Consider the following 112,211-nt stretch of genomic DNA (forward strand, 5'->3'; position numbering starts at 1 on the left):
GCGTTTGAGTACAACAACACGACCTTCGTGCCGTCGTACAACGTGTTCAACCTGGGCGCCGCCTGGGCCACGCGCATCGCGGGCAAGGCAGCCGTGCTGCGCGCCAGCGTCAACAACGTGGCAGACAAGTTTTACTGGCGCGACGTGACGCCGGAATCGGATGGTTATCTGTATCCGGGCGCCAGCCGCACGTTCAAGCTTTCAGCGCAGTTTGACTTTTAATTGAGGGAAATGGCAGGCGCTGCAGCGAGCGCCTGCTGCAGCAAAGGCGCCGCCTGTTCCAGGCGCGCCTCCAGGTTGTCGTGCAGCACGTGGTAGACGATGCCGCGCGCGTCGAGCTCGTCGAGCAGGTAGCGGTAGATCAGCTGGCGCACGGCTTCCGACTCGCGCTGCAAGCCGTCGGCCACCCACGGGCTGTCGGGCGCCGTCACCAGGGTCACTTCGTACTGCGTGGCATCGGCCAGCGCCGCCAGCTGCGCGTCCGCACCATCAAAATAATGGCGGCTGTAGACGGCCGTCATCAAGGGCGTGGTGTCGCAAAACAGGAATTGACGCGCTTGCGCGGCGGCTGCCGCTTCGCGTTCGACTTGCGTACGCGCAATACCATACTGGTCGGCCGCGACGGGCACCCTGCCCTGCGTTGCCACGAATTCGCGCAAGTATTCCGGTACCCAGACGGTGCCGTAGCACTCGGCCAGGGCGGCCGCCAGGGTCGACTTGCCCGACGATTCCGCGCCCAGGATAGCCACGCGCACGCAAGGCGCCATCACTTGAGGACCATCGCATCGGGCGCGGCCGGGGCCGACTTTCTCCACGCCAGCAAGCCGATGGTGGCCATCACGACGAAGAAGCCATACAGCACGGCCGTCAGGGTCAGGCCCTTGTGCAGGTACAGCCAGACATACAGCACGTCGACGACGATCCAGGCGATCCAGTTTTCCAGCTTCTTGCGCGACAACAGGAATTGCCCGACCAGGCTGCCTGCCGTAAGGAAGCCATCCGCATGCGGCACGTCCGTGTCCGTCGTCGTCAGCAGCCAGGCAATGAGCAGGAAGCCGATCAGCCAGCCCGCAGCGCAGGCCAGCCAGCCGCGGCCATCGAGGCGCGTCACGGGCAGCGTCTTGCCGCCGCTGGCCGGATGCAGCCACTGGTACCAGCCCCAGAACGAGACGCTGATGAACAGCAGTTGCAAGGCCATGTCGCCATACAGGCGCGACTCGAAAAAGACGAAACCGTAAGCGGCCGAGGAAATGATGGCGAACAGCCACGCCCAGTGGTTCTGGCGGATGTTCAGCGCAACGGTTGTCAGTGCCAGGACAAAGGAAATCAGTTCAAGCGGCGTGGTGGCAAAACCCAGCAGGAGAAGCGTATCGTTCATGGGAATCGTGATGAGGCTGGTGGTGCAGTATGCAATACCAGCCATGAATAAGCAAGATTGCCTGCTCAGGCAAAGCCGCCCTTGACGGCGCGCGCCAGCGAACGCTGCACGATCAGCTTGTGGAAAGGCCGGATCAGCAGGATGTAGGCGCGTCCCACCCCGTTGTGGCAATGCACGACGCTGGCCACGGTCACGCTGCCATGCCGCCCCGTGCCCCGGTTGCGCAGCACCGAGATGCGGAAATCCAGGTGGCTGTCATCCTCGCCCACGATGATTTCGTCGTCGCTGACGGTAAAGATGCGGAAGATGCCGATGCGTTTGCCTGGCCTGGCTTCCATCTGCTTGGCCGTCCGGATGCCGAAGCGCGCCACGATGGCGTCGCGCACCACCATCAGCTTGCGCGCCCAGCCCGGCTGGCTGCCCAGCAGCTGGCGCGCCAGGCTTTCCATGTCCAGTTCGCGCGCGCGCGCGGTCGGCAGGTCGACGGCATACGCGTCTGCCAGGTTGCTGCCCGGGTACAAGGGGGCGATGCTGGCACCGGGCGGCAAGGCCACGGCGCGGACGGCGATGTTCATCTCTTGCATGTGCTCTCCATGTGTTCAGTGATAACATGGCCATCATACACGACAATGTGAACAGCGATAACATAAAATGACAACAACGAGCACCTATCATCACGGCAACTTGCGCGACACCCTGGTCGCCACCGCCATCGCGCAACTGGCGCAGCAGCACGACGCCGCCCTGTCGCTGCGCGAACTGGCGCGCACGGTGGGCGTTTCGATCGCCGCCGTGTACCGCCACTTCCCCAGCAAGGAAGCCTTGCTGGCCGACGTGGCGGCGGCCGGCTTCGCCAGCCTGATCGCCAAATGGGAGGCAGAACTGCCGCCGCCGGGCAGCCTGCCCGCCGAGCAGCGTTTTCAGCTGCTGGGTCAGCAATACATCGAATTCGCCCTGGCCGCACCTGCCCACTACCGGCTGATGTTCGAGCACCAGGACGTGCGCCAGTTCCCCTCCCTGCAGGAAGCGGCGCAAGCGTGCTTCCAGTATGTGCTGCAGACGGCCGGCGCGGCCGTGCGCGAAGCGGGCCTCGATGCGCGCTGGGACAAGGCCGCCGCCAGCGCCGGCTGGTCGCTGGGCCACGGCTACGTGATGCTGCTGCTGAGCGGCCGCCTGGCCATGGCGGACAGCGGCGACGAGCTGTCGCCAGCGATGGTGCCGCGCTTTTTTCAGTTGCCGGTGGCGGCGTTGCGGCAGGCGCATCAGCAAGCGGAAGAAAAGCCCTTATGACTGCAGAAATGGACATCGCCAGAGGAGCCGACTGATAATGCAGGAAATGCAGGATCCCATGGAGTCATCTACTGTCCCGGGCACCGAGGGCTATGCAGAAAACGCAGGGCAGCTCATTGCACGATACGACAACGTAACATTCCTTGATAAATACCGGCCCGTCAGTCATCTCTTGCCGACGATATCAAGCGCCGTGCTCGACATCGGCGCCGGGACAGGCGGCGACGCTGCGTGGCTTGCAAGCTCAGGCCACAAAGTGACCGCGCTTGAGCCCGTTGCAGCCTTCCGCGCAGCGGGCATGAAGGCGCATGCCCTGGCCAACATCGAATGGGTGAACGACAGCCTCCCCGCTCTTTCCACGCTAGGAGCGCGTCCTGCCAAGTATGACCTTATTGTCGTCGCGGCCGTCTGGATGCATCTGGCAGCGAAAGAAAGGATCGAGGCGATGGGCAATATCAGCAAGTTGCTCAAGCCCGGCGCCATGCTCGTCATGTCCCTGAGGCATGGCCCAGCCCCTGAAGGCCGTCGCATCTTTGATGTCTCTGCCAATGAAACAACAGACCTCGCGATGCGATATCAGCTTAAATTGATGTTGAGTACGCAGGCGCCATCCGTTCAGCAGCAGAATCGCCAGGCGGGGGTAAGCTGGTCCTGGATTGTCTTTGAGAAATGATTCGATCTGAAGCAGCGTGCGCCAGGGGATTGACAGGGCGCGCATTCAGCCGAGGCTAGCCATTATTTTTTTGAAACACCATTATTTATGCATGACATATCGATAGACACGCTCTCAGTAATTGCCAGGCAATGCATTGCCGTGACGTGTCTGCAACGCTTTTGCCGGCGCTTTGACATTCACCATCCGGCGCTGTCCGCGTTCGCCGGGCACGTGTGGAAACTGGCGCAGGCAGGGCCTGGGGATTTTGCAGCCTGGGAACGCGGCTTTGCATCCTTGGCAGTGACGGGCATGGGCGACCCATGGCCGGAGGACGTACGCATGTCCATACCCGGGCACCTGTCCGGCGCGCTGGAGGAACTTGTGCAGCATGTGCTGGAAACAAGCGCCTGTAGCTGGTATGGCGATGACCTTGCGGCAAGCAGGCGCCAGCTGGAAGCCGTCTTTGCCATCTGCGTCCGGCATGCGGTGGGCATACCGCAGCTTGAACACTATGCGCAACACGATGCGGCGCTGCGTGGCGGCTGGGGGCCAGTACTTACGGACGGGCAAGTCCGCGCATGGCAAGCCTTGCTATAGCGCTCACGCCAGAAGGCCTAGGCGCGCCTGCTCGAGCAGGCGCTCCTCTTCATCCGTATCGGCATCGACTTGCGTGACCACGGTCCAGAACGGCGCGCACGTCTTGATTTGCTCGAAAGCATGGCTCGCTTCCAGCCGCACCATGGTTTTCCTGAGGCTGTGCAGATAGCCCTCTTCGATGGCGCAGAGCAGTTCGTCATCGGCGGCATCGATCAGCTCGCGCAGCGCGCCTTCGATCCTTGCGTGGCCGTCCTCCCACAGTTGGCCAATTTCCGGCACATCGTCTTCCATGCACTCGTTCGACCAGTCCGGAGGATAGTCATCGCGCTGCCGGTTATCGGAATCGGTGTCAAAGCTCAGTGAAAGGGAGGGAAACGATACGGCGTTGAAGGCAAAGGCTGAAAATGGCTGATCCTTGAAAGCGGACGCGCCAAGCAGCGCCAGCGAGGCGCTGGCCAGCCTGAACCAGGTTGCTTCAACGTCATAGGCCGTTTCAAATGCGTGCCAATCCGGCGGCAAATCGGGAGTCTGGGGCATGGGGGCCAGTCGAAAAAGAATAGCGGTAAATGGTAAAGCAATTATACGTGGCACTTCCCGCGCGGCAGACGGCAGCATGTGTGCAGTGCGCGCATGGGCGCCAAGGGACGGTTTATCTCTGTGACAGACTGAATGACTTGCTGTACTTGCTCATGATCTGTTTGATCTCGCCGCTAGCCGAGAGTTTATCGAGCGCCTCTTTCAGTGCCCGAGTCGTTTCCGGCTTTGCGGTTTTCTTGGAAACAAACAAAATGAAATCGTTGCTACCCAAGACGAGCGGAACGCCTATGTCTTCCGGTTTCACGCCGGCCATGTACACGCCATAAAACAGGCCCATACTCGACCCCACTCCCGCGTCCAAACGTCGCATTGCCAACATTTTTGCCATGGTGACATAGTCATTAACGGGATACTTCTGGATCGCATTGTCGGTGTCGAATTGCTCCACATATTTGCTGGTGCGTACCACGCCGACGGTCTTCCCGTGCAATTCGCTCAGCTTGCTGTAGTTCTTGCCGGATGGGCCCACGAGGATGACAGGCATGGACACGACGACGCCTGCCGGCACGGCGCCGCGCGCCATTTGATCGTTGCCGAAGCGTATGGTTACGTCAGCGCTCCCGTTTTCAATATCGGCGGCGGTTCTGGGATAAGGAACAAGGGAATTGGTATAGCGCAGCCCGGCAACTTCCGCGATGCGATTGCCGATTTCGTACATCATGCCGGTGGGCTGGCCGTCGCTCCCCATGAATCCCCATGGCGGGCCGAGAATGGTGGCAATCCTGAGCGGTTCGCCGAGCGCCTGGCCAGGCAGCGCCAGCAAGATAGCGAGAATTGCAAACAGCCTGACAACTTTCATTTTCATCACTCTTTTAGATGCGTGAAGTCCATGGATCCCGTGCATAGTGTATGCCCGATTGGCCTGGATGCACTACATGACGATCAATTTTCCATCAGCTTTGTGCTGCTGGAAGGGCCGCGCCTGGTGGGAACGGGGCAAGGAACGGGCGGCGCCATCTGCAAGCGTAAAAAAGCCGCATCGGCCTTACGGCGGATGCGGCTTTGCGCTAGCGCGAGTTGAAGTTAAAGCTGATACTTACTTCTTGGCAGCTTTCGGATACTTGATCGTCATTTCCTTGAGCAAGTTATCCGCGTGGTCCACTTCCTTCATCACCCACAGCATGTAGCGGATGTCGAGGTGGATGGCGCGCGTGATGGCCGTGTCGAAGTACCAGTCCTTGGTGATCGATTCATACGTCGAATCGAAGTTCAGGCCGATCAGTTCGCCACGCTTGTTCATCACGGCCGAGCCGGAATTGCCGCCCGTGGTGTCGGCGCTGGTCAAAAAGTTGACGGGGACCGTGCCCAGCACCGGGTCGCGGAACTGGCCGTAGCGTTTTTCCTTGACGGCATCAATCAGGCCTTGCGGCGCTTCGAACGGCGCCTTGCCCGTGACTTTCTCGACGATGCCTTCTACGGTCGTGAACGGTCCCTTGGTGATGCCATCGCGCGGCGAGTACGGCGATACCGTGCCGTAGGTAACGCGCAGGGTCGAGTTGGCGTCAGGGTACACCGGCTTGCCTTGCGACTTTTTCCAGGCAATCACGGCTTGCATGTATTGCGGAATCACGCGTTCCAGGTTGCCGTCGATTTCCTTGCGGCGCTCTTCCAGCGCCATTTCCACTGGCTGCAACTTGACGGCCAGCTGCATGAAGGCGTCGTCAGACCGGGCCACGGCAGCCTGATCCTTTTCCAGCCAGGCCAGGCGCTTGGCCGTATCAGCCAGCTGCGTTTGCTGGTACAGGGCCGGCACGGCCGCTGGCGCCGGCAGCAGCGCGTCCAGGCCTTGCGGATGGCTCTTCGCGGCCAGTTGCGCGTAACGCTTCAGGCCCGCGGCAAAACGCGCCTGGTCGACCTGGTTGACATACGACTGTTCCAGGCGAGCCAAACGGGCCTTGATGAAGGCCAGGTCGCGCTGCTGGAAGCCCGATTCGCGCTCGGCGTCCGCTTTCTGGCGCTCCAGCGACAAACGGTAGATGGTGCGCGCGCTTTTCAGCAAGTCGCTGTTGGTGGCCACGGACCAGGCGAACTCTTCTTCGCTCAAGGCCATGTCGCTGGCGATCGCCGCGTCCAGTTCTGCCAGCAGGGTAGTCGAGACATTCGGCTGCCTGGCGTACCAGGCGCGGAATTCGGCATCCTGCACGTCCTTGATGGCGGCGATGTCCTTGCGGGCGAAACCGTCGAGCAAGCCCTGGGTTTTCTTCAGCACGTTGTTAATGCTCTTCACCACGCTCGCATAGCGCACGGCAGCGGCCGCGTCGCCATGGGTGGCATCGGCCATCACGGCCAGGTCGGCTTGCAGTTCGGATACTTTCAGGGGGAAGGCAGTATCGCGCGCGAAGCGGATTTCCGCCGGCAGCTTGTAGCGGCTGGTGCGGCCGGGGTAGCCTGCCAGCAAGATGCCATCGCCGGCTTTCAAGCCTTCGGCCGACACCACCAGGAAGTCCTTCGATTTGTACGGCACGTTGTCGGGCGACGGATCGGCCGGACGGCCATCCTTGCCCACGTAGGCGCGCAGGAACGAGTAGTCGCCCGTGTGGCGCGGCCATTCGTAGTTATCGATGTCGCCGCCGAAGTTGCCGATCTTGTCCGATGGCGCATACACCAGGCGCACGTCGCGTATCATCATCTGGCGGATGCGGTAGTACTCGAGGCCGCGGTGGAAGGCGGGCACGGAGCAGCGGTACATCTTGTCCGTTTCGCATTCGGCGATCAGATCCTTGACGCGCTTTTCCACCGCTTCGTGGCGCGCGCGGCCCGTCATGTCGGCCGTCAAGCCTTTCAGCACGCGCTCGCTGACGTTCTCGACCTTGTCGGTCACATACACGAGGCTGTTCGGACCGCCCGGCAGCTCGCTGGCGCGCGTCTTGGCCAGAAAGCCGTTGGTGATGTAATTATGTTCCGGCGTGGAATTGCGCTGCACGGCGCCATACGCGCAGTGGTGGTTCGTCACCACCAGGCCCGCGTCGGAGACGAAAGCGGCCGAGCAACCGCCGAGCGACACGATGGCGCTCATCGGATGCTTGCTCAGGTCGGCCAGTTTTTCCGCAGGTATTTCAATGCCGACCCGTTTCAGATCAGCTTTCAGCTGTGGCAGCTGGTGTGGTTGCCACTGCCCTTCGTCGGCGTGTGCGCCGGCGAACGCGCCCAACAAGGCGACTGGTAAAACGATTGTTTTGAACAAGATATGCCCCTCCATAAATAGCAGGCGAAAGTATAGCCTGTCACAGGGGCCTGAGTCGGCAAAAATTAACCCATTGCAATTTCTATATCAGGCGGCAGGCCGCCCAGCCCCCGGCAAGGGAATCTGCAGGGACAAACGGCAACCGGTGCCCGAGGCCGGCATGCCCACCTCGAAGTGGCCGCCCAGCGCCGTCACGCGTTCGGCAATGCCGATCAGGCCAAAGCACTGCTTCTTGCGCTGCTGCTGCGGCGTGATGCCGATGCCGTTGTCGCTGATGACCACATACACGGCGCAGGCATCCGAACTGAGCTCGATCTCGACCTGGCTGGCCTGGGCATGGCGCATGACGTTGCTGAGCGCTTCCTGCACGATGCGGAACAGCACGATCTCGACCTGGCTGCCGATGGCGGCAAACAGGGCCTCGTCGCGTATCAGCAGGCGGCAAGCGACGCCGCTGCGCTTGCGGAAGTCACCCACCTGCCATTCGATGGCGGCCTGCAAGCCCAGGTCCAGCGCCATCGGGCGCAGCTCGTTCATGATGCCGCGCACGCTCTTGATGGTGGTGTCGACATTGCTGAGCACGGCGCCAACGCGGCGGTGCAGGCGCGGATGGGAACCTTCCGTACGCGCACTGAGCATGGAAATGTCGATGCGCAGCGCCAGCAGGTTTTGCCCCAGTTCATCGTGGATATCGCGCGAAATGCGCTTGCGTTCGTCTTCCTTGGCCGTTTCCAGGTGCAGCGCCAGCTGGCGTAGCTGCGCATGCGACTGGCGCAATGCGCCATCCATCAGCTTGCGCTCGGTGATGTCCGTGTGCGCCACCACCACGCGCAGCGGCCCTTCACCGAGGAAACGGCTGATCCTGGCCTGCGACCAGCGGGGGCCTGAGCGCGTGATAAATTCATACTCGAGCGCAAACGTGTCGGCCGTGCCTGCAATGACGGCGCGGATGCCGGCGGCCAGCTCGCGCCCGGCGCTGCGCTGCCAGCGCGGGTCCGTCTCGCAGAATTCCAGGTACTGCAGCGGCCGTGGCGTGTGCCCGACGAAGGCCAGGCACGCCTGGTTGGCATGCACGAGGCTGCCCGCCTGGTCCAGCACCAGCACCCGGTCCGTCAGCGAATCGATGGTGGCGTGAAAGAAGCGCTCGGCATCGCGCAAGGCTTCCTGCGCCCGCTCGCGCTGCTGCACTTCCAGCTGCAGATGCTGGTTGGCGCGCAGCAATTCGGCCGTGCGCTCGATGACGCGCTGGTCCAGTTCGCGGTGCAGTTCGCGCAAGTCCGCTTCGGCCAGCTTGCGCTCCGTGATATCGGAAAACACGCCGACAAAGTGGCTGATGGCGCCATCCTGGCTGCGCATGGGCGTGATCGACAACGCTTCGACGAAGCGCTCGCCATTCTTGCGCCGGTTCACCAGTTCGCCATACCAGCTGCCATCCTGGTGCAGGCTGCGCCACATGGCTTCATAAAACTGCGGCAAATGCGTGCCGCCGCCGAGGAAGGACGGATCGCGCCCGATGGCTTCCTCCGCCTGGTAGCCGGTGATGGTGGTGAAAGCGGGGTTGACGGAAATGATGCGGTTGTCGCTGTCCGTCACCAGCACGCCTTCGCGGATGGTATCGAGGATGACGAAGGCGCGCCGCAAGGCCGAGTCGCGCGCATGCTCGTCGCCCAGGTCCGTCACCAGCATGCGCGCCGTGGCGCTGGCCGCGTCGAAATTGGCCTCGATACGCACCATGCCGCCCATGCCGCCCGCCTCGCCTTGGAACAGTTGCGCCTCGAGCACCTGGCGCGCACCGCTGGTAAAGACGGCATCGAGGAAACGGCGGAAGCCGCCCTGCGCCTGCGGCGCGACGAATTGCTCGAAACGCCGCCCCAGCAGCTGGTTCTTGTCGCGCTGCAACAAGCCGCAGGCCGCCACATTGACACGCGTGATGACACCCTCGCGCGCCAGCGAAAAATAGCTGACGGGCGCCTGTTCATACAGCTGCGCGTAACGGTCACGGCTGCTTTCAAACTCATTCTTCAGCTGTTCCAGTTCGGCCAGGGCCGCACTCTGCATTTCCAGCTCGATCTGGCTGACCTGCAATTCATGCAGCTGACGCATCACCTCTTCATTCGACTGCGGCGGCGCTATGGACTGGCGCTGCAGCGCCGCCAATTGCTCGGCCTGCTCTCGCAAGCTTGCCGGCCCGCACCCGTCGTCGAATGGTTCGCTCATGACGCGCTCTCTCCTGCTTTCCCGTCTGCCGCGGCGCCGGACTGGATTTGCCGCAACTGGGCTTCCAGCAGTTTCGATTCTGTAATATTGATGAAGGTCACCACCACGCCATCGATCACATTTTCCACCGTGCGGTACGGCATGATGCGCACGTTGTACCAGCGTCCCGTCTTGGTTTCCACTTGCCGCTCGCAAAACACCAGGCTGCGGATCACTTCCAGCGCGTCCGCTTCCAGGTTCGGGTAGGCCAGGTCGTTGACGATGTCGCTGAGCGGGCGGCGCAAGTCCGTCTGGATCAGCTTGTAGATTTGCGTGGCCGGCGCCGTGAAGCGGCGGATGCGCAGTTCGCTGTCGAGGAAAATGGTGGCGATATCGGTACTATTGAGCAGATTTTTCATGTCGCTGTTGACGAGCGACAAATCATCGACCTTCGATTGCAGCTCGGCATTGACGGTGTACAACTCCTCATTGAGCGACTGCATTTCTTCCTTCGACGTCGTCAGCTCTTCATTCGCCGATTGCAGTTCTTCATTGGTCGACTGCAATTCCTCGTTGGCCGATTTGAGTTCTTCGCGCGAGGTCTGCATTTCGTCGCGCACGGCCTGGATTTCATTGCGCGCCTGGATCAGCTGCTGCTCCAGTTCCAGCATCTTGGGGCTCGACGAGCGGCCCCGGCGCGGCGTAGCCGCCAGCGGCGTGCTGGCAAACGTGACGAAGACCATGCCGCTGAGCGCTTCAGGCTGGCGCAAGGCTTCCGCCGTCAAGTCCACGCCCTGCGCCGGCCCTGCGTGATCCTTCAGCACCAGGCCGGTCAGGCGCACCAGGCTGTCGCTTTGCAGCGCCTGCGAAATCAGGCCGGCCAGCTCGTAGCGCAAGCCCTCGCGCGCCATCGCGTGGATATTCCAGTTGGCCTTGCCAGCCGCCGGTTCCAGGAAGGCGCCCGTGCGGCCGTTGATGTACAGGATATCCCCATCCTGGTTCAGCAGCACGGCCGCAGGCGAATATTTCTGGAGCAATAATTGCTCGACATGGGACTGGATTTTTCCGGGCATGCTGACGTCTCTCGTGTCGCTGGGGGTAGGAGGAGTAGCCGACGATACCTTCGTGGGAAAGTATGTCAGCAAGCGCTGGCGAGCCAGGTTGTCGAGGCGCCGGTACAGCCGGGTCGATGTGGTCAGCGGCGCGAACAGCTCGGAAAAATGACCGGGCGTGTCGGCGCTGCCCAACAGTAAAACGCCATCGCGGTTCAAGGCGTAATGAAACAGGGGAATCAAACGCTGTTGCAGCTTGGCATTGAGGTAAATCAACAGGTTGCGGCAGCACAGGATGTCGAGCTTGGTGAACGGCGGATCGGAAATGACATTTTGCTGGGCAAAGATGATCATGTTGCGGATCTCTTTCCTGACCAGGTAATCGCCCTTGTCCTGCATGAAAAACCGTTCCAGGCGCTCGGTCGACACTTCGCTGCTGATCGTTGATGGAAAACGGCCCTGGCGCGCGCGGTCGATGGCGTCGGCCGACAGGTCTGTGGCAAAGATCTGCAGGCTGTATTTCGACGGCGAGTTGCTGCTGGCCACCACTTCGTGGAACACCATGGCCAGCGAATAGGCTTCCTCTCCCGTGGAACAGGCCGGTATCCAGGCCTTGAAGGCGCGCCCGTCCGGGTGGGCCGCCAGCATTTGCGGCAAAACCACCATCTTCAGGTACTCCCACACCTTCGCGTCGCGGAAAAAATTCGTCACGCCGATCAGCAATTCCTTGAACAGCAGGTCGATTTCTGCGGGATTGTTGCGCAGATAGGGAATGTACTCTTCCATCGACGTCATCTGGTACAAGCTCATGCGCCGCTCGATGCGGCGCAGCACCGTATTGATCTTGTAGTCTGAAAAACTGTTGCCCGTATGTTCGGACAGCAAGGCGACAATTTCCTGCAATGCATTGCGTCCGCTCGGCGCCTTGCCCGGCAACGCCAGGAAGCTGCTGCGAAACAGGTAACTGACGATCTTTTCCGGCATCTTGTCGGGAAAATCGACGAGGTCCACCGCGTCGGCGGAAATCGCGCTTTGCGGCATCATGTCGAACTTGGCCGTATCGGGATGCTGGGCCAGGGTCAGGCCACCGGCCTGCTTGATGGCTTGCATGCCACGCGTGCCATCGCTGCCCATGCCGGACAGAATCACGCCCACGGCCAGTTCGCCCAGCTCGGCCGCCAGGCTTTCGAAGAAAGCATTGATGGGCAGGCGGTGGCCGCGCAGCTGCAGCGGCTCGCTGAGCACAAAGTGTCCCTTGGACAGGCTCAGGTCCGCATTGGACGGGATCACATAGATATGGTTCGGCTGCAGTGCGGCGCGCTGCGTGATTTCCGTGACGGGGATGCTGGTGGCGCGCTGCAGCAGTTCCGGCAACATGGCTTTTTGCGTGGGATCGAGGTGCTGGATCACCACATAGGCGATGCCGCTCTGCGGCGACACATTCGTCAGGAAAGCGACAATCGGATCGAGACCACCGGCCGACGCGCCGATGGCCACCACGGGAAAATCGATGGCGGCCACCTCAGGCGCTGGAGCTTTGCTGTGTTTGCTGCGTGTCATCGTCGGCAAGAATGCAGCCGCGGCACGTGCGCCAGGCTGGCGGATGGATAATCTTGCATTCTAGCACCCAAGACGCACGGCAAAACGCGAATTTGGCGCAGGTTTTTCAGCCTGCGCCAGCCCGTCCCCCTACTGTGCCTGCGGCGTATGCCAGCCGCCGCCCAGCGACTGGATCAGGGCCACGGCCGTCGTCTGGCGGTCCGCCTGCGCCTGCACCAGCGAACGGCGTGCCGACAACGCCGTCACTTGCGCCGTCACCACGTCCGTGTAGCCGACCTGGCCCGCGTTGTAGCGGTTCAGCATCTGCTGCTCGACCTGGTCGGCGGCGGACGACGCCTGCTGGCGCAAGGCCAGCTGCTCGGCCAGCGCGCGCGTGGCCGACAACTGGTCTTCCACGGCGCCAAAGGCACTCAATACCGTCTGGCGGTAGCGCGCCACGGCCGCCGCATGCCCCGCCTTGGCCGCGTCCACGCTGGCCGTGGTGGCGCCCGCGTTGAACAGCGTTTGCGCGGCCGACACGCCCAGCGACCACAGGCTCGACGAAGCATTGAACAGGTCGCCGACACGGCTGGCGCCGGAACCGTACGATCCCGTCAGGTTCAGGCTTGGATAGTAGGCCGAGCGGGCGATGCCGATCTGCTCGTTGGCCACGGCCACCCTGCGCTCGGCGGCCGCGATGTCGGGACGGCGCTGCAGCAAAGTCGACGGCACGCCCAGCGGCACCTCGGGCACGGTCAGGGTCCACGGCGCCACGGCCAGGCTGAAGTCGGACGGCGCTTTGCCCAGCAAGATGGCGATCGCGTGCTCGAGCTGCGCGCGGGCGCGCATCTGGCTGGACAGATCGATCTGCGCATTGGCCAGCTGCGTCTGCGCCTGCAGCAGGTCGGACCTGGCGGCGATGCCGGAATTGAAGCGGTTGCTGGTGATGTCGAGCACGCGCTTGTAGCCGGTTATGGTCGAATTGAGCAGCGCGATCTGCGCATCGCTCTGGCGCAGCGAAAAATAATTGATGGCCAGCTCGCCCTGCGCCGACAGGCGCGCCGCTGCCAGGTCGGCCGCGCTGGCGGCGGCGCTGGCGTCCGCGCCCGTCACGCCGGCGCGCAGGCGGCCCCAGATGTCCGGTTCCCACGAGGCACCGATGGCGGCCTTGAAGTTGCTGTTCGTCTGCTGCTCGCCGCCGCCACCGGAACGGGCACCGCTGCCCGTCAGGTTCACGCTCGGGAACAGCGAGGCACGCTGTTCGCGCACCAGCGCGCGCGCCTGCTCGTACGAGGCGATGGCGGCCGCCACGTTCTGGTTCGATATCTCGATGCTGTCGGCCAGCTGATTCAGCTGCGCGTCGCCGAACAGGGTCCACCAGGGACCGCGCTCCAGGGTGTCGGCCGGCACGGCAGGCTGCCAGCCGGCCGCCTCCTTGAACGTTTGCGGCGCGGCGGCCATCGGCGTTTCATACGCGGGACTGACGGCGCAACCGGCCAGGAGAACTGCAGCCGCCGCCAATGCAAGCAGGTGGCGTGCGGGGACGGTCGATACGATAGGTTTTACTTGCTTCATGATTGTGTGCTCGGGTTATCTGGCCCAGGAATGCGGCTCAATTGCTGCTCGTCGGCGCCGCGCGTGCGCAGCTTGTCGAGCAGGATGTAGACCACCGGGGTGGTCAGCAATGTGAGTAACTGGCTGGCAATCAGGCCGCCGATGATGGCGACCCCCAAGGGCTGGCGTAGCTCCGACCCCTCGCCGAAACCGATCGCCAGCGGCAAGGCGCCAAGCGCCGCCGCCAGGGTGGTCATCAGAATGGGGCGGAAACGCAGCAAACATGCTTCGCGCACCGCTTCCACCGCTGTCAAGCCGCGCGAACGCTCGGCCTCCAGCGCGAAGTCGATGATCAATATAGCATTTTTCTTGACGATACCGATCAACAGGAACACGCCGATCAGGGCGATGATGGAAAATTCCATGCGGAACAGCAGCAAGGCCAGCACGGCGCCCACCCCTGCCGACGGCAAGGTCGACAGCACGGTGATCGGGTGGATCAGGCTTTCGTACAGGATGCCCAGCACGATATAGATCACCACGATGGCCGCCAGGATCAACAGCGGCTGCTCCTTGTTGCTGTCCTGCGCGCTCTTGGCCGACCCCTGGAAGCTGCCGCGCACATTCACCGGCATGCCGATTTCGGACTCTGCCTGGGCCACGGCCGCCTGCCCGTCGCTGAGCGGATAGCCGTCGGCCAGGTTGAACGACACGGTGGTGGCCAGTTCGCCGCCCTGGTGGTTGATCGACGTCGCCGTCGAGCTTTCCGCAAAGCTGCTGAACGAGGACAGCGGCACCATGTGCGCCAGGGTCGTGGACAGGGCCGAGCCGCTGGACGGATCGCGCGCCGCCGTCGTGTTCGACGCCGTCGCAGCAACGGCGCTGGTGGTGGCGGTGGTGGCTGTCGTGGCGGTGGCCGCGACGGCGGCCGCATTCGAGGCCGGCACATACACGGAGCGCAGCGCTTCCGGGCTTTGCGCATAGCGCGGCGCCACTTCCATGATCACGTGGTACTGGTTCAGCTCATCGTAGATGGTCGCCACCTGGCGCTGGCCGAAGCTGTTATACAGCGCATTGTCGATATCCTTGACTTGCACGCCCAGCTGCGTGGCGCGGTCCTTGTCGATGGAAACATAGGTTTCCACGCCGTTTTCCGCCTGGTCCGTGTCGACGTCGATCAGGGCAGGCTGCAGCTTCATCTGGTCGGCCAGTTTCGCCGCCCATTTCTTCAGGTCCGCCTGGTTGTCGCTGATCAGGGTGTACTGGTAGGTCGAGTTGCTGGAGCGTCCGCCCATGCGCAAGTCCTGCACGGGGTTGAGGAACAGCGAAATGCCCGTCACCTTGGCCAGTTGCGGACGCAAACGGGCGATCACGGCTTGCCCCTTGTCGGTGCGCTGCGAGGCCGGTTTCAGGTCGATGAACATGAAGCCGCCCCCTGCCCGTCCGCCGCCGGTGAACCCCACGACGGTGGCGACGGCCGGATCGTCCTTGATGATGTCGACCAGCTGGCGCAATTTGCCCTGCATGGCCTGGAACGAGATGCTCTGGTCGGCGCGCATGCCGCCATTGATCTGGCCCGTGTCCTGCTGCGGAAAGAAGCCCTTGGGCGCGGCCGCAAACAGATACACGTTCAGGCCGACGACGAAGACGAGGATGGTCATCACCAGCGCGGCGCTGGACAAAGCCCAGTCCAGGCAATGTTCATACACTTTCAGCATGCGCTCGAAACCGCGTTCGAACCAGCGCGCGACAAGGCCCGGCTTTTTATGCTGCTGGCCGCTTTTCAGCAGCCAGGCGCACATCATCGGCGTGGTGGTCAGTGAAATCACCAGCGAAATCATCACGGCGGCTGACAGGGTGACGGCAAATTCGCGGAACAGCCGCCCCACCTGGCCACCCATGAACAGCAGCGGGATGAAGACAGCCACCAGCGACAGGCTGATCGACAGCACGGTGAAACCGACTTCGCGCGCGCCCAGGAGGGCCGCCTTGAAGCGGTCCATGCCGGCCTCGATGTGGCGCTGCGTGTTTTCCAGCACCACGATGGCGTCGTCGACGACAAAGCCGGTGGCCACCGTGAGCGCCATCAGCGACAGGTTGTTCAGGCTGAACCCCAGCATGTACATCACGCCAAAGGTACCCAGCAGGGAGACGATGGTGGCCACGGCCGGGATGATGGTCGCGCGCACGCTGCGCAAAAAGGCGCTGACCACCAGCACGACCAGCACGATGGACAGGATCAAGGTGAATTCGATCTCGTGCAGCGAGGAGCGAATGGAGTTGGTGCTGTCGGACGCCACCTGCAGCTTGATGTCGCCGGGCAGCTGCGCCTGCAGTTGCGGCAGCAGCGCGCGCACGCCATCGACCGTGGCGATGACGTTGGCGCCCGGCTGGCGCGTGATCAGTACGATGACGGCCGGGTCGCCATTGAACAGGCCCAGGGTATTGTTGTTTTCCACGCCGTCGACCACTTCAGCCACGTCGTCGAGGCGGATGGCGGCGCCGTCGCGCCACGCCACCACCAGGCTGCGATAGTCGGCTGCGCTGCGCCCGCCAGAGGCCGTGCTGGCGCCCGAATAGATTTGCAGGCTGCGCTCATCGCCAGAAATCGCCCCCTTGGGACGGTTGGCATTGGTGGCCTGGATGGCCGCGCGCACGTCTTCCATCGACACGGCATAGTGATTGAGCTGATAGGGCAGCAATTCCACGCGCACGGCCGGCAGCGAACCGCCGCCCAGTTCCACGTCGCCCACGCCCTTCACTTGCGCCACCTTTTGCTGCACCAGGTTCGACACGGCATCGTAGATCTGGCCCGGCGTACGCGTTTTCGACGTCAGCGCCAGGATGATCACGGGCGCGTCGGATGGATTGGCCTTGCGGTAGGTGGGGTTGCTGCGCAGGGTGGCCGGCAAATCCACGCGCGCGGCGGCAATGGCCGCCTGCACTTCGCGCGCGGCCGAATCGATCTTGCGGTTCAGGTCGAACTGCAGGTTGATGCGCGCCGAACCCGTGCCCGACGACGACGTCATCTCGTTCACGCCCGAGATCACGCCCAGGCGCCGCTCCAGCGGCGTGGCCACCGAGGTGGCCATGGTCGCGGGGCTGGCGCCGGGCAGGCTGGCGCTGACGGAAATGGTCGGATAGTCGACCTGCGGCAGCGGCGAGACGGGCAGCACGAAGAAGGCGCCGATGCCCGCCAGCGCGATGCCGATGGTCAGCAGCACGGTGGCGATGGGGCGCTTGACGAACGGTTCGGACAGGTTCACGCGGCGCTCCCCGCACCTGGTTTATCCAGGCTGACAGCGTTCTTTGCCTTGCCGGCGAAGCGCTGGCCCAGGCGGTCGAAGCCCAGGTAGATGACGGGCGTGGTAAACAGCGTCAGCACCTGGCTGACGATCAGGCCGCCGAAGATGGCCAGGCCCAGCGGACGGCGCAGCTCGGCGCCCTCGCCCCAGCCCAGCATCAGCGGCACGGCCGCGAACAGCGCCGCCAGGGTGGTCATCAGGATCGGACGGAAACGCAGCAGCGCCGCCTGGTGGATGGCTTCCTGCGGGCTTTTCCCTTCGTCGCGTTCGGCCTCGATGGCGAAGTCGATCATCATGATGGCGTTCTTCTTGACGATGCCGATCAAGAGGATGATGCCGATGATGCCGATCACGCCCAGATCCTGCCCGGAAATCATCAGCGCCAGCAAGGCACCCACGCCGGCCGACGGCAGGGTCGACAGAATCGTCAGCGGGTGGATATAGCTTTCGTACAGCACGCCCAGCACGATGTAGACGCAGACGACGGCGGCCAGGATCAGCCACAGCTGGTTCGACAGCGAATTTTCATACGCGCCGGCCGCGCCGAGGAACGTCAATGTCACCGATGGCGGCAAGGCGATGTCTTGCGCCGCCTGGCGGATGGCGTCGACCGCGCTGCCCAGCGCCACGCCTTGCGTCGTATCGAAGCCGAGGGTCGTGGCCGGATATTGCGCCACGTGCGTGATTTGCAGCGGCGCCTGTTTTTCACCGACGCTGGCAAACGCGGACAGCGGCGTCGACTTGCCGGAACCCGTGCGCACCTGCAGTTCCGACAGGTCGGCCGGCGTGGTGACGATGCCGGGCTGCGCTTCGAGGATCACGCGGTACTGGTTGGTTTCCGTGAAAATGGTCGAGATGATGCGCTGGCCGAAGGCGTTATACAAGGCGTCGTCGACGGTCGCCGTGGTCACCGACATGCGCGCGGCGCTGTCGCGGTCAATCGCCACCGTGACGGCGGCGCCCGTGGCGCCCGCGTCCGTGACGACGTTGCGCAGCTGCGATTGCTCGCGCATGCGCGCCGCCAGCTTGCCGGCCCACTCGGTGACGGTGGCCGTATCGGCCCCCTCCAGCGAGACGCGGTACTGCGTCGGGCCCGATTCCGCATCGATGGTCAGATCCTGCGTCGGCTGCAGATACAGCGTCACGCCGGCCACCTTGGCCACGCGGTTGCGCAGGCGCTCCATGATCTCGTCCTGATTGCCGCTGCGCGGGCGTTTCAGGTTGATCAGCATGCTGCCCGTGTGCAGCATGGTGTTGTTGGCCGCATCCACGCCGACCAGGGAACTGAGGGTATCGACAGCGGGGTCTTCCAGCAACGCGCTGGCGGCGGCCTGCTGCAGGGTGGCCATGCGCTCGTACGAGACGGCTTGCGACGTTTCGATGCGCGCCTTCAGCTGCCCCGTGTCCTGCGTGGGGAACAGGCCTTTCGGGATGGTGATATACAGGATGACGGTCAGCAGCAAGGTGGCCAGGGCCACCAGCAGGGTCAAGCCCTGGCGTTTCAGCACCCACACCAGCGCATGGTCGTACTGCACAATCACGCGGTCGAGGAAAGCCTGGATGCGCTGGCCCGTGGCGCTGACCTTTTCATCGGCACGGCTTTTGAGCCAGCGCGCCGACATCATCGGCACCAGGGTCAGCGACACCACGGCGGAAATCAGAATCGTGATGGCCAGGGTCATGGCAAATTCGCGGAACAAGCGGCCCACCACGTCGCCCATGAACAGCAGGGGAATCAGCACGGCGATCAGCGAGACCGTCAGCGAGATGATGGTAAAGCCGATCTGCGACGCGCCCTTCAGGGCGGCGGCCATCGGCGTTTCGCCCTCTTCGATGTAGCGGGCGATGTTTTCGATCATGACGATGGCGTCATCGACGACAAAGCCGGTGGCGATGGTCAAGGCCATCAAGGAGAGGTTGTTCAGGCTGTAGCCGAGCAGATACATGACGCCGCAGGCGCCGATCAGGGAAATGGGCACGGACAGGCTGGCGATCACGGTGGCGCGCATGCTGTGCAAAAAGGCGAAGATCACCAGCACCACCAGCAGCACGGACAACAGCAGTTCCATTTCCACGTGTTCGACGGAGGCGCGGATGCCCGTGGTGCGGTCGCTCAGCACATCGAGCTTCATGGCCGCCGGCAGGCTGGCCTGCAAGTCCGGCAGCAGGGCCTTGATGGCGTCGACCGTCTTGATGACGTTGGCGCCGGGCTGGCGCTGCACGTTCAGGATGATGGCCGGCCGCTTGCCCGACCAGGCGCCCAGGCGCGTGTTTTCCGCGCTGTCGACGACATTGGCGACGTCGGACAGGCGCACGGGCGCACCGTTTTTATAGGTGATGATCAGGCGCTTGTAGTCTTCCGCCGTCACCAATTGATCGTTGGCGTTGATGGTAAACGAGCGCGTGGGACCGTCGAAACTGCCCTTCGCGCTGTTGACGTTGGCCGCCGCGACGGCGGTGCGCAGGCTGTCGAGGCCGAGACCGTACGAGGCCAGCAATTTGGTATCGCCCTGGATGCGCACGGCGGGACGCTGGCCGCCCGACAGCGAGACCAGGCCCACGCCGTTGACCTGGCTGATTTTCAGCGCCAGACGCGTGTTGACGATATTTTGCACCTGCGTCAGCGGCATCGTGTCCGAGGTGATGGCCAGGGTCAGCACGGGCGCGTCGGCCGGGTTGATCTTCGCGTACACGGGCGGCGCCGGCAAGTCGGTCGGCAGCAGCGAGCCGCCCGCGTTGATGGCGGCCTGCACTTCCTGCTCGGCCACGTCCAGCGTCTGGCCCAGGGTAAATTGCAGGGTGATGAGGGAGACGCCGGCCGCGCTGGTGGAACTCATGCGCTGCAAGCCCGACATCTGCCCGAACTGGCGCTCCAGCGGCGCCGTGACGGTCTGCCCCATGACTTCGGGACTGGCGCCCGGGTACAGGGTCTGCACCTGGATGGTGGGGAAGTCCACCTGCGGCAAGGCGGCCAGCGGCAGGAACTTGAAGCCGACCAGCCCCGCCAGCACGATGGCCAGCATCAGCAGCGCCGTGGCGACGGGGCGCTTGATGAAGGGAGTCGATGGACTCATTGCGCTGCGCCCTTCGCTGGCGCGCTAGCTGGCACTGCGGCCGGCGCGGATGCCGATGCGGATGCCGATGCACTGGCCGTGCCGTCAGCCTGCTGCCGGCGGTGGCGGCGTTCGCCGTTCGCGCCCGTTGCGCCACCGGCGCCTGCACCGCGCGCGCCGGCAGGCTTGTCGCCCGCCAGGGTGACTTTCGCGCCTTCCTTCAGGCGGTCGGCGCCTTCCGTGATGACTTGTTCGCCCGCTTCCAGGCCGGCGCGGATTTCCACCATGTCGGTGGTGGCCTGGCCACGCGTGACCATGCGCACGGTGACGGTTTTATCCGCTTTCAGCACATACACGAAGTCGCCGTTGTTACTGTGGCGCAGGGCCGTGACGGGCACCAGCACGGCGCCCGTGATATTGCCCAGCTCCAGGCGCACGTTGACGAACTGGCTGGGGAACAGGGCCATCTTGTCGTTCGCGTAGCGGGCCTTGGCGCGCACGGTACCCGTCTGCACGTCGACCTGGTTATCGAGCGCGCTCAAGCTGCCCTTGTCGAGCGTGTGCGTGCGCGTCCGGTCCAACGCCAGCGCCGCCAGGGCCGAGCCGGCATTCAGGCGCTCCTGGATGGTCTGCACTTTATCCTGAGGCACGGAAAACTGCACGTCGATGGGCGACAGCTGCGTCACCACCACCACGCCGCCCGCGTCGCTGGTGCTGACCAGATTGCCGATATCGACCACCTTCAGGCCTGCGCGGCCGCTGATCGGCGACACCACTTTTGTATAACCGAGGTTCAGTCTGGCCGTGCCTTCGGCGGCGCGATCCGTCATGACCGTGCCTTCCAGCTGTTTCACCAATGCGGCCTGCGTATCGACATCCTGGCGCGCAATGGAATCCTGGCCCAGCAGGGTTTGATAGCGCTTCAGGGTCAGGCGTGCGTTTTCCAGCTGCGCTTCATCGCGCTGGCGCTGGCCCGTGGCCTGCATCAGCGCCATCTCGAACTGCGCCGGGTCGATCTGCGCCACCACCTGGCCCGCCTTGACCATGCCGCCTTCCTTGAATTTCAGCTCCTTCAAAATGCCCGACACTTGCGGGCGCACCGTCACGGTGGACGCGGCCGTCACCGTGCCCAGCGCATCGAGCACCACGGGCAAGTCAGATTTGACGGCCGTGGCCACGCCCACGGTGGTCGATGGACCGCCACGGCGCCCGCCGGGGCCACCTGGCCCGCCAGGACCGCCCATGCCAGGACCGCCCTGGACGCTGGTGCCGGAGTGGGTCAGGTACCAGGCACCGCCCCCCAGCGCAGCCATCACGGCCAGCGCGATGACTGTGCCGACGATTTTCGAACGGCGGCTACGCCGCGCGGTGTTGGGTGTTGTCTGCGAATCCATCGCTTATCCTTGTATACGCCGCGGGCACGGCGAGTCTGTGGCGCCGGCCGAGGTGGAACACACTCAGGCCGGACGACCGTTTTTCGGGGTTGAATGAGCTACAAAGCAGTCAGGGAGTCAAGAGCTGAAAATCAGCTGAAAAAACAGCGCTCCCTAGCGCGAAACGACTCTAGCATAGTCATGTATCTGTTTCATTTCTACTTGAAACAATTACACACAGCCAGGCTGGCATGCGAGGATCAGGAGGACAGGCTGGCGTGCCTGCGCTGTGAGCGAACGGTGGAAAAATCAGGCTTGCGGGGCCTCGCGCCCCGGCGCCAGCGGTGCGCGGGCGACTCGCATGCAGATACAAACTCGCTACAAATCTCCCGCCATCGGCCTTGACCTGGCGCCATGCGGGTGCTCAGGCGGCGGGACTTCTTTACCTGGCTTTACAAGGTCAGGCCGAGGATGACATCCTGATAGTCGGTGCGGCCCACGCGGAAAGTACGCCGGCCCACTTGCGCAAAGCCGCAGCGCGCATAAAACGCCAGCGCATCGTGGTTTTCCGCGTACACACCCAGCAGCACCCTTCCCGCCCCGCTGGCGCGCGCCTGGCTCAGCGCCGCCTGCATCAGGCGCTGGCCCACGCGCTGGCCCTGGAAGCGGTGCAGCAGGTAGATGCGCTTGATTTCCAGGTCTTGCGGATGCGGGTCCGCCACCGGCAGGCTGGCGGGACTGAGCACCAGGTAGCCGACGGGCGCGCCGCCGGGCGTGGCCTCGGCCAGCCACAGCCGCATGGCCGGCAGCGCCAGCCAGTCGCGATACAGCTGCACGTCGTGCTGGCGCTGGCAATGGGCGATGATGTCGGCGCCATCGAGGATGCCGGCGAACGCTTCAAGAAAAGTGGCTTGCCCCACCAGCGCCAGCGCCTGTTCATCGCCCTTGGCGCAGGGACGGATGGTGATCGCCGTGTCAGTGCGTGTATTCATGTCGCTTGCCATAGTCTGCTCTGCATAGAAAACAAGCCGGGCGAAGCCGGCTTGGGTAGGTTGTCGATGTGGGTATTACTTGCCGCCGAGTGGCACCTCGCACAGGCAGTGCGTGAGGGCCATGAACGGTTTGTGTTCGCGCGTGATGCCCGACAGCCAGGAGAGGTCCTGCGCCATGCCCAGCGCCGCGTCGGCCGGCAAGCCCGTCGTGGCCAGGCCCAGCTTCACGTGCTCGCCCAGGCCCAGCGAGGCCATGGCTTTGGAGCCGAACATGCCGATCAAGCGGTCCACGTTCGACGTTTCCTGCTCCAGGTAGGTCACGCGGTAATCGCTGCCCAGCTTGGCGCGCTTGGCGGCCGATGCCAGCGCATCGCCATAGCTGCCGATGCGGTCGACCAGGTTGCGCTCTTTCGCCTGCAAGCCTGTCCAGACGCGGCCCTGCGCCACTTCATCGATCTTTTCCGGCGTCGTCTTGCGCGCCTTGGCGGCCAGGTTCAGGAAGTCGCCATACACGTGGTTGATCGAACCCTGGATCACTTGCGCGAAGCGCGGGTCGAGCGGACGCAATGGGTTGCCTGCGTCGGCCAGCCAGGTGGTGGGCGAACCGGCGGTGTGGATGCCCAGCTTTTCCACCACCTTGTCGGCCGTCGGCAGAATCGCGAACACGCCGATGGAACCGGTGATGGTGGCCGCGTCGGCGATCACTTCATCTGACGAGGTGCTGATCCAGTAACCGCCCGAAGCGGCCACGTTGCCCATCGAAACGACCACCGGTTTGCCGGCGGCGCGCGTCAGTTCCAGTTCGCGGCGGATCAATTCCGAGCCGAAGGCGCTGCCGCCCGGCGAATCGACGCGCAGCACGATGGCCTTGATCGATTTGTCTTCACGTGCCTGGCGGATCAGACGCGAGGTGGACAGGCCGCCGATGGCGCCCGGTGAAGCGATCCCGTCGCCGATTTCACCGGAGGCGATGACCACGCCGACGGCGTCGCCGATATGCACGGGGCGCAGGCGCGCCAGGTAATCCGTGTAATTGATCTGGCGGAAGTTCGTGCCTTCCGTATTTTTGGCGCCGCGCGCCATCATGAACTGGCGCAGTTCATCGCGCGTTTTAAGACCGTCGACCAGCTTGCCATTGAGCGACAGCTTGGCAATATCGCCACCGGCGGCCGTCATCATGGCGGGCAGGTTGTCGATCGTTTGCATGATGGCGCCGGCCGGCAGCTTGCGCGCCTTTTCCACGTCCGTCGTGTAGGTGGTCCACAGGCCGTTGTTCAGGTAGCGGTCCGCTTCGGCCGCCGCTTCGGACGGGCCGTTGGCGATGAACGGCTCGGCCGCGCTCTTGTACGTGCCCACTTTCAGCAGGTTCACCGTCACGCCCACTTTATCGAGGGCGTCGCGGTAGTAATTGCGGTAGCGGCCAAAGCCTTCCAGCATGACGCCGCCCATCGGGTGCAGGAATACCTCGTCGGCCTTGGCCGCCACCAGGTACTGGCGCTGGTTGTAGCTCGAACCCCAGGCCGTGACTTTCTTGCCCGTGGCGCGGAAACGTTCCACGCCGGCCGCCACTTCGCGCAGCGACGCCAGGCCGCCGCCCTGCAGCTCGTCGAGCAGGATCACCATGGAGCCGATGTTCTTGTCCTTGGACGCCGTATCGAGTACCGCCAGCACGTCGCGCAACTGCACGTTTTTCTTGACTTCGCCGCTCACATTGGCCAGCACCGCCTCGCGCACGCCGCCCGGGGTTTCCTCGACCAGCGGGCCTTGCAAGTCCAGCACCAGGGTGGTCTTTTCCGCCAGGGGCTTGGCGCCGCCGCCAAAGATGGCGATCAGGATGGCGATGACGATCAGCAGGAAAATCAGGTTGATGACCGCGCGGCGGGTGGCGTCCAGCGCGCGCCAGAATGCGCCAAAGCCGCGGCGCAGCGGCGGGAAGGGGTTGAGTGACATTGATGCTCCGTGGGGTTGTGTACCGAAAGGAAACCAATATAACTGAAAACGGGCTGAATCGTCTTATTTTGACAAGTGTGCCGCGCCGTTGATGGCCTGCCCTGCCGGCGTGGAAATGAGGAACAGGCCGCCCAGCACCAGGGCGCCATTCAGGATCAGCAATTCCAGGCCGATGCGGTAATGTTCGAACAGCCGCGCCTGCTCCCCTTCGATCAGCGCGCACAGCAGCGGCCCCGCCACAGCCACCAGCGGCACCCAGCGGTCGCGCACATCGCGCCGGCTCAGCAGGCCGAAGGCGAACAGGCCCAGCAGCGGACCATAGGTATAGCTGGCCAGCTTCAGGATCACGACTATCATGCTGGGGTCGTCCAGCCACTTGAAGGCCATGATCAGGATCAAAAACAGTGCGGCAAACCCCAGGTGCACACGGCGGCGCCAGCGCATCTGCGCCGCCGCGCTCAACTCCGGCCTGCGCTGCAGGCCCAGGATGTCGATGCAGAAAGTGGACGTCAGGGCAGTGAGCGCCCCATCCACGCTGGGAAACAGGGCGGAAATGAGGGCGATGAAGAAAATCAGCTGCACCACGGCGGGGAAATGCCCGAGCACGACGGCAGGGAACAGTTTATCTCCCGTGGCCGTCACGCCTGCCAGCGGCGCGTACAGGTGCAGCAAGCCACCGAGGAAGAGGAACAGCAGCAGCACGCCGGTGAGCACCACGGTCAGGCTGAGCATGTTCTTTTGCGAGTCGCGCAAAGTGCGCACGGAAATGTTCTTTTGCATCATTTCCTGGTCCATGCCAGTCATGGCGATCGTGATGAACATGCCGGCCACGATGTGCTTCCACACATAGGCGGGGCTGTCCGGGTCGACGGTGAAGATGCGCGTCAGGCCCTGCGCGCGCATGCGCTCCAGGCTGTCGATGAAGGACAGATCCATCTCGCGCAACAAAAACACGCTGCAGATGATGAGACCTGCCAGCATGCACGCCGTTTGCAGGGTATCGGTCCAGACGATGGTTTTTACGCCGCCCTCGTAGGTGTAGAGCAGGATCAGCAGCAGCACGACGCACGACGTCAGCCAGAATGGCACGCCCAGGCTATCGAGTATGGTCGCTTGCAGGATATTGACCACCAGATACAGCCGCGCCGTGGCGCCCAGCAGGCGCGACAGGATGAAGAATGCCGCCCCGCTCTGGTAGGCACGCCGTCCCAGGCGCCATTCCAGGTAGCGGTAAATCGATGTGAGCTGCAGCCGGTAGTACAGCGGCAGCAAGATGAAGGTGATGGCCAGGTAGCCGAGGACATAGCCGATCATCAGCTGGATGTAGCCGAAACCGTTGCTGCCCACGGCGCCGGGCACGCTGATGAAGGTCACACCCGTGAGGGTGGTGCCCACCATGCCGAAGGCCACCAGCATCCAGTTGCTGTCATTGTTGCCGATGAAAAAACTGTCGTTGGTGGCATGGCGCGAGGTGCGCCATGCCACGCCCAGCAGGATCAGGAAATATGCGAGGACGACGGCAAACAGGATGAGGGGTGACATGGGAGAGACGCTGGCGGCAAGGTGAACAGGGGCAGAAATATACAGCAAAGCCCCTGTTGGCGCCGGTGTCAGCAGCCGGACGGTTTCACGCGCTCCACTTCCAGCCCAAACCACGGACGCAAGCGCGTGCCGACGACGTTGCCGACGAAAGCGCACACCAGCCACAGCCAGCCGTGCAGGCTGCCCGAGATGATGCCGCTGAAATACGCGCCGATATTGCAGCCGTAGGCCAGGCGCGCGCCGTAGCCCAGCAGCAAGCCGCCCACGACGGCGGCGATGATCGAGCGCCGCGGGATGCGCCACACGGGCGCATAGCGGCCGGCCAGGGCCGCCGCCAGCATGGCGCCCAGCACGATGCCGATATCCATCACGGAGGTCTTGTCTTGCGTCAGCGGCGCGGCCAGGGCGGCCGCGTTGGCCTTGGTCGACCAGTAGGCCCAGCTGGCCGTATCGATGCCGACCACGGACGCGGCTTTCGCGCCCCACAGGGCGAACGCGGACGTCACGCCCCACGGCTTGCCCGACAGCGCCAGGGTGGCGAAGTTCAGCACGACGAGCGCAATGGCGCCCGCCACCAGCGGCCAGGGGCCGTGCAGCCAGGGCGACGCTTGCGCCGGGCGCAGCGGCGTGGCGACGAGCTTGCCATGGCGGCGTTTTTCAACGAGCACCGTGATGCCGGCGATCAATGCAAAAACGATCCAGTTCAGCGCCAGCGCGGGTACCAGGCCCAGGCTTGTGACGAGGGAAATGGGTTTCAATTGCGGCAGCGCCGTCCAGAACGGCATGTGCGCCGTGCCGATCACGGAGCCGACGATGAAGGCGGCCAGGGTGATGAGCATGCGCGTGCTGCCGCCACCGACCGTGTACAGGGTGCCGGAGGCGCAACCGCCGCCCAGCTGCATGCCGATGCCGAAGATGAAGGCGCCGAAGATGACGGAGGTGCCGGCGGGAGAAACCAGGCCCGCGACGGGCGTGCCGAACAGGCTGCCGGCCGACAGCGCGGGGAAGAACAGCGCCACGCCCACGGCCAGCATCAGCATTTGCACGCGCAAGCCGTCGCCGCGGCCATCGGCGATGAAGACGCGCCAGGCGGACGTGAAACCGAAGGCCGCGTGATACAGCGTAATGCCGAGCAAGGCACCCACCACGTACAGCGCGGACTGGGTGGCACCGACGGTCAGCGCCAGATACCACGCACCCAGTACGATGAGCAACAGGGCAACGCCCAGCGGTTTCGGATTGATAGCGGTGCGCAGGCGTAGCGGTGAAGCTGCAGTATCGGACATGGTAGGGGACGCCAAAGGAAGGGAAGCGCCATTTTCCCCCGTTTTGCTGTTTTCTGCCAGAAAGTTACTTTGCCTTCCAGCCAAGACCATGCAGCCATGTCCCCAGCCGCGCGCACAGGGCAAGGAAGTCCTGCGCCTCCCTGCCCTGCATGCCCGCGGCCAGATCAGCTGACGCGCATCATTTCGACAGTTTGACCTGCGCCAGTTCCGCCGTCAGATAGCCGACAGCGCCACTGGCCTTGCTGTTGTAGTTGGTGTTGATGAGGATATTGATCTGATCCTTCAGCGCCGATGGCAGGCCGGGGAAGCGGTTCCACTCGTCACCCGGATGCTGGAAGTTGCTCATCACATAGGTCCAGCCGTTGATCTCATCGACCGCATGCAGGCCCGTCGATTCCGCGCCGGCCGGGCAGGACAGCAAACGTTCCAGCTTCTTGGTATCGACGTTATACGCCCACAGGAAGTTGTTCAGGTGGTTGCCGCTGTCCTCGCCGATGAACAAGGTACGCAGTTTTTCCGAGAACTTCAGGTTGTCGGGACTGGCGATCTTGGCCGGGTTGGCCGTATTGCCCAGGCCATCGGCCGCGATGTCTTCCCCCGCGATCAGCAGGGTCGATTCGCTCGGCACCCATTCGCTGTCGATCGCCGCGCCCGTGTCATCCTTCTGTCCGCCCGCAAGCTTGTGCGACACAACGCCGCCCGCCACCAGTTTCTTGAACTTGACGTTGTTGCCAGCCACGTAGCCCGCACCGCCTTCGACCATCGAATCCTGGATGTTGGCATACGCCGAGTAGGCAATCTTGTCCTTGGCGTTGACCGTCGTGCCTTCGTTCTTGGTAAAGGCCATGCTGCCACCCTTGAGGGCGGCGTAACGGTGGGTTTCCAGGAAAGCGGCGGCCTTTTCCTGGCCCGCCTTGACTCTGACCCAGGCGGTTTTCTTGTTCAGGACGATCTTCGTGTAACTGGCGTCGGACGGATCGGCCAAGGTCGAATCCATGATATCGGTAGCCTTGATGCCACCGTCGACCAGCGCCTTGATTTCGGCGTGCGTCGCATGGCCCAGCTTGACCCATTGCAGCTTGCCGGTGGTGGTCTCGGTCAGCTGGGTGGTGTATTTGGCGACGTACAGGGTGCCGCCTGCCGCCAGGTCGGCGACCTTGTCGGCCACGAACATGAACAACCCGCCATTCGTATAGTCGTCGCCGCCCAGGATGGTGCGCTGGTCTGGCATCACCTGCACCAGTTCGCGCGAGTAGCGGCCCAGGCAGTAGTGTTTCTTGATGCTACCCGTGCCGTCCGGGTTCACCGACACTTCCGGCAAGTGGCCGTAGTCATACGCATTGGCGGTAGCCGTATTGCCAAAGACGTTCTTGCTGAATTCCTTGAGCACAGCCAGCGACTGGCCACCCAGGCCCTGGTCGAAGGCATCGGGTTCATATTCTTCGCTCGACAGATGGGTGTTCCATGGCGACAGGCTGGCGCCGCAGGTAATCCACAGGCCCTTGACGGACGAGGTATCGACATTGTGGTATTTCACCAGCGACAACTTGCCGGTGGTCTGGTCCTGGTCCAGGGTCAGCACGGCGATCGGCGACGGCAGCGTACCGTAGGTGGACGCGCCGGCCTGGTTGAACGAATTGTATTCAAACTGCACCACGGCAAACACAGGCTTGCCCTTGACGCCGGTCACGCTGGCGTTGGCAACCGTCAGCATCGAACTGCCGTCTGGCGAGTCCGAGAAGAACTGGCGCTCCTTGCCCGGCACCGAACTGTCGATGATGGGCTGGTTCTTGATGTCGAAATAAGCGCCCGCAATCACGCTGCCGCCCTTGCCGTCCGGCACCCGGTCACCGGTCAGGAAGAAAGGCTGGTACGCCAGGTTATAGCTGTTGCTGCTGCCATCGCTGAAATTGACCTTGAGCTTGGAGCCGACGGTGGTCGTGGCCAGCGCGGCAGGCGCGCTCGCCAGCGGCGCCGCCATGCCGGTGAATTCTGCCGTGGTAAACGTCGCGGTGGGCGTGACTGGCGTGGTCACCGGCGGCAGGTCGTTATCGGAACTGCCGCCACAACCGGACAGAAAGGCGCTGACACCGGTCAAGCCGGCCAACGGCAGCATGGGGGCACCGGCAAACAGTTGCAACAGGCGGCGGCGCGAGGACTCAGGGGCGTAATTCGACATTTTTTGTTTCTTCCGTTATAAATAAATATCGTGGGACAGACCAGCTTGATTACGAGGCCGGAGCATAAACGACAAATATTTCAGCTTGATTACAGGCAAACTGCACCGTGAAGCAAGGGCAAGCGAGGTGTCAATGGCCCGCCGCACGCATCGACTTTTCGCCGCCAGCTCGCACGGGAATCGGGTTCAGGCGATCCAGGCGGCCGCTCAGGGCCGTCAAGCCGAATGCACCGAGCACGACCAGGGCGCCGATCCAGCCCGTATGCACCAGGCCCAGGTGTTCGACGATCAGGCCGCCGCCCCAGGCGCCACCGGCGATGCCAAGATTAAAAGCGGCGATATTCAAGCCCGAGGCCACGTCCACGGCGCGGGGCGTGAAGTGCTCCGCTTGCTGCACCACATACACTTGCAAACCAGCGACATTACCGAAGGCCACTGCGCCCCACAGCAGCACGGTGATGACGACCAGCACGGGATGCGGCGCCGTAAAGGTCAACAGCAGCAACACCAACGCCAGCAGCAAGAAGATCTGCTTCAGAGCACGCACCGGGCCCTGCTTGTCGGCCAGCTTGCCGCCCCAGATATTGCCGAAGGCCACGGACACGCCATACACCAGCATCACCGCGCCCACGGCGCCGGCGCTGAAACCCGATACTTGCTGCAGGATCGGCGCCAGGTAGGTAAAGGCGATGAAGGAGCCGCCATAGCCGACGGCCGTCATGGCGTATACCAGCAGCAGGCGCGGCTGGCCCAGCACCTGCACTTGCTGCAACAGTGATGCGGGCTTGCTGTGGGCGATCGTCGATGGCACGTACAGCAGGCTGCCGACAAAGGCGACCAGACCCAGCGCCGAGACGGCGAGGAAGGTTTCGCGCCAGCCGACATGCTGGCCGATGAAGGTGCCCAGCGGCACACCCGTCACCAGGGCCACGGTCAAGCCCGTAAACATGATGGCGATCGCGCTGGCCGCCTTGTCCTTAGTCACCAGCGAGGTGGCGATGGTCGAGCCGATGGAAAAGAATACGCCATGCGCCAGCCCCGTCAGGATGCGGGCGATGACGAGGGTTTCGTAGCCGGGCGATTTCCAGGCCAGCAAATTGCCCAAGGTGAACAGGACCATCAGCGACAATAACAAGGTTTTGCGCGGGATCTTGCCCGTCAGGGCGGTCAGCACGGGTGCCCCGACGGCGACGCCCAGCGCATACAGGCTGACCAGCAAGCCGGCCGACGGCAGGTTGACGCCGAGGTCGGCGGCGATGGTGGGCAACAGCCCGACAATGACAAACTCGGTGGTTCCGATGGCAAAAGCGCTGAGGGTCAGCGCGAGCAAGGCAATGGGCATGACAAACTCCGATAAATAATGGTGGCATGCAGTATCGGGGTTTTCTTTGTTTCTAAAAATACCTCATCGGGCAGAAGATAGTTGCGCTCAAATCAAGAATATAATGGTCTGCTACACTGGCCGCATCAACACGGGGTCACCACCATGAATTCAGAAAAACTGGCGCTGCTGGTCACGCGCGAAATGCCGTATGGGAAATATCAGGGACGCTTGCTGGCCGACTTGCCGGGACACTACCTGGGCTGGTTCGCGCGCGAGGGTTTCCCCTCGGGCGAACTGGGCAGTTTAATTGCGCTGATGTACGAGCTCGACCACAATGATTTGCGCGGCTTGCTCGACCCCTTGCGCACGCGCAAGTCGCCGTGGCGGCCGGGCGAATAAGAGAAGTAAGGCGGGTCTTAAAACTGGCGCACCTTCTTCGCCAGCATGGCGCTGAACTCGCCATTCCCCACCAGCGTTTGCAGTTCGCTGGCGCCACCGATGAGCACGCCATTGACAAAGACCATGGGGAACGTGGGCCAGCCCGTCCACATTTTCAAGGCATTGCGGCGATGCCACTGGTTCAGATAACTGCCGTATTGCAGGTACTGGTAGGGCGTGCCCAGCACGTCGAGGATTTTGCGCGCCTTGCGCGGAAACGGATTGAGCGCCATGCCGACCACCACCACCTGGTGTGCGGCGATGGCGGCCTGCACTTCACGCACGATGTCCTGGTGCTTGCTGCCGATCAAAGGGCGGGCGGCGGGATGGATCTGGGCTTCGTCGAGGATGGCGCGGGTCATGAAAGTCCTGGGATGAGTGGCACGTGGCGTGCGGGTCACGCATTGTGACACGCACTTGTGCCACGCGCACAGGTCGGCGTGGGCGACACGGGCGCGCGACGCCGCGATGACTGCGAACATTCAAAACAGCTCGTCGAGCAGCAAGTGCCATTGCAGCTTGCCTTGATCGGCATCAGCAATCCCATATTGCTGCAACAACCTTTGCGCTAGCGCGGCGTCCAACTCACCGAGAGCACGCCATGCGATGGCCAGGTCCTGGTAACGGTCGGCGACGCCCGCCCGTCCCACGTCGATGCAAGCGACGGCGGCGCCTTCCTGCATCACGATATTTTCCAGCGAGAAGTCGCCATGCGTGACAACGAGGTCGGGCACGCGGGGCAGATTGCCTTGCAGCGCCGTCCACACCTGTTCCGCCGTCCAGCCCTGGCGCCCGGCATCGAAATCGTCGGCATCGACCAGGCCCGCATCGATGCGCTGGCGCGCCTGGGCCAGCCGAACGGCATGGCCGGCGTCGAACGGACAGTCGCTCACGGGCAGCGCATGCAGGCGGCGCAGGAAGGCCGCCAGCGCGTCGACCACGACGCGACCCAGCGCGGGGTGCGCTTCCAGCACTGCGGATGCCGTTGTGCCTGGCAAGGCCATCAGCAGCAGCCATGCCTGCTCCGGGTCTGCCACGCGGGCGAACTGCACCACGGCCGGCACGGGCAGATAGGGCGCCAGCCAGCGCAGCCGCGCCAGTTCATCGGCGAGGTCGGCGGCGGCGCTACCCCTGCCGTGCTTCAGGTACAGGTCCGGCGCACCACCCTTGCCCCGCAGCCGGTAGACGGCAGCGTCCGACTCACCGACGCTGTCGCGCGTCCATTGATAAGCAGCCACGGCGGCGCGCAGGCTGGCGGGCATGGCGGCCGTCACAGAGGATTGCATCGTGTCGGAGGTGCTCATCGCTCTATCCCAGAGGCACGTGCAAGCCCATCTTGAGGCAAGTCAAGGCCACCGAGGTGCGGTAGCGCCGGATATTGTCGTCGCCGCCGAACAAACGTTCCGTCAGCGCCTCGTATTCGGCCATGCTGCTGGCGGTAATGACCAGCAGGTAGTCGGCCTCGCCCGTGATGCCGTAGCACTGCTGAATGGCAGGCTCGGCCATGATGCGCGCGCGCAGGCCGGCCGTGCGCTGCGGGTGCTCGTCGTGCAGATGCACTTCCACCGTGAGTATCAAGGGGCGGCCCAGGCGACTGGCGTCGAGCACGGCCACTTCCTGACGGATCACGCCGCTTTCGCGCAGGCGGCGGATGCGCCGCTGCACGGCGGGCGCGGACAAATGCACGGCCTGGGCGATTTCGCGCTGCGAGGTCGTGTTATCGCGCTGCAAAATGTCGAGGATCGCCAGGTCGAAGTCGTCGAGGGCGAGGGAGGGCGCGAGCGAAAGTTGCGTCATGAGGGTCAAAATGCAGTGCAAATATCAGAGCAGACACAATAAACTTTCGCTATTCCGATATCAAGCCTTTTATCACCATGCCATTACGCCGCTATTCCTCGCTGATTCCCCTGCTCGCCATCCTCGGCTCCGTCACCTGCCTGGGACTGGGCACCTCGTGGGCCAAGCACAGCCTGTTCCCGCTGGTCGGCGCGCAGGGCACGACGGCCGTGCGCGTGGGCTTTTCCGCCCTGCTGCTGTTGCTGTTCTGGCGCCCCTGGCGCTGGCAGCTGAGCCGCGCCGACCTGCGCACGGTGGCGCTGTACGGCGCGGCGCTGGGGCTGACGAACCTGTGTTTTTATATGGCGCTGCGCACGATTCCGTTCGGCATCGCCGTGGCGATCGAGTTTTCCGGCCCGCTGGCCGTGGCCCTGCTGGCCTCGCGCCGGCCGCTCGATTTCGTCTGGGTGGCCCTGGCCGTGGCGGGACTGGCGCTGCTGTTGCCGCTCGGCCACGACGTCAGCAATCTCGATCCCACGGGCGTGCTGTTCGCCCTGGGCGCCGCAGTCTGCTGGGCCAGCTATATCCTCTTCGGCAAGCGCGCCAGCCATTTGCATGCAGGCCATTCGGTATCGCTGGGCCTGGCGATGGCCGCGCTGGTGGTGGTGCCCGTGGGAGTGATGCATAGCGGCGCCGCCCTGCTCTCGCCCGTCGTGCTGAGCGTGGGCCTGGGCGTGGCGCTCATTTCCAGCGCGATACCGATCTCGCTGGAAATGGTGGCCCTGAAGCGGCTGACGCCGCAAGCGTTCGGCATCATGAGCAGCATGGAACCGGCCGTGGCCGCCATGCTGGCGTACATCCTGCTTGACGAGCGCCTGGGTGCCGGGCAGTGGCTGGCCATCGCCATGATCATGGCCGCGTCGATGGGCAGCTCGTACATGGCGCAGCGCCAGAAACGGGCGCCCGCCGCCGCCGTGCATACCTGAACTGTACCCTTAATGCACGGCCGCACCCGCCACATGGGCGGCCAGGTTCTTGCGCGCCAGCCACGCCAGCGGCAGCAAGGCGAGTAATGCGGCAGCCACGCCCGCCCACGGCGACGACGCCATCAACTGGTGCGAGACCATCAGCGCACCCAGCATGGAGCCGAAGGAAATACCCAGATTAAACGCAGAAATATTCAGGCCCGAGGCGAAATCGACGGCTTGCGGCGTGTAGCGCTCGGCCGTGGCCAGCATGCCGGCTTGCAGGGCGGGCGACAGGCCGAAGGCGAACACACCCCAGACGAACAACATCACTGTCATCATCCATGGCGAGCTGATGCTCAGGGCCACACCCACTTGCGTGACGGCCAGCAACAGCAGCATCAATCGCAAGGCTTTTTGCCAGCCCAGGTGGCTGGTCAGGTAGCCGCCCGCCAGGTTGCCGGCAAAGGTGGCGATGCCGAACACGATCAGCAAGGCGCTGGCCATGGTGGCGGAAAAGCCCGTCACATCCGTCAGGATGGGCGTAATAAAAGTGAAGGCGGCAAAGCTGCTGCCAAAGCCGAACGTCGTCACGGCCATCATCGTCAAAATGGGGCCGCAGCCCAAGGCCGCCAGCTGCGTCATGGCCTTGCCGCCCTTGCCCTGCTGCAAACCGGCCGGCAGCCAGCGCGCCATGGCGCCCAGACCCACGGCGGCCAGCACGACGACGGCAAAAAAGGGCAAGCGCCAGCCCATCAAGTTGCCGAGGAAACTGCCGAACGGCACGCCGATCACCATGGCCAGGGTCAAGCCCGCAAACATCACGGAAATCGCCCTGCCCGCCTGCGCCTTCGTCACCAGACTGGCGGCCACGGTGGCGCCGATGGCAAAGAAGGTGCCGTGCGCCACAGCCGTGATGACCCGCCCCACCAGCAACAGTTCAAACGTATGCGAGAAGGCGGCCAGCAGGTTGCCGGCCAGGAACACGCTCATCAGTCCCAGCAAGGCCGCCTTGCGCGGCAGGCGCGACATCAGTAGCACCAGCAGCGGCGTGCCGATGGCCAGCGCCAGCGCATACAAGCTGACCAGCGAGCCGGCCGATTCGATGGAAATATGCAGGTCTTTCGCGATGCTCGGCAGGATGCCGACGACGATGAATTCGGTGACGCCGATGGCAAAGGCGCCGACGGCCAGCGCCAGCACGCCTGGCGGCATGCTGCGGGCTGGAGGGAAAACAGGGCTTGCGGTGGTCATGATGGCTCCAACAATGGTTCAAGCCAGCCAGTGTATCGATGCACACGCTTTTGATATAGACTCTAATAATGGAAACACCTGTGAAATGGATTCAATAATGGCCAGGCAAGACATCAACCGCGCGTTCGAGATGGGCGTGTTTGTGGCCGTGGTGGAAACGGGCGCCTTTTCCGCCGCCGCGCGCCGCCTGGCCCTGACGCCGTCGGCAGTCAGCAAACTGGTCAGCCGGCTGGAAGCACGGCTCGGCGCCCGTTTGCTCCAGCGCAGCACGCGGCAATTGCACACCACGCCAGAGGGCGACGCCTTCTTCGTGCAGTGCAAGCGCATCCTCGACGATATCGACGGCGCCGAGCGCGAAGCGGCGCAGGGCGCGGCACCGCGCGGGCGCTTGCGCATCAACTGTTTCGTGCCGTTCGGCGTGCGCCATCTGCTGCCCATCTTGCCCGAGTTCGCCCAGCGCTATCCCGACATCGTGCTCGACGTGGTCGTCAGCGACGCCATCGTCGACTTGCTGGAAGACCGCACCGACATCGCCATCCGCACGGGCAAGCTGAAGGAATCGAACCTGGTGGCGCGCAAACTGGGCGAAGATGCGATGGTCGTGGTGGCGTCGCCGGCGTACGTGGCGCGCCATGGCCTGCCACGCACGCCGCTCGAATTATCCGAACACAATTTATTAGCCTTCAACTTCCGCTGCCAGAACGAAACCTGGCCCTTCCTCGACGGGAGCGGAGGAAGCTTGCAGGTGGCGCCGCAGGGCAATACCTGCGTCAGCGATGGCGAAAGCATGCGCCAGCTGGTGCTGGCGGGCATGGGACTGGGACGCTTTTCGCGCCAGCATGTGCTGCGCGATATCGAGCAAGGTCATTTAATACCCTTGCTGCAGGACTACAATCCGGGCGACCGTGAACTCGTGCACGCTGTCTTCGTGGGACCGGGCTTGCAAGTGCCGGCCCGGGTGCGCGTGATGCTCGACTATCTGCTGGAAAAAGTGCAGCTGGGTAGCGATTAAATCACCACCGCTTCCAGGCGCAGCTGCCGCCCCTCGCCCAGCATCACTTCGAATTCCGCCGCCGGCACGGCAGGACTGAACAGATAACCTTGCAGCTGGTCGCAACCGAGTTCGCGCAAGAAGCGCATCTGCTCGGCCGTTTCCACCCCTTCGGCGACGATTTCCTGGCGCAGTTGCTGCGCCATGGTGACGATGGCGCGGGCGATGGCGCAATCGTTTTCATCGAACGGCAAGCCGACGACAAACGAGCGGTCGATTTTCAGGGTACTGATGGGGAATTTCTTCAAATACGCCAGGCTGGAATAGCCGGTGCCGAAGTCGTCCAGCGCCAGCGCCAGGCCCATGGCCACCAGCTGGTTCATGATGTCGATCACCTTATCGGCGCCGCGCATCAGCAGGCTTTCCGTGATTTCCAGCATGATCTGGTCGGGCCGCACGCCATAGCGTTCCAGCACGGCCGCTATGCGCGCCGGCAACTGTTCGTCGAACTGGCGCGCCGACAGGTTGACGGCGATGGCCGGCATGTGCAGGCCACGGTCTTCCCAGTTGCGGATCTGGCGGCAAGCCTCGTCCAGCACCCAGGTGCCCAGTTCGAGAATCAAACTGGTTTCCTCGGCAACGGGAATGAAGAGGCCGGGCGAGACCATGCCGCGCATCGGATGCTTCCAGCGCAGCAAGGCTTCCGCGCCCACGATCCGCCCGCTGGCCAGGCTCACTTTCGGCTGGTAATGCAATTCCAGCTCCTTGTCGCCCAGCGCCAGGCGCATTTCGCTTTCCAGGCGCAAATGTTCCTTGGCCCGCCGGTTCATGTCTTCACGGTAAAACAGGAAGGTCGATTCGATGGTCTGCCCCGCCTTGGCCACGGCCACGTCGGCAAAGCGGAACAGGGCCGGCGCTTCCAGGCCATCTTCCGGATACACGGTAATGCCGATGCTGGCGCCCACGTGCAGCGCGTGCGCATCGATATTGATGGGCGCTTCCAACAGGTTGAGCAGCTTTTGCGCCACGTTCGCCGCATGTTCGCGCTTTTCGATATGCAACAGCGCCACGACGAACTTGCTGTTGTCGACCCGCGCCAGGATGTCCGCGTCGCGCAAGGCGCCACGGAACAGCTGACCGATGGCGATCACCAGCTGGTCGCCCACTTCGTGGCCGAGCGTGTCGCTGATGGAACCGATGCGGCTGATGTCGATGACCATCAGCGCGCCATGCGTGCCTTGCCGTTTCGCTTCAGCCAGGCCCTGGCCCACCAGCTGGTTCAGCAGGCAGCGGTTGGGCAAGCCCGTCAGGCTGTCGTAATTGGCCATGCGCTGCATGCGCGCCTCGGCATCCTTGTGCAGCGAGATATCGGAAAACAGGGAAAAAACATGGCTGATCTCGCCATACTCGTCGCGCACGACGCTGATGGTGACGTCTTGCGGGAACAGTTCGCCATTCTTGCGCTTGCCGATGATTTCGCCGCGCCAGGAGCCGTGTCCGCGCATGGCGGCGCGCACCTTGGCGCGGAAATCGGGGTCGTGCACGCCCGAGCGCAGCAAGTCCGGCGTGCGGCCGATGGCTTCGGCCGGCGAATAACCGGTGATGCGGGAAAACGAACTGTTGATGGAGACGATGCGCTCTTCCGCGTCCGTGATCAGCACGGCTTGCTCGCTGTCTTCGATGATGCGTGCGTGCAACCTCACCTTGTCCAGGTCGGACAGCGGTTCGCTCATGGCCGACAGGCGCACGGCCATGCCGCACGCCTTGCCCGCCTGATCGTGGATCACGTGGCGGTGCATGCGCAGCCACGTTACCATGCCCGACTTCTTGCGCCGGCGCACATCAGTGGCCACGTCGCCCTGCTTGAAATGCAGTTCCAGCACGCTCGCTTCCGCATCGTCTTCCGGATACAAAAACAGGATGTGCTGGCCCAGCGCTTCCAGTTCGGAATAGCCGAACATCTGTTCGGCGCCATGGTTCCAGCCGATCAGGAAGCCATCGGGATCGATTTCCAGCAAGGCGTCGGCGAGCGCCACGCGCACCACGGGCCGGCTGACGCCGCGCAGCCGCTCCAGCTCTTCCTGCAGCCGCGCCAGAGTGGCGGCCTGCTGCGCCCCAGCCTGTTCACGGGCGTCCTGGGCCAGGCCCAGGCACAGCGTGACCTTCGCCTCAAGCATGGCAACCCCGCGCGTATGCCAGGTCAGGGGAACATATCAGGGGCGCTGCGGTGTGTGTCATCATCAAAATCCCACTATGGGGCATGCAGGTCGGAGCAGAAAGACGGTCGAAATACTATGAATATGGTAACTTAAAAATGTTGGCATATGTCAACATTTTAAGACCTACGCCGAATGGCCCGGCAGATGCTGCGCCAGGCGGGCAAACACATCCGGTTCGCGCATGCGCGCCATCCACCAGCGCAGCGCAGCGCCATCCTCGCCCACTCTCCACGCCAGGTAAAACGTTTCCGACGGTTTTGGTTCTTCCACGGCCTTTTCCACCAGCTGGCCACGCGCAATGGCGGCACGCGCACACGGTCCCGGCAGGAAGCCAAAGCCCAGTCCCAGCACCTGGTAGTCGAACTTGACCTGCATGCTCGGCACGCTCAAGGCATCTTGCCCCAACAGCAGCCCCACGGTGCGCGGCGCCATCTGGCGCGCCGAGTCAGCCACCACCACGGCCCGGTACTGCTGCAGATGGCCGCGCGACAGGGGCTCTGCCACCTGCGCCAGCGGATGCGTGGGTGCCACGGCAAAGACGAAGTCGAGCATGCCGATCGGCTGCGCGATATAGCCGCCGCCCGCCGGTCCGTCGCCGGGCGCACCCACCAGCAAGTCGACCCGGCGGTCCAGCAACGCTTCCCAGGTGCCCGACAGGGTGTCCTGCGACAGACGCAAGCGCGTCTGTTGCGCTACTTCATAGAAGGCGCGCACGTCGTCGGCCAGGGCCACGGCGGAAAACATGGAATCGATGCCGATGGACAACTCTGTTTCCCAGCCGGACGCCACCCGGCGGACGCGGTGTTCGAGGTCCTGTGCCGCCTTCAATAAATAGCGGCCCTCTTTCAGCAACTCCTGGCCGGCCGCCGTCAGCATGACTTTCGGACCATTGCGCCGGAACACTTGCACGCCCAGGTCGTCTTCCAGCTTGGCCACCGTATAGGAAATGGTGGACGGCACTTTATGCAATTCCTTGCCGGCCGACGAGAACGATCCGCGACGGTCGATGGCGTCGACGATTTGCAAGGCTTCCAGGCTCAGTCTTAACATTCGATTTTTTCGATCATAGGTCGCAAGATTTTCCGTTTTTCTTTCTGGAGCAGGCGGCCTATACTTTCTCCATCGTACAGCGAAGGGCAGCATCGGTAGCAAGGCAGCAGCCGGGCAACGCTCCTTCGAAATTATCGCACATTCATTGATAGAAACGGAGTCCACCATGTTACAGATTCGTCACAGCGAAGAACGCGGCGCCGCCAACCACGGCTGGCTCAATTCCCACCACAGCTTTTCTTTCGGCAGCTACCACGATCCGCTGCACATGGGTTTTGGCCCCTTGCTGGTGATCAACGAAGACCGCGTCACGCCAGGCCAGGGCTTTGGCACGCACGGCCACCGCGACATGGAAATCATTTCGTATGTGCTCGACGGCGCGCTGGAACACAAGGACAGCATGGGTACCGGTTCCGTGCTGCACTACGGCGATGTGCAGCGCATGAGCGCCGGCAGCGGCGTGCGCCATAGCGAGTTCAATCATTCCGCCACGGATGGCTTGCACTTCCTGCAGATCTGGATCCAGCCGAACGTGACGGGCATTCCACCCAGCTATGAAGAGAAACATTTTACGCCGGAAAGCAAACGCGGCAAGCTGCGTTTGATCGCCTCGTCCGACGGGCGCCAGGGTTCCGTGCTGATCCACCAGGATGCGGCCATCTACGCCAGCATCCTGCAGGAAGGCGAGCAAGCCGCACATGCGCTGGATGAAGGCCGCATTGCGTATGTGCACCTGATCCGCGGCAGCCTGGTGGTCAACGGCACGCCGCTCAAAGCGGGCGATGCGCTGAAATTGACCCAGGAGGCCGCAGTGACGTTGACGCAGGCAGAAGATGCCGAAGTGCTGGTCTTCGATCTGCCTCAATAAGGGCAGCTGGCCAAATCCGCATGCTGTTGCTGGGGAAACGCGGCGTCGGCAAGGCGGCCGTCTTGTAAAAGGCGGATCCGGCCGCAATTAGAGGGGTAGTACCAGGCATTCCAGCCTTCAAATCTCAGCCAGGGGAAATGGTTTCCCCTGCTTTTTGGTATGATGGCAAGGCGCGCCGGCACCGCAGTGGTGTCGCGCGCCTTTTATTTTTGATAATTACCTATATGAGCACAACCATGCAAAGCGGCGCAGACCTCCTGGCGACAGGCGAATTGGATTACACGACTTCCTGCGCACTGCCAACGCCGTGGGCCCAGTTCACCCTGCACGCCTTTGTCGAACACGCCACGGGCAAGGAACATCTGGCCATGGTGCTGGGCGATGTCGGCAACGGCGAACCGGTACTGGCGCGCGTGCATTCCGAGTGCCTGACGGGCGACGTGCTGTTTTCCCAGCGCTGCGATTGCGGCGCCCAGCTCGAAGGCGCCTTGAAGCGCATCGCAGAGGAAGGCCGCGGCATTTTGCTGTATCTGCGCCAGGAAGGGCGCGGCATTGGCCTGATCAACAAGATCCGCGCCTACCGCCTGCAAGAGGCAGGCGCCGACACGGTGCAGGCGAATGAACAGCTGGGCTTCAAGGCCGACGCGCGCAACTACACCTTGTGCAAACCCATGTTTGCGCAATTCGGCATCAACAGCCTGCGTTTGATGACGAACAACCCGCGCAAGATCGCCGCCATGGAAGCGCTGGGCATCACGGTGGCCGAACGGGTGCCGCTGCTGGTCAACCGCAACGCCTTCAACCAGCACTACCTGAATACCAAGCAAAGCAAGCTCGGTCACATGATGACGCCGGAAACGGCACCGGCGCTGGAAGACGGCGCCCTGTAATTGTCGGGGCTGGCGCGGAATGGCGCGTCACTTGGGCGCCGGGCCGGCCTCGCTCCGGCTCACGCACAAAGGATGCATGAAATTATCTAACTTCGCCTTCTTGCTGGCCAGCCTGTGCGCTGCCGCAGGCGCACACGCGGCCCCGACGCCTCCGCCAGCTGCGGCCCCCACCGCTGCGACTCCCCCCGCCAAACCGCCACCGGCCACCGCCGCACCCGCTGCCACCGAACATGCAGCCTTGCCGCCGCCCTCGTCCGCCGCGCAAAAACTGTACACGGCCGCGCGCGCCGACATCCTGCAAGTGCGCGTGCTGCTGAAAAACGGCCGCACGCAATCGTCGGTGGGTTCGGGCTTTTTGATCGGCACGGGCGACCTGGTGGTAAGCAACTATCACGTCGTGTCGCAATTCGCGCTCGACCCCGATACCTACGTGGGCGAATGGGTCGATACCAGCGGCCAGCGCGGCAATGTGGAATTGCTGGCCGTCGATGTGCTGCACGACCTGGCCGTGCTGCGCGTGAACCGCCATGGCACGGGCTTTTTCAAGATGCCCGAACCGCTGGCGCCCCTGACTCAGGGCCAGTACCTGTATTCGATGGGCAATCCGCTGGACCTGGGCTTCGCCATCTCGGAAGGCTCGTACAACGGCGTCGTCACCCGCAGCTTCTACGACCAGCTGATGTTTACGGGACCGATCAATGCCGGCATGAGCGGCGGCCCCAGCGTCACGGCGAATGGCGACGTCGCCGGTGTGAACGTCTCGAAACGCCTCGATGGCGAGCTCGTGAGTTTTCTCGTGCCGGCCCGCTATGCCCAGCAATTGCTGGCCAAGGTGGCGCAGCAAGGCAAGGCGCCAAAAGACTTCAAGCCGCTGGTGACGGCGCAGCTGCTGGCGCACCAGGAAGTGATGCTGGCGCGCCTGCTCGACACGCCCCTGAGCCTGAAAGCCATGGGCCCGTACCGCGTGCCCGTGCGCGAGTCCGACCAGATGCGCTGCTGGGGCCGCTCCAACGTCAAGTCCGACAAGCCCTACATGCTCGACAACACCAGCTGCGCCATGGAATCGGCCATCTTCATTTCCGGCGCCCTGCAGACGGGGCAAGTGTCGATGCGCCACGAATTCCTGCGCAGCAGCGAACTGGGCGCGCTGCGCTTTTCCGAACTGGCCAGCGCCTCGTTCAAGAATGAAAGTTTCGGCAGCTACAAAAGCGCGCACCTGACTGGCCCCCATTGCACCGAACAGTTCGTCAAGAATGCCACCCTGCCCTTGCGCGCCGTGCTGTGCGTGCGCGCCTACCGCAAGTTTACCGGCCTGTACGACTTTGCCCTGCTGGCCGCCAGCACCGATGAGCCACTGATGAGCTTGCAAAGCCGCATCGACGCGCGCGGCGTGTCCTACGCCAACGGCATGCGCGTCACGCGCACCTTCCTCGACGCGCTGTCGCGCGCACCATCGACCACCGGGACGCGCAAGCCATGACAGCACCGTATTTCATCGAAATCCTCACCGAGAATGGCGAAGTACAGCAGCGCCAGCGCATAGCCACCTTGCCGATCCGCATAGGCCGCGGCTACGACAACGACTTCATCCTCGACGACGCGCACACGGCGGCCAAGCACGCCATTGTCGAAGACGATGGCGCAGGCGGGCTGCTGCTGCGCGACCTGGGCAGCCAGAATGGCGTGATCCACCGGGGCCAACGGCAACTGCAAGTGGCCCTGAGCGGCAACAGCATCGTGCGCCTGGGCCACACGCGCCTGCGCGTGCGCGCCAGCGACCACCCTGTTGCACCCGAATTGAGCGATACCACCAGGCACGACTGGGAAGGCTTGCGCCCCGCCGTCGCCGGCCTGGCCATGATCGGCGCCTCGGCCGCTTTCAGCAACTGGCTCAGTGATGCGGACGCCTTCGAGCCGATTTCCTACCTGATGATCATCGCCTACGCACTGGCCGGCGGCCTCGTGTGGGCGTCGATCTGGGCCGTGGCGAACCGCCTGTTCGGCCATGTGGCGCGCTTCGGCCGCCACCTGTTCATCATCGGCTGCGGCTTGCTGGCCATGGAAGTATGGGAACTGGGCAGCAATGTGGCGGCGTATGCACTGTCGCTGGAAGTGCTGACGCGCTATGGCCGGCATATGTTCATCGTCATCGTCTGCGCCATGATCTACTACCATTTGCGCACGATCAAACCGCAGCATCCGCGCCGCTTCGGCCTCGTTGCCGTCGTGCTGGCCATCCTTGGCTCGACCCTGATTTTGCTGAGCAACCTGCAAATCAGCGGCCGCCTGGCCGACGAGGCCTACATGTCGGCGATCTACCCGCCGGCCCTGCGTCTGAGCCCGAATCACACGACGGAGGCTTTCTTCCGCGATGCGGCCGGCTTGCAGCGCGCCGTCGACGCCGAGCGGGGCAAGGCGGCCAAGGGCGCCGACGAAGACGACGACAGCGGCGACTGACAACGCACATGCAAAAAAGCCCGCCGTGTCCTGACAGACCGGCGGGCTTTTTAACGGGCGCCGCGTGGCGCCCAAAGTATCGCTGCTTGAAACCTGCTTAGAACTTGGCTTCCTGCTTGCGGCGTGCCGTAAAGCCCAGCAAGCCCAGGCCGATCAGCAGCATGGCGTAGGTGGTTGGCTCAGGGACGGCCGAGATCAAGCCGTCATTCGCGCCGAAGCTGACGAAATTGTTGTTGCCCGCCTTGAACTGCGCTTGCTGACCACCATCGCAGCAGCCTTCCAGGCCGAAGATGCTCAGGGTATGGTTGCCGGCCGACAGGGAGTTCGAACCGCTGAGGAACTGGCTGCCATTGTTGTAGTTACCCGACCACCACATGTCGTTGCTCTTGAAGTCCAGCGCCACGCCGTCGAGGAACAGGGCACCGCCCTTGCCGAAGTCGACGCCGGTGCGGAAGCTCCAGGCGCCCGCATCGGCGGCGCTGACGCCAAAGTTGATCACCGACTTGAAGGCGATGTTCGAGCCGCTGCCGAACAGGCCGCTGTTCGTGACATTGTCGTAGCTGGCAATCGTCGTCGAGCCATAACCGGCGCCCGGCGTGGCCACGGCGGCATTCACGACGGACTGGTAAGCGGCGGCGGAAGCTTGCGCGCCGGCGTTCGAGAAACCGGTGGACACGGTGATGGTGCTGGCGTTCGCGTGGGCAAACACACCGACAGCGATCAGGGACAGGGCGATTTTAGGCAAATTTTTCATGATTATATCCAGTAGTTATTCAGTAGGCATGCGGGTGCTTGGACTCAATACACGCTGCACTGAGGCGTGTCGGTGGGAGCGCTAGAGACTGCAAAGATGAGCGGTCGGGGGCTGGAACTACCGCGCAAGATCGCGGACTTGCTACGCAATTGCACTGCGCTGCAAGCGTCCAGGAAAGGGGTCGGGTTTCCGGGACAGGTTCAGACGGTTGACGGGTCGGGCAAGACGATAAAGCTATTTTATCCTAATTTTCTTTTAAGAAAAGTATTTTTCTTTTAACCACTAAAGATTCTATTATAACAAGCATCATCCCCTGCTCCGATTGTCGCGACCACGCCACAGATGGCGCCGCCACTGTCGCATCTTGCGCATTTCTTTTCACATGCCGCTGCACCACGGGGCGAAACAGCATGGCAAAATGCATACATGCAGCTATCTGTCCGATGAGGGGGAAAGAGGAAATGGTCGACCTGGAAGAACTACGCTATCTGGCACTGTCGTTTCCCGACACCACCGAGGAAGAACACCACGACCGTCCAGCCTTCCGCGTGGGCGGGAAGATCTTTGCCACCCTGCCCGACGACGAGCACATCAACGTGCTGCTCGATGCGGAAGCGGCGCATATCGCCACCGTCATCACGCCGTCCGGCTGTCAAAAGCTGTGGTGGGGCGAACGCCTGGCCGGCATCACGGTGCGCCTGGCCGATGCCGAGCTGGACATGCTGGCCGCCGCCCTGACGGCCGCCTGGCGGCGCAAGGCGCCCAGTGACCTGGCCAAGACCATCGCCCCGACCGGGTAGTTACATCGGCCAATTGCGCAGCAGCAAGCCCACCATCTGCTGCAGTTGCTCGCGCGATACGCCCGCCGCCGCCTGAATGGCCATGCCCTGCGACAAGGTCACGACAAAGCGCGCCTGCTGCTCGGGACAGGAATCGGGCGGCAAATCGCCCTCCTCCCTGGCGCGCCGCAAGCGGTCGCGCAATTTGATTTCACCGCGCAGCCGGCGCGCAAACAATTCATCGCGGATCGGCAAGGCATCGTCGCTGCAGGCGAGCGCTGCATTGACGCCCATGCAGCCGTGCGGGCCGTCCGGCATGGTTTGCGCATCGACATACTGCGTCAGCAGGGCTTCCACCACCTGGCGCGCCGTCGGCTGTTCCAGCGCCGCATCGAAAAACTGCATGCGCGTGTCGCTGTAGCGTTCAAGCGCCTTGTGGAACAGCTGCTCCTTGTTGCCGAAGACGGCATACAGGCTGGGCCGGTTCATGCCCATGGCTTTCGTCAATTCCGGCAGGGAACTGCCTTCATAGCCTTTTTCCCAGAACACTTTCATGGCGCAATCGAGCGCTTCATCCGCGTCGAAGGTGCGTGGCCGGCCTGTTTTCGCCTTGACCGCTGGCTCTTTTTTATCTTGTTTCATACCGTTCGGTAAAAAATTATTGACAACACTGTCTGCCTGCCCTGATTATATACCGACCGGTTAAAAACCTCTCGGCTTTTCAGGAACCTCATATGCAAGCACTTTCCAACGCTACTGGCGACGATACCACCTTGGCGCCCTGGCTGGCCGTCTTATCGGTCGGCATCGGCGCCTTCGCCCTCGTCACCTCCGAATTCCTGCCCGTCGGGCTGCTGCCGGCCATGGCCGCCGAACTGGCCATCAGCAAGGGCCAGGCGGGACTGATGATCACCACGCCCGGCATCGTTGCCGCATTTGCCGCCATCTTCGTCACCGTCGGCTCGGGCAGCCTGGACCGCCGCATCGTGCTGCTGGCCCTCACCGCCCTGCTGGTCGTTTCGAACCTGCTGGTGGCGCTGGCCCCCTCGTATGCGGCGATACTGCTGGGCCGCGCCATGCTGGGCGTCGGTGTGGGCGGCTTCTGGGCCATCGGCAGCGCCATCGGTCCGCGCCTGGTGGCGCCGCAACATGCGTCGCGCGCCATGTCCATCATCTTTGCCGGTGTCTCGCTGGGCACGGTGGCGGGCGTGCCAGCCGGTGCGCTGGTGGGCGAACTGGTCGGATGGAGGGTTGCTTTCGGCGCGGCCAGCGCCATTGCCGCGCTGGTCTTCCTCGGCCAGCTGTTGCTGTTGCCCAAGCTGCCGCCGACGCAGGCCATCCGCCTGCGCCAGTTGCCGATGATCTTCGGCATCCGCAAGGCCAGGCTGGGCCTGATCGCCACGGCCATGCTCTTCACGGGCCAATTCGCCGCCTACACGTATATCGCGCCCTTCCTCACGCAGATTTCGCACCTGGCCGCCGGCACCGTCAGCGCCATGCTGCTGGTATATGGCGCGTCCGGCTTCATCGGCAACCTGGTGGGTGGCTGGGCCGCCGGCCGCCACGAACGGGCCGCGCTGATGCTGACGGGCGCCGTGCTGGGCCTGTCCACGCTGGCGCTGGCCACGTTCGGCAGCCATTCGGTGACGGCGATGCTGCTGGTGGCCGTGTGGGGCTTCGGTTTCGGCGCCATGCCGATCGCCGTGCAAACGTGGATGTTCAAGGCGGCGCCACACTTGATGGAAGGCAGCAGCGCGCTGTTTGTCGCCATCGTGCAAGTGTCGCTGGCATCCGGCGCCTTGCTCGGTGGCATGGCCGTGGACCGGCTGGGCGTGTCCAGCGCAATGGTGCTGGGCGGCGTATTCGCCCTCGGCTGCGCGCTGACGATCGCACTCTTCGGCAAGCCGCAGGCCAGCGTCAAGGCGGATGCCGGTGCGGCTTGCCAAGGCTAGCAAGGAAGTCGGTTCAGATGCGCCCGCGGCGAAATTCGCCGAGGAATTTCGTCACGTCGGCCGGCGTCATCGGCACATCCGCGTCGCCATGATATGCGTACAGGAAAGGCGTGCCGCCCAGGCGGTCCGTCAGCTTGGCAAAAAGTAAAAAGCGGCTGCCCAGCGGATAGCGCTGCAGGTCGACCAGGCGGCGCGAGCATTGCACGGCCAGCTCGGGCGAAAAGGCCTGGCCCGGCACGGGACGGATTTCCACGCAGCCATTGATCGCGCGCGATTCGACGGCAACGTGCCGGTATGCATAAGTATCACGGGCCATGCCGCCACCTTGAATGAAGTAAAGGCGCCATCTTAAGCGAAGTGGGCGCCTGCCGTGCTACTGCGCCACGATGCGCAGCAGGCGGCCATTGTCTTCATCCGTCAGCGCGTACAGGTAGCCGTCCGGGCCCTGGCGCACGTCGCGCACGCGCGCGCCGATGGCCAGGCGGTCCTGCCCCGTCACCTTGCCATTCGCATCGACGGCGATGCGGCGGATATCCCTGGCCGCCAGGCCGCCGCTGAAGATGCTGCCGCGCCAGGCGGCAATCTTGTCGCCCGTGTAGACGGCCAGGCCCGACGGCGCCGGTGATGGCACCCAGGCCACGCTTGGATTGAGCATGCCGGCCACTTCGTGCTTGCCGATGGGTTCGTGCGTCTTGTAGTCGGCGCCATAGCTTTGCAGGGGCCAGCCATAATTGCCGCCCGCCACCACCAGGTTCAGCTCGTCGCCTCCGTAGGGACCGTGTTCCGTGGCCCACACGCGACCCGAAACAGGATCGAGCGCAAGGCCCTGCACGTTGCGGTGGCCATATGACCAGATTTCCGGCAAGGCGCCCTTGGCCGCCAGCGGATTGCCGGGCGCCGGTTTGCCCTCTTCCGTCAGGCGCAGGATGGAACCCTGGTGCGTGGCCAGGTTTTGCGCCTGCTCGCGCGCCAGGCGGTCGCCGATGCGCAGCGGCGGATTGCCGCCGTCGGCCACGCTCATCAGCAAAGTGCCATCCGGCAGCCACAGCAGGCGAGAACCGAAATGCTGGCCGCCGCTCTTGTCGGTGGCGACCTTGAACAGGGTCTGGATGCCCGTCACCTTCTTGCCGTCGAACACGCCGCGCACCAGGGTCGTGCGGTTCGCGTCATTCGTGCCCGTCGATACCGTCATGTACACGCGCGGGTTCGGCTTGTTGGCATCCTGCGGATGCAGCACGATATCGAGCAGGCCGCCCTGCCCGCCCGTGAAGACTTTGGGCATGCCTTCCAGCGCCACGTCCTCGAAGCTCTTGCCATTCAGCAAATGCAAGGTACCCTGCTTGCTGGTAACCAGCGCGCGGCCCTCGCCCAGCCAGGCGATGCCCCACGGCTGGCGCACGCCCTGCGCGACGGTCTCGGCCTTCCAGCCCTGCTTGGCGGCGGGCGGCTCGCCCGTGGCTTGCAGTTCGGCCCAGGCCGATGGCGCGGCCGTCAATGCCCATGCAAGCAAGATGCTGATGCGGCGTAACTGGAACATGCTCTCTCCTGTCGGTGGATGCTGCGAAGGTGGCGGTTCAGGCGCGCAGCAGCAAGGCCACGGCTTCGGCCGCGATGCCTTCTTCACGGCCCAGGTAGCCCAGCTTTTCATTCGTCTTGGCCTTGATGTTCACCTGGCCCACGCTCACGCCCAGGTCTGCGGCCACGTTGGCGCACATGGCGGCGATGTGCGGCGCCATTTTCGGGCGCTGGGCGATGATGGTGGCATCGATATTGCCGATGATATAACCGGTTGCTTGCACGCGGCGCACGGCTTCGCGCAGCAGGGTGCGCGAATCGGCGCCCTTGAATTGCGCGTCCGTGTCGGGGAAATGGCGGCCGATGTCGCCCAGGGCGGCGGCGCCGAAGATGGCGTCGGTAATCGCGTGCAGCAGCACATCGGCGTCGGAGTGGCCGAGCAGGCCCAGGTGATGGGGGATTTTCACGCCGCCGATGATCAGGTCGCGGTGCTCCACCAGCGCGTGGCAGTCATAGCCCTGGCCGATGCGGAAAGGCAGTACGGGAGTGGTGATGGTCGTCATGCGGTCTTTCTGTTCAGGATTCAAGGATGGGCCAGGTACAGCTCGGCCGTGTGTATGTCGCGCGGCAGGGTTACCTTCAGGTTGCGCGGGTGGCCCTCAATGAGCCTGGGCGCCAGGCCCAGCGCTTCGACGGCGCTGGCGTCGTCCGTGATCGCTAGCGGATCGGGCGCTTGCGACAAGGCCCGGTGCAGCAAGGCATAGCTGAACATTTGCGGCGTCTGCGCCAGCCACAGGCCGTCGCGCGGCACCGTCTGCGCCGAGACGCTAGCCGGGCCGGCCCGCTTGACGGTATCGACCACGGGCAAGGCCAGCAAGCCCCCGGCCGGATGTTCACCGACCTCGGTAATGAGCTTTGCGATCAGCGCCGGCGTCAGGCCGGGCCGCGCCGCGTCGTGCACCAGCACCTGGTCGTGGGCGGCCAGGCTGCCGCGCAACGCCTGCAGGCCATTCAAGATCGTTTCCATGCGCGTGGCGCCGCCGCAGCGCAGCACCGATATGCCAACCCCTGCGCCTTGCTCGGGCACGACCGTGTCAATCAGGCCATCCTCGGCGCTGACGACGATGTAGGTATGCGCGATCAGGGGGCTGGCGAGAAAGGCGTCCACGGCGTGGCGCAGCATGGGCTTGCCGGCGATGGGTAAATATTGCTTGGGGCTGCCCGCTTCCATGCGCGCGCCCACGCCGGCGGCGGGGATCAGCGCAAAATAACGGGGACGATTCGGTGCTGCTGTCATGCCATTCCTTGTCTTGTCATTGCTGGGCGGGCTGTACCTTGCCCGCCAATATGTTCTGGATTTCGCCATTGCACGCCTTGCCCAGGCGCGCATATTCCTGCGGCGAATCGATGGCGGCCTGCAAGGTTTCCACCTTGCGCATCTCGGCCTTGACGTAGGGCAACCAGCCCGTGTCGATCTCGCGCGCCAGCGCCGCCTTGGCCGTGCCGCTGGGCGCGTACAGGGGCCGCGCCTCGAAACGCCTGGCCAGCGCGGCGCGCACGGTCTTTTCCACGCGCGGCAAATGCTCCATATAGGTCTTCATGTGCCGCAGTTCATGCGCGAGTATCTCATCATATGCGCAAGTGCCGGGGGCGAACTCGCGGCCGATATAGATCACCACGGGCGCATACGTCAGGCTCACGGTGATCTGCGGCGCCACGCATTCATAGCCGCTGGCCGGGTCCTGCAGCATGGGACCGGCCAGGGCGATGGCCACGCGCGAATCGGTCTTCGTCAGGCCCAGCACCCAGGTATTGGCGCGCGCCGTGCCCTTCATGACGGTCAGCGCCTTGTACGGCAGATGCGTATCGATGCTGTAGCCGTTCTGCTGCGCCGTCAGCACGGACACCGTCTTGCTGATCGTGTCTTCGCAGCGCACCTGGAACGGCGTGCGCGCCTGCGCCTGTGCACCCAGGGTGACACAGGCAAGCAGCAGGAAAATGGGCAGGCGCAGGCGCAAGATCAAGCCGCTGGCCAGGTGCCGCTGGTGATCTTGTCGAGCCAGAAGATGCCGATGACGGTTTTCACGTCGGTGATGGTGCCATCCTTGACCCAGTCGAGCAGCTGCGGCACGGTGGCCGTAAACGTTTCCAGGAACTCGCCCTCGTCAAGGCGGCGCTCGCCGGCCACCAGGCCGCGTGCCAAAAACAGTTCCAGGTGTTCATCCGAGTACGCGATGGCGTTATGGATGGTGGAGACGAATTGCCAGTCGCTGGCCGTGTAGCCCGTTTCTTCCAGCAACTCGCGCTGGGCGCAGGCCAGGTGCGATTCGCCCGCATCGATCTTGCCGGCCGGGAATTCAATGAAGACACGGTCCAGCGGATAACGGTACTGGCGTTCCATCAGCACCGTGCCATCGTCGAGCAGCGGCAGGATCACCACGGCGCCCGGATGCAGGATGAATTCGCGCGCCGTGATCTTGCCGTCCGGCAGGGTCACCCGGTCGCGCTGCACGCGCAGGAAGCCGCCTTGGTAGACGAGCTCGCCGTCAACCTTGGTCTCAGTTAAATTCATATCCATATGTTCTGTATCCATACGTTGATTATGCTCAATAAAAAAAAACGGCGCCAGAGGCGCCGCTTTCGGTCGATGTGGCTAGCGCCGCTTGCGCAAGTAGCGTCCGACAAAGCCGGGAAAAGCCAGCACCAGGAACAAACAGCCGGTGATGGCGTAAAACTCCCACGTCTGCGGGAAACCGTTGCCGATGCGCGCTTCGAGCGCGAACGCCACGGCGCCGACGATGAAGTACAGAATCACCATCTCCAGCAGGCGCAGTGCCAACGGCTTGCGCCAGCCCTGCTCTGCCTGCGCCGCTTTTTTCAGCGGCACGGCGGCAAACAGTTTCTCATTCAGAAATGGCAGGTTGGCGCCCAGGATACCCAGGGCGATCACCAGCCAGCTCGACGCGGTGACATCCATCGGTCAGGACGCCAGGGTCTTGGTGATGGCCGTCGCGCAGGCAGCCAGGATGCTGTTAGGCATCACACCGAGGGCCAGGACGAACACGCCGTTCAGGGCCAGCACAACGCGCATGTCGCCATGCACGACCAGCGCGTTGGTATCGGTCGGCTCGTCGAACCACATCATCTTCACGACACGCAGGTAGTAGAAGGCGCCGATCAGCGAGAACAGCACGGCAGCGATGGTCAGCCACAGCTGGCCCGTGGCCAGCACGGAGGCCAGCACCGAATACTTGGCCATGAAGCCCATCAGCGGCGGCACGCCGGCCAGCGAGAACATGAACAGGGTCATCACCAGCGCGAAGATCGGGCTGCGTTTGCCCAGGCCCTTGAAGTCGGCCAGTTCTTCTGCTTCAAAACCATTACGTGCCAGCAACATGATCACGCCAAAGGTACCCAGCGTGGTGAACACATAGGTGATGACGTAGTACATCGAGGCGCCGTAGGCGGTGGCTGCGCCAGCCGCGTTCAGGGTGTTGTTCGGTGCGTCCACGGTACCGGACAGCAGGCCCAGCAGCACGAAGCCCATTTGAGCGATGGTCGAGTACGCCAACATGCGCTTCAAATTGGTTTGCGCGATGGCGGTGAAGTTACCGATGGCCAGCGACATCACGGCCAGCACCAGCAGCATTTGCTGCCAGTCATGCGCCATCGGCAGCAAGCCCTCGCCCAGCAGACGCAGGGTGATGGCAAACGCAGCCAGTTTCGGCGCGCCGCCCAGCAGCAAGGTCACGGCCGTTGGCGAACCTTGATACACGTCAGGCACCCACATGTGGAATGGCACAACGCCCAGTTTGAAGGCCAGGCCGGCGACCAGGAATACCAGGCCGAAGACCATGATGGTGCCGTTGGTCTTGCCGTTTTCCAGCGCCACGCGCAGTTCGCCCAGGTCCAGCGTGCCGGAGGCACCGTACAGCATCGAGATACCGTACAACATGAAACCGGAAGCCAGTGCGCCCAGGATGAAGTATTTCATGGCCGCTTCCGTGGCCTTGGCATTGTCACGGCGCAGAGCGATCAGTGCGTACAGCGACAGCGACATCAGTTCCAGACCCAGGTAGATGATCAGGAAGTTGTTGGCCGAGATCATGATCATCTGGCCCAGCAGTGCAAACAGGGCCAGCACGTAGAACTCACCGCCCAGGTTGCCCGACAGCATGCTGCGGTCGGTGGCATAGGCACGCGAGTAGATCAGGGTCAGCGCCACGGCGCCGTACGAGAAGAGTTTCAGCAACTGCGACATCGGGTCCGACACGAACATGTTATGGAACGTGTAGACGGTGGTGCCCGCGTTGAAGTCGCCCACGGTCAGCAAGGCGCAGCCGGCCAGGGTCAGCAAGGACAGCGCATAAGTGATCGAACGCTTCGCCGCAGGCAAGAACATATCGATCAGCAAGAGCGCCGACGTGGCGATCAGCAGAAAGATTTCCGCGTACAGCGGTACCAGATTAGGTGCATTAGTCATGTTATCGGTCTTCTATTTAAGGCAACTTGCTGGTGGCGACATGCTGCAGCAGGTCAGCAACCGAAGTCTGCATCGTGTCGGTGAACGGGGCTGGGTACAGACCCATCACGAGCACGGCGATGGCCAGCAAAGCAAGCATGAAGAATTCACGTTTGTTAATGTCGGTCAATTCGGCCACATGTTTGTTCTTGATCTTGCCGAACACCACGCGCTTGGCCATCCACAGCGAGTACGCCGCGCCCCAGATCAGTGCCGTTGCAGCCAGCAGACCGATCCAGAAGTTGTATTGCACCGCGCCCAGGATCACCATGAACTCGCCGACGAAGCCGGAAGTCGCTGGCAGACCGCAGTTGGCCATCGAGAACAGCACGAAGAAGGCGGCAAATTTCGGCATGCGGTTCACGACGCCGCCGTAGTCGGCGATGTTGCGGGTATGCATGCGGTCATACAGCACGCCGATGCACAGGAACATCGCGCCGGAGATGAAGCCGTGCGAAACCATCTGCACGATACCGCCCTGCACCGAGATGTCGTTGAACATGAAGAAGCCCAGGGTGACGAAACCCATGTGCGCGATCGACGAATAAGCGACCAGTTTTTTCATGTCGGTTTGCACCAGGGCAACCAGACCGATGTAGATAACGGCGATCAGCGACAAGGCGATCATGAAGCCCGACAGGTAGTGGCTGGCGTCCGGCGTGATCGGCAGCGAGAAACGCAGGAAGCCGTAGGCGCCCAGTTTCAGCATGATGGCGGCCAGCACGGCGGAACCGCCGGTAGGCGCTTCCACGTGGACGTCCGGCAACCACGTGTGGACCGGGAACATCGGCACTTTCACGGCAAACGCCATCAGGAAGGCCAGGAAGATGAAGATCTGTTCGTTCATCGTCAGCTTGAACGCATGCCAGGCCAGGATGTCGAAGCTACCCGTCACGTTGCGCAGGTAGATGATGGCAACCAGGGTCAGCAGCGAACCGAAGAAGGTGTACAGGAAGAACTTGAACGACGCGTACACGCGGTTCGAACCGCCCCAGATACCGATGATGATGAACATCGGGATCAGGGTTGCTTCAAAGAAGAAGTAGAACAGCAAGCCGTCCAGCGCGCAGAACACGCCGATCATCAGGCCCGACAGGATCAAAAAGGCCCCCATGTACTGGGCGATGCGGTTCTCGATCACTTGCCAGGCCGAAATGACGACGATGACCGTGATGAAGGCCGTCAGTGGAATGAACCACAACGACAGGCCATCGATACCCAGCGAGTACCAGATATTGAAGGTTGCTATCCACGGTGCTTTTTCGACGAATTGCATGCCGTGTGCGGCGTTGTCGAAATGCTGGATCAGCGGCAAGGTGCACAGCATGCTGAGCACGGCGCCAGCCAGCGACAGCCAGCGGGTAAAGCCCGCTTTGCTGTCACGGCCGAGAGCCAGGACCAGGACGCCGCAAATGATCGGCACCCAGATCGACAGACTCAGGTAAGGAGGTAGTGTAGAAATCGTAGACTGCATCATGGTTCTCAGTATTCTTTTATCAGGTCAGCTTACTTAGCGGGCCAGAATGGCAGGAAATAGATCAGGAAGCCCAGCACGCCCAGGATCATCACGAATGCATAGTGATAGATGTAGCCGGTCTGCAACACTCGCGACAGCGAGGACAGCCAGGCGACAACCTTGGCGCTGCCATTGACGACGAAACCGTCGATCAGCTTCTTGTCACCGAAGTTCCACAGGCCATTACCCAGCAAACGGGCACCGCCGGCGAACACGACTTCATTGAACTTGTCCATGTAGTACTTGTTGTCCAGCAGGGTGTGGATCGCGTGGAACTTGGCAAAGAACCAGGCCGGCACACGCGGGTTGACCATGTAGCAGTAGTAGGCTGCCACCACGCCGGACAATGCCAGCCAGAACGGTGCCGTCGACAGGCCGTGGATCGCCATCGCCATTGCGCCGTGGAATTCATGCGACAACTCTTCCATTGCTGGATGGTTTTCGCCGACGAAGATCACGCCCTTGAAGAAATCGCCATGCAGCATCGGGCCGATCGTCAGGTAACCGATCAGCAGCGACGGGATCGCCAGCATCACCAGCGGGAACCACACGACGAATGGGGATTCATGCGGCTTCTGGCCAGGTTCCAGACCGTGGTGCGCGTGGTCGTCTTCGTCTTCTTCATCGTGCGCGTCCGAATCATGCTTGGCCGCAGGCGCGTGATGGTCGTCATGGCCGTGCGCATGCGCCTGACCGAAACGTTCCTTGCCGTGGAAGACCAGGAAATACATGCGGAACGAGTAGAAGGCGGTGACGAACACGCCAGCCAGCACGGCGAACTGGGCAAAGCCAGCACCCCAGATGTGCGTCGCTTCGACGGCTTCGATGATGCTGTCTTTCGAGTAGAAACCGGAGAACAGCGGCGTGCCGATCAGGGCCAGCGAACCGACCAGGGACGTGATCCAGGTGATCGGCATGTATTTGCGCAAGCCACCCATGTTGCGGATGTCCTGGTCATGGTGCATGCCGATGATGACGGAACCGGCGCCCAGGAACAGCAGTGCCTTGAAGAAGGCGTGCGTCATCAGGTGGAACACGGCCACCGAGTACGCGGACGAACCGAGCGCGACGGTCATGTAGCCGAGCTGCGACAGGGTCGAGTAAGCGACGACGCGCTTGATGTCGTTCTGGATGATGCCCAGGAAACCCATGAACAGCGCCGTGATGGAACCGATCACCAGGATGAAGGACAGCGCCGTGTCGGACAGTTCGAACAGCGGCGACATGCGCGAGACCATGAAGATACCGGCCGTCACCATCGTCGCGGCGTGAATCAGTGCCGAGATCGGGGTAGGACCTTCCATCGAGTCAGGCAGCCACACGTGCAGCGGGAACTGCGCCGATTTGCCCATCGCGCCGATGAACAGGCAGATGCAGGCAACGGTCAGCAGGGCCCAGTCGGTACCTGGCAAGCTCAACAGCGCCAGTTCGCCCTTCTTGGCGAACACTTCCTGGTAGTTCATGGTGCCGGCGTAAGCCAGCAGCAAACCGATGCCCAGGATGAAGCCGAAGTCGCCCACGCGGTTGACCAGGAAAGCCTTCATGTTGGCCACGATGGCCGTCGGACGCTGGTACCAGAAACCGATCAGCAGGTAAGAGACCAGGCCCACGGCTTCCCAACCGAAGAACAGTTGCAGGAAGTTGTTGGCCATGACCAGCATCAGCATCGAGAACGTGAACAGCGAGATGTAGGCGAAGAAGCGGTTGTAGCCTTCGTCGTCCTTCATGTAGCCGATCGTGTAGATGTGCACCATCAGGGAGACGAAGGTGACCACGCACATCATCATCGCCGACAGCGAATCGATCTGGAAGCCCACTTCCATCTTCAGGGTGCCGATCGTCATCCAGTTATAGATCGTGCCATTGAATGTCGCGCCATCCATCACTGCCAGCAGTGTCTGCACGGACAGGATGAACGCAATCAGTACGCCCAGGATCGTCGCGGTATGCGACGTCTTGCGTCCGACCAAATTACCCAGGAACTGGGTGCCAAGCAAACCTGCAATCGCGGCACCGGCCAGCGGCGCCAGCGGTACGGCAAGAAGGAGGTTAGGGTTGAGGAGTTGCCCCGCCATGATGAACCTTAATCGTTATTATTCGAGAGATCGAGTCTGAAAAACATCAGCCTTTGAGGCTGTCCAGGTCTTCGACGTTGATGGTATCCAGATTACGGAACATCACCACCAGAATAGCCAGACCGATAGCCGACTCAGCGGCGGCAACCGTCAGGATGAAGAAAACGAAGATCTGACCGGCCGCGTCACCCATGAAATGGGAGAACGCGATGAAATTCATATTCACCGCCAGCAGCATCAATTCGATTGCCATCAGCAATACGATGATGTTCTTGCGGTTCAGGAAAATACCGACGATCGAGATTGCGAACAGGATCGCGCCCAGGACCAGAAAATGTGTGAGCGATAATGTCATGGTGCCTCCTTAACTTCCGGCTCAGCCGCAGGACGCTCGACCACCGCGTCCATCTTGATGATCTTCAGGCGGTCGTTGCGCTTGACGCGTACCGCATCGCCTGGAGCAAAATGCTTGGTGTCCTTGCGTTTGCGCAGGGTCAGTGCAACTGCGGCAACGATGGCCACCAGCAGCACGACGGCAGCGATCTCGAAGGCGAACACATATTCCGTGTAGATCAGCAGGCCCAGTTCCTTGGTGCCGCCCAGGTTGACGTTCACCGGAGCGATGCTAGGCGTAAAGTTGCGGAAACCGTGCCACAGGACAGCGGCCATTTCCAGCACGATGATCACGCCCACCGTCACCGACAATGGCAGGTAGCCCCAGAAACCTTCGCGCATGCGGTCGATATTAATATCGAGCATCATGACCACGAAGAGGAACAGCACCATCACGGCGCCGACATACACCAATACCAGCACGATGGCCAGGAATTCAGCTTGCAGCAGCATCCAGATGCCCGCTGCGGAAAAGAAGGACAGCACCAGAAACAGTACTGCGTGGACCGGATTACGGGCCGTGATGACGCGCGTCGCTGCCAGAATCAAGATCAGCGCGAAGGCGTAAAACAAAATTGTTTTAAAGTCCATAAAAAACCCAATAGACGTACAGATGAACGAGGGGCGCGCCGCAGCTTTGGGGCTGCGGCGCATCCATCAGCGATAAGGTGCGTCGGCGGCGCGCGCAGCGGCGATGTCATTTTCATAACGATCGCCCACGGCCAGCAACATCTCTTTCGTGTAATACAAATCCCCGCGTTTCTCGCCGTGGTATTCCAGGATTTGCGTCTCGACGATCGAATCGACCGGGCAGGACTCTTCGCAGAAACCGCAGAAGATGCACTTGGTCAAATCAATATCGTAACGCGTGGTGCGGCGCGAACCGTCGTCACGCTGTTCCGATTCGATCGTGATGGCCATCGCCGGGCAAACCGCTTCGCACAGTTTGCAGGCGATGCAACGTTCCTCGCCGTTCGGGTAGCGGCGCAGCGCGTGCAAGCCACGGAAACGCGGCGAGATCGGTGTCTTCTCTTCCGGGAATTGCACCGTGATCTTGCGCGAAAACATGTACTTGCCTGTCAGCGCCATGCCCTTGATCAGCTCGCCTAACAAGAGGCTGCTGAAGAAATCTTTTACCTTATCCATTCGTATGCACTCTCTTACTTCCAAATATTCCAGGATGTCTGCATCCAGGCAGCGACGAAGACCAGGTAGACCAGCGTCAACGGGATAAACACTTTCCAGCCGAGGCGCATGATCTGGTCATAACGGTAGCGTGGGAAAGTACCGCGCACCCAGATAAACACCGAGACGATGAAGAAGGTCTTGGCGAACAGCCAGAAGAAGCCGCCGAAACCACCCCAGAACTCGAGGAAGGCAAATGGTGCGGACCAGCCACCGAGGAACATGATCGAAGCCAGCGCGCCGATCAGGATCATGTTGGCGTATTCGGCCAGCATGAACATGGCGTAGGCCATGCCCGAGTACTCGACCATGTGGCCGGCGACGATTTCCGACTCGCCTTCGACGACGTCGAACGGGTGACGGTTGGCTTCAGCCAGGCCCGACACCAGGTAGATGACGAACATCGGCAGCAGCGGCAGCCAGTTCCACGACAGGAAGTTCACGCCCTTGTCGGCAAAGAAGCCGATTTGCTGGCCGCCAACGATGTCGATGAAGTTCAGGCTGCCCGAGACCATCAGCACGATGACCATCACGAAGCCCATCGGGATTTCATACGAAATCATCTGTGCCGAAGCGCGCATGGCGCCCATGAACGAGTACTTCGAGTTCGAGGCCCAGCCAGCGATGATGATGCCGTAGACTTCCATCGAGGTAATCGCCAGCAGCATCAGCAAGCCCGCGTTGACGTTGGCCAGCACGGCTTGCGGGCCGAACGGCACGACCGACCAGGCGGCCAGGGCCGGCATGATGGTCATGATCGGGCCGATCACGAACAGACCCTTGGCGGCCTTGGACGGGATGATGATCTCTTTGAACAAGAGTTTCAGCGCATCGGCGATCGGTTGCAGCAAGCCCAGGGGACCGACGCGGTTCGGGCCGACGCGGATCTGGATCCAGCCGATCAGCTTGCGTTCCCACAAGGTCAGGTAGGCAACCAAGCCCATCAGCGGCAACAGCACGCACAGGATCTTGATCAGGGTCCAGAAGAACGGCCAGGAGCCGCCCAGCAAATCCTGGCCGCTGCTGTTGATGACGTTTACAAATTCAGGCAGAGCCATCAGATTTTCCCCTCTGCTGTTTCAACTGTGATGTCACCGAACATGCCGCCCAGGCTAGCCGTCGAGGCATGCGCCGCCGACACTTTGACCACATTGGCTGGCAGGCCGGCATGGATTGCCGCCACCAGGATGGCGCTGCCGGAGCCTTGCGCCACTTTGACCTTGTCGCCTGCCTTGATGCCCAGCTTCTCGGCCAATGCTGGCGACAGATGCGCTTGCGGCGCGGCGCCGTCGACCGTGCGCAGCAGCGGTTCGGAGCGGCGTACCAGCGCGTCGGCGAAGTAGATCGGCACGTCGGCGATGCGTTGCAGTGCCGGCGAAGCCGGTGCGTAGCTTGCCGCTTCCGGCGCGTTCCTGGCGATGTTGTTCAGCTGTGCCGACAGATCGGTCACGCCGGCACCAAACGCTTCGTCGCGGATCGCTTCGGAGGTGTCGTAGTCGAAACCGGCCAGGCCCAGGATGTTGCCCAGGACGCGCAGCACTTTCCAGGCTGGACGGGTATCGGCCAGCGGTTTGACGGTGCCGTTGAAACTTTGCGCGCGGCCTTCGCAGTTGACGAAGGTGCCCGAGGTTTCAGCGAACGGGGCGATCGGCAGCAAGACATCGGCGTAATCCATGCCGTGCTTGAAGGCCGACATCGCCACGACCATGTCGGCGCCATCGAGGGCGGCGCGCGCCGCTTGTGGATTGGCGGCATCGAGTTCCGGCTCGGCGTGCAGCAGCACGTAAGCTTTTTTCGGCACGGCAAAGGCAGCTTGCACATTGGCGCGCGGCTTGGCGACCAGGTGCGCGCCTACCGTGTTGGCCGCTTCCGTGAGGTAACCGAGCTTGGCGCCCGTCTGTTCGGCGATCCATTGCGCGGCAGCATGCAGTTGCGACGCTTGCGGGTGTTGCGTTGCCGCGTTACCCAGCAGCACGGCACCATGGTCGCCAGCCATCAGGCTGGCAGCGATGGCCACAGCCACGTCCGAAGCGGCAACCGCTTCAAAACCGGCTGGCGCGGCGATTTCCTTGGCTTTGGCAACAGCGACGACCACTTCCGACAAGGCCGCCAGCCAATCGCCTGGTGCCACGATCATCTTGTTGGCGATGCTGATCAGCTGATCATCGTCGGACGCGTGCAGGATCGACAGCTTGGCGCCGCCCTTGACGGACGCGCGCAAACGCGTGGCCAGCAGTGGGTGATCCTTGCGCAGGAACGAGCCGATGACGAAGGCGCGCTTGATCTGGCCAAATTCGCTGATCGGCATGCCCAGCCATGGTTTCACACTGGCGTCGAGTGCGAAGTCGGTCTGGCGCAGGCGGAAGTCGACGTTCTCGGAACCGAGGCCGTGGGCGACTTTTTGCAGCAGGACCAGTTCTTCGACGGTCGAATGCGGCGTTGCCAGCGCGGCGATGGCGTCAGCGCCATGCTCATGCTTGATGTTTTTCAAACCGTGCGCCACGTATTCCAGCGCCGTTTGCCAATCGACTTCTTTCCACTCGTTGCCTTGTTTCAGCATCGGGGAAGTCAGGCGTTCGGCACTGTCCAGCGCTTCGTACGAGAAACGGTCTTTGTCCGAGATCCAGCACTCGTTGACGGCTTCATTTTCCAGCGGCAGGACGCGCTTGACCTTGCCAGCTTTCACTTGCACGATCAGGTTGGTGCCCAGGCCGTCATGCGGGCTGACCGATTTGCGGCGCGACAGTTCCCACGTACGGGCGCTGTAGCGGAACGGCTTCGAGGTCAGTGCGCCAACCGGGCACAGGTCGATCATGTTGCCCGACAGTTCGGAGTCGACCGTCTGGCCGACGAAGGACACGATTTCCGAGTGTTCGCCGCGGCCGATCATGCCCAGCTCCATCACGCCGGCCACTTCCTGGCCAAAGCGTACGCAGCGGGTGCACTGGATGCAGCGCGACATTTCCTGCATGGACACCAGCGGACCGGCTTCCTTCGGCTGCACCACGCGCTTGTCTTCCTTGTAGCGCGATTCGCTCTTGCCGTAACCCACAGCCAAGTCTTGCAACTGGCATTCGCCGCCCTGATCGCAGATAGGGCAATCGAGCGGGTGGTTAATCAGCAAGAATTCCATGACCGACTTTTGCGCCTGCACAGCCTTATCGCTGGCGGAGCGCACGATCATGCCGGCACTGACCGGGGTCGCACAAGCGGGCAAAGGCTTGGGCGCCTTTTCCACTTCGACCAGGCACATGCGGCAGTTCGCTGCGATCGACAATTTCTTGTGATAGCAGAAGTGCGGAATGTAGGTTCCCAATTTGTTGGCGGCGTCCATCACCATGCTACCAGCAGGGACTTCGACTTTTTTGCCGTCTATTTCGATTTCAACCATGGTGATCGTTACCTGACGCAGCTTAGATATATGCGGGCACTAAGCAATGCTTGTGCTCGATATGATATTCAAATTCTTCACGGAAATTCTTAATGAAGGCCCGTACCGGCATGGCAGCCGCATCGCCCAGCGCGCAAATGGTGCGGCCCTGGATGTTGTCGGCGATCGAGTTGAGCATGTCCAGGTCGTCTGGACGACCCTGCCCCTGCTCGATGCGGTGCACCATGCGGTACATCCAGCCTGTGCCTTCACGGCAAGGCGTACACTGGCCGCACGATTCTTCAAAGTAGAAGTAGGACAGGCGCTCCAGCGCCTTCACCATGCAGCGTGTTTCGTCCATCACGATGACGGCGCCCGAACCCAACATCGAACCGGCTTTCGCGATCGAGTCATAGTCCAGGTCGGTCTGCATCATGATGTCGCCGCGGATCACCGGCGCGGACGAGCCGCCAGGGATCACGGCCTTGATCTTTTTGCCACCGCGCATGCCGCCTGCCAGTTCCAGCAGTTTGGCGAACGGGGTGCCGAGCGGCACTTCGTAGTTGCCCGGTTTTTCCACGTCGCCCGAGATCGAGAAGATCTTCGAACCGCCATTGTTCGGCTTGCCCATCGCCAGATATTTCTCTGGGCCGATGTTCAGCACGAATGGCACGGCCGCGAAGGTTTCCGTGTTGTTGATCGTCGTCGGCTTGCCGTACAGGCCAAACGAGGCAGGGAAAGGCGGCTTGAAGCGTGGCTGGCCTTTCTTGCCTTCCAGCGATTCGAGCAAAGCCGTTTCTTCGCCGCAGATGTAGGCGCCATAACCATGGTGCGCATGCAACTGGAACGAGAACTCGCTGCCCATGATCTTGTCACCGAGGAAACCGGCGGCGCGCGCCTCTTCCAGCGCCTCTTCGAAACGGGCGTACTCGGCCCAGATTTCGCCGTGGATATAGTTGTAGCCGACGGTGATGCCCATCGCATAAGCGCCAATGGCCATGCCTTCGATCAGCGCATGGGGATTGTAACGAATGATGTCGCGGTCCTTGAAAGTGCCCGGTTCGCCTTCATCTGTATTGCAGACGAGGTATTTCTGACCCGGGAACTGGCGCGGCATGAAGCTCCACTTCAAGCCGGTAGGGAAACCCGCGCCGCCACGGCCGCGCAAGGACGACGCCTTGAGGTCGGCGATGATCTGTTCCGGCGTGATTTTCTCTTCCAGGATACGCCGCAGGGCGCTATAGCCACCGCGGTTCACATAATCTTGCAAATGCCAGTTCTTGCCATCCAGATCCTTCAGGATCAATGGATCGATATGGCGGTTGTGGAGTGACGTCATTTCTTGAGTTCCTCCAGCATGGCGTCGATTTTCTCGTTCGACATCCAGCTGCACATGGTTTTATTACTGACCAGCAAGACCGGCGCATCGCCGCAAGCACCCATGCACTCGCCTTCAACCAGGGTGAACTGGCCGTCAGCGGTGGTTTCGCGGAAATCGATACCGAGTTTCTGCTTCAGGTATTCTGCAGCGCGCACGCCGCCCGACAGGGCGCATGGCAGGTTGGTGCACACGGTGATCTTGTGCTTGCCCACGGGCTTGACGTTGTACATATTGTAGAACGTGGCCACTTCCTGCACGGCAATCGCCGGCATGCCGATGTAATCGGCCAGTTCCTTCATGGTGTCCGGCGCCAGCCAGCCCAGTTCATCCTGGGCATGGGCCAGCGCGGCCATGACGGCCGACTGACGCTGGTCGGCCGGGTACTTGGCCAGCTCGCGGTCAATTTTCTTATAGCATTGCTCTGATAACAACATACTTTTTGCCTCTTAGCGGTCAATACTGCCGAACACGATATCTTGCGTCCCGATGATGGTCACGGCGTCGGCAAGCATGTGCCCACGCGCCATCTCGTCGAGCGACTGCAAGTGAGCGTAATCTGGCGCGCGCAGTTTCATGCGGTATGGCTTGTTGGCGCCATCAGACACCAGGTACACGCCAAACTCGCCCTTCGGATGTTCCACGGCGCTGTAGGCCTCGCCTGGCGGCACGTGGAAACCTTCGGTAAACAGCTTGAAGTGGTGAATCAAGGACTCCATGTTGGTCTTCATGTCGACGCGGCCCGGAGGCGCCACCTTGCGGTTGCTGGTCATGACAGGACCTTCATTGTTGCGCAGCCACTCCACGCATTGCTTGATGATGCGGTTCGACTGGCGCAGCTCTTCCACGCGGACCAGGTAGCGGTCGTAGCAATCGCCGTTGGTGCCGATAGGAATGTCGAAATCCATCAGGTCGTACACTTCGTACGGCTGTTTCTTGCGCAAATCCCACTGCACGCCCGAGCCGCGCAGCATGGCGCCGGTAAAGCCCATGGCCAGCGCATCTTCCGGCGAGACCACGCCGATGCCGACGGTACGCTGTTTCCAGATACGGTTATCGGTCAGCAGCGTTTCGTACTCGTCCACGGAATTAGGGAAACGGCGCGCGAAGTCTTCGATGAAGTCCAGCAGGGAACCCTGGCGGTTTTCATTCAGCCTGGAAATCGCCTTGGCGTTGCGGATGATCGAGGCCTTATGCTGCGGCATCGAATCCGGCAAGTCGCGGTACACGCCGCCCGGACGGTAGTAGGCCGCATGCATGCGCGCGCCCGAGACTGCCTCGTAGGCGTCGAACAAGTCTTCGCGGTCGCGGAAGCAATACAGGAACGGGCCCATGGCGCCGACGTCGAGCGCGTGGGTGCCGAGCCACATCAGGTGATTCAGGATGCGCGTCATCTCGTCGAACATGACGCGGATATATTGCGCGCGCAGCGGCACTTCCAGACCCAGCATCTTTTCGATGGCCATCACGTACGCATGCTCATTGCACATCATCGACACATAGTCGAGACGGTCCATGTACGGCACGGATTGCAGATAGGTCTTCTGTTCGGCCAGCTTTTCGGTGGCGCGGTGCAACAGGCCGATATGCGGGTCGGCACGCTGAATGACTTCGCCATCCATCTCCAGCACCAGGCGCAGCACACCGTGCGCGGCCGGATGCTGTGGGCCAAAGTTCAGGGTGTAGTTCTTAATCTCAGCCATTATTTCATCCCGTAATGTTCTTCGCGGATCACGCGCGGCACGTTTTCCCGCGGCTCGATCGTCACGGGCTGGTAAATCACGCGCTTTTGTTCCGGATCGTAACGCATCTCGACATAGCCGGAGACAGGGAAATCCTTGCGGAACGGATGGCCGATGAAACCGTAGTCGGTCAGCAGGCGGCGCAAGTCGTTGTGGCCTTCGAAGAGAATGCCCAGCAGATCGAACGCTTCGCGCTCGTACCAGTTGACGGCACGCCAGATATTCACCACGGACGGCAGCAGCGGCATGTCGTCATCGGGCGCGAACACGCGCACGCGCACGCGCCAGTTGTGCTTGACCGACAGCAAGTGCGAGACGGCCGCGAAACGCAGGCCATCCCAGCTACCGTCGCCATAGGTCGAGTAGTCGACGCCGCACAGGTCGAGCAATTGCTCGAAATGCAGGGTCGGATCGTCGCGCAAGGTCTGCATCACGGCCAGGTAGTCCTCGGCCTTGACGACCAGGGTGACTTCGCCCAGTGCAACCGTGGTACTAACGCGATCGCCCAGGGCAGTGCCGAGGGCGTTTTGCAATACTTCTAAATGTGTTGTCATAATCTGAAGCGGCCCGGTTAGCGTGCGATCGTGCTGGTACGCTTGATCTTGTTCTGCAACTGCATGATGCCGTACAGCAAGGCTTCAGCGGTCGGAGGACAGCCAGGCACATACACGTCGACGGGCACGATGCGGTCGCAACCGCGCACCACCGAATAGGAGTAATGGTAGTACCCGCCGCCATTGGCGCAGGAACCCATCGAGATGACCCAGCGTGGCTCTGCCATCTGGTCGTAGACCTTGCGCAAGGCCGGCGCCATCTTGTTGCACAGGGTGCCGGCAACGATCATGACGTCGGACTGACGCGGCGACGGACGAAACACGACGCCGAAACGGTCCATATCGTAGCGGGCTGCGCCCACATGCATCATTTCGACCGCACAGCAGGCCAGACCGAACGTCATCGGGAACATAGACCCGGTGCGCGCCCAGTTGATCAGCTTGTCGGCCGAGGTGGTGATGAAACCTTCGCTTAATACGCCTTCAATAGCCATGGCTTATTCCCAGTCAAGGGCACCTTTCTTCCAAATGTACCAAAATCCGACCACGAATTCAGCGATGAACACCATCATCGTGACGAAACCGGCCCAGCCCAGGTCGCGCATTGCAACGCCCCATGGGAAAAAGAATGCCGTTTCCAGATCGAACAAAATAAACAGGATTGCGACCAGATAGTAGCGCACATCAAATTTCATGCGCGCGTCTTCGAATGCTTCAAAGCCACATTCGTACGGGGAGAGTTTTGCTGCGTCAGGCTTGTGAGGGCCTAACAGGCGCCCCAGGAGCTGGGGAGCGATACCGACACCAAGGCCGATAATAATGAACAGCAGGACGGGGAAGTAATTTTCGAGGTTCACGATTGATAAGCTTATATTGAACGATCGGTTAAATGAGGACGCTGCGATCATTTGCAGCGTATCTAACGCACGACCCCAATCAAAGCTAAGACCAGGATCGAACGACACATCCTCGTAAAAAAAGCCAGCAACTTTGTACGAGCCATGGCTCGTGCGCCGTTGCTGGCTTCTGATTTCTGGTGCCGACGACGAGACTCGAACTCGTACAGCTTGCGCCACTACCCCCTCAAGATAGCGTGTCTACCAATTTCACCACGTCGGCGGTAAGGCCCGTATTCTACTCTGCTTTGCCGCTAAAGTTAATGCACAAATGCATCAAAACACAGATAAAAACGATAAATTTTTACATCTTCCAGCGCACCACGATTTTTTCCTGCTGCGCTGCCAAAACATTGAGCAATAATCTGCCCGTAATGAGAATTACTCTCGATGAGGTATCGAGATACTGCTCGGTGACACTGAATTACTTCGGAATCGCGCCTGCCGGGGTGCTGGCAACAGGGGCTGCCGCCGCTGGAGCGCTGGCCGCTGGCGCTGCCGCAGGTACCGTCGTCGGGATCGCGCCCGCGCCGGTGACAGGCACTGGCTTGACGACTTTATCCATCACGCCGCCGCCCACCGTGGTGGCGCGCTGATTGGCCATCAGCGACAGGGCCAGGGTGGCGCCGAAGAAGATCGCAGCGGCAACGCCCGTCGATTTCGACATGAAGTTCGACGAACCCGTCGCACCAAACAGGCTGCCCGAGGCGCCCGAACCAAACGCGGCACCCATGTCGGCGCCTTTGCCGTGCTGCAGCAACACCAGCGCGATAATCGACAATGCCGAAATAACCTGTACCACCACTACCAGATTGAACATCATGTTCATTGCAATTCCATTCTTAGTTTAAATTAATTCAATCAGCGGCGTGAATAATCGCCAGGAAATCCGCCGCCTTCAATGCCGCCCCACCGATCAGACCGCCATCGATATCCGGCATCGCCATCAATTCTTTTGCGTTCTCCGGTTTCATGCTGCCGCCGTACAGGATTTGCACGCCGGCGGCCGCTACCGCATTCTTTGCCGCCAGCTGGCCGCGCAATACCTGATGCACGTCCTGCGCCATTTGCGGCGTGGCTGTCTTGCCCGTGCCAATGGCCCAGACCGGCTCATAGGCCAGCACCAGTTTCGCCACGTCGTCGGCGGAAATCGCCGCCAGCACGGCACCCAGCTGCTGCGCCGCGACCGCGTCGGTCTGGCCCGCTTCGCGCTGCGCCAGCGTCTCGCCGATGCAGACGATAGGCGTAATGCCCGCCGCCAGCGCGGCAACCGTCTTGGCCGCCACCTGTGCATCGCTCTCGCCATGGTAGGCGCGGCGCTCGGAATGCCCGATCACCACATAGCAGCAGCCAAAATCCTGCAGCATGGCAGCCGAGATTTCTCCCGTGTAGGCACCGCTGGCGTGCGCGGAAACATCTTGCGCACCCCAGCCGAGAGGCGAGCCTGCCAATTGCGCCTGGCACTGCGCCAGATATGGCGCGGGCACACAGACGGCGCTGGCGGCGCCAGAGGCAGCCAGGCCAGCCACTATTTCAGACAATAACACCGCGTTCGAGGTGCGACTGCCGTTCATTTTCCAATTTCCGACGACGAGTTTGCGACGCATAGTAGCCTAAATTTTAATAACCCGTCATTCTAACCCCGGCACCGATGCCGGTCAAACAGGCAGCACCCCGTTTCAGGCAACTTGCAACATGATCTTGCCCACGTGCGTGCTCGCTTCCATCAAGGCATGCGCCTCGTTGGCTTTTTCCAACGGGAAAGTCTGATAGATCACGGGCTTGATCTTGCCCGCCTCGATCAGCGGCCAGACGGTGGTGCGCAAATGCTGCGCAATGGCGGCCTTGAAAGCGACCGGGCGCGGGCGCAGGGTCGAGCCGCTGACGCTCAGGCGGCGGCGCAGCACCTGCCCCAGGTCCAAGGTGGCCTTGCTGCCGCCTTGCACGGCGATCAGGCCGATGCGGCCGTCGTCGGCCAGGCAATCGATCTCGCGCGGCAGATAGTCGCCACCCACCATGTCGAGGATGACGTCGACGCCTTTGCCATCAGTCAATTCCTTGACGACGGCAACGAAATCTTCCGTGCGGTAATTGATACCCCGTTCGGCGCCCAGTGCCTCGCAGGCGCGCGCCTTCTCGTCGCTGCCGGCCGTGGCGAAGACGCGATGGCCAAGCGCAGCGGCCAATTGAATGGCCGCCACGCCAATGCCGGACGTGCCGCCCTGCACCAATAAGGTTTCACCGTCGGCCAGCGCGCAGCGGTCGAACACATTACTCCACACGGTAAAGAAGTTTTCCGGCAAAGAGGCGCCTTCCAGCGCCGTCAAGCCTTTGGGCAGGGGCAGGCACTGGCCGGCGGGCGCGGCGCAGTATTCGGCATAGCCGCCGCCCTGCACCAGCGCGCAGACCAGGTCGCCTTTTTTGAATTCAGTATTGCTAAAGTCGCCATCGACGACTTCGCCCGCCACTTCCAACCCCGGCAAGTCGGACGCGCCGGCCGGCGGCGCATACTTGCCCAGGCGCTGCAGCACGTCAGGGCGGTTGATGCCGGCCGCGTGCACCTTGATCAGCAGTTCGCCCGCCTTATATTGCGGCATGGGACGCTCCGCGATCTGCAAAACGTCGGCGGGACCTGGCTGGCTGATGGCAACTGCACGCATGGCGGGACTCTTTCAAGGGAAAACGGCGATTGTACGCCAAGCCGCTCTCCCCTGCAGACCGCCCCTTCTTCTTAGCCGGCGCCCGTCTTCGACTGGCGCGGCAGCGGCGTGCCGGGCTTCCATTTCGCCGACAGGGCCTGGCCTTCCTCAACTTGCTCATGCGTCATCTTGCGCACCACGGCGGCGCGCTGGTCGGCCGCATTCGCGTTGCCATTCGCCGCCGCCAGGTTCCACAGCATGTAGGCGATGACGTTATCCTGTGGCACGCCACCCATGTGGTAGCGGTACATCAGGCCCAGCACCTGCTGCGCCTCCGCATGGTTCTGCTCGGCCGCCTTGCGGAACCAGCCCACGGCCTGCTTGTGGTCCTGCAGTACGGCGTTGCCCGTGTAATACATGGCGCCCACCACGTACTGGGCATCGGCCTTGCCCTGCTCGGCCGCCTTGCGGTGCCAGAACATGGCTTGCTTGTAATCCTGCGGCAAGCCCCGTCCCATGTAATACATCAAGCCCAGCAAATGCTGGGCATCGGCGTTACCGGTCTTGGCAAGAGGCAATATTTCCTTGTAAGCCAGCGTGTAATTCTTGTTGTTGTAGGCGCTGGCGCCTTCGGCGAAGCCAGCCCGCGCGGGTAGCTGTATCGTCAACAGCATGAGTAATGTAATGATCAGTTTTTTCATCGGAATGGGATGTGGTCTGACTACTTATTCTTGTCCTGCCGAAAGCATGCGGCAGGATGCTTTTACTTCCAGCTAACTTTGCCCAGGCCCTCGACGCTGACATCGCGGTTGGCCGGCTTGCCGTACACCACCACCGAACCGAGTCCGCTCAGGTTCAGCTTGGCATTCGTATGGGCATTCACCGTGGCATTGCCGAGGCCGCTCAATTCCAGGTTCACGGCATCCGCTTCGAATTGCTGCGCATTCAGGCTGCCCAGGCCGCCCAGGCTCGCTTTCAGCGTGCGCCCGCGTCCGCCCAGCACCACCGAGCCGGCGCCCTGCAAGTCCAGCTCGGCCCGCTCATTGTTGCCGATCCAGAGCTGCATGCTGCCCACGCCGCCCAGGCTGGCATTGAGCTTGCGGTAGTCGCCCACCAGCTTGATGCTGCCCGCCCCTTCCAGCGACAGGGTCAGTTCCTCACCCTTGAAACCCGTGATATCCGTGCTGCCAAAGCCTTCCGAACTGACTTCGCGCAAATTCGGCAGAACCAGGTCGGCGCGGATCGACGAAGGGCCGAGCTTGAAGCCGCGCACTTCCGTCTCGATGTGCAGGGTATCGCCGCTTTGCGCCGTGCTGACGTCGGCGATGTAGCGCTTGTCGGCCGTGATGCTCAAGGACGCCACGTTGCCCTGGCGAATGCGCACTTCCATCACGCCGTCGAGCTTGACGCGTACCACGCGGGCGTCGACGTTGCGCATTTCCAGCAAGCGGGTCTCGGCGGCCACGCAGCGCACCAGGCCAAAAGTCGCCAGGAACAGCAGCGCCAGTTGCAGTATCTTCTTCATGTAGTGCATCCTCGGTATCTTGTTTTTATGTATTGCGGCGCCCGCGTTGGGCGACCGACATTGCATCGCGCCTTGCACTCTAGCAGCGCGGAAAATGACTGGCAATGATTATGCAAAACGGGCTTTTTCGGCGGTACTCAGGCGCTTGGCCTTGACCACCACCACGTGCATGGCAGCCTTGTTCGCTGGCGCGGCCACGGTGGCCGTGGAACTGGCCACTTGCAGGGCCGGAGCGGCCGGGGCGATGGCGTAGCAGCTGGCGCTGAGCAGGATAGCGGCGGCAACGGCAATGACTTCCATGTTTTTAGCGACGTTCATGTGAATCTCCTCGGGTGTCTGGCGGTGGGCTTGCGGTATGGTGTCACTATAGCCATACCGCCCCCGGCAGACACGCCGATTGCGACGAACTGCGCTTTTGGCAGGCTGGCCTGACAAAAACGCGGATAAACGTGCCGAACAAGCGTCGCTACTGCTGCGCGCTTAAAACTCTTCCCACTCGTCGGCGCCGGACTTGGCTGCCTTGACGGGCTTGGCCGCCGACAGCGCGCGGGCCGGCGCACGTGGCACCGATGCGGCCGGCTTCGCCTTGAGGCGCGTCACGGGCGCGGGTACTGTGGCAGGGTCGGCATCGCCGAGGCGGAACATGCCGACGGCCTGCGCCAGGTCCACCGCCTGCTCCTGCAGGCTTTCCGCGGCAGCGGCCGCTTGCTCGACGAGGGCCGCATTTTGCTGCGTCATGGTATCCATGTGCGTGACGGCCGTATTGATCTCGCCGATGCCGGCACTCTGTTCGCGGCTGGCCACGGTGATCTCGCTCATGATGGTCGTCAATTGCTGCACCGAGGCCACCACCTGATCCATGGTCAGGCCCGCTTCATTGACGAGGCGCCCGCCCGCATCGACCTTCTCCACCGAGTCGCCGATCAATTCCTTGATTTCCTTCGCCGCGCCAGCAGAGCGTTGCGCCAGGTTGCGCACTTCGGACGCCACCACGGCAAAGCCCCTGCCCTGCTCGCCCGCGCGCGCCGCCTCGACGGCCGCGTTCAGGGCCAGGATATTCGTCTGGAAAGCGATGCCGTCGATGACGCCGATGATGTCGACGATCTTGCGCGAACTTTCCTGGATGCCGGCCATGGTGCCCACCACTTGCTGCACCACGCGGCCGCCCTTGGCCGCCACTTCCGAGGCGGACATGGCCAGTTCGTTGGCCGCATGCGCGTTTTCCGCATTCTGCTTGACGGTCGAGGTCAGTTCATCCATCGAACTGGCCGTTTCTTCCAGAGCGCCCGCCTGCGCTTCCGTGCGCGAGGACAGATCGGCGTTGCCGGCGGCAATATCGGCCGACTCGCTGCGCACCAGGGTGCTGATGCTGCGGATCTGTACCAGCACGGTGGCGATCTTTTCCACGAACAAATTGAAGGCCTTGGCGATCTGCGCCAGTTCGTCCGCTCCTTGCGCGTCGAGGCGGCTGGTCAGGTCGCCGTCGCCCGTGGCGATCGCTTCCATCGCATCGCGCACCAGGCCCAGGCGGCGCAGGGCGCGCGCCACCAGCACGCTCAATACCGTGGCGGCCAGGGCCAGCACCAGCAAGGCCGTCAGGGCCGAGGCGCGCAGCATGGAGCTCAGGGCTTGCGTCGCTTCGGCGCGGTCGAGCACGGTCGCCAGCAGCCAGTCGCTGCCCGGCACTTTACTCACATGCAAGATGCCGTTACGCTCGCCGAGGCGAATGGCGGCGCCGTCGCCGCTCTTTTCAATATCGGCCAGCGCCTGCGCGCTCAGGCCCGGATCGAGCTCGGCCAGCGGCTTCAGGGTCAGCTTGCCGTCAGGATGGGCGATGATCTTGCCGCCGCCATCGACAAGAAAGCCGTAGCTGGACGGCGTCGGCTTGATCGAAGCGACGTTTTGCACCACGGCATCCATCATCACGTCGGCCGCCAGCACGCCCGTCACGCTGCCCTTGCCGCCCAGCGGCTCGGCAAACGTCACCACCAGCTTGCCCGTGCTGGCACCGATATACGGCGCCGTGATGACGGGGCCGCCCGATTCAGAGGCCAGCTTGTACCAGGGCCGCGCCGTGGGATCGTAGTCGGCGGCGCGCTGGCGCTCCTGCGAAAAGACGGCGTGCTTGTCGGCAAAGCCGATATACGCCATGTCGAACGTGCCCGCCTGCTCGGCCGCCTTCAGGGCCGGCAGCGGATCGGCCGCCGTGGCGCCCTGCTTGAGCGAAGCGACGACAGCCTGCTTGGAACGCAGCCATTCGGCGATGGCCGCCGCATGGCTGTGCGACAACTGCAGCATCTGCGTGTCGAGCGCGGCCAGGGTGCTGGAGCGCGTGGTGAAGAAATTGGCGATGGCCACAGCCAGCATGGCCAGCACGACGATGGAAACGGCGATGGCGATCAGCCGTGCCTTAAGGGAGGACAACATGGTGCATCCAATAAAAAAGGGAAAATCGGGAGGGATGCGCCATGGTCAGGGAATAAGATTTTGTCGTCAAGCAATACCGACTATCAATTACCCAGAAACAACAATTGATACCTTATATTAATTTCACATTAACGATACATTAACTATATGTCGCCCCGCAGCTTGCGCAAGGCGGGCGATTCGCCGCCCGTCGCTTCGATGCGGAAGCGGGCAAATGCCTGTTCCAGCCCGGGGTACTGGCGCAAGCCGCCTTCCGTAAAATAACGCCCGCCGGGGATATCGCCCCATGGCAGGGGCGCGCTCAAGGCACCGCTGCCCGCCAGGGCCAGCAGCGGCTCGACCGCGCTGCGCAAGTCGGCCACCTCTCCATCGGCGGGCGCCAGGCGCGCCAGCAACTGTTCCAGTTCTGCGGCAAGGGCTTGCAAGCGCTGCTGGTCCATCATCTCTCCTCAGTTCCTGATCGTGCCGATCAGCACGGGCGCCGACCACAAGTTGCGATTTGGCAATAAATACTGTTGCGCCCCGCCACGGCGCCGCACCAGCCCGCCCAGCTCTTGCGTGGGCGCCACCTGGCTGACGAAGACGTTCACCGTGCTTTTGGGCATGATCTGGTACACATCATACAGCGGCGCCTCGCTCTTCAAGGGCAAGCCGAAGCAGTCGGCCAGGCTGGCGCACTGGCTAGATGCCAGCTGCAATTGCGCGCTGGTGGTGAAATACGGCGAATAGGGCGACACATTCTGGCCATGCGGCACGATCTTCACCAGCGCGGCCGACATGGGCTGCAGGTCCGGCAAGGTGCTGCCGGAAGCGAGCTGCTCGACCGCGCGCGCATAAATCGTCTCGGCCGGGGCGGCCGGGTCGGCGGCGCGCAGTTCGCGCAGGAACTGCTGTCCTGGTCCGCTATCGAGATAGGAGTCGATCGCTTCGCGCTGCAAGCCCGCCGTCTTGAAAGTGCTGAGGTCATTGATTTCGCGTGCATGCACGGCGCGCAAGGCGTCGAGATCTTGCACCGGCATGGCCGTGGACGCGGCGGCAATGGGGATGGGCAGCGGCACCGGCATGGGCGCGTTGTCCAGCTGGGCCCGGACGCCGGGCGCGGCGGCAAGCAGAAAGGCGGCGGCCAGCCCGCAGAATGTGCGCATGCTGCATCTCCTTGGAAGACTCGTTCAGGGGAAGATCCCCTCCCGAATCTACAAGGCGTACAACTGGCCAATGCGAGCTGGATCAAGGCCGATTCGCAAAGCGGCATCTACCTTGATGCAGCACAAACGCGGCGCAAAAAAAAACCGCCAGGGCTTGCGCGCTGGCGGTTGTTGAGCATGCGGACCAGGCCGCAGTCAGTCGAACTTAGACAACTTTAAGCGGCTGGCGCTTCGTTGCCTTCAGCAGCTTTCATCGACAGTTTCAGACGACCACGGTCGTCCGTTTCCAGCACTTTGACGCGTACCAACTGGCCTTCTTTCAGGTAGTCGGCCACGGCGTTGACGCGCTCGTTGGCGATCTGGCTGATGTGCAGCAAGCCGTCCTTGCCTGGCATGACTTGCACGATGGCGCCGAAGTCCAGCAGTTTCAGCACGGTGCCTTCGTAGGTCTTGCCCACTTCGACGGAAGCGGTCAGTTCTTCGATGCGGCGCTTGGCTTCCTGGCCGGCAGCGGCGTCGACGGAAGCGATGGTGACCACGCCTTCGTCGCTGATGTCGATCTGGGTGCCCGTCTCTTCGGTCAGCGCGCGAATCACGGCGCCGCCCTTGCCGATCACGTCACGGATTTTTTCCGGGTTGATCTTGATGGTGATCAGACGCGGTGCGAAATCGGACAATTCGGTTTTGACGTGCGGCATGGCTTTTTGCATTTCGCCCAGGATGTGCTCGCGGCCTTCCTTGGCTTGCGCCAGTGCCACTTGCATGATTTCCTTGGTGATGCCCATGATCTTGATGTCCATCTGCAGCGCCGTGATACCGTTGCGGGTACCGGCTACCTTGAAGTCCATGTCGCCCAGGTGATCTTCGTCGCCCAGGATGTCGGACAGCACGGCAAACTTGCCGCCTTCCTTGATCAGGCCCATGGCGATACCGGCCACGTGTTCTTTCATCGGCACGCCGGCGTCCATCAGTGCCAGGCAGCCGCCGCACACCGATGCCATCGACGAAGAACCGTTCGATTCCGTGATTTCCGATACCAGACGCACCGAGTAGCTGAACTCTTCAGCTGCTGGCAGGGCGGCGATCAGCGCGCGCTTGGCCAGGCGGCCGTGACCGATTTCGCGGCGTTTTGGCGTACCGACACGGCCCGTTTCACCGGTGGCGAACGGAGGCATGTTGTAATGCAGCATGAACGAATCGGTGAACTCGCCCATCAGCGCATCGATCTTCTGGCTGTCGCGGGCGGTGCCCAGGGTAGCGACGACCAGCGCTTGCGTTTCGCCGCGCGTGAACAGGGCCGAACCGTGGGTGCGTGGCAGCACGCTGGTGCGGATCGAGATCGGACGCACGGTGCGCGTGTCGCGGCCGTCGATGCGTGGCTCGCCGTCCAGGATTTGCGTACGCACGATTTTCGCCTCGATGTCGAACAGGATGTTGTTCACTTCGGCGCTGTCGATGGACGCGCCACCGTTGGCGGCGGCTTCAGCCGACAGGTCGGCGATCACTTCCGACGTCGCCGCTTTCAGCTTGGCCGTACGCTCTTGCTTGTCCTTGGTTTGATACGCGTCATTGATCTTGGCGTTGGCGAAATGCGCGACGCGGGCGATCAGTGCTTCGTTTTTCGGCGCAGGCGCCCATTCCACTTCCGGCTTGCCGCCGTCACGCACCAGGTCGTGAATCGCGTCGATGACGACTTTCATCTGGTCGTGGCCGAAGACCACGGCGCCCAGCATGATTTCTTCGGACAGCTGTTTCGCTTCCGATTCGACCATCAGCACGGCCGTTTCGGTACCGGCGACCACCAGGTCCATTTCCGACGTTTTCAGTTGCTGGACGGTCGGGTTCAGGATGTACTGGCCATTCGCGTAACCGACGCGCGCGGCGCCGATCGGGCCGCTGAAAGGCACGCCCGAGACGCACAGGGCAGCCGAGGCGCCGATCATGGCGGCGATGTCCGGATCGATTTCAGGGTTAACCGACAACACGTGAATGATGACTTGCACTTCATTCAGGTAGCCTTCCGGGAACAGCGGACGGATAGGACGGTCGATCAAACGGGATGTCAGTGTTTCTTTTTCGGAAGGACGGCCTTCGCGCTTGAAAAAACCGCCCGGGATTTTGCCGGCAGCATAGGTTTTTTCAACATAATCAACCGTCAAAGGGAAGAAATCCTGGCCTGGTTTGGCATCTTTGCGTGCCACTACCGTTGCCAGCACGACGGTATCTTCGATCGACACCAGCACTGCGCCGGATGCCTGACGTGCGATTTCGCCGGTTTCCAGGGTCACTTGGTGTTGACCGTACTGGAAGGTTTTCGTAACTTTGTTAAACATGGGGTATCCCTTTTCTAATTGCCGACAGATTTTCAGGGGCTGTCGTTCACCTCACCACAGGCGGTGGAAAAACCGTTGCCGCCTTTACTACTTTACTTTTAAAGCATGATATCGGTAAGAGAATACTGCACTTACAGACATAAAACCGGAATTCAAATGACAAAATGCCCGCGTCAGCGAACTGGCGCAGGCATTTCTGTATAAACCTTGTACGGCAAAAATTACTTGCGCAGACCAAGTTTAGCGATCAGGTCGCGATAACGGGTAGCGTCTTTCGACTTCAGGTACGACAACAGGCTCTTACGACGGTTGACCATCATGATCAGGCCGCGGCGGGAGTGGTGATCTTTCGAGTGGGCTTTGAAGTGGCCGTTCAGTTCGTTGATGCGAGCTGTCAGCAGTGCAACTTGCACTTCAGGGGAGCCGGTGTCGTTTTGACCACGTGCGTTGTCCGCGATAATAGCGGCTTTGTTGATGTTTTCTACTGTCATGATAAACCTTTCACATGCGGTGCACAGAGTCTGAACCCTATCCACCGTGAACTACGATTATTAAAATACTGGCCTATGCTTCTAACCAGACGCGCAAGTATATCGGAAAAAAGCCCGTCTGTATCCTGCCGTACGCTCTTTTCTCGGCGCATGATAGGATTTTCCCGCATTTCAGGAGGATAACCATGAAAAAACTGCTCCAATTGGCAACACCTGTGCTGCTGGCCACGCTGGCCGGCTGCGCCAGCTGGAACGTCCCGCCGCCGCAGCCGGGCGAGCCGCGCGCCGCCGTGGAAGCACGCCTGGGCCGTCCCACGGCCATCTACTCATTGCCCACGGGCCCGGAACTGGAATACGCCACGGGGCCGTACGGCCAGTACACGTACATGGCGCGCTTCGGCCCCGACGACAAGCTCATTTCCTACGAGCAAGTGCTCGACACGCCAGGCTTTGCCCGCATCAAGGTAGGCGTGTCGACCCAGCAAGACGTGCTGCACACCCTGGGCCGCCCGACGGAAACATCGTATCTGGCGCTGCCGAAACTGCACGTCTGGTCTTACCGCTACAAGGAATCGGGCGTGTGGGATTCCATGATGCACGTGCACTTCGACCACGACGGCATCGTGCGCATGATGATGAACGGCCCCGATCCGGCCAAGGAAGAGCGACGCTTTTTCTGGTAGCCAGCGGACGAACAACCGCACTCCTGCGAATTGTGACAATGTGTGAGTTTTTGCGTAGCATTGGCGTGTAAAGTCGGGCGAAAAAAATGGCCAGACTAACATGTCTGGCCAATCGCCCACAGCCAACAAGGAAGCAGATGCGCCAAGACCCACAGAAAGTCCATCAAACCAGTCGTTTTTCCTGCCCTGCCATCACCGCAACCCTCTTATTAGCCTCCTTGCTGAGCGCATGCGGCGGTGGCGGTGGCGGCAGCAATAGCTCCTCCGTCACGCCGCCCGTGACACCGCCCGTGACACCACCGGCAAACAGTGCCGATACAGCGCTATTGCTGAACGCAATTAATGCCGACGCGGCCCCCACACTCGTACTGGCCTACGGCGCCACGCCACTGGCCGTGGCGCAAATGGTGATTGACTGGTCGGCACGCGTCAGTACCAGCGCCACCATCCCCAAGACCTGCGGCAACGGCGGTAGCCAGACTGCCGCCTTCATTGATGCAGATGGCAACGGCCGTGTCAGCGCTGGCGACAAGCTAAGCGTGACGTATGTAAACTGTCGCGCAAAGGAACTCGACGGCGTGCTCGACGGCACCATGAACATCGTTTTCACGGCGCCGCTGGCACAGCAACAACTGGCCGGCATCATCAGCTTCATGCCAGGTTTCGGCGATCGCACGGAAACGCCACGCCAGGGCATATTGGGCAGCGTGCGCTTCGACTACACCAGTGGTGTCATCTCCCGACTGCTGCATGTTTACTCCGACACGCAGCCATTCATCATGGCATTTTCCGATGCCAGCGCCACCAAGAACGACACCATCACGGGGCTCGACGTGCAGCATGAGTTGCGGCTCGATACCGCGCGCGCTTCCACCAGCATCCGCCTCCACCTGGCAAGCAACCTTCTGGGAGGCAGCCTCGATGTTTCTACGCGCACCCCGCTGAGCTCCTGGTTTGACAGCTATGCCGATGCGGGTGAACTGGTGCTGAGCGGCGCAAGCAACAGCAAGGCCAGCCTGCGCGTCAATGCGAGCAACCGCAACCTGTTTGAATCATTGCTTGGCGACACCGTGATCCGCGCGCAAGATAGCCTGGATGTGGGACTTCTCTGGAGCAGCGGCAACTGGCTTCCCGGCAATAAGCCCAACCTGGACTATTACGAAATCAAACCCGTCCTGGCTACCGATTTCAAGCTGCTAGTGCCGCCAGATGTCAACAATATGGCACCAAGCGGGAGCTTGTCGTGGGCTTATTCCCGGCCGCTTGACACCACGTCAGTTACCCACGCCCTCTTTCAAGGGCAAGGCGCGGACGCTGGCAACATCGAAGCCAGAATCAGCTACAACGGCGCCATTGTTACCGTCACGCCATCGAGCCAGCTCAAGGCAGGCGCCATCTACGACGTGCGCCTCAACGCGAAGACATATGCACCCGTGCGCGATACGGCCGGTAATACCTTGCCCACCCCAAGGGTCAATGTGAATGTCGCCCAAAGTATTAGCGCCGCCATCAGTACTGGCGGCATGGCGCCCTTGCTGCTGGGCCCTGCGGGGACGCTGACGCTGGACGCAAGTGCCTCGTCGGCCAACGGCGGCCCCGTCAGCGGCACGCGCTGGCGGCAAGTGTCGGGGCCAAGCCTGACGATGGACAATCCCAACGCCGCCCGCGTCACGCTCTCCAGCGCGGCACCATCAAGGGGCCTCGCGGTGATAGCGCTCGACGCAACGAACGCCGCAGGCGAAAAGGATACCCGGCAGATCAGCATAGACGTGCTGAGCGACCTTTCCCAGGCCCTGGTCTACAGTTCACGCACCGGCAACGGCGAGCTTGAAGTCGACAGCACGGCACGCACCGAGTTCACCCCGAACACGCTCTACGTGGCAAGCACAAACACCTTGCAGTTGCTGTCCCCTGCGCGCATCAACGTCTTCCAGATCGCCATACCGGGTGTCACCTGGCAATCAGGGCTGACGTTCACCTATGGCGCCGGCAACACCAGCGGCGCACAGGGTACGGCCAAGGTAGGTTGCTTCGGCGTCAATACAGGCACGGTCCGCATGCTCGATTTCGCACTCGATGGCGATGGCAAGCTGGCGCGCGCCGCCATTGACTATGACGACAACTGCAACGGCATCGTCACACAGGCATCGATCCGTTACCGCAGCGACATGCCTTTGCGCAAGTAAGCCTGCGTACGGGCAGCTGCGGGCGCGGCGCGTTTACGGCTGCGGGTCGATCCGCTCATCCTTGGCGTGCAATTTGTTGAGCGCCGACAAATATGCCTTGGCCGACGCGACGATGATATCGGGGTCCGCGCCCACGCCGTTGACGATGCGCCCATCGCGCGACAATCGCATGGTGACTTCGCCCTGCGATTGTGTGCCCGTGCTGATGGCGTTGACGGAGAACAAGACCAGCTCCGCGCCGCTGGCGGCCGCGCTTTCGATGGCGTTGACGGTGGCATCGACAGGACCGTCGCCCTGCCCTTCGCAGCTGCGCTGCACGCCGCCGACAAGAAACTCCACGCGCGCGTGGGGCACGGCGCCCGTCGTCGATTGCTGTGTCAGGGAAATAAAACGGTAGTGCTCACTCTCCTGCGCCTGCTGTTCCTCGCTGACGAGGGCCATGATGTCTTCGTCGAAAATCTCGGACTTGCGGTCCGCCAGCTCCTTGAAGCGCAGGAAGGCGGCGTTGACTTCCGCCTCCGATTCCAGCGCGATGCCCAGTTCGTGCAACCGCTGCTTGAAGGCATTGCGGCCCGACAATTTACCGAGGACGATCTTGTTGGCGGTCCAGCCCACGTCTTCGGCGCGCATGATTTCATACGTCTCGCGCGCCTTTAAAATACCGTCCTGGTGGATGCCGGACGCGTGCGCGAAGGCATTCGCACCCACCACCGCCTTGTTCGGCTGCACGGCAAAGCCCGTAATTTGCGACACCATTTTCGAGGCCGCCACGATTTGCGTCGTGTCGATGCCGACCGTCAAATTGTAATAGGCAGCGCGCGTGCGCAGCGCCATCACCACTTCTTCCAGCGCCGTGTTGCCGGCCCGCTCGCCGAGGCCATTGACGGTACACTCGATCTGCCGCGCGCCGCCTATCATGACGCCGGCCAGCGAATTGGCCACGGCCAGGCCCAGGTCGTTATGACAATGCACGGACCAGATGGCCTTATCCGAGTTCGGGATGCGTTCGCGCAAGCGCTTGATGGTATTGCCGAAGATCTCGGGCACGGCATAACCGACCGTATCGGGGAAATTGATGGTGGTGGCGCCCTCGGCGATCACCGCTTCCAGCACGCGGCACAGAAAATCTTCGTCCGAGCGGCTGCCATCTTCGGGGCTGAATTCGATATCGTCCGTGAACTGGCGCGCGTAGCGCACGGCGTTCTGCGCCTGCGTAAGCACTTGCTCAGGCGTCATGCGCAGCTTCATCTGCATGTGCAGGGGCGAGGTGGCGATGAAAGTGTGGATGCGCTTGCGCTCGGCAGGCGCCAGCGCTTCGGCGGCGCGCGCGATGTCGCGGTCGTTGGCGCGCGACAGCGAGCAGATGGTGGACTCGCGCACGGCGCCGGCAATCGCCCGTATCGACTCGAAGTCGCCCTGCGAGGCGGCGGCGAAGCCCGCTTCGATCACATCGACCTTCATGCGTTCAAGCTGCTTGGCGATGCGCAGCTTTTCCTCGCGCGTCATGGAGGCGCCCGGCGATTGCTCGCCATCGCGCAAGGTGGTGTCAAAAATGATGAGTCGGTTACTGGTGTTCATGGCTGCTCCTGGCTGGCTGAAGACTGGCGACACTACCGACTCAGCGCATTAATGCTCGGGGTCGGTCTGGATGATGCTGACGGGCTTGCCCTTCGCCATGCGCCAGAAAAACACGGCGTAGCCGGACAGGCCATAGGCGACGAAAATCGGGAACAGCACTTTCGGCGGGTCGATGGAAATGAGCGCGAAGAACAATGCCAGCAGGAATACCACGATGAAGGGCACGGACTTGCGGAAATTCACATCTTTAAAACTGTAGAACGGCACGTTCGTGACCATGGTCAGGCCGGCGAACAGGGCGATGGTCCAAGATACCCAGGCCAGCTGGTTGCCGGCAAATTCCAGGTCGTTCATCAGCAGGATGAAGCCGGCCACCATGGCCGCCGCTGCCGGGCTGGGCAAGCCCTGGAAGAAGCGCTTGTCGACCACGGCGATATTCGTGTTGAAGCGGGCCAGGCGCAAGGCGGCACCGGCGCAATACACGAAGGCGGCCAGCCAGCCCAGCTTGCCCATGCCGCGCAGCGACCATTCATAGATCACCAGCGCCGGGGCGGCGCCGAACGACACCATGTCGGACAGGCTGTCGTACTGGGCGCCGAATTCGCTCTGCGTATTCGTCAGGCGCGCGATGCGGCCATCGAGGCCGTCGAGGATCATGGCGATGAAGATGGCCCAGGCCGCATGTTCGAATTTCTGGTTCATGGCCATGACGATGGCGTAGAAGCCGCAAAACAGGGCTGCCGTCGTGAAGGCATTCGGCAACAGGTAGATGCCGCGGCGGCGCAAGGTTTTCTTGCCAGTGCCATCGCTCACCGGCTGGCGCACGAATTTGCTGAAGCGGGACGCTTTGGATGCTGCGGGAGTGCCGTTCTTGCCTCTACGACGGGGGAAGTTTGCCATGTTGTTCCATATCTTGTGTACTGCGGGGATTCGGTGCCAGACGGCAGGCGCATTCATCTTGCGGCATGCACCTGCCAATCTTGCCATTATAGAGGAGCCACCGCCAAAGAAAAGCGCGGCGGCGTCAAGCTGGCAATATTGACGCCGATTCAAGCTTTATTTGAAGCGGATCTTCGCCACCAGGCCCATGTTCAGCGTCGTTTCGCCCGCTTCAAAGCTCGGTTCGGCCACCTGGTTGCCGCCAAAACCCATGGAGTCGGCACTCATGTTGCGCGCCCCCGTCACGCTGACGCGCTGCGCATAGTTGCCCGAACCCTCGAAATCGATGGTGTCGATCACGGCGTCATTGACATTGCGGCCCATGGCGCCGGCAATGGCGGCCACGCGTTCATTGAGGTTCTTGTAGGCGGCGGCGATGCGCTGGTCGTCGAGCTTGCGGATGGTGGCGGGCGCCAGGCCGAAGTTCAGATGGTTCAGGGTCAGCACGCCTTGCGCTGCGGAAACTGTCTTCGGCAAGGCGGCCAGATTCGTCGTCGTCACCTGCAAGTACTGGCCCACTCTCCAGCCCGTCGGTACGCGTGGCTTGGCGGCGACGCCTGGCGGCAGGGGTGCCGTTTCCGGGTACACGGCGTACGTGTAGTAGCCCTGGGTCTTCAGCACGGCTTGCGGGTCGGCTTTCTTGACGATGGCTGCGCCCTGGTTCATCTTCTGGTTCACGCGCGAGGCGGCGGCTGCCTTGTCCTTGTCCTGCTCCTCGACGGCCAGGGTGACGGTCACCTGGTCGTTCGCATGCACCACTTCGCCATTCGCGGGCACCACCACGAGGGTGCCGGAAGTGGGCAAGGTCTGGGCGTGTGCACTCAGGGCAACGGTAGCGACGGCCGCAGCCAGCAGCGATTTCATGACGGTCATGGTGTTCTCCAGGAAAATAATAGGGAAAAAACGAGCATGGGGCCAACAGCCCCATGATCTTCAAAACAGTCTATCGCGGAAATAATTCCACGCTGGCGCTTACTTGAACTTGACCTTGCCGACGACACGCATGTCGAGCGTGGTTTCGCCCGGCTCGAAGCTCGGTTCGGCGACGGTGCTGTCTTCGGCCATCTTGGCGCTGCGCATCATCATCGGCGCGGCGGCAGGACGGCTTTCGTTGGCGTAGTTGCCCGAACCTTCGAAGTCCACCGTATCGAGCACGGCATCGGACACATTGCGGCCCATGGCCTTGGCGATGGCGGCCACGCGTTCGTTCAGGTTCTTGTACGTGGCGGCAATGCGCTGGTCGTCCAGCAGGCGGATGGTTTCCGGCTTCAGGCCGAAATTCAGGCCATTCAGGGTCAGCACGCCTTGCGCCGCCGACACGGTTTTTGGCAAGGACGCCAGGTTGGCCGTCGTCACTTCCAGGTACTGGCCGACGCGCCAGGCCGTTGGCAAACGTGGCTTGGCCACGGCGCCGGCGGGCAATGGGCGCTCTTCCGGATACACGGGATAAGTGTAGTAGCCGTACGATTTCAGCGCTGCCGACGGATCGGCCTGCTTGACGATGGCGATACCCTTGTTCATCTTCTGGTTGACTCTCGACGCGGCGGCAGCCTTGTCCTTGTCCTGTTCTTCGATGGCCAGGGTAGCGACCACCTGGTCATTGACATGCTTGACTTCGCCAAATGCGGGGACGACCACCAGGGTGCCGGAAGTTGGCAAGGTTTGCGCTTGTGCGCTCAGGGCAACGGTGGCTGCGGCGGCAACAAGGACGGATTTCATCACGGTCATGGGGGTACTCCTAGCTAGTTAATGTGGCTGACAGCCCGCGAAAGGGGCGCTTTTGCCACCCTTTCGCCTGAGAAACTTGTCAAACTGTGTAGATTCTAACGCCTCGTTCATTCCTGTGGCGCAAATTAACAAATCGTCACAAAATGCGTCCGCCAGTCACATCTGCTCACATTTAAATACACTGTTATCATAAATAACAATGTTATTAGTGACCTACGACCGCGCCACCGCTGCGCCGGCCCGGCTTGAAACTGTGGCGGTGCGCGCGCCAGGCGATCGCCAGCGCCACCAGCAGCAAGGCCAGCATGGCCCACGGGAACGATGCCGCGCCATAGCCGTCGAGCAGCATGCCGCCCGCCAGGCCGCCGCCCGCGATGGCCACATTCCAGATGGTCGCCACCATCGCCTGCGCCACGTCCATGCCGTCACCGGCCGCGTCCGCCGACGCCGTCTGCAGCAAGGTGCCGGCGCCGCCGAAGGTGATGCCCCAGATGGCCATGCTGACATAGATGACGATGGGGGAGTCCATTGCCAGCCCCAGCACCACCACCACGAGGGCAAAGGCGGCGATGCAGCCCAGCACGAGCGGGCGCAGCCAGCGGTCGATGAGCTGGCTGACCAGCCAGATACCGGCCAGCGAACCCACGCCATACACGAGCAGCACCAGGTCGACGCGGGGGCGCAAGCCGGACGGCGCCAGGAACGGCGCGATATAGGTATACAGAATGTTATGCGCCAGCATCCAGGCGACGATCACAAACAGAATCGGCCGCACGCCCGGCGTCACGAACACCTGGCGGATCGACAGGCGTTCGCCACGCTTTTGCCCAGGATAATCGGGCACGACCAGCAATACCCACGCGACCAGCACCACGGCCAGGCCGGACATGATGCCAAAGATGCTGCGCCAGCCCAGCACGCCGCCCATCAGGGTACCCAGCGGCACGCCCAGCGACAAGGCGAGCGGCGTGCCGATCATGGCAATGGCCATCGCCCTGCCCTGCTGCTCGGGACGCACCATGCGGCGCGCATAGCCTGCCATCAAGCCCCAGGCCAGCCCGGCGGCCATGCCCGTCACGAAGCGCGCGACCAGGGCGACCATATAGTTGGGCGCGAGGGCCGTCGCCGTATTGAAGATCAGGAAGCCAATGATGGCCAGCAACAAGACATTGCGCCGGCGCCAGGTGCTGGTGAGTGCCGTCAGGGGAATCGCCGTCAGGATCGAGCCGATGGCGTACACGGTCACCAGCTGGCCCGTCATGACTTCGGAAATGCCGAGGCCCTGGGCGATCTGCGGCAGCAAGCCGGCCGGCAAGGTTTCCGACAGGAGGGCAAGAAACGCCGTCATGGCCAGGGCCAGCAAGGCCAGGATGGGAATGGAAGAGTCAACAGCAGCCTGCGAGGGCGCCGTGGCGGTGATACGGTCAGTCATGGGGGGGGGGGTCCTTCTACTTGCGCAAGCGGCTGATCAATTAGCGCCTGGCGTGCGACAAAAGCGGTGATGCGCGTTGCGGTCGGCAGATACCGAAACAGATGCAGTCCATAGGAAACTGCAAAGGAAGGGCGGGATTATATAGGAGACGGGCAAAAAACGTGCGTGCTCAAACAACCGTGCTCAAGCTGGCGTCATGCAGGCATCATTGGCCGCCTTGCGTGGCGAAAACCAGGCATTCGATTTCGGACTGTACAGCAAGGCGCAGATGACGGCGAACGTCAGCGCGCCAGGCAAGACGTGCATCTTGAGCGGCAAGGTCGCCAGGCAGAACGCAATGTCGATCACGCCCCACACCAGATACACGGTGCGCGCGCCACGCTGCCTTTGCAGCATGGCCAGCGCAGCCACCAGGGTAATGCCCTGGCTGAAGAGAAAAATCGCGTATTGCACCTCGGCGGGAATCACGCCGTGCCCCATTCCGGCCAGCATGGCGGGATCGTTGCGGCCGAGGTAGGACGACACCAGCGCTGAGACCGAGCCGAGGACCAGAAACCAGCAGCTGATGGCAACCAAGACGGGGCGCTTGACCACATGAAGATTCCCGACAAAAACTTTAGAAAAAATAAGCATGGTGCTCACGGTATCGTTGAATGGGCCTGATTGTAATAAAAAAAGCCGGCTTGCGCCGGCTTCTTCGTGGAACGACTGCTGCTTAGTTCTTCGACTGGTCAACCATCTTGTTCTTGGCGATCCAAGGCATCATGGCGCGCAGTTTGGCACCCACTTCTTCGATCGGGTGCTCGGACGTCAAACGGCGGCGCGAGATCAGGGTCGGTGCGCCTGCCTTGTTTTCCAGGATGAAGCTCTTCGCGTATTCGCCCGTTTGAATGTCTTTCAGGCATTGACGCATCGCATCCTTGGTGGCCGAGGTCACAACCTTAGGACCGGTCACGTATTCGCCGTATTCGGCGTTGTTCGAGATCGAGTAGTTCATGTTGGCGATGCCGCCTTCATAGATCAGGTCGACGATCAGTTTCAGTTCGTGCAAGCACTCGAAATACGCCATTTCAGGCGCGTAACCGGCTTCCGTCAGGGTTTCGAAACCGGCCTTGATCAGTTCCACGGCGCCGCCGCACAGCACGGCCTGTTCGCCGAACAAGTCCGTTTCGGTTTCTTCACGGAAATTCGTTTCGATGATGCCGGCACGGCCGCCGCCGTTGGCCGAGGCGTACGACAGGGCGATATCGCGGGCGATGCCCGATTTGTCCTGGTACACGGCGATCAGGTGGGGCACGCCGCCACCCTGGGTGTAGGTGGCGCGCACGGTGTGGCCCGGGGCTTTCGGCGCGACCATGATCACGTCCAGATCGGCGCGTGGCACGACTTGGCCGTAATGCACGTTGAAGCCGTGGGCGAAGGCCAGTACGGCGCCTTGCTTGGCGAACGGGGCGATGTTTTCGTTGTAGACCTGGGCGATGTTTTCATCTGGCAGCAAGATCATGATGACGTCGGCCGCTTTCACGGCGTCGTTGACTTCCGCTACTTTCAGGCCAGCTTGCTCGACCTTGGTCCACGAAGCGCCGCCCTTGCGCAGGCCGACGGTGACGTTGACGCCCGAATCGTTCAGGTTTTGTGCGTGCGCGTGGCCTTGCGAACCGTAGCCGATGATGGCAACGTTTTTGCCTTTGATCAAGGAGAGGTCAGCGTCTTTGTCGTAAAAAACTTTCATGGTATTTCCTATAATTTGATGATGCGTTGTTGTTTTAAATGCGGCCCGTGGGCCGCGTAGAGCTGCTGTGTGCTTTTATACTTTGAGGATGCGTTCGCCGCGGCCGATGCCGGAACCACCCGTACGGACGGTTTCCAGGATGGCGGCGCGGTCGATCGAATCGATGAACGCGTCGAGCTTGACCTTGTTGCCGGTCAGTTCGATCGTGTACGTCTTTTCGGTGACATCGATGATGCGGCCACGGAAGATGTCGGCGGTGCGCTTCATTTCCTCGCGCTCCTTGCCCACGGCACGAACCTTGATCAGCATCAACTCGCGTTCGATATGCTGGCCTTCGGTCAGGTCCACCACCTTCACCACTTCAATCAGACGATTCAGGTGCTTGGTGATCTGCTCGATGATGTCGTCCGAGCCGCTGGTGACGATGGTCATGCGCGACAGGGTCGAGTCTTCCGTCGGCGCCACCGTCAAGGTTTCGATGTTGTAGCCGCGTGCCGAGAACAGGCCCACCACGCGCGACAGGGCACCCGCTTCGTTTTCCAGCAAGACAGAAATAATATGGCGCATGATTAGAGATCCTCCGAACCGAGCATCATTTCGGACAGGCCTTTGCCGGCTTTCACCATGGGCCATACGTTTTCGGACTGGTCGGTAATGAAATTCATGAATACCAGCCTGTCTTTCATCGCAAACGCCTCTTTCAGGGCGCCGTCGACGTCGCCCGGTTTTTCAATTTTCATGCCCACGTGGCCATAGGCTTCAGCCAGCCTTTCGAAGTCGGGCAGCGAATCCATGTACGACTCGGAATAACGCGAACCGTAATCGATTTCCTGCCACTGGCGCACCATGCCGAGGAAACGGTTGTTGAGCATGATGATCTTCGGCGTCAGGTGGTACTGCTTGCACGTGGCGAGTTCCTGGATGCACATCTGGATCGAGCCTTCGCCGGTGATGCAGGCAACGGTGGCGTCCGGATTGGCCATCTGCACGCCCATGGCGTACGGCAAGCCGACCCCCATGGTGCCCAGGCCGCCGGAATTGATCCAGCGGCGAGGCTTATCAAAACCATAATATTGCGCGGCCCACATCTGGTGCTGGCCCACGTCGGAGGTGATGAAGGCGTCGCCCTTGGTGATCTGGAAGACTTTTTCCACCACCGATTGCGGCTTGATGACCAGGTCGGAAGTCGGGTATTTCAGGCATTCGCGGCCACGCCATTCGGCGATCTGCTTCCACCAGTTGCTCAGCGCATTGACGTTCGGCTTGGCTTCGGCCGCGTCGAGTTGCGCGAGGAACTCGATCAGCACGTCCTTGACGTTGCCAACGATGGGGATATCGACCTTGACGCGCTTGGAAATCGACGATGGATCGATGTCCACGTGGATGATCTTGCGCGGATGCGAGGCAAAATGTTTCGGGTTGCCGATCACGCGGTCATCGAAACGGGCGCCGATGGCGATCAGCACGTCGCAGTTCTGCATCGCCATGTTCGCTTCGTAGGTGCCGTGCATGCCGGGCATGCCGACATACTGCTCGCTCGATGCGCGGTAGCCGCCCAGGCCCATCAAGGTATTGGTGCACGGGAAACCCAGGCGGTCGACCAGCTTGTTCAGCTCGGGAGCCGCATTCGCCAGGATCACGCCGCCGCCCGTGTAGATCATCGGGCGTTCGGCTTGCAGCAGCAGCTGCACGGCCTTGCGGATCTGGCCCGAGTGGCCCTTGTCGACGGGACGGTAGGAACGCATCTCGACTTCCTTCGGATAGTCGAAATGGCATTTGTGCATGCTGATATCTTTGGGGATATCGACCAGCACGGGTCCCGGACGGCCGGTACGGGCGATGAAGAAGGCTTTCTTGATCGTCGCTGCCAGGTCCTTGACGTCCTTGACGAGGAAGTTGTGCTTGACCACGGGGCGGGTGATGCCGACCGTGTCGCATTCCTGGAACGCATCCTGTCCGATGGCGTGGCTCGGCACCTGGCCGGAGATCACCACCATGGGAATCGAGTCCATGTACGCGGTCGACAGGCCCGTGACGGCATTCGTGACGCCCGGACCGGACGTGACGATGGCGACACCGACTTTGTTCGAGCTGCGCGAATAGGCATCGGCGGCGTGGATCGCGGCCTGCTCGTGGCGTACCAGGATATGCTGGAATTTGTTTTGCTGGAAGATGGCGTCGTAGATGTAGAGTACGGCTCCGCCCGGGTATCCAAAGACGTGCTCGACGCCCTCTTCAGCCAGACAGCGCACGACAATTTCTGCGCCGGTAATTGGTCCTGCTGCTGCTTCGGTATTCATGAAACATTCCTTTCAAGGTCCATTGGAGATTGATCGGATGTTCTTTCCTGACGAAGTTCGCTGTGCGCGACAGTGCTCCTGCTTCCCTTTTCATGCGGTCACGCAATTTCTTTGGGCACCCATAGATACCTTACAAAACAACGCTTAACGCAACTCGTTTGGCCGGAGTTTCTGTGGCGCCTGTACGAACCGCTCGCGCTTGTGGCACGGGTTAGAACAAACTGCCTACAAATGAAAGCGCGTCTTGCCGCGGATGGCCTTGTGTGCCGGTCGCGACCTGACCATAGGGCTTTGGGGTGTTCAAAGCGTCCCATACGTTATCGCGTTGCACCATTATGGTCAAGGAAAATGTCAGCCTCGCTGCATTTTTGCTCGCACGACGTGCAAAAACCCTGCGGAAATGCACATTTTTTGCTAGCATGCACGGGGTTGCAAAAAGCATACCCGCCCCCATTTCGCCCACCGCACCCGCAGCCCGCTAAGATCCCCATACCGCATGGCAACAGACAAAGAATTATCCGACTTTCTAGAAAATGTCGAGCGGCGCGCTTTCAAACAGGCCGCCTACGCGGTCCGCAAGGAAGAATCGGCACTCGACATCGTGCAGGATGCCATGATCAAGCTGGCCGAGAAGTACGGCGACAAGCCGGCCGCCGAACTGCCGATGCTGTTCCAGCGCATCTTGCAGAACACCATCCTTGATTATTTCCGCCGAGAAAAAGTTCGCAACACCTGGGTCAGCCTGTTTTCTGGCATGAAGCCCTCGGGCGACGAGCATGAAGATTTTGATATACTCGACACGTATGAATCGGAACAGGGTTCGAGCGCCGCCGAATCGTCGGCCGACCAGGTCGAACGCGCGCAAATGCTTGATTTGATTGATGCAGAGGTACAAAAACTGCCGTCACGTCAACGCGAAGCCTTCCTCATGCGTTACTGGCAGGACATGGATGTGGCTGAAACAGCGGAAGCGATGGGTTGCTCCGAAGGTAGCGTGAAAACACATTGCTCTAGAGCTACCCACACGCTCGCCGAATCGCTGAAAGCCAAGGGAATAAAATTATGAACACCGACGATCTCAATTTCGCTTACAAAGTGCGCCATGCACTGAACGAAAAACTCGACGACCTGCCCGCATCGGCCACCGATCGCCTGGCAGCGGCACGCAAGCTGGCCCTGTCGCGCAAGAAGGCGGACGCGCCCGCCGCCGTTGCCGTGCGCCAGAACGTGTTCGCCGGCGTCGCCAGCGGCCTGTTTGTCGAACCGCTGTCGTGGCTGGGCCGCATGAGCGTGATCATCCCCCTGCTGCTGCTGGTCGGCGGCCTGGTGGGTATCTATCAGTTTGAGCAAGAACAACATATTGCCGAACTGGCAGAAATCGACGCCGCCGTGCTGTCGGACGAATTGCCGCTCTCGGCCTATATGGACCATGGCTTCAACGCCTACCTGACGAAACGCGAGCAATAAGCATGGCACGCTTGAGCGTACGCAAAGCCTGGCTGGCTGGCGGCATCGGCCTGGGCGCCTGCGCCCTGGCTGGCGCCGCCTGGGTAGGCGCGCAACAACATCCTGCACCCGCGACCACTGCCGTGGCGGCAGCGTCCGTGGTGGCGCCGGCCCCGGCCGTCAAGCCCGGTTCGCCGCGCACGGCCGGCAAAGGCGGCACGCCGCCCAAGGCCAGCGACAACCCTTCCTGGAACAAGCTGTCGCACGCGCAGCAGCAAGCCCTGCAGCCGCTGGCGGGCGAATGGAACAAGCTCGAAGCGCTGCGCAAGCAGAAATGGCTCGATATCGCCAGCCGCTTTGCCTCCATGTCGCCCGACGAACAAAACCGCGTGCATGAACGCATGCGTGTATGGGTCAAGCTGACGCCGGAACAGCGCCGCCTGGTGCGCGAAAACTATACGCGCACGAAGAAGATCGATCCTGGTCAAAAAACCGCGCAGTGGGAGCAATACCAGCAATTACCGGAAGATCAAAAGAAAAAGCTGGCGACGGAACTGGTGCCGAAAAAACCGCTGGGCAAGGTGCCTGCAATCAATTCGAATACCAGCAAACCGCCCGTGATCGTGCCACCGGCCATGCCGGCAGCGCCTGCCGTCGCCACGCCTGTCCTGCCGCCCGCTCCCGCAGCGGCAAGCGTGCCGCCAGCCGATCCTGCCGCGGCCCCCGCCACCGTGCCCGTCACGCCACCTGCCACGCCTGCCCCACTGACTACCAATGCCAAATAGCACCAATAGCACGCCTGCCGCCAGCATCACTTCCCATCCCACGATCAAGCGCCGCCTGATTTCCATGGTGTACGAGTCGCTGCTGGCCCTGGCCGTGCTGTTCTTGCCCTTCCTGCTGTTTGAACTGGCCGTGCAAGGCGCGCATACGCCACTGACTGAACACATGCGCCAGTGCCTGGCCTTCCTCGTCATGGGCGCTTACTTCATCCATCAATGGAGCCGCGAAGGGCAAACCCTGGCCATGAAGACCTGGCGTTTGCAACTGGTGCTGGCGGGCCACGCGCACGTGCCGTTGCGCGTGGCCGCCTTCCGCTACATCCTTTCATGGATGTGGCTGCTGCCGGCCCTGCTGGTGTCGTATGCATTCGATTTGCAGCACTGGACAGCACTGGGCGCCATCGGCGTGGGCATTCTGGCCTGGTCGGCCACGGCCCTGTTGACGGGCAATGGACAATTCCTGCACGACAAGCTGGCGGGCACGCAGATCGTGCAATTGCCCGCCCCCGCGAAGAAGTCGAAGAAAGTCACCGCCTGAGTTTTTACGCGGCTTGACCTGGGTCATTGAAGCGCCGCGGGCGCTCTGCGATCATGGCATGCCATGAATAATACCGCCCCCCTCCCCCACACACGCTTCGCTCCCTACCGCGAGGAAGTCTGCAGCGAAGACGACGTCAAGCACCTCGTCCACACCTTTTATGCGGCCGCGCGCGATGACGCCATGCTGGGCCCCATCTTTGCCGCCGAGGTCAAGGATTGGGATGCCCACCTGGCAACATTGGTCGATTTCTGGTCAGGTTTGCTGCGCGGCACCATGCGATACCACGGCAAGCCGCTGGCCCAGCACGCGAAAATGGAACACCTGACGCCGTGCATGTTCCGCCGCTGGCTGACCCTGTTCTTCGCCACGACCGAAAGCATGGGCAACCCGGCCCTGCAAGAGAAGGCCGACACCATCGCCTTGAATATTGCCGAACGGCTATGGAAAAGCTTTGCGGAAAGCCACGCGAGCAAATGCAGTCCGCAGCAAACAGCCAGCCTCACGACGCCTGAGAAAACCGTAGCGAGCGGAAGCTAGTTGTGGCTAAGAAGCGCAACTGTACTCTAGTACAGTGAGCATCGCAGGCCGCAAATAGCGACGCGCAGTAGGTTTGCTCAGGCGTTCCTAGAACCGCTCGTAACCCTGCAGATAGCGCCACTGACCTGACGGCATGGCGCCCATCGGGATGCGCCCGATGCGCAAGCGCTTAATGGCGACCACATCCAGCCCCACCATCTTGCACATATGGGCAATCTGGCCTGGCTGCACATTTTTCAGGGCAAAGCGCAAGCGCGTCTCGTTCTGCCAGCTGACCTTGATCGGCGGCAAAGGCTTGCCATTGAAGGGCAAGCCGTGATTCAGCAGCGCCAGACCGTTTTCCGCGATATCGCCCGACACTTCCACGATGAATTCCTGCTCCACCGTTTTCGCTTCGTCGACCAGCTTGCGGGCGACGCGGAAATCCTGCGTGAACACCAGCAGGCCGGACGCCATGGTGTCGAGCGGATTGGTGATGGTCAGGCCGATCAGGTGGCGCTTGAGGAAGCGCGTGACGGCGCTGGGCAGCACGTTTTCCGCGGTGAACAGCTCCTCGGGACGCAAACAGGCCAGGGCCGGCTTGCCTTCGCTGCCCACGCCGCCGTTGATGCCGGCCGGCTTGTGCAGCAGGATCGTCACGGGCGGCATTTCTTCCAGGGTGGCGTTCGGCAGCAGCACCACCGCCTGATTGTCGGCCACGCGCGCGCCCGACTCTTCCACCAGCACGCCATCGACCGTGACCCAGCCGCCCTCGATATACAGCTCGGCCTCGCGGCGTGAACAGGGCACGTCTTCAGACAGGCGCTTGGCCAGGCGGACGGTGGGCATTTCGTGTGGTGTGGTCATGGGGAGGCGCAAAAAGCAAGAGGAGGAGAAAGCCGGTATTGTAACCGACCCGCTCCTCCCCTCTTGTTGACGTTGTTGCTGATTGCCAGGTGGTTGTCGGATTACGCTGCTGATTGTCGGATTACGCTACGCTAATCCGACCTACCCGACCTACCCGACCCACCCGACCTGCGCGGCGGTGGCGGCTTTGGTAGGTTGGATTAGTGGCTTGCCGCGTAATCCAACAATCAGGCCTGCGCCTTGGCCAATTCCTCGGCAAAGAAGCGGTGGCCCATCTCTTCCAGGCCCAGCGTCTGCAGTACTTCCTGCAGGCGCTCCGTCGGACGCTGGCGCGGCAAGTTCTTGTAGCTGGCGATGATCAGTTCATTCTTCATCGAATGCTCCCAGCCCACCAGCTCCGTCACGCTGACCTGGTAGCCGTGCGCTTCCAGCTGCAGACAGCGCAGCACGTTGGTGATCTGGCTGCCGAACTCGCGCGTGTGCAGCGGGTGGCGCCACAATTCCGTCAAGGCACTCTTGCCCAGGCTCTTGCCCTTGTTTTTCTTCAAGACGGAAGCCACTTCGGCCTGGCAACACGGCACCAGCACCATGAACTTCGCCTTTTTCTTCAGGGCGAAGTGGATCGCGTCATCGGTAGCCGTGTTGCACGCATGCAAGGCCGTGACGATGTCGATCTGCTGGGGCAGCAAGTTTGATTCCGTCGATTCGGCCACGGACAGGGGCAGGAAGGACATGCCGGGGAACTTGAATTTCTTCGCCAGCTCTTGCGAGCGCTGCACCAGCTCTTCGCGCGTCTCGATGCCGTAGATGTGCGAACCGTCGTTGCCGTTCTTGAAGAACAGGTCGTACAAGATGAAACCCAGGTAGGACTTGCCGGCGCCATGGTCAACCAGCGACACGCCGGGGTGATCGAGCTGCACTTCGCGCAGCAGCGGCTCGATGAACTGCGTCAGGTGGTACACCTGCTTGAGCTTGCGGCGGCTGTCCTGGTTCATCTTGCCGTCGCGCGTCAGGATGTGCAATTCCTGCAGCAAGGCGACCGACTGGCCATCCTTGATCTCAGGCATGTTGCTGGCGGCCGTGATGACGTCTTTCGGTGCAGCGACTGCGGTGGCGGCGGCTGCCGCGCCCTTAGCGCGCTTCATCGATCCACGCCATCTGTATCGCTTCGAGCACTTTTTCGCCGCCGCGCGTGTGGTCATCGTCGAAGCCGTCCAGTTCCACCACCCAGTTATGCAGGTCGGTAAAACGCACGGTCAGGGGATCGATGTCCGGATGCGCGTCGTACAGCGCCTCGGCGATCACGTGAATGTCAGACCATTTCATGTTAGTGACTGCCTTCGCTGACCTGGTTGATCGTGTATTTCGGGATTTCGACGACGAGGTCGGCATCGGCCACGATGGACTGGCACGACAGGCGCGACACGGCTTCCAGGCCCCAGGCCTTGTCCAGCATGTCTTCTTCCAGTTCCGTCGCTTCGTTCAGGGATTCGATGCCTTCACGCACCAGCACGTGGCAGGTGGTGCAGGCGCACGATTTTTCGCAGGCGTGCTCGATGTCGATGTCGTTTTCCAGCAGGATGTCGCAGATGGACTTGCCGGCCGGGGCTTCGATGACGGCGCCGTCCGGGCAAAGCTTGGCGTGCGGCAGAATGACGATTTGGGGCATATTACCTCTACAATTTCAATGATTCGGAGCGCTGCCGCGGCAAGTGCACACGGCGCGCATTTCAATTATTCTTAAACGACCTGGTCCAGGGACTTGCCCTTCAAGGCCGTGCGCACGCTGCGGTCCATGCGGCGCGAGGCGAAATCCTCGGTGCCGTCGGCCAGCGCTTCGATCGCCAGCTTCAAGGCCTGGTGGTCGATGGCGCCGCTTTGCGATTGCGCAATGGCGTCGCGCACCTTGTTCATCAAGCCATCCACGGTGGCGCGCTCGGCGTCATCGAGCAAGCCGCCGTCTTCATCGAGCGCCGACTGCGTGGCCAGCAGGATGCGTTCCGCTTCCACCTGCTCTTCGCGCAGCGCGCGCGCCACCATGTCGACGTCGGCCGAGGTGTACGAATCCTGCAGCATGCGCGCGATGTCATCGTCGCCCAGGCCATAGGCCGGCTTGACGCTGATCGACGCTTCCACGCCAGAGCGCAATTCACGTGCCGACACCGACAGCAAGCCGTCCGCATCGACCTGATACGTGATGCGGATGCGCGCGGCGCCCGCCACCATCGGTGGAATGCCGCGCAGTTCAAAGCGCGCCAGGGAGCGGCAATCGCTCACCAGTTCGCGCTCGCCCTGCAGCACGTGCACGGCCAGGGCCGTCTGGCCATCTTTAAATGTCGTGAATTCCTGCGCACGGGCGCACGGTATGGTCGAATTGCGCGGGATGATCTTTTCCACCAGGCCGCCCATGGTTTCGATGCCCAGGGAGAGCGGGATCACGTCCAGCAGCAGCCAGTCGTCGCCGGCGGCGCGATTACCGGCCAGCAAGTTCGCCTGGATGGCGGCGCCCAGCGCCACCACCTTGTCCGGGTCGATATTCGCGTGCGGCGTCGTGTGGAAGAATTCGCTGACGGCGCGCTGCACGTGCGGCATGCGCGTGGCGCCACCGACCATCACCACGCCGTCGACGTCGTCCGCATCCACGTTCGCGTCGCGCAAGGCCTTCTTGATGGCGTTCATGGTCTTGCCCACCAGATGCTGCGTCATGGCGGCAAATTCCGTCGCCGTGATGCGCAGGTGGATTTCTTCGCCCGAGTTCAGGGCCGCGTCGATCATCGTTTCCGACTTGGTCGACAGCGTTTCCTTGATCTCGCGCGCTTTCACCATCAGGATGGCCGTGTCTTCGTCCGACAGCGGCGCCAGCTTGGCGTGCTCGCTGATCCAGCAGAACAGGCGGCGGTCGAAATCGTCGCCGCCCAGGGCCGAGTCACCGCCCGTGGACAAGACTTCAAAGACACCCTTGCTCAGTTTCAGGATCGAGATGTCGAAGGTGCCGCCACCGAGGTCATACACGGCGTACACGCCTTCGGAGGCATTGTCGAGGCCATACGCGATGGCGGCGGCCGTCGGCTCGCTCAAGAGGCGCAAGACATTGATGCCGGCCAGTTGCGCCGCATCTTTGGTCGCCTGGCGCTGCGCGTCGTCAAAGTAGGCGGGTACGGTGATCACGGCGCCCACCAGGTCGTCGCCCAGGGAATCTTCCGCGCGCTGGCGCAGGGTGGCGAGAATTTGCGCCGACACTTCGACGGGGCTTTTCACGCCGGCCACGGTTTTCAGCTGCACCATGCCAGGCGTATCCTGGAAGTCGTAGGGCAGGTTTTCCGCGTAGGCGATGTCTGCCAGGCCACGGCCCATGAAGCGTTTCACGGACACGATGGTGTTCTTCGGGTCGGTGGTTTGCGCGGACAGGGCCTTGTAGCCGATGTTCGCGTGGCCGTTCGGCAGGTAGCGCACGACGGAGGGCAGCAGGGAGCGCCCGTCTTCGTCGTTGAGCACCTCGGGAATGCTGTTGCGCACGGTGGCGACCAGGGAATTGGTGGTACCCAGATCGATGCCGACGGCCAGGCGGTGCTGGTGCGGCGCGGTCGACATGCCTGGTTCGGAAATTTGCAGAAGTGCCATTGTATTCGTGCCTCGATTAATTTTGTGCGTGGTGCTGCTGATGCCTGTCGCGCATTATAAGACGCGCGCCGGACTGGCGCTTGGTCAGTCAGGCTTCCATGGCTTCGTATGCAAAACGGACTTCCTCGCCGAATTTGTCGAGGAACATCAGGGCGCGCACGCTTTGCGCGGCATTCACATAGTCGGCGGCGTCGAGCTGGGCCGCCACCTGGGCCAGCAAGGCCTTGCGTTCGCCGCGCAGCTGGCGGTCCAGGGCGTCGAGCGCGTCGGCATCCTTGCCGGCGCGTGCATCGCCCAGTTCCTCGCGCCATTCCATCTGCTGCATCAGGAAGCTGACGGGCATGGCCGTGTTCGATTCCGTCTGCAAATCGACGCCATTGAGCTCGCACAGGTATTGCGCGCGCTTTTGCGGGCTTTTCAGGGTTTGATAGGCTTCATTGGCGCGCGTGGCCCATTGCATCGCCACGCGCTTTTCAGCGCTGCTGGCGTTGATGAAGCGGTCCGGGTGGACCTTGCCCTGCACGTCGCGGTAGGCAGAGTCGAGCGCGCTCATGTCGAGCCCGAACTGCGCCGGCAACTGGAATAATTCGAAGTGATTTTGCATAATGGTCGGTGGTCGCTGTACCGCAATCGATGGGTACAGCGCACCGACCGGGGTCTTGCCAGCTGTTTAAATCCTGAAGGACTCGCCGCAGCCGCAGGCGTCTTTTTCGTTCGGATTGTGGAACTTGAAGCCTTCGTTCAAGCCTTCGCGCGCGAAATCGAGTTCCGTGCCGTCGATGTAAGGCAGGCTTTTCGGGTCGACGAAGACCTTCACGCCGTGCGATTCGAAGACGCTGTCTTCGGCCGCCACTTCATCGACATATTCGAGCTTGTAAGCGAGGCCCGAGCAGCCCGTGGTGCGCACGCCAAAGCGCAAACCCATGCCCTTGCCGCGCCGTTCGATATAACGGTTGATGTGTTTCGCCGCTTTTTCGGTCAGTGTGATCATGTATTTCTCCGCAACTGCCCCGGCCTTGCGGCTGGGGCGGGCTGCCAACGTTTAAGCTGCTACTGGATGGCGGGTCTGGTAATCCAGCACTGCCGCCTTGATGGCGTCTTCCGCCAGGATGGAGCAGTGGATTTTCACTGGCGGCAGGGCCAGTTCTTCGGCGATCTGCGTGTTCTTGATGGCCAGCGCCTGGTCCAGGGTCTTGCCCTTGACCCATTCTGTCACCAGCGAGCTCGACGCGATGGCCGAACCGCAGCCATAGGTCTTGAATTTCGCATCTTCGATCAGGCCATCGGCGCCGACCTTGATCTGCAGTTTCATCACGTCGCCGCAGGCGGGCGCGCCTACCATGCCGGTGCCGATGGTGTCATCACCCTTGTCGAAAGCGCCCACGTTGCGCGGGTTTTCGTAGTGATCGAGTACTTTGTCCGAGTAAGCCATTTTGATGCTCCTTTAATATTCTTGCCGGCCCCATTAGCAGAGGCCACGGTGTTGGTTAGTGGGCTGCCCATTGGATCGAATTAATGTCGATGCCGTCTTTAAACATATCCCACAGCGGCGACAGTTCGCGCAGCTTGTGTACTTTCGATTTCAGCAGATTCACGGCGAAGTCGATATCTTCCTCGGTCGAGAAGCGGCCGATGGTGAAGCGGATCGAGCTGTGCGCCAGTTCGTCGCTGCGGCCCAGAGCGCGCAGCACGTACGATGGTTCCAGGCTGGCCGAGGTGCAGGCCGAACCGGACGACACGGCGATATCCTTGATCGCCATGATCAGCGACTCGCCTTCAACGTAGTTGAAGCTGACGTTCAGGTTGTGCGGCACGCGGTGCTCCATGTCGCCGTTGATGTAGACTTCTTCGATCTCTTGCAAGCCCTTGGCCAGGCGGTCGCGCAAGGCCTTGATGCGGCCGATTTCGCTGTCCATTTCTTCCTTGGCGATGCGGAAGCTTTCGCCCATGCCTACGATCTGGTGCGTCGGCAGGGTGCCCGAGCGCAGGCCGCGCTCATGGCCGCCACCGTGCATCTGCGCTTCCAGGCGCACGCGCGGCTTGCGGCAGACGTACAGCGCGCCCACGCCTTTCGGGCCGTAGGTTTTGTGCGCCGTGAAGGTCATCAGGTCGACCTTGGTCTTTTGCAGGTCGATGACGACCTTGCCTGTCGCTTGCGCGGCGTCGCAATGGAAGATGATGCCTTTCGAGCGGCAGAACACGCCGATTTCGTCGATCGGCTGGATCACGCCGATTTCGTTGTTCACCAGCATCACCGACACGAGGATGGTGTCCGGGCGCACGGCCGCGGCCAGCTGCTCGACGGTGATCAGGCCGTTGTCCTGCGGTTCCAGATACGTCGCTTCGAAGCCGATGCGTTCCAGTTCGCGCACCGTGTCGAGCACCGATTTATGCTCGGTCTTGACGGTGATGATGTGTTTGCCCTTGGTCTTGTAGAATTGCGCCGCGCCCTTGATGGCCAGGTTGTTGCTTTCCGTCGCGCCGGAAGTCCAGATGATTTCGCGCGGATCGGCGTTCACCAGGGCCGCCACGTAGCCGCGTGCCTCTTCCACGGCTTTTTCCGCCGTCCAGCCATACATGTGGCTGCGCGATGCCGGATTGCCGAACTGCTCGCGCAGGTAAGGAATCATCTTGTCGGCGACGCGTGGATCGATCGGCGTCGTGGCCGAGTAATCCATATAGATCGGGAAATGCGGTGCGGTTTCAAAGTGCACTTGGCCTACGTTTTTTTCAGGGGCGTTCATCAATAACTCCAATGCAATCAGCAACTTAGTATTTTGTATTTATCAACCGAGGGCGGCGTGGTTACGGTGCATCACCATCACGCTTTGCTCGGCAATCTTTTGTCTCTGCTGGTCGACCAGATCCTGCAAGGACACAGAATCCAGATAATCGACCATTTTTTCGTTGAGTGTGGACCACAGCTCATGCGTCATGCAACGCGCACCCGTGGCCGCGTCGGCGCCGTGGCAATGCTCCTTGCCGCCGCACTGCGTGGCGTCCAGCGGCTCATCGACGGCGATGATGATGTCGGCCACCGTTACTTTGTCGGCACGGCGCGCCAGGCTGTAGCCGCCGCCCGGACCACGGATCGATTCGACGATCTCATGCCGGCGCAGCTTGCCGAACAGCTGTTCCAGGTAGGACAGGGAAATCGACTGGCGCTGGCTGATGCCGGACAAGGTGACCGGACCTTTGCCCTGGCGCAGGGCAAGATCGATCATTGCAGTCACGGCAAAACGGCCTTTTGTAGTCAGACGCATACATCCTCGGTTCAACTAGTTTAAAATATTGCGGCTTTTCAACTTCTCAAACACTGAGTAGTTGAATGATTTAGTCAAGTATAACAAATTCGGCGGGGTTTGTCAGAGCGCCCCTCGATGACCACAGGGCTGGCAGGGGCTTAACGGGCCACGCGTGAGATGGCAGCCTCAAGAAAACAACAATCAAACAACAATCGGAAAATCGCCGGCTTCACGGCACCTGACAAAACCGTCGCGAGCGGAAGGGAGAGGTGGCCGAGAAGCGCAACCGTACTCTAGTACGGTGAGCATCGCAGGCCACCTATGCCGACGCGCAGCAGGTTTGGTCAGGCGCTATCATCCGCGCAGGGCGGTGCGTACTTTCATTAATTCAAAACCCAGCAGGTTCAAGCCGTCCCAGCGGGCCGGATCGCCGATGCGCGGATTGTCCGAGGCCAGGCCCACGCCCCAGATGCGGTCAACGGGACTGGCTTCGACGATGACGCGTTCACCCGTTCCCAGAAGAAACTTGCGCAGCGCGGCCTTTTGCGAGAACTTGGCAAAGTTGCCATCGAAGACGATACCGGCGCGCGCCGCTTCCCACACCTTGGCGTCAAAATTGGCCACTTCTCGCCCCAGCTTCTTCACTTCCGACGGCCGCCCGGCCGCCACGATGCGCGCCTGCACCGAGGTATCGCCAAACAGGGCCGCCTTTTGCGCCATCATGTAGTGCTCGGCCGTCGCATACGTCACGCCAGCGAGACTGAACGGCGACGGAAACCACTGGCTGAAGCAACTTTTGTCGGGCACCTGCGGCTGCGCCGGCGTGTGCCCCCAGAAATACAGATAGTCGGGCACGCCACCAGCCGCTATCCACGCCTTCAATTCTTCCACATTACTGATTTGCATATTCCCCGCACTTCCGCCAGACAGGCGCCAATTCAATCTCAAGCACGCAACAGTTGCATCGGGCCAAACAAGGCCTGCATGTCGCTGTTGCCGATAAAGGACAGATTATACGGATGTTCCGCCGTCACCTGCGGCAGCATTGCCGCCACCGGCAGGCGTTTGATGAGCTCGGCAATCTTGCCCCACAACACCAGTTGCGGCAAGGCCGCCCCGCCCTGCTGCGCCAGCGCTTCCAGCACCACTTGCAGGAAGGGCAGCCAGCCGCGCGCATCCTGCACGGGCGGTACGTGAGAACGGAACACCAGCGCCGCGTTGAGCAGCAAGAAACCCTGCTCCGTCATCTTGCGCTGCAAGTCGGGCAGGGTCTGGATCACGCCGCTGCCGGGCAGCTGCGCGGCGGCCGCCACGGGCGCCATGGCCGCGCCGGACGTGTCACCGCCTTGCAACTGGCCATCGGCCACCAGCAGCATCTTCATGAAGTTGCGCAGGGATGTGGCGCGGTTGACGGGTTTCGACAGCCCCGTCGCCGACCATAAACTGCCGACGGCACCATCCATGAAGCACACGCCCGTGGCGCTGTCGGCGCGCGGATACGGCCCCTCACCCACCAGCACGTAGCGCACCTGCGCCAGCGGCAGGGCAAAAGCGGCGAACAGCCGGCCCTGCGTGGGCAGATAATCGTCGACGGCCAGCGTCGGCAGATAGGCGGGATCGGCCGCCATCACGGCGTGCAAGCCGCGCAGCAGGATGGGATGCCAGGAAACATGCGCCAGGGACAGGGCATCGGTGATGCTGGCAGGAACGGTGGTTGCGGTCATGAGGCGTGAAGTATTTGGGCAAACGCAAATTGTAGCGCACCGATACGCCCGCGTTGTTGAATGGGCACCATTCCCACACTCCACAGCAATACCAATATCGCCACAACCGTATCAAAAATTGCACGCCACCTGCGCCAATCGATGCCGGCAATGCTAGACTGGTTTCCTTGGGACTTGAGCCACATCAAGATATAGTGCCTACCGGCTTCTTCGATCCACTAACGCTCATTGCGCCTGGGCAAGTTCTCAACACACTGCCCTGCCCATGCCACGTCCCTACCTCATCCGATTGAGCGCCGCGATACGCCAGCCCTGCCTGAGCTTTCTGCTATGGCTATGCTGCAACGCCCCCGTCCATGCGCAAGACCTGGCGGAGATCAGCGCACCTCGTTTTGCGCCAAGGCAAGTGCTGGTACTGTATTCGCTGGGCAGCGATGCCTCCTCGCAGTGGCAAACGCTGATCCACAAGGGCATGAGCGTTGAACTGGCCAACGAGAACTGGCACCTCGCGCCCGGCATCTATGAGGAGCGGCTCGATTCCGTGCGCGTGGGCGAACAGCCTGCCGTCGCCGGGCTGGAAACGTATCTGCAAACCAAGTACAGGATGGTGCAATTCGACGCCATCATCACGGAAAACTATCTGGCGGCCCAGTTCCTGAGCCAGCATCCGCAGCTGTTTCCCGGCGTGCCCCGCTACTATGTGAATCAGGGACGGCAGGACTGGGCGCCTGCCGACGGCATCAATCTCGATGTGCGCCACGATTTCGGCAAGGCCATCGCCGTCATGCTGCAAGTGACGCCAGGACTGCGCCATATCGCCGTCGTCGGCGACGGCAGCGCACGCGGCCAGGCGTGGATCGCCGCCATCCGCGCCGCCATCGCGCCCTACCAGGACCGTCTCAAGGCCGATTTCTGGGATCACCTGAGCCAGGAAGAGTTGTGGCGCCGCACCGGCACGCTGGGACAGGGCAGCGCCATCTACCTGCTGCCCGTCTACCGCGACGTGCTGGGGCAGCGCACCACGCCGCCCGCCATGGCGCGCGACCTGGCCTCGCGCAGCGCCGTGCCCATTTTCACCAGCGTGGAATCGCTGATACTGCCCGGCGTGGTGGGCGGCTATGTCATCAGCGGAGAGAAAGTGGGGCGCACCATTGCGCGCATTCTGCTGGGCAGAACGCCCGATCCGGATGGCATGCAGGTATATATCTTCGACGATGCCGCAATACAGCGTTTCGGCTTGCGCAATCTGCCCGGCGAGTCGCGCATCCTGAACCGGCCACAGGGTGTATGGGCGCAATATCACTGGCAGATCATCGCCGGACTGTCGCTGATCACGCTGCAAGCGGCGCTGATTACGGCCCTGCTACTGGCCCAGCGCAGCCGCCGCGCCAGCGTGGCGGCGCTGCATGCGGAGCGCGACATGCTCGAGGAACGGGTCTTGCAGCGCACCCTGGAACTGCTGGTAGCCAACTCCCGGCTGGAGCAGCAAGCCACGACCGACCCGCTGACGGGCCTGGGGAACCGCCGCATGATGACCCTGCGGCTGACAGAGGAACTTGAACGCGCGCAACGCTTCGGCCATACGCTGTCGCTGCTGATGATCGATATCGACCACTTCAAGCGCATCAATGACGACCATGGCCACGACGCGGGCGACCGCGCCATCGCTGCCGTCGCGCAAGTGCTGCGCAGCGTCACACGGGGCATGGATACGGCGGCGCGCTTCGGGGGCGAGGAGTTCGTGCTGCTGATGCCGGAGACGCCGCTGCCAGTGGCGCTGGAAGCGGCCGAGCGCCTGCGCCTGGCGGCAGCCAGCTTGCGCGTGGAATGCGATGACGGCCAACTGGTCAGCCTGACCATCAGCATCGGCGTGACATGCAACACGCCGCAATCGACCGCAGCAACCAGGCGGGAAGCGGACAACATGACCGATCTGCTGATCCGGGCCGACCAGGCCCTGTACCGCGCCAAACATGGCGGACGGGACAGGGTTGAGTGGAGCTGAACCTGCTCCCCTTGTTGACCTGATACCCTATTCGGCGTCAGGCTGCTGCGACGGATGGGCGGCGGCAAACGCCGGCAAGCCGGCACAATGCGCGTGGATGCGCGCCACGCGCGGGTACGGCGCCAGGTCGATGGCGAAACGCTGCGCATTGAACACTTGCGGCACCAGGCAGCAATCGGCCATCGTCGGGCTGTCGCCATGGCAGAACAGGCCCGTACCGGCCGGGTCGCCCTGCGCCAGCAGCGCTTCGACGGCCGCCAGTCCCTCGGCCATCCAGTGGCGGTACCACTCCTGTTTGGCCTCGTCCGACAGGCACAGGGTGTTTTTCAGGTATTTCAGGACGCGCAGATTCGTCAGCGGATGCGCATCGCAGGCGATCGCCAGCGCCAGCGCGCGCACGCGGGCGCGGCCCAGCGCGTCCGGCGGCAGCAGCGGCATGGCTGGCCGCGTCTCGTCCAGGTATTCAAGCATCGCCAGCGACTGCGTGAGGATGGCGCCGTCGTCATCAAGCGCCGGCACCAGCGCCGACGGGTTGACGGCGCGGTAGGCCGGCAGCAACTGCTGGCCGCCATCCTGCAGCAGATGCACGGGGATGCTGTCGTAGGCGATGCCCTTTACATTCAAGGCAATGCGCACGCGATAGGCGGCCGAACTGCGGAAGTAGGTGTACAGCTTCATGCTCATGGCGGGGCGTCCTTTCAGGCGCGGCCGGCGTACAGCGCGACCGTCTGCTCGATGCTGCCGAAGATGCTGGCGCCGGCCGCGTCGCGCATCTCGATGCGCACCGTGTCGCCGAACTTCAGGTACGCCGTCTTCGGCGCACCGTGTTCGATGGTTTCATACATGCGCACTTCGGCCAGGCAGCAATAGCCCACACCGCCGTTCTCGATGCTGGAGCCGAACAGGTTGCCCTGCTTGTTCGACACGGTACCCGAGCCGACGATGCTGCCGGCGCCCAGTTCGCGCGTCTTCGCCGCATGGGCGACGAGCTGCGCAAAATTGAAGGTCATGTCTTCGCCGGCATTCGGCTTGCCGAACGGTTTGTCGTTCAGGTCCACCAGCAGCGGCAGGTGCAGCTTGCTGTCGGCCCAGTCGGCACCCAGTTCATCGGGCGTAACGGCGACGGGCGAAAACGCGCTGGCCGCCTTCGACTGGAAGAAACCGAAACCCTTGGCCAGTTCGCCCGGAATCAGGTTGCGCAGCGAGACATCGTTGACCAGCATCACCAGGCGGATGGCTTTCGCCGCATCGTCCACGCTGGCGCCCATGGCCACGTCCCCCGTGACGACGGCCACTTCGGCTTCCAGGTCGATGCCCCACTCTTCCGACAGGGCGAAGATAGGGTCGCGCGGCCCGATAAAACTGTCCGAGCCGCCCTGGTACATCAGCGGGTCCGTGTAGAACGAGGCTGGCACTTCCGCGTTGCGCGCCTTGCGCACCAGTTCCACATGGTTGATGTAGGCGGAACCGTCGGCCCACTGGTAGGCGCGCGGCAGCGGCGAGTGGCACAGACTGGCGTCAAACGGCTGCGCGTCCGGCGCCTGGCCCGCGTTCAAGTCAGCGTAGGCCTGTTCCAGTTTCGGCGCGACGGCGTCCCAGTTGTCGAGCGCCGCCTGCAAGGTGGGAGCGATGGCGGCCACGCGCTGGTACTGGCGCAGGTCGCGGCTGACGAGGATCAGGGCGCCGTCGCGGCTGCCGTTTTTCAGGGTTGCGAGTTTCATGGTGTTCCTTGTTCGGTGGTTGTTTCAGAGAGGTTGCCGATCCGGGACGCTCAGGCGTCGGCCGGCGCGTGCATCCAGGCGGCGTGCTTCGGCGCGCGGCGCGTCTGCGACCATTCTTCCAGCATTTCCCATTTGACGGCGTCCAGTTTGGCCATCATCTCGGGCGTGCCCACGTTGGCCGCCAGTTCCAGGCGGTGACCGTTCGGGTCGAAGAAGTAAATCGACTGGAAGATGGCGTGGTTGACGGGGCCCAGCACCTCGATGCCGGCGGCCACCAGGCGCTCCTTGGCCCCCAGCAGTTCTTCCATGCTGCCCACTTCCAGCGCCAGGTGCTGCACCCAGGCCGGGGTATTGCGGTCGCGGTCCATCGGCGGCTGCGTCGGCAGCTCGAAGAAAGCCAGCACATTGCCCTGGCCTGCGTCGAGGAAGACGTGCATGTACGGGTCCGGCGCCTTGGTCGACGGCACCAGGTCTTCGGCGATGGCGAGGACGAAATTCATGTTCAAATGCTTGACATACCACTCGACGGTTTTCTTCGCGTCGATGCAGCGGTAGGCGACGTGGTGGATTTGCTTGATCTTCATGGTGTTTGTCTCCAATGGGTGCGCCCGGGGCGCGATGGCTGGCGTGTTTTTCAGCTTTTCACCATTAGAATCGAGTTACAGCTATCATACAAACAATTTTTAACCATTGATTTATCGGATTATCTTATGAGTCCCAGCCTGCGGCAAATGCGCGCCTTCGTGGCGCTGGCCAAGACCGGCAGTTTTACCCTGGCCGCCGAATACCTGCACGTGACGCAATCGGCCTTGAGCGGCTTGATCAAGGAACTGGAAAGCGTGCTGGGCGTGCGCGTGGTCGAGCGCAGCACGCGCAAGACGCAGCTGTCGGAAATCGGCCGCGAACTGTATCCGCTGTTTGAAAAGATGATCGAGGACCTCGACGGCGCCATGGCCGGCATCGCCCAGCGCAAGGCCCTGAAGACGGGCCTGGTGCGCATCGCCGCGCCGCAAATGATGGCGTGCACCCTGCTGCCGGAAGTGATCGCCGCCTACCGCCAGGCGCACCCGGAGGTGCAGCTGCGCCTGGTCGATTGCCCGGTGGAAAACGTGTCGGCGCGCGTGTTCAGCGGCGAAGTCGATTTCGGCATCGGTCCCGAGCGCGACCCGACGGCGGAAATCGCCGCGCAAGTGCTGTTCGAAATGCCCTTCGTGCTGGTCTTCCCCGAGCAGCACCCGTTGCAGCAGAAAGAGCGCGTCACCTGGGCCGACGTGGGCGACTACCCGTTCATCTCGCTGCAGGGCCAGTTCACCGAACGCCTGCTGCGCGACATGCACGGCGCGTTTCGCGAGCTGTCGCTCAATCCCTACAATGAAGTGACCTTCATGACGACGGCGCTGGCCATGGTCAGCGCCAACCTGGGCATCACGGTCTGCCTGCCGTACGCGGAACCGATGGTCAAACTATACAAATTGCACATGCGCGCCCTGCACCAGCCGGAACTGACGCGGCGCTTTTTCGTCTACACCAAGACGGGGCGTTCGCTGTCGCCGGCGGCCGAAAGCTTCATGGCCTTCCTGTTCCAGTTCGTCGAGACGCACGAGTGGAACGTCGGCGGAAACAACGGCGCACGCGCCGCCCTGCCGGCCGGCAGCGCGGCGGGCACCGCTTTATAATGGCGCATCGCCCCTCTGCAAACACGCCATGACCCAGCCTGACCAGCACGCCCTGTCCGCCATCGACGCCGCCACCATCGCCATCAACCAGCGCATGAACAAATTCGACGGCCACGACCAGGTCTGGCTGTTCGGCTACGGCTCGCTGATCTACAAGGCCGATTTTCCCTATATCGAACGCCGCCCCGCCAGTATCGCCGGCTGGACGCGACGCTTCTGGCAAGGCTCGCATGACCACCGGGGCACGCCGATGGCGCCGGGGCGGGTCGCCACCATCGTGCCGCAGGCCGGCGCCGTGTGCGACGGCATGGCTTATCTGATCACGCCCGAAGTCTTCGCCCACCTCGACCACCGCGAAAAGAACGGCTATTTGCGCCTGGCCACCGACATCACCTTCGACGATGGCGGCAAGGTCGAAGGCCTGGTGTACATCGCCAACGAGGAAAACGCCGCCTTCCTCGGTGCCGCGCCCGAACTCGATATCGCGCGCCAGATCGCCCGATCAAACGGCCCCAGCGGCCCGAACAGCGAATACCTGCTGCACCTGGCCAGCGCCCTGCGCGAACTGGGCAAGAGCGACCCGCATGTCTTTGCCATCGAGCAATATCTGGCACAGCTCCAGGCACCTGCCCAGGACAGCACCGCAGCGTACCCCGGCGGCATCAGCGCTGACGCTGGTTTAACTTAAAACAAATCCAGCTGCCCCGCATTGCCCCCTTTTGCCGAGTTCCCCAACGGCGGCACCACCAGCGGGCGGCGGAACTGCGTGCAATCGAGCTGTTTGAATCGGCCGCCCTTGCCATGCAGCCCCAGCCGGTGCACGGCTTTTTCAAAGCGCTGGCGGATCAGGTCGGCCCACACGCCCTCGCCCCGCATGCGCGTGCCGAACGCGCTATCGTAATCCTTGCCGCCGCGCATTTCACGCACGCGGTTCATCACGCGCTGGGCCCGCTCCGGGAAGTGCGCTTCCAGCCATTGCTGGAACAAGGGACTCACTTCCCACGGCAAGCGCAACACCACGTAATGGGCGTGGATGGCGCCCGCGTCGCGCACGGCTTCGAGCAGCTGCTCGATTTCCGGCTCCGTCACGAAAGGAATGATGGGCGCGATGCTCACGCCCACAGGAATGCCCGCCTCGGTCAAGGTGCGGATGGTGCGCAGCCGCCGCGCAGGGGCCGCCGCGCGCGGCTCCAGCGTGCGCGCGATGACGGGGTCGAGCGTGGTGACAGTGACGGCCACGGCCGCCAGGCGCCTGGCCGCCATGGGTGCCAGAATGTCGATGTCGCGTTCGATCAGCGACGATTTCGTGATCAGCGCCACGGGATGCTCGCACTCGTGCAACACTTCCAGCACGCGCCGCGTCAGCTGCCGTTCGCGTTCGCACGGCTGATACGCATCGGTATTGACGCCCACGGCGATCGGCTCGGCCACGTACGACGGCTTGGCCAGTTCGCGCCGCAGCAGCTCAGGGGCGTTCACCTTGGCGTAGATGCGGCTTTCGAAGTCCAGGCCCGGCGACAGGCCCAGATAGCTGTGCGTGGGACGGGCAAAGCAGTAAATGCAGCCGTGTTCGCACCCCCGGTACGGATTCAGCGACACATTGAAGGGCAAATCGGGCGAAGCATTGCGCGTGAGGATGGTGCGCGCCTGCTCGTCGCTGACCTGCGTTTTCCAGCCCGGCGCCGCCTCCCCCTCCGCCGCATCCAGGCCGCCCACGCTCCAGCCGTCATCGAAACCGGCGCGCGCATGCGCCTCGTAGCGCCCTTGCAGGTTCGACACCGCACCGCGCCCCTTGTGGGCTTTCAGTGATTGCGGCGGCAACATGGCTTGCCCGGCGAAGCTGTCATCGTGCTCTGGAATGATTGCTTTCATGAACGGCCCCATCAACTGTATATACGTACAGTATACTATGCCGCTATGCGGGCAAGATCAAGGGCTGGCGTGCTGCCGTTTCACGCTTTTTCACCATGCGGCATGACATAACTCAACTGCTGTGCGACAAAGCCGTCAAATGCCGTGATCAGGGGAACGAAGCGGGACGCGTCCTGCTCCAACTGCATCAGGGCATAGCAGGTCGCTTCCAGGGTCGATAACTGGTCTGGTGCGTGCGCCTTGCGGATCAGGTAATGGGAAGCGGGCGTATCGCGCAGGGGCAGGCGCGGCAGCTGTTGCAACTGGGGATTCAGGTACAGCATCTTGCGGCTCTTGCGCCAGGTGGCGTCCAGCACCACCAGCCGCAATTGGTTCAAAAATCGGGCCGGATCGAGCAAGATGGCGGGGTCGAGCGCGGGCGGCGGCGCGATGCCCAGCGAACGGTCGCCGGGCGTCTCCGGGTACAACAGCACAGTGTGCTTGTCGGCCAGCAATTCAGCGAGCGTCTCGGGGGCAAACCGCTCGCCCGTCAGCATGCGGCTGTTGGGCAAGCTCAGGTGCAGCAAGCGGGCACTGCCCTTGGCGTTGTGGACTTCCAGCGGATGCTGCAGGATCAGCACTTCCACCGCGTGGGCAACGGGGGCGATCCAGCGGCAGATGCAGCTGGATGCGGCGCGCAGGCAGGCTGGGCAGCGTGCGCGTTTGACGGGTTCAGCCAGGGAGGACGATGCAGCGGCAGGGCTGGAGGGATGGCTGGAGGTAGAGGCTGAGGTACGGCGGGTGGTCATGGCGGAGCGCGTGCGCGGCTGTCTTCAAGCCGCGATTGTAGCGCCCGCGCCATGCCAAGGGGAATCTGCGCTTAAAACTCTTCCCATTCGTCGGCGCCGGAGGCCACCGGCGCCTTCGGCGCGCGTGCGCGCACAGCGTCCGCTGGCGCCGCCTTGCCCGGCGCGGCTGCGGGCTGTGCTGGCGCGCGCCGTGCCGCCGCTTGCACGACAGGCCGCACGGCAGTTTTGACCGGCGCAGGCGCTTTCACAGACAGGGCAGCACTGGTGGAAACAGAGTGCTGCGTGGCATCGAGCTTGAATACGCCCACCACGTCGGCCAGCTTGGCCGCCTGTTCCTGCATGGATTCGGCCGCAGCGGCGGCCTCTTCCACCAGGGCCGCGTTTTGCTGCGTCACCTGGTCCATCTGGCCGATGGCCTGGTTGACTTGTTCGATGCCTGCGCGCTGCTCATCGCTGGCATCGGTGATCTGGTTCATGATCTGTGTCACGTGGCTGATGCTTTGCACGATTTCGTCCATGGTGCGGCCCGCCTTGTCCACCAGTTGCGAACCGGCCTCGACCTTTTGCACGGAATCGTCGATCAAGCCCTTGATTTCCTTGGCCGCCGCGCTGGAGCGCTGCGCCAGGTTGCGCACCTCGGAGGCCACCACGGCAAAACCGCGGCCCTGCTCGCCAGCCCTGGCCGCTTCCACGGCCGCGTTCAGGGCCAGGATATTCGTCTGGAAGGCGATGGCGTCGATGACGCTGATGATGTCGACAATCTTGCGCGAGGAATCGTTGATCGAGCCCATGGTGCTGACCACTTCCGACACCACCACACCGCCCTTGCTGGCGATCTGCGAGGCGTCGATGGCCAGTTGATTCGCGCTGCGCGCATTGTCGGCATTGCGTTTCACGGTCGAGGTCAGCTCTTCCATCGAAGACGCCGTCTCTTCCAGCGAGCTGGCCTGCTCTTCCGTGCGCGATGACAAGTCCAGGTTGCCGGCGGCAATTTCGCTCGACGCCGTGCTGATCGATTCGGTGCCGACGCGCACCTGGCCGACGATACTGACCAGTTTATCGTTCATGTTTTTCAGCGCATGCATCAGCTGCCCCGTTTCATCGCGGCTGTCCACCACGATATGGCTGGTCAGGTCGCCAGCGGAAACGGCTTCCGCCACCTCGACGGCGCGCGTGATGGGACGCGTGATCGAGCGCGTGATCCAGCAGGCGCAAGCGATGCCCAGCAAAATGGCGACCGCGCCCAGCGAGATCAGCAGCAAACGGCCGTTTTCGTAGCGCGAACGGATGTGCGCGGCCGCTTCATCGAGCAATCTGGTTTCCAGCACGGCCATCTTGTTCAGCGATGACAGGTAAATGTCGCGCTTGACTGCCATGTCGCCTTCGTACAGGCGCTTGCCCAGTTCCAGGTCGCCCGCATTCTTGGCCTTGAACACATTCTTGCGCACGTCCGTGTACGCCTTGCGCGTGCTCAGCACTTCCTGGAACAGCGCCTGCTCTTCAGCGTTCAGCTCGCTCTTGCCGATAGCGTTCTGGATTTCCGTGGCGCGGGCGGACGAGACCGCCATTTCCTGTTCAAACTGCTTCTGGTGTTCGGGATCGCTCACTTTCCAGGCGGCCGCCGTGCGCGCCGCGTTGACCTCGATGACCTTGGTCCACTCGGCGATCAGGCGCTCATTGCGCA

108 protein-coding genes and 1 tRNA gene (2 of these 109 only partly in view) are annotated in these 112,211 nt (G+C 62.2%); 23 read left to right on the forward strand and 86 right to left on the reverse strand.

The features are described 5' to 3' along the window. Positions 1 to 222 carry the 3' end of a TonB-dependent siderophore receptor gene (locus FJQ89_RS10235; RefSeq protein WP_141170107.1) on the forward strand. Its footprint begins 1,941 nt before the window's first position, so only the last 222 of its 2,163 coding nucleotides appear in the window; the start codon falls outside the window, past its left edge; it ends in the stop codon at positions 220 to 222. Here FJQ89_RS10235 and FJQ89_RS10240 read toward each other — a convergent pair. From FJQ89_RS10240 to FJQ89_RS10250, 3 genes are all read right to left on the reverse strand, one after another. Then, positions 219 to 767, reverse strand: coding sequence for an AAA family ATPase (locus FJQ89_RS10240; RefSeq protein WP_141172735.1), 549 nt, complete (start codon positions 765 to 767; stop codon positions 219 to 221). The genes FJQ89_RS10235 and FJQ89_RS10240 overlap by 4 nt on opposite strands. Continuing rightward, entirely contained in the window at positions 767 to 1,378 is a 612-nt protein-coding gene (pnuC, locus tag FJQ89_RS10245) for a nicotinamide riboside transporter PnuC (RefSeq protein WP_141170108.1), read from the reverse strand. The genes FJQ89_RS10240 and pnuC overlap by 1 nt, the downstream gene beginning before the upstream one ends. 65 nt (positions 1,379 to 1,443) lie before the next feature. Then, positions 1,444 to 1,962: a DUF2867 domain-containing protein gene (locus tag FJQ89_RS10250; protein WP_141170109.1), complete on the reverse strand. Its 519-nt coding sequence runs from the start codon at positions 1,960 to 1,962 to the stop codon at positions 1,444 to 1,446. Between the two features lie 67 nt (positions 1,963 to 2,029). Between FJQ89_RS10250 and FJQ89_RS10255 the strand changes: the two genes are divergently transcribed. The 3 genes from FJQ89_RS10255 (at position 2,030) to FJQ89_RS10265 (ending at position 3,920) form a co-directional block, all read left to right on the forward strand. Continuing rightward, complete coding sequence (locus FJQ89_RS10255) at positions 2,030 to 2,668, forward strand: TetR/AcrR family transcriptional regulator (RefSeq protein WP_141170110.1); 639 nt, start codon at positions 2,030 to 2,032, stop codon at positions 2,666 to 2,668. A gap of 37 nt (positions 2,669 to 2,705) precedes the next feature. Next, entirely contained in the window at positions 2,706 to 3,341 is a 636-nt protein-coding gene (locus FJQ89_RS10260) for a class I SAM-dependent methyltransferase (protein WP_243136504.1), read from the forward strand. A gap of 87 nt (positions 3,342 to 3,428) precedes the next feature. Then, on the forward strand, positions 3,429 to 3,920 hold the full coding sequence (locus tag FJQ89_RS10265) for a hypothetical protein (protein WP_141170111.1): 492 nt from the start codon (positions 3,429 to 3,431) through the stop codon (positions 3,918 to 3,920). A 3-nt stretch (positions 3,921 to 3,923) separates the two neighbouring features. Here FJQ89_RS10265 and FJQ89_RS10270 read toward each other — a convergent pair whose 3' ends face one another. The 15 genes from FJQ89_RS10270 to FJQ89_RS10340 form a co-directional block, all read right to left on the reverse strand. Continuing rightward, a complete protein-coding gene (locus FJQ89_RS10270) occupies positions 3,924 to 4,457 on the reverse strand; it encodes a hypothetical protein (protein ID WP_205704595.1) in 534 nt (177 codons plus the stop codon). Positions 4,458 to 4,569: 112 nt separating this feature from the next. Next, positions 4,570 to 5,322 carry a substrate-binding periplasmic protein gene (locus tag FJQ89_RS10275; protein ID WP_168208435.1) on the reverse strand — a complete coding sequence of 251 codons (753 nt, stop codon included), beginning with the start codon at positions 5,320 to 5,322 and terminating at the stop codon, positions 4,570 to 4,572. Positions 5,323 to 5,553: 231 nt separating this feature from the next. Further along, entirely contained in the window at positions 5,554 to 7,701 is a 2,148-nt protein-coding gene (locus FJQ89_RS10280; RefSeq protein WP_423245200.1) for a S46 family peptidase, read from the reverse strand. Positions 7,702 to 7,788: 87 nt separating this feature from the next. Continuing rightward, positions 7,789 to 9,918, reverse strand: a complete 2,130-nt coding sequence (locus FJQ89_RS10285; RefSeq protein WP_243136505.1) for a PAS domain-containing sensor histidine kinase — start codon at positions 9,916 to 9,918, stop codon at positions 7,789 to 7,791. Continuing rightward, entirely contained in the window at positions 9,915 to 12,509 is a 2,595-nt protein-coding gene (locus tag FJQ89_RS10290; protein WP_141170115.1) for a chemotaxis protein CheB, read from the reverse strand. Before FJQ89_RS10290 ends, FJQ89_RS10285 begins: the two co-directional genes overlap by 4 nt. Positions 12,510 to 12,638: 129 nt before the next feature. Further along, a complete protein-coding gene (locus tag FJQ89_RS10295) occupies positions 12,639 to 14,063 on the reverse strand; it encodes an efflux transporter outer membrane subunit (protein ID WP_168208436.1) in 1,425 nt (474 codons plus the stop codon). Beyond that, positions 14,060 to 17,308 carry an efflux RND transporter permease subunit gene (locus tag FJQ89_RS10300; protein ID WP_141170116.1) on the reverse strand — a complete coding sequence of 1,083 codons (3,249 nt, stop codon included), beginning with the start codon at positions 17,306 to 17,308 and terminating at the stop codon, positions 14,060 to 14,062. Before FJQ89_RS10300 ends, FJQ89_RS10295 begins: the two co-directional genes overlap by 4 nt. Beyond that, a complete protein-coding gene (locus FJQ89_RS10305) occupies positions 17,305 to 20,421 on the reverse strand; it encodes an efflux RND transporter permease subunit (RefSeq protein WP_141170117.1) in 3,117 nt (1,038 codons plus the stop codon). The genes FJQ89_RS10300 and FJQ89_RS10305 overlap by 4 nt, the downstream gene beginning before the upstream one ends. Then, a complete protein-coding gene (locus tag FJQ89_RS10310; RefSeq protein ID WP_141170118.1) occupies positions 20,418 to 21,794 on the reverse strand; it encodes an efflux RND transporter periplasmic adaptor subunit in 1,377 nt (458 codons plus the stop codon). Before FJQ89_RS10310 ends, FJQ89_RS10305 begins: the two co-directional genes overlap by 4 nt. A 431-nt stretch (positions 21,795 to 22,225) precedes the next feature. After that, entirely contained in the window at positions 22,226 to 22,765 is a 540-nt protein-coding gene (locus FJQ89_RS10315; protein WP_141170119.1) for a GNAT family N-acetyltransferase, read from the reverse strand. A 75-nt stretch (positions 22,766 to 22,840) separates the two neighbouring features. Then, on the reverse strand, positions 22,841 to 24,715 hold the full coding sequence (gene sppA, locus FJQ89_RS10320) for a signal peptide peptidase SppA (protein ID WP_141170120.1): 1,875 nt from the start codon (positions 24,713 to 24,715) through the stop codon (positions 22,841 to 22,843). A 63-nt stretch (positions 24,716 to 24,778) separates the two neighbouring features. Continuing rightward, entirely contained in the window at positions 24,779 to 26,257 is a 1,479-nt protein-coding gene (locus FJQ89_RS10325; RefSeq protein ID WP_141170121.1) for a sodium:solute symporter, read from the reverse strand. Between the two features lie 68 nt (positions 26,258 to 26,325). Continuing rightward, entirely contained in the window at positions 26,326 to 27,543 is a 1,218-nt protein-coding gene (locus FJQ89_RS10330) for a YeeE/YedE family protein (protein WP_141170122.1), read from the reverse strand. Between the two features lie 178 nt (positions 27,544 to 27,721). Continuing rightward, the gene (locus FJQ89_RS10335; protein WP_141170123.1) at positions 27,722 to 29,722 is read right to left on the reverse strand and encodes a PhoX family protein; all 2,001 of its coding nucleotides are present in this window, start codon (positions 29,720 to 29,722) and stop codon (positions 27,722 to 27,724) included. Between the two features lie 130 nt (positions 29,723 to 29,852). Beyond that, a complete protein-coding gene (locus FJQ89_RS10340) occupies positions 29,853 to 31,064 on the reverse strand; it encodes an MFS transporter (RefSeq protein WP_141170124.1) in 1,212 nt (403 codons plus the stop codon). 144 nt (positions 31,065 to 31,208) lie between these two features. Between FJQ89_RS10340 and FJQ89_RS10345 the strand changes: the two genes are divergently transcribed. Continuing rightward, positions 31,209 to 31,445 (forward strand): DUF3820 family protein, encoded by a 237-nt coding sequence (locus FJQ89_RS10345; RefSeq protein WP_071076391.1) that lies wholly within the window; start codon positions 31,209 to 31,211, stop codon positions 31,443 to 31,445. Between the two features lie 17 nt (positions 31,446 to 31,462). Here the strand turns inward: FJQ89_RS10345 and FJQ89_RS10350 are convergent, their stop codons facing one another. The 3 genes from FJQ89_RS10350 to FJQ89_RS10360 form a co-directional block, all read right to left on the reverse strand. Further along, positions 31,463 to 31,846, reverse strand: coding sequence for a glutaredoxin (locus FJQ89_RS10350; protein WP_071076390.1), 384 nt, complete (start codon positions 31,844 to 31,846; stop codon positions 31,463 to 31,465). 120 nt (positions 31,847 to 31,966) lie between these two features. Next, entirely contained in the window at positions 31,967 to 32,788 is an 822-nt protein-coding gene (locus FJQ89_RS10355; RefSeq protein ID WP_141170125.1) for an APH(3') family aminoglycoside O-phosphotransferase, read from the reverse strand. 4 nt (positions 32,789 to 32,792) lie between these two features. Further along, positions 32,793 to 33,281 carry an Lrp/AsnC family transcriptional regulator gene (locus FJQ89_RS10360; RefSeq protein WP_141170126.1) on the reverse strand — a complete coding sequence of 163 codons (489 nt, stop codon included), beginning with the start codon at positions 33,279 to 33,281 and terminating at the stop codon, positions 32,793 to 32,795. 77 nt (positions 33,282 to 33,358) lie between these two features. Between FJQ89_RS10360 and FJQ89_RS10365 the strand changes: the two genes are divergently transcribed. After that, positions 33,359 to 34,246 (forward strand): EamA family transporter, encoded by an 888-nt coding sequence (locus FJQ89_RS10365; RefSeq protein ID WP_141170127.1) that lies wholly within the window; start codon positions 33,359 to 33,361, stop codon positions 34,244 to 34,246. A 9-nt stretch (positions 34,247 to 34,255) separates the two neighbouring features. Here FJQ89_RS10365 and FJQ89_RS10370 read toward each other — a convergent pair whose 3' ends face one another. After that, positions 34,256 to 35,479: an MFS transporter gene (locus tag FJQ89_RS10370; protein ID WP_205704596.1), complete on the reverse strand. Its 1,224-nt coding sequence runs from the start codon at positions 35,477 to 35,479 to the stop codon at positions 34,256 to 34,258. A gap of 85 nt (positions 35,480 to 35,564) precedes the next feature. On the opposite strand from FJQ89_RS10370, the gene FJQ89_RS10375 reads away from it, so the two are divergent. Beyond that, on the forward strand, positions 35,565 to 36,491 hold the full coding sequence (locus FJQ89_RS10375; protein ID WP_243136506.1) for a LysR family transcriptional regulator: 927 nt from the start codon (positions 35,565 to 35,567) through the stop codon (positions 36,489 to 36,491). On the opposite strand, the gene FJQ89_RS10380 is transcribed toward FJQ89_RS10375, so the two are convergent. Continuing rightward, a complete protein-coding gene (locus tag FJQ89_RS10380) occupies positions 36,488 to 38,647 on the reverse strand; it encodes a putative bifunctional diguanylate cyclase/phosphodiesterase (RefSeq protein ID WP_141170128.1) in 2,160 nt (719 codons plus the stop codon). The two genes, FJQ89_RS10375 and FJQ89_RS10380, sit on opposite strands and share 4 nt — an antisense overlap. A gap of 165 nt (positions 38,648 to 38,812) precedes the next feature. Then, positions 38,813 to 39,739 (reverse strand): LysR family transcriptional regulator, encoded by a 927-nt coding sequence (locus tag FJQ89_RS10385; RefSeq protein WP_099763046.1) that lies wholly within the window; start codon positions 39,737 to 39,739, stop codon positions 38,813 to 38,815. Between the two features lie 166 nt (positions 39,740 to 39,905). Between FJQ89_RS10385 and FJQ89_RS10390 the strand changes: the two genes are divergently transcribed. The 4 genes from FJQ89_RS10390 (at position 39,906) to FJQ89_RS10405 (ending at position 43,954) form a co-directional block, all read left to right on the forward strand. Continuing rightward, positions 39,906 to 40,607, forward strand: coding sequence for a pirin family protein (locus tag FJQ89_RS10390; RefSeq protein ID WP_141170129.1), 702 nt, complete (start codon positions 39,906 to 39,908; stop codon positions 40,605 to 40,607). A 236-nt stretch (positions 40,608 to 40,843) separates the two neighbouring features. After that, positions 40,844 to 41,497, forward strand: coding sequence for a GTP cyclohydrolase II (ribA, locus tag FJQ89_RS10395; RefSeq protein ID WP_141170130.1), 654 nt, complete (start codon positions 40,844 to 40,846; stop codon positions 41,495 to 41,497). Positions 41,498 to 41,573: 76 nt separating this feature from the next. Next, entirely contained in the window at positions 41,574 to 42,977 is a 1,404-nt protein-coding gene (locus tag FJQ89_RS10400) for a S1 family peptidase (protein WP_141170131.1), read from the forward strand. Beyond that, positions 42,974 to 43,954 carry an FHA domain-containing protein gene (locus tag FJQ89_RS10405; RefSeq protein WP_141170132.1) on the forward strand — a complete coding sequence of 327 codons (981 nt, stop codon included), beginning with the start codon at positions 42,974 to 42,976 and terminating at the stop codon, positions 43,952 to 43,954. The genes FJQ89_RS10400 and FJQ89_RS10405 overlap by 4 nt, the downstream gene beginning before the upstream one ends. A gap of 97 nt (positions 43,955 to 44,051) precedes the next feature. On the opposite strand, the gene FJQ89_RS10410 is transcribed toward FJQ89_RS10405, so the two are convergent. Then, on the reverse strand, positions 44,052 to 44,708 hold the full coding sequence (locus FJQ89_RS10410) for a CCXG family PEP-CTERM protein (protein WP_141170133.1): 657 nt from the start codon (positions 44,706 to 44,708) through the stop codon (positions 44,052 to 44,054). Between the two features lie 461 nt (positions 44,709 to 45,169). Between FJQ89_RS10410 and FJQ89_RS10415 the strand changes: the two genes are divergently transcribed. Beyond that, positions 45,170 to 45,508: an MmcQ/YjbR family DNA-binding protein gene (locus tag FJQ89_RS10415; protein WP_096236640.1), complete on the forward strand. Its 339-nt coding sequence runs from the start codon at positions 45,170 to 45,172 to the stop codon at positions 45,506 to 45,508. On the opposite strand, the gene FJQ89_RS10420 is transcribed toward FJQ89_RS10415, so the two are convergent. After that, complete coding sequence (locus tag FJQ89_RS10420; RefSeq protein ID WP_071076374.1) at positions 45,509 to 46,129, reverse strand: TetR/AcrR family transcriptional regulator; 621 nt, start codon at positions 46,127 to 46,129, stop codon at positions 45,509 to 45,511. 92 nt (positions 46,130 to 46,221) lie between these two features. Between FJQ89_RS10420 and FJQ89_RS10425 the strand changes: the two genes are divergently transcribed. Next, positions 46,222 to 47,439: an MFS transporter gene (locus FJQ89_RS10425; protein WP_141170134.1), complete on the forward strand. Its 1,218-nt coding sequence runs from the start codon at positions 46,222 to 46,224 to the stop codon at positions 47,437 to 47,439. A gap of 13 nt (positions 47,440 to 47,452) precedes the next feature. Here the strand turns inward: FJQ89_RS10425 and FJQ89_RS10430 are convergent, their stop codons facing one another. From FJQ89_RS10430 to rpsO, 33 genes are all read right to left on the reverse strand, one after another. Next, positions 47,453 to 47,755 (reverse strand): hypothetical protein, encoded by a 303-nt coding sequence (locus FJQ89_RS10430; protein WP_168208437.1) that lies wholly within the window; start codon positions 47,753 to 47,755, stop codon positions 47,453 to 47,455. A gap of 57 nt (positions 47,756 to 47,812) precedes the next feature. Next, positions 47,813 to 48,976 carry a PQQ-dependent sugar dehydrogenase gene (locus FJQ89_RS10435; protein WP_141170136.1) on the reverse strand — a complete coding sequence of 388 codons (1,164 nt, stop codon included), beginning with the start codon at positions 48,974 to 48,976 and terminating at the stop codon, positions 47,813 to 47,815. Between the two features lie 37 nt (positions 48,977 to 49,013). Beyond that, positions 49,014 to 49,517, reverse strand: coding sequence for a 2-C-methyl-D-erythritol 2,4-cyclodiphosphate synthase (gene ispF / locus FJQ89_RS10440; RefSeq protein ID WP_141170137.1), 504 nt, complete (start codon positions 49,515 to 49,517; stop codon positions 49,014 to 49,016). 20 nt (positions 49,518 to 49,537) lie between these two features. After that, a complete protein-coding gene (gene ispD, locus FJQ89_RS10445) occupies positions 49,538 to 50,251 on the reverse strand; it encodes a 2-C-methyl-D-erythritol 4-phosphate cytidylyltransferase (RefSeq protein WP_141170138.1) in 714 nt (237 codons plus the stop codon). 16 nt (positions 50,252 to 50,267) lie between these two features. Further along, complete coding sequence (locus FJQ89_RS10450) at positions 50,268 to 50,978, reverse strand: hypothetical protein (RefSeq protein WP_141170139.1); 711 nt, start codon at positions 50,976 to 50,978, stop codon at positions 50,268 to 50,270. Next, complete coding sequence (locus FJQ89_RS10455; protein WP_141170140.1) at positions 50,975 to 51,532, reverse strand: NUDIX domain-containing protein; 558 nt, start codon at positions 51,530 to 51,532, stop codon at positions 50,975 to 50,977. Before FJQ89_RS10455 ends, FJQ89_RS10450 begins: the two co-directional genes overlap by 4 nt. A 75-nt stretch (positions 51,533 to 51,607) precedes the next feature. Further along, positions 51,608 to 51,931 (reverse strand): DUF2818 family protein, encoded by a 324-nt coding sequence (locus FJQ89_RS10460; RefSeq protein WP_070224104.1) that lies wholly within the window; start codon positions 51,929 to 51,931, stop codon positions 51,608 to 51,610. Between the two features lie 3 nt (positions 51,932 to 51,934). Continuing rightward, a complete protein-coding gene (gene nuoN, locus FJQ89_RS10465; RefSeq protein ID WP_096236656.1) occupies positions 51,935 to 53,437 on the reverse strand; it encodes an NADH-quinone oxidoreductase subunit NuoN in 1,503 nt (500 codons plus the stop codon). Between the two features lie 16 nt (positions 53,438 to 53,453). Continuing rightward, positions 53,454 to 54,953: an NADH-quinone oxidoreductase subunit M gene (locus FJQ89_RS10470; RefSeq protein ID WP_141170141.1), complete on the reverse strand. Its 1,500-nt coding sequence runs from the start codon at positions 54,951 to 54,953 to the stop codon at positions 53,454 to 53,456. 29 nt (positions 54,954 to 54,982) lie between these two features. Then, complete coding sequence (gene nuoL, locus FJQ89_RS10475) at positions 54,983 to 57,067, reverse strand: NADH-quinone oxidoreductase subunit L (protein WP_141170142.1); 2,085 nt, start codon at positions 57,065 to 57,067, stop codon at positions 54,983 to 54,985. 46 nt (positions 57,068 to 57,113) lie between these two features. Continuing rightward, positions 57,114 to 57,422: an NADH-quinone oxidoreductase subunit NuoK gene (gene nuoK, locus FJQ89_RS10480; RefSeq protein ID WP_010399724.1), complete on the reverse strand. Its 309-nt coding sequence runs from the start codon at positions 57,420 to 57,422 to the stop codon at positions 57,114 to 57,116. Continuing rightward, positions 57,419 to 58,051, reverse strand: a complete 633-nt coding sequence (locus FJQ89_RS10485) for an NADH-quinone oxidoreductase subunit J (protein WP_071076364.1) — start codon at positions 58,049 to 58,051, stop codon at positions 57,419 to 57,421. Before FJQ89_RS10485 ends, nuoK begins: the two co-directional genes overlap by 4 nt. Before the next feature lie 66 nt (positions 58,052 to 58,117). Further along, a complete protein-coding gene (gene nuoI, locus FJQ89_RS10490; RefSeq protein WP_010399726.1) occupies positions 58,118 to 58,606 on the reverse strand; it encodes an NADH-quinone oxidoreductase subunit NuoI in 489 nt (162 codons plus the stop codon). A 14-nt stretch (positions 58,607 to 58,620) separates the two neighbouring features. Beyond that, a complete protein-coding gene (gene nuoH / locus FJQ89_RS10495) occupies positions 58,621 to 59,703 on the reverse strand; it encodes an NADH-quinone oxidoreductase subunit NuoH (RefSeq protein ID WP_071076363.1) in 1,083 nt (360 codons plus the stop codon). After that, the gene (gene nuoG, locus FJQ89_RS10500) at positions 59,703 to 62,036 is read right to left on the reverse strand and encodes an NADH-quinone oxidoreductase subunit NuoG (RefSeq protein WP_141170143.1); all 2,334 of its coding nucleotides are present in this window, start codon (positions 62,034 to 62,036) and stop codon (positions 59,703 to 59,705) included. Before nuoG ends, nuoH begins: the two co-directional genes overlap by 1 nt. 22 nt (positions 62,037 to 62,058) lie before the next feature. Next, a complete protein-coding gene (gene nuoF / locus FJQ89_RS10505; protein ID WP_141170144.1) occupies positions 62,059 to 63,354 on the reverse strand; it encodes an NADH-quinone oxidoreductase subunit NuoF in 1,296 nt (431 codons plus the stop codon). Then, positions 63,351 to 63,830, reverse strand: coding sequence for an NADH-quinone oxidoreductase subunit NuoE (gene nuoE / locus FJQ89_RS10510; RefSeq protein WP_071076360.1), 480 nt, complete (start codon positions 63,828 to 63,830; stop codon positions 63,351 to 63,353). The genes nuoF and nuoE overlap by 4 nt, the downstream gene beginning before the upstream one ends. Positions 63,831 to 63,842: 12 nt before the next feature. Next, complete coding sequence (locus FJQ89_RS10515) at positions 63,843 to 65,096, reverse strand: NADH-quinone oxidoreductase subunit D (protein ID WP_141170145.1); 1,254 nt, start codon at positions 65,094 to 65,096, stop codon at positions 63,843 to 63,845. Further along, positions 65,096 to 65,689, reverse strand: coding sequence for an NADH-quinone oxidoreductase subunit C (locus FJQ89_RS10520; RefSeq protein ID WP_101482092.1), 594 nt, complete (start codon positions 65,687 to 65,689; stop codon positions 65,096 to 65,098). The genes FJQ89_RS10515 and FJQ89_RS10520 overlap by 1 nt, the downstream gene beginning before the upstream one ends. Before the next feature lie 17 nt (positions 65,690 to 65,706). Next, complete coding sequence (locus tag FJQ89_RS10525; RefSeq protein ID WP_010399733.1) at positions 65,707 to 66,183, reverse strand: NuoB/complex I 20 kDa subunit family protein; 477 nt, start codon at positions 66,181 to 66,183, stop codon at positions 65,707 to 65,709. A 3-nt stretch (positions 66,184 to 66,186) separates the two neighbouring features. Continuing rightward, positions 66,187 to 66,546 (reverse strand): NADH-quinone oxidoreductase subunit A, encoded by a 360-nt coding sequence (locus FJQ89_RS10530; protein ID WP_071076971.1) that lies wholly within the window; start codon positions 66,544 to 66,546, stop codon positions 66,187 to 66,189. Positions 66,547 to 66,723: 177 nt separating this feature from the next. After that, positions 66,724 to 66,808: transfer RNA gene (locus tag FJQ89_RS10535), tRNA-Leu, on the reverse strand. A gap of 201 nt (positions 66,809 to 67,009) precedes the next feature. Then, entirely contained in the window at positions 67,010 to 67,414 is a 405-nt protein-coding gene (gene secG / locus FJQ89_RS10540; protein ID WP_034749996.1) for a preprotein translocase subunit SecG, read from the reverse strand. Positions 67,415 to 67,442: 28 nt separating this feature from the next. After that, positions 67,443 to 68,192 carry a triose-phosphate isomerase gene (tpiA, locus tag FJQ89_RS10545; RefSeq protein ID WP_141170146.1) on the reverse strand — a complete coding sequence of 250 codons (750 nt, stop codon included), beginning with the start codon at positions 68,190 to 68,192 and terminating at the stop codon, positions 67,443 to 67,445. A 72-nt stretch (positions 68,193 to 68,264) separates the two neighbouring features. Then, complete coding sequence (locus FJQ89_RS10550; RefSeq protein ID WP_141170147.1) at positions 68,265 to 69,245, reverse strand: NAD(P)H-quinone oxidoreductase; 981 nt, start codon at positions 69,243 to 69,245, stop codon at positions 68,265 to 68,267. A gap of 71 nt (positions 69,246 to 69,316) precedes the next feature. After that, positions 69,317 to 69,925 (reverse strand): tetratricopeptide repeat protein, encoded by a 609-nt coding sequence (locus FJQ89_RS10555; RefSeq protein ID WP_141170148.1) that lies wholly within the window; start codon positions 69,923 to 69,925, stop codon positions 69,317 to 69,319. A gap of 62 nt (positions 69,926 to 69,987) precedes the next feature. Continuing rightward, positions 69,988 to 70,749, reverse strand: a complete 762-nt coding sequence (locus FJQ89_RS10560) for a GIN domain-containing protein (protein ID WP_141170149.1) — start codon at positions 70,747 to 70,749, stop codon at positions 69,988 to 69,990. A 108-nt stretch (positions 70,750 to 70,857) separates the two neighbouring features. Continuing rightward, positions 70,858 to 71,067 carry a hypothetical protein gene (locus tag FJQ89_RS10565; protein WP_141170150.1) on the reverse strand — a complete coding sequence of 70 codons (210 nt, stop codon included), beginning with the start codon at positions 71,065 to 71,067 and terminating at the stop codon, positions 70,858 to 70,860. Between the two features lie 162 nt (positions 71,068 to 71,229). Further along, complete coding sequence (locus FJQ89_RS10570) at positions 71,230 to 73,176, reverse strand: methyl-accepting chemotaxis protein (RefSeq protein ID WP_168208438.1); 1,947 nt, start codon at positions 73,174 to 73,176, stop codon at positions 71,230 to 71,232. A 143-nt stretch (positions 73,177 to 73,319) separates the two neighbouring features. Beyond that, the gene (locus FJQ89_RS10575) at positions 73,320 to 73,619 is read right to left on the reverse strand and encodes a hypothetical protein (protein WP_141170151.1); all 300 of its coding nucleotides are present in this window, start codon (positions 73,617 to 73,619) and stop codon (positions 73,320 to 73,322) included. 6 nt (positions 73,620 to 73,625) lie between these two features. Further along, positions 73,626 to 74,321: a hypothetical protein gene (locus FJQ89_RS10580; protein ID WP_141170152.1), complete on the reverse strand. Its 696-nt coding sequence runs from the start codon at positions 74,319 to 74,321 to the stop codon at positions 73,626 to 73,628. A 215-nt stretch (positions 74,322 to 74,536) separates the two neighbouring features. Continuing rightward, the gene (pnp, locus tag FJQ89_RS10585; RefSeq protein WP_071076349.1) at positions 74,537 to 76,654 is read right to left on the reverse strand and encodes a polyribonucleotide nucleotidyltransferase; all 2,118 of its coding nucleotides are present in this window, start codon (positions 76,652 to 76,654) and stop codon (positions 74,537 to 74,539) included. 221 nt (positions 76,655 to 76,875) lie between these two features. Then, on the reverse strand, positions 76,876 to 77,145 hold the full coding sequence (rpsO, locus tag FJQ89_RS10590) for a 30S ribosomal protein S15 (RefSeq protein ID WP_071076969.1): 270 nt from the start codon (positions 77,143 to 77,145) through the stop codon (positions 76,876 to 76,878). A gap of 185 nt (positions 77,146 to 77,330) precedes the next feature. Here rpsO and bamE point away from each other — a divergent pair, with 185 nt between their 5' ends. Beyond that, the gene (bamE, locus tag FJQ89_RS10595; protein ID WP_141170153.1) at positions 77,331 to 77,828 is read left to right on the forward strand and encodes an outer membrane protein assembly factor BamE domain-containing protein; all 498 of its coding nucleotides are present in this window, start codon (positions 77,331 to 77,333) and stop codon (positions 77,826 to 77,828) included. Between the two features lie 137 nt (positions 77,829 to 77,965). Further along, positions 77,966 to 80,014 (forward strand): Ig-like domain-containing domain, encoded by a 2,049-nt coding sequence (locus tag FJQ89_RS10600; RefSeq protein WP_141170154.1) that lies wholly within the window; start codon positions 77,966 to 77,968, stop codon positions 80,012 to 80,014. Between the two features lie 33 nt (positions 80,015 to 80,047). Here FJQ89_RS10600 and FJQ89_RS10605 read toward each other — a convergent pair whose 3' ends face one another. The 9 genes from FJQ89_RS10605 to FJQ89_RS10645 form a co-directional block, all read right to left on the reverse strand. Next, on the reverse strand, positions 80,048 to 81,592 hold the full coding sequence (locus tag FJQ89_RS10605; RefSeq protein WP_141170155.1) for a 2-isopropylmalate synthase: 1,545 nt from the start codon (positions 81,590 to 81,592) through the stop codon (positions 80,048 to 80,050). 48 nt (positions 81,593 to 81,640) lie between these two features. Further along, positions 81,641 to 82,492, reverse strand: a complete 852-nt coding sequence (gene pssA / locus FJQ89_RS10610; RefSeq protein WP_141170156.1) for a CDP-diacylglycerol--serine O-phosphatidyltransferase — start codon at positions 82,490 to 82,492, stop codon at positions 81,641 to 81,643. A 156-nt stretch (positions 82,493 to 82,648) separates the two neighbouring features. Next, positions 82,649 to 83,404: an SIMPL domain-containing protein gene (locus FJQ89_RS10615; protein ID WP_141170157.1), complete on the reverse strand. Its 756-nt coding sequence runs from the start codon at positions 83,402 to 83,404 to the stop codon at positions 82,649 to 82,651. Between the two features lie 99 nt (positions 83,405 to 83,503). Continuing rightward, positions 83,504 to 84,259 carry an SIMPL domain-containing protein gene (locus tag FJQ89_RS10620; protein ID WP_141170158.1) on the reverse strand — a complete coding sequence of 252 codons (756 nt, stop codon included), beginning with the start codon at positions 84,257 to 84,259 and terminating at the stop codon, positions 83,504 to 83,506. Between the two features lie 205 nt (positions 84,260 to 84,464). Further along, positions 84,465 to 85,691, reverse strand: a complete 1,227-nt coding sequence (locus tag FJQ89_RS10625; protein WP_141170159.1) for an MFS transporter — start codon at positions 85,689 to 85,691, stop codon at positions 84,465 to 84,467. A gap of 183 nt (positions 85,692 to 85,874) precedes the next feature. Then, positions 85,875 to 86,285 (reverse strand): hypothetical protein, encoded by a 411-nt coding sequence (locus tag FJQ89_RS10630; protein WP_141170160.1) that lies wholly within the window; start codon positions 86,283 to 86,285, stop codon positions 85,875 to 85,877. Between the two features lie 121 nt (positions 86,286 to 86,406). Beyond that, positions 86,407 to 87,423: a ketol-acid reductoisomerase gene (gene ilvC, locus FJQ89_RS10635; RefSeq protein WP_096236700.1), complete on the reverse strand. Its 1,017-nt coding sequence runs from the start codon at positions 87,421 to 87,423 to the stop codon at positions 86,407 to 86,409. 75 nt (positions 87,424 to 87,498) lie between these two features. Then, positions 87,499 to 87,990: an acetolactate synthase small subunit gene (gene ilvN / locus FJQ89_RS10640; protein ID WP_010399754.1), complete on the reverse strand. Its 492-nt coding sequence runs from the start codon at positions 87,988 to 87,990 to the stop codon at positions 87,499 to 87,501. Between the two features lie 2 nt (positions 87,991 to 87,992). Further along, positions 87,993 to 89,723 carry an acetolactate synthase 3 catalytic subunit gene (locus tag FJQ89_RS10645; protein ID WP_099763013.1) on the reverse strand — a complete coding sequence of 577 codons (1,731 nt, stop codon included), beginning with the start codon at positions 89,721 to 89,723 and terminating at the stop codon, positions 87,993 to 87,995. 496 nt (positions 89,724 to 90,219) lie between these two features. Here FJQ89_RS10645 and FJQ89_RS10650 point away from each other — a divergent pair, with 496 nt between their 5' ends. The 5 genes from FJQ89_RS10650 to FJQ89_RS10670 all read left to right on the forward strand — a co-directional run bounded on the left by FJQ89_RS10650 (position 90,220) and on the right by FJQ89_RS10670 (position 93,029). After that, a complete protein-coding gene (locus FJQ89_RS10650) occupies positions 90,220 to 90,789 on the forward strand; it encodes an RNA polymerase sigma factor (RefSeq protein WP_034750048.1) in 570 nt (189 codons plus the stop codon). Beyond that, complete coding sequence (locus FJQ89_RS10655) at positions 90,786 to 91,190, forward strand: DUF3619 family protein (protein WP_141170161.1); 405 nt, start codon at positions 90,786 to 90,788, stop codon at positions 91,188 to 91,190. The genes FJQ89_RS10650 and FJQ89_RS10655 overlap by 4 nt, the downstream gene beginning before the upstream one ends. Before the next feature lie 2 nt (positions 91,191 to 91,192). Next, the gene (locus tag FJQ89_RS10660; protein ID WP_141170162.1) at positions 91,193 to 91,954 is read left to right on the forward strand and encodes a DUF3106 domain-containing protein; all 762 of its coding nucleotides are present in this window, start codon (positions 91,193 to 91,195) and stop codon (positions 91,952 to 91,954) included. Then, positions 91,944 to 92,489 carry an RDD family protein gene (locus tag FJQ89_RS10665; protein ID WP_141170163.1) on the forward strand — a complete coding sequence of 182 codons (546 nt, stop codon included), beginning with the start codon at positions 91,944 to 91,946 and terminating at the stop codon, positions 92,487 to 92,489. Before FJQ89_RS10660 ends, FJQ89_RS10665 begins: the two co-directional genes overlap by 11 nt. Positions 92,490 to 92,552: 63 nt before the next feature. Continuing rightward, positions 92,553 to 93,029, forward strand: a complete 477-nt coding sequence (locus tag FJQ89_RS10670; protein ID WP_243136507.1) for a group III truncated hemoglobin — start codon at positions 92,553 to 92,555, stop codon at positions 93,027 to 93,029. An 87-nt stretch (positions 93,030 to 93,116) separates the two neighbouring features. Here the strand turns inward: FJQ89_RS10670 and FJQ89_RS10675 are convergent, their stop codons facing one another. The 12 genes from FJQ89_RS10675 to FJQ89_RS10730 all read right to left on the reverse strand — a co-directional run bounded on the left by FJQ89_RS10675 (position 93,117) and on the right by FJQ89_RS10730 (position 102,465). Next, positions 93,117 to 93,875: an rRNA pseudouridine synthase gene (locus FJQ89_RS10675; RefSeq protein ID WP_141170164.1), complete on the reverse strand. Its 759-nt coding sequence runs from the start codon at positions 93,873 to 93,875 to the stop codon at positions 93,117 to 93,119. 227 nt (positions 93,876 to 94,102) lie between these two features. Further along, on the reverse strand, positions 94,103 to 95,020 hold the full coding sequence (locus FJQ89_RS10680; protein ID WP_116745101.1) for a class I SAM-dependent methyltransferase: 918 nt from the start codon (positions 95,018 to 95,020) through the stop codon (positions 94,103 to 94,105). Further along, the gene (gene iscX / locus FJQ89_RS10685) at positions 95,007 to 95,201 is read right to left on the reverse strand and encodes a Fe-S cluster assembly protein IscX (protein WP_071322763.1); all 195 of its coding nucleotides are present in this window, start codon (positions 95,199 to 95,201) and stop codon (positions 95,007 to 95,009) included. Before iscX ends, FJQ89_RS10680 begins: the two co-directional genes overlap by 14 nt. Position 95,202: 1 nt before the next feature. Then, positions 95,203 to 95,544: an ISC system 2Fe-2S type ferredoxin gene (fdx, locus tag FJQ89_RS10690; RefSeq protein WP_035820570.1), complete on the reverse strand. Its 342-nt coding sequence runs from the start codon at positions 95,542 to 95,544 to the stop codon at positions 95,203 to 95,205. Between the two features lie 71 nt (positions 95,545 to 95,615). Then, complete coding sequence (hscA, locus tag FJQ89_RS10695; RefSeq protein ID WP_099763007.1) at positions 95,616 to 97,496, reverse strand: Fe-S protein assembly chaperone HscA; 1,881 nt, start codon at positions 97,494 to 97,496, stop codon at positions 95,616 to 95,618. Positions 97,497 to 97,584: 88 nt separating this feature from the next. Further along, positions 97,585 to 98,100 (reverse strand): Fe-S protein assembly co-chaperone HscB, encoded by a 516-nt coding sequence (gene hscB / locus FJQ89_RS10700; RefSeq protein ID WP_096236713.1) that lies wholly within the window; start codon positions 98,098 to 98,100, stop codon positions 97,585 to 97,587. A gap of 66 nt (positions 98,101 to 98,166) precedes the next feature. Further along, positions 98,167 to 98,487, reverse strand: a complete 321-nt coding sequence (iscA, locus tag FJQ89_RS10705) for an iron-sulfur cluster assembly protein IscA (protein ID WP_010399774.1) — start codon at positions 98,485 to 98,487, stop codon at positions 98,167 to 98,169. 51 nt (positions 98,488 to 98,538) lie between these two features. After that, a complete protein-coding gene (iscU, locus tag FJQ89_RS10710; RefSeq protein ID WP_010399775.1) occupies positions 98,539 to 98,928 on the reverse strand; it encodes a Fe-S cluster assembly scaffold IscU in 390 nt (129 codons plus the stop codon). 55 nt (positions 98,929 to 98,983) lie between these two features. Further along, complete coding sequence (locus tag FJQ89_RS10715; protein WP_099763005.1) at positions 98,984 to 100,240, reverse strand: IscS subfamily cysteine desulfurase; 1,257 nt, start codon at positions 100,238 to 100,240, stop codon at positions 98,984 to 98,986. A 42-nt stretch (positions 100,241 to 100,282) separates the two neighbouring features. Next, on the reverse strand, positions 100,283 to 100,759 hold the full coding sequence (iscR, locus tag FJQ89_RS10720; RefSeq protein WP_034779566.1) for a Fe-S cluster assembly transcriptional regulator IscR: 477 nt from the start codon (positions 100,757 to 100,759) through the stop codon (positions 100,283 to 100,285). 336 nt (positions 100,760 to 101,095) lie between these two features. Continuing rightward, positions 101,096 to 101,647, reverse strand: coding sequence for an NADAR family protein (locus FJQ89_RS10725; RefSeq protein WP_141170165.1), 552 nt, complete (start codon positions 101,645 to 101,647; stop codon positions 101,096 to 101,098). Between the two features lie 38 nt (positions 101,648 to 101,685). Further along, positions 101,686 to 102,465: a uracil-DNA glycosylase family protein gene (locus FJQ89_RS10730; protein WP_141170166.1), complete on the reverse strand. Its 780-nt coding sequence runs from the start codon at positions 102,463 to 102,465 to the stop codon at positions 101,686 to 101,688. A gap of 265 nt (positions 102,466 to 102,730) precedes the next feature. Here FJQ89_RS10730 and FJQ89_RS10735 point away from each other — a divergent pair, with 265 nt between their 5' ends. After that, positions 102,731 to 104,470 (forward strand): GGDEF domain-containing protein, encoded by a 1,740-nt coding sequence (locus tag FJQ89_RS10735; protein WP_243136508.1) that lies wholly within the window; start codon positions 102,731 to 102,733, stop codon positions 104,468 to 104,470. Between the two features lie 27 nt (positions 104,471 to 104,497). Here the strand turns inward: FJQ89_RS10735 and maiA are convergent, their stop codons facing one another. From maiA to FJQ89_RS10750, 3 genes are read right to left on the reverse strand one after another with little or no spacing between them, the layout of a single operon-like run. After that, complete coding sequence (gene maiA, locus FJQ89_RS10740) at positions 104,498 to 105,148, reverse strand: maleylacetoacetate isomerase (protein ID WP_141172743.1); 651 nt, start codon at positions 105,146 to 105,148, stop codon at positions 104,498 to 104,500. A 20-nt stretch (positions 105,149 to 105,168) separates the two neighbouring features. Further along, positions 105,169 to 106,191: a fumarylacetoacetate hydrolase family protein gene (locus FJQ89_RS10745; protein ID WP_141170167.1), complete on the reverse strand. Its 1,023-nt coding sequence runs from the start codon at positions 106,189 to 106,191 to the stop codon at positions 105,169 to 105,171. A 50-nt stretch (positions 106,192 to 106,241) separates the two neighbouring features. After that, entirely contained in the window at positions 106,242 to 106,775 is a 534-nt protein-coding gene (locus tag FJQ89_RS10750; protein WP_141170168.1) for a VOC family protein, read from the reverse strand. A 126-nt stretch (positions 106,776 to 106,901) separates the two neighbouring features. Between FJQ89_RS10750 and FJQ89_RS10755 the strand changes: the two genes are divergently transcribed. Both FJQ89_RS10755 and FJQ89_RS10760 read left to right on the forward strand, forming a co-directional pair. Further along, complete coding sequence (locus FJQ89_RS10755) at positions 106,902 to 107,867, forward strand: LysR family transcriptional regulator (RefSeq protein WP_141170169.1); 966 nt, start codon at positions 106,902 to 106,904, stop codon at positions 107,865 to 107,867. A gap of 28 nt (positions 107,868 to 107,895) precedes the next feature. Further along, entirely contained in the window at positions 107,896 to 108,555 is a 660-nt protein-coding gene (locus FJQ89_RS10760) for a gamma-glutamylcyclotransferase (protein WP_423245201.1), read from the forward strand. Here the strand turns inward: FJQ89_RS10760 and FJQ89_RS10765 are convergent. The 3 genes from FJQ89_RS10765 to FJQ89_RS10775 all read right to left on the reverse strand — a co-directional run. After that, positions 108,552 to 109,739 (reverse strand): PA0069 family radical SAM protein, encoded by a 1,188-nt coding sequence (locus FJQ89_RS10765; RefSeq protein WP_423245202.1) that lies wholly within the window; start codon positions 109,737 to 109,739, stop codon positions 108,552 to 108,554. The two genes, FJQ89_RS10760 and FJQ89_RS10765, sit on opposite strands and share 4 nt — an antisense overlap. An 80-nt stretch (positions 109,740 to 109,819) precedes the next feature. Continuing rightward, positions 109,820 to 110,527 carry a tRNA-uridine aminocarboxypropyltransferase gene (locus FJQ89_RS10770; RefSeq protein WP_141170170.1) on the reverse strand — a complete coding sequence of 236 codons (708 nt, stop codon included), beginning with the start codon at positions 110,525 to 110,527 and terminating at the stop codon, positions 109,820 to 109,822. A gap of 71 nt (positions 110,528 to 110,598) precedes the next feature. Beyond that, positions 110,599 to 112,211: the 3' portion of a methyl-accepting chemotaxis protein gene (locus FJQ89_RS10775; protein ID WP_141170171.1), read on the reverse strand. Its footprint extends 139 nt past the window's final position; 1,613 of the gene's 1,752 nt are visible here — the last part of the coding sequence; the start codon falls outside the window, past its right edge — the gene reads right to left on this strand; its stop codon occupies positions 110,599 to 110,601.

This window comes from Janthinobacterium tructae (genome assembly GCF_006517255.1).
Lineage (GTDB): Bacteria > Pseudomonadota > Gammaproteobacteria > Burkholderiales > Burkholderiaceae_D > Janthinobacterium > Janthinobacterium tructae.

Excerpts from the sequence above, each read along its gene's own strand:
- FJQ89_RS10515 (WP_141170145.1), bottom strand. The coding sequence starts at position 65,096 with ATGGCTGAGATTAAGAACTACACCCTGAACTTTGGCCCACAGCATCCG.
- FJQ89_RS10270 (WP_205704595.1), bottom strand. The coding sequence starts at position 4,457 with ATGCCCCAGACTCCCGATTTGCCGCCGGATTGGCACGCATTTGAAACG.
- FJQ89_RS10360 (WP_141170126.1), bottom strand. The coding sequence starts at position 33,281 with ATGACGCAACTTTCGCTCGCGCCCTCCCTCGCCCTCGACGACTTCGAC.
- maiA (WP_141172743.1), bottom strand. The coding sequence starts at position 105,148 with ATGAAGCTGTACACCTACTTCCGCAGTTCGGCCGCCTATCGCGTGCGC.
- FJQ89_RS10745 (WP_141170167.1), bottom strand. The coding sequence starts at position 106,191 with ATGAAACTCGCAACCCTGAAAAACGGCAGCCGCGACGGCGCCCTGATC.
- rpsO (WP_071076969.1), bottom strand. The coding sequence starts at position 77,145 with ATGACAGTAGAAAACATCAACAAAGCCGCTATTATCGCGGACAACGCA.
- FJQ89_RS10580 (WP_141170152.1), bottom strand. The coding sequence starts at position 74,321 with ATGCGCACATTCTGCGGGCTGGCCGCCGCCTTTCTGCTTGCCGCCGCG.
- FJQ89_RS10470 (WP_141170141.1), bottom strand. The coding sequence starts at position 54,953 with ATGATGCAGTCTACGATTTCTACACTACCTCCTTACCTGAGTCTGTCG.
- FJQ89_RS10385 (WP_099763046.1), bottom strand. The coding sequence starts at position 39,739 with ATGTTAAGACTGAGCCTGGAAGCCTTGCAAATCGTCGACGCCATCGAC.
- pssA (WP_141170156.1), bottom strand. The coding sequence starts at position 82,492 with ATGGCAAACTTCCCCCGTCGTAGAGGCAAGAACGGCACTCCCGCAGCA.
- FJQ89_RS10255 (WP_141170110.1), top strand. The coding sequence starts at position 2,030 with ATGACAACAACGAGCACCTATCATCACGGCAACTTGCGCGACACCCTG.
- iscX (WP_071322763.1), bottom strand. The coding sequence starts at position 95,201 with ATGAAATGGTCTGACATTCACGTGATCGCCGAGGCGCTGTACGACGCG.
- nuoG (WP_141170143.1), bottom strand. The coding sequence starts at position 62,036 with ATGGTTGAAATCGAAATAGACGGCAAAAAAGTCGAAGTCCCTGCTGGT.
- FJQ89_RS10290 (WP_141170115.1), bottom strand. The coding sequence starts at position 12,509 with ATGACACGCAGCAAACACAGCAAAGCTCCAGCGCCTGAGGTGGCCGCC.
- nuoF (WP_141170144.1), bottom strand. The coding sequence starts at position 63,354 with ATGACGTCACTCCACAACCGCCATATCGATCCATTGATCCTGAAGGAT.
- FJQ89_RS10265 (WP_141170111.1), top strand. The coding sequence starts at position 3,429 with ATGCATGACATATCGATAGACACGCTCTCAGTAATTGCCAGGCAATGC.
- ispF (WP_141170137.1), bottom strand. The coding sequence starts at position 49,517 with ATGACGACCATCACCACTCCCGTACTGCCTTTCCGCATCGGCCAGGGC.
- FJQ89_RS10750 (WP_141170168.1), bottom strand. The coding sequence starts at position 106,775 with ATGAAGATCAAGCAAATCCACCACGTCGCCTACCGCTGCATCGACGCG.
- FJQ89_RS10555 (WP_141170148.1), bottom strand. The coding sequence starts at position 69,925 with ATGAAAAAACTGATCATTACATTACTCATGCTGTTGACGATACAGCTA.
- ribA (WP_141170130.1), top strand. The coding sequence starts at position 40,844 with ATGCAAAGCGGCGCAGACCTCCTGGCGACAGGCGAATTGGATTACACG.
- FJQ89_RS10240 (WP_141172735.1), bottom strand. The coding sequence starts at position 767 with ATGGCGCCTTGCGTGCGCGTGGCTATCCTGGGCGCGGAATCGTCGGGC.
- FJQ89_RS10460 (WP_070224104.1), bottom strand. The coding sequence starts at position 51,931 with ATGGATGTCACCGCGTCGAGCTGGCTGGTGATCGCCCTGGGTATCCTG.
- FJQ89_RS10390 (WP_141170129.1), top strand. The coding sequence starts at position 39,906 with ATGTTACAGATTCGTCACAGCGAAGAACGCGGCGCCGCCAACCACGGC.
- FJQ89_RS10330 (WP_141170122.1), bottom strand. The coding sequence starts at position 27,543 with ATGTCCGATACTGCAGCTTCACCGCTACGCCTGCGCACCGCTATCAAT.
- FJQ89_RS10345 (WP_071076391.1), top strand. The coding sequence starts at position 31,209 with ATGAATTCAGAAAAACTGGCGCTGCTGGTCACGCGCGAAATGCCGTAT.
- FJQ89_RS10670 (WP_243136507.1), top strand. The coding sequence starts at position 92,553 with ATGAATAATACCGCCCCCCTCCCCCACACACGCTTCGCTCCCTACCGC.
- nuoE (WP_071076360.1), bottom strand. The coding sequence starts at position 63,830 with ATGTTGTTATCAGAGCAATGCTATAAGAAAATTGACCGCGAGCTGGCC.
- nuoN (WP_096236656.1), bottom strand. The coding sequence starts at position 53,437 with ATGACTAATGCACCTAATCTGGTACCGCTGTACGCGGAAATCTTTCTG.
- ispD (WP_141170138.1), bottom strand. The coding sequence starts at position 50,251 with ATGACAGCAGCACCGAATCGTCCCCGTTATTTTGCGCTGATCCCCGCC.
- FJQ89_RS10405 (WP_141170132.1), top strand. The coding sequence starts at position 42,974 with ATGACAGCACCGTATTTCATCGAAATCCTCACCGAGAATGGCGAAGTA.
- FJQ89_RS10565 (WP_141170150.1), bottom strand. The coding sequence starts at position 71,067 with ATGAACGTCGCTAAAAACATGGAAGTCATTGCCGTTGCCGCCGCTATC.
- FJQ89_RS10600 (WP_141170154.1), top strand. The coding sequence starts at position 77,966 with ATGCGCCAAGACCCACAGAAAGTCCATCAAACCAGTCGTTTTTCCTGC.
- ilvN (WP_010399754.1), bottom strand. The coding sequence starts at position 87,990 with ATGCGCCATATTATTTCTGTCTTGCTGGAAAACGAAGCGGGTGCCCTG.
- FJQ89_RS10260 (WP_243136504.1), top strand. The coding sequence starts at position 2,706 with ATGCAGGAAATGCAGGATCCCATGGAGTCATCTACTGTCCCGGGCACC.
- FJQ89_RS10615 (WP_141170157.1), bottom strand. The coding sequence starts at position 83,404 with ATGACCGTCATGAAATCGCTGCTGGCTGCGGCCGTCGCTACCGTTGCC.
- FJQ89_RS10295 (WP_168208436.1), bottom strand. The coding sequence starts at position 14,063 with ATGAAGCAAGTAAAACCTATCGTATCGACCGTCCCCGCACGCCACCTG.
- FJQ89_RS10625 (WP_141170159.1), bottom strand. The coding sequence starts at position 85,691 with ATGACTGACCGTATCACCGCCACGGCGCCCTCGCAGGCTGCTGTTGAC.
- FJQ89_RS10485 (WP_071076364.1), bottom strand. The coding sequence starts at position 58,051 with ATGGACTTTAAAACAATTTTGTTTTACGCCTTCGCGCTGATCTTGATT.
- nuoK (WP_010399724.1), bottom strand. The coding sequence starts at position 57,422 with ATGACATTATCGCTCACACATTTTCTGGTCCTGGGCGCGATCCTGTTC.
- FJQ89_RS10285 (WP_243136505.1), bottom strand. The coding sequence starts at position 9,918 with ATGAGCGAACCATTCGACGACGGGTGCGGGCCGGCAAGCTTGCGAGAG.
- FJQ89_RS10435 (WP_141170136.1), bottom strand. The coding sequence starts at position 48,976 with ATGTTCCAGTTACGCCGCATCAGCATCTTGCTTGCATGGGCATTGACG.
- FJQ89_RS10420 (WP_071076374.1), bottom strand. The coding sequence starts at position 46,129 with ATGAAACAAGATAAAAAAGAGCCAGCGGTCAAGGCGAAAACAGGCCGG.
- FJQ89_RS10525 (WP_010399733.1), bottom strand. The coding sequence starts at position 66,183 with ATGGCTATTGAAGGCGTATTAAGCGAAGGTTTCATCACCACCTCGGCC.
- FJQ89_RS10570 (WP_168208438.1), bottom strand. The coding sequence starts at position 73,176 with ATGTTGTCCTCCCTTAAGGCACGGCTGATCGCCATCGCCGTTTCCATC.
- nuoL (WP_141170142.1), bottom strand. The coding sequence starts at position 57,067 with ATGGCGGGGCAACTCCTCAACCCTAACCTCCTTCTTGCCGTACCGCTG.
- FJQ89_RS10560 (WP_141170149.1), bottom strand. The coding sequence starts at position 70,749 with ATGAAGAAGATACTGCAACTGGCGCTGCTGTTCCTGGCGACTTTTGGC.
- FJQ89_RS10415 (WP_096236640.1), top strand. The coding sequence starts at position 45,170 with ATGGTCGACCTGGAAGAACTACGCTATCTGGCACTGTCGTTTCCCGAC.
- FJQ89_RS10325 (WP_141170121.1), bottom strand. The coding sequence starts at position 26,257 with ATGTCACCCCTCATCCTGTTTGCCGTCGTCCTCGCATATTTCCTGATC.
- FJQ89_RS10660 (WP_141170162.1), top strand. The coding sequence starts at position 91,193 with ATGGCACGCTTGAGCGTACGCAAAGCCTGGCTGGCTGGCGGCATCGGC.
- FJQ89_RS10305 (WP_141170117.1), bottom strand. The coding sequence starts at position 20,421 with ATGAGTCCATCGACTCCCTTCATCAAGCGCCCCGTCGCCACGGCGCTG.
- nuoI (WP_010399726.1), bottom strand. The coding sequence starts at position 58,606 with ATGGATAAGGTAAAAGATTTCTTCAGCAGCCTCTTGTTAGGCGAGCTG.
- FJQ89_RS10250 (WP_141170109.1), bottom strand. The coding sequence starts at position 1,962 with ATGCAAGAGATGAACATCGCCGTCCGCGCCGTGGCCTTGCCGCCCGGT.
- FJQ89_RS10765 (WP_423245202.1), bottom strand. The coding sequence starts at position 109,739 with ATGAAAGCAATCATTCCAGAGCACGATGACAGCTTCGCCGGGCAAGCC.
- FJQ89_RS10675 (WP_141170164.1), bottom strand. The coding sequence starts at position 93,875 with ATGACCACACCACACGAAATGCCCACCGTCCGCCTGGCCAAGCGCCTG.
- nuoH (WP_071076363.1), bottom strand. The coding sequence starts at position 59,703 with ATGGCTCTGCCTGAATTTGTAAACGTCATCAACAGCAGCGGCCAGGAT.
- FJQ89_RS10380 (WP_141170128.1), bottom strand. The coding sequence starts at position 38,647 with ATGCTTGAGGCGAAGGTCACGCTGTGCCTGGGCCTGGCCCAGGACGCC.
- FJQ89_RS10605 (WP_141170155.1), bottom strand. The coding sequence starts at position 81,592 with ATGAACACCAGTAACCGACTCATCATTTTTGACACCACCTTGCGCGAT.
- fdx (WP_035820570.1), bottom strand. The coding sequence starts at position 95,544 with ATGCCCCAAATCGTCATTCTGCCGCACGCCAAGCTTTGCCCGGACGGC.
- hscB (WP_096236713.1), bottom strand. The coding sequence starts at position 98,100 with ATGCAAAATCACTTCGAATTATTCCAGTTGCCGGCGCAGTTCGGGCTC.
- FJQ89_RS10725 (WP_141170165.1), bottom strand. The coding sequence starts at position 101,647 with ATGCAAATCAGTAATGTGGAAGAATTGAAGGCGTGGATAGCGGCTGGT.
- hscA (WP_099763007.1), bottom strand. The coding sequence starts at position 97,496 with ATGGCACTTCTGCAAATTTCCGAACCAGGCATGTCGACCGCGCCGCAC.
- FJQ89_RS10755 (WP_141170169.1), top strand. The coding sequence starts at position 106,902 with ATGAGTCCCAGCCTGCGGCAAATGCGCGCCTTCGTGGCGCTGGCCAAG.
- FJQ89_RS10350 (WP_071076390.1), bottom strand. The coding sequence starts at position 31,846 with ATGACCCGCGCCATCCTCGACGAAGCCCAGATCCATCCCGCCGCCCGC.
- FJQ89_RS10425 (WP_141170134.1), top strand. The coding sequence starts at position 46,222 with ATGCAAGCACTTTCCAACGCTACTGGCGACGATACCACCTTGGCGCCC.
- FJQ89_RS10735 (WP_243136508.1), top strand. The coding sequence starts at position 102,731 with ATGCCACGTCCCTACCTCATCCGATTGAGCGCCGCGATACGCCAGCCC.
- FJQ89_RS10645 (WP_099763013.1), bottom strand. The coding sequence starts at position 89,723 with ATGAATACCGAAGCAGCAGCAGGACCAATTACCGGCGCAGAAATTGTC.
- FJQ89_RS10575 (WP_141170151.1), bottom strand. The coding sequence starts at position 73,619 with ATGATGGACCAGCAGCGCTTGCAAGCCCTTGCCGCAGAACTGGAACAG.
- FJQ89_RS10365 (WP_141170127.1), top strand. The coding sequence starts at position 33,359 with ATGCCATTACGCCGCTATTCCTCGCTGATTCCCCTGCTCGCCATCCTC.
- FJQ89_RS10455 (WP_141170140.1), bottom strand. The coding sequence starts at position 51,532 with ATGGATATGAATTTAACTGAGACCAAGGTTGACGGCGAGCTCGTCTAC.
- pnuC (WP_141170108.1), bottom strand. The coding sequence starts at position 1,378 with ATGAACGATACGCTTCTCCTGCTGGGTTTTGCCACCACGCCGCTTGAA.
- FJQ89_RS10410 (WP_141170133.1), bottom strand. The coding sequence starts at position 44,708 with ATGAAAAATTTGCCTAAAATCGCCCTGTCCCTGATCGCTGTCGGTGTG.
- FJQ89_RS10650 (WP_034750048.1), top strand. The coding sequence starts at position 90,220 with ATGGCAACAGACAAAGAATTATCCGACTTTCTAGAAAATGTCGAGCGG.
- FJQ89_RS10760 (WP_423245201.1), top strand. The coding sequence starts at position 107,896 with ATGACCCAGCCTGACCAGCACGCCCTGTCCGCCATCGACGCCGCCACC.
- FJQ89_RS10375 (WP_243136506.1), top strand. The coding sequence starts at position 35,565 with ATGGATTCAATAATGGCCAGGCAAGACATCAACCGCGCGTTCGAGATG.
- iscU (WP_010399775.1), bottom strand. The coding sequence starts at position 98,928 with ATGGCTTACTCGGACAAAGTACTCGATCACTACGAAAACCCGCGCAAC.
- ilvC (WP_096236700.1), bottom strand. The coding sequence starts at position 87,423 with ATGAAAGTTTTTTACGACAAAGACGCTGACCTCTCCTTGATCAAAGGC.
- iscA (WP_010399774.1), bottom strand. The coding sequence starts at position 98,487 with ATGATCACACTGACCGAAAAAGCGGCGAAACACATCAACCGTTATATC.
- FJQ89_RS10655 (WP_141170161.1), top strand. The coding sequence starts at position 90,786 with ATGAACACCGACGATCTCAATTTCGCTTACAAAGTGCGCCATGCACTG.
- FJQ89_RS10550 (WP_141170147.1), bottom strand. The coding sequence starts at position 69,245 with ATGCGTGCAGTTGCCATCAGCCAGCCAGGTCCCGCCGACGTTTTGCAG.
- FJQ89_RS10665 (WP_141170163.1), top strand. The coding sequence starts at position 91,944 with ATGCCAAATAGCACCAATAGCACGCCTGCCGCCAGCATCACTTCCCAT.
- bamE (WP_141170153.1), top strand. The coding sequence starts at position 77,331 with ATGAAAAAACTGCTCCAATTGGCAACACCTGTGCTGCTGGCCACGCTG.
- FJQ89_RS10370 (WP_205704596.1), bottom strand. The coding sequence starts at position 35,479 with ATGACCACCGCAAGCCCTGTTTTCCCTCCAGCCCGCAGCATGCCGCCA.
- sppA (WP_141170120.1), bottom strand. The coding sequence starts at position 24,715 with ATGTCACTCAACCCCTTCCCGCCGCTGCGCCGCGGCTTTGGCGCATTC.
- FJQ89_RS10680 (WP_116745101.1), bottom strand. The coding sequence starts at position 95,020 with ATGAAGCGCGCTAAGGGCGCGGCAGCCGCCGCCACCGCAGTCGCTGCA.
- FJQ89_RS10335 (WP_141170123.1), bottom strand. The coding sequence starts at position 29,722 with ATGTCGAATTACGCCCCTGAGTCCTCGCGCCGCCGCCTGTTGCAACTG.
- FJQ89_RS10715 (WP_099763005.1), bottom strand. The coding sequence starts at position 100,240 with ATGAACGCCCCTGAAAAAAACGTAGGCCAAGTGCACTTTGAAACCGCA.
- FJQ89_RS10355 (WP_141170125.1), bottom strand. The coding sequence starts at position 32,788 with ATGAGCACCTCCGACACGATGCAATCCTCTGTGACGGCCGCCATGCCC.
- FJQ89_RS10770 (WP_141170170.1), bottom strand. The coding sequence starts at position 110,527 with ATGACCACCCGCCGTACCTCAGCCTCTACCTCCAGCCATCCCTCCAGC.
- FJQ89_RS10620 (WP_141170158.1), bottom strand. The coding sequence starts at position 84,259 with ATGACCGTGATGAAATCCGTCCTTGTTGCCGCCGCAGCCACCGTTGCC.
- FJQ89_RS10400 (WP_141170131.1), top strand. The coding sequence starts at position 41,574 with ATGAAATTATCTAACTTCGCCTTCTTGCTGGCCAGCCTGTGCGCTGCC.
- FJQ89_RS10520 (WP_101482092.1), bottom strand. The coding sequence starts at position 65,689 with ATGACAACACATTTAGAAGTATTGCAAAACGCCCTCGGCACTGCCCTG.
- secG (WP_034749996.1), bottom strand. The coding sequence starts at position 67,414 with ATGAACATGATGTTCAATCTGGTAGTGGTGGTACAGGTTATTTCGGCA.
- tpiA (WP_141170146.1), bottom strand. The coding sequence starts at position 68,192 with ATGCGTCGCAAACTCGTCGTCGGAAATTGGAAAATGAACGGCAGTCGC.
- FJQ89_RS10430 (WP_168208437.1), bottom strand. The coding sequence starts at position 47,755 with ATGGCCCGTGATACTTATGCATACCGGCACGTTGCCGTCGAATCGCGC.
- FJQ89_RS10340 (WP_141170124.1), bottom strand. The coding sequence starts at position 31,064 with ATGCCCATTGCCTTGCTCGCGCTGACCCTCAGCGCTTTTGCCATCGGA.
- FJQ89_RS10730 (WP_141170166.1), bottom strand. The coding sequence starts at position 102,465 with ATGACCGCAACCACCGTTCCTGCCAGCATCACCGATGCCCTGTCCCTG.
- FJQ89_RS10275 (WP_168208435.1), bottom strand. The coding sequence starts at position 5,322 with ATGAAAATGAAAGTTGTCAGGCTGTTTGCAATTCTCGCTATCTTGCTG.
- pnp (WP_071076349.1), bottom strand. The coding sequence starts at position 76,654 with ATGTTTAACAAAGTTACGAAAACCTTCCAGTACGGTCAACACCAAGTG.
- FJQ89_RS10315 (WP_141170119.1), bottom strand. The coding sequence starts at position 22,765 with ATGAATACACGCACTGACACGGCGATCACCATCCGTCCCTGCGCCAAG.
- FJQ89_RS10310 (WP_141170118.1), bottom strand. The coding sequence starts at position 21,794 with ATGGATTCGCAGACAACACCCAACACCGCGCGGCGTAGCCGCCGTTCG.
- iscR (WP_034779566.1), bottom strand. The coding sequence starts at position 100,759 with ATGCGTCTGACTACAAAAGGCCGTTTTGCCGTGACTGCAATGATCGAT.